92 protein-coding genes and 4 tRNA genes (2 of these 96 running past the window's edge) are annotated in these 115,343 nt (G+C 44.2%); 59 read left to right on the forward strand and 37 right to left on the reverse strand.

The window, feature by feature from the left end; translation table 11 throughout:
* Window positions 1-530 carry the 5' portion of a glutamate racemase gene (murI, locus tag ZYMOP_RS00545; RefSeq protein WP_013933409.1) on the reverse strand. Its footprint begins 307 nt before the window's first position, so 530 of the gene's 837 nt are visible here — the first part of the coding sequence; it begins with the start codon at window positions 528-530; the stop codon falls past the left edge of the window.
* A 239-nt stretch (window positions 531-769) separates the two neighbouring features.
* Here murI and plsY point away from each other — a divergent pair, with 239 nt between their 5' ends.
* The 3 genes from plsY (at window position 770) to topA (ending at window position 5,628) form a co-directional block, all read left to right on the forward strand.
* Window positions 770-1,393, forward strand: a complete 624-nt coding sequence (plsY, locus tag ZYMOP_RS00550) for a glycerol-3-phosphate 1-O-acyltransferase PlsY (protein WP_013933410.1) — start codon at window positions 770-772, stop codon at window positions 1,391-1,393.
* Window positions 1,394-1,440: 47 nt separating this feature from the next.
* Window positions 1,441-2,601 carry a DNA-processing protein DprA gene (gene dprA / locus ZYMOP_RS00555; protein ID WP_013933411.1) on the forward strand — a complete coding sequence of 387 codons (1,161 nt, stop codon included), beginning with the start codon at window positions 1,441-1,443 and terminating at the stop codon, window positions 2,599-2,601.
* Window positions 2,602-2,748: 147 nt separating this feature from the next.
* Entirely contained in the window at window positions 2,749-5,628 is a 2,880-nt protein-coding gene (topA, locus tag ZYMOP_RS00560) for a type I DNA topoisomerase (RefSeq protein WP_013933412.1), read from the forward strand.
* 102 nt (window positions 5,629-5,730) lie between these two features.
* On the opposite strand, the gene ZYMOP_RS00565 is transcribed toward topA, so the two are convergent.
* The 6 genes from ZYMOP_RS00565 to ZYMOP_RS00590 form a co-directional block, all read right to left on the reverse strand.
* Window positions 5,731-6,492: a HesA/MoeB/ThiF family protein gene (locus ZYMOP_RS00565; protein ID WP_013933413.1), complete on the reverse strand. Its 762-nt coding sequence runs from the start codon at window positions 6,490-6,492 to the stop codon at window positions 5,731-5,733.
* Window positions 6,489-6,929, reverse strand: coding sequence for a dUTP diphosphatase (gene dut, locus ZYMOP_RS00570; protein ID WP_013933414.1), 441 nt, complete (start codon window positions 6,927-6,929; stop codon window positions 6,489-6,491). The genes ZYMOP_RS00565 and dut overlap by 4 nt, the downstream gene beginning before the upstream one ends.
* Window positions 6,930-7,005: 76 nt before the next feature.
* On the reverse strand, window positions 7,006-8,229 hold the full coding sequence (coaBC, locus tag ZYMOP_RS00575) for a bifunctional phosphopantothenoylcysteine decarboxylase/phosphopantothenate--cysteine ligase CoaBC (protein WP_013933415.1): 1,224 nt from the start codon (window positions 8,227-8,229) through the stop codon (window positions 7,006-7,008).
* A gap of 34 nt (window positions 8,230-8,263) precedes the next feature.
* Window positions 8,264-9,799, reverse strand: a complete 1,536-nt coding sequence (gene ubiB / locus ZYMOP_RS00580; protein WP_013933416.1) for a 2-polyprenylphenol 6-hydroxylase — start codon at window positions 9,797-9,799, stop codon at window positions 8,264-8,266.
* Between the two features lie 4 nt (window positions 9,800-9,803).
* Complete coding sequence (gene ubiE, locus ZYMOP_RS00585; RefSeq protein WP_013933417.1) at window positions 9,804-10,532, reverse strand: bifunctional demethylmenaquinone methyltransferase/2-methoxy-6-polyprenyl-1,4-benzoquinol methylase UbiE; 729 nt, start codon at window positions 10,530-10,532, stop codon at window positions 9,804-9,806.
* 97 nt (window positions 10,533-10,629) lie between these two features.
* Window positions 10,630-10,703, reverse strand: a tRNA-Gly gene (locus ZYMOP_RS00590).
* A 173-nt stretch (window positions 10,704-10,876) separates the two neighbouring features.
* Here ZYMOP_RS00590 and mutM point away from each other — a divergent pair.
* The gene (gene mutM / locus ZYMOP_RS00595; RefSeq protein WP_013933418.1) at window positions 10,877-11,689 is read left to right on the forward strand and encodes a bifunctional DNA-formamidopyrimidine glycosylase/DNA-(apurinic or apyrimidinic site) lyase; all 813 of its coding nucleotides are present in this window, start codon (window positions 10,877-10,879) and stop codon (window positions 11,687-11,689) included.
* 12 nt (window positions 11,690-11,701) lie between these two features.
* On the opposite strand, the gene ZYMOP_RS00600 is transcribed toward mutM, so the two are convergent.
* Complete coding sequence (locus ZYMOP_RS00600) at window positions 11,702-13,648, reverse strand: lytic transglycosylase domain-containing protein (RefSeq protein WP_013933419.1); 1,947 nt, start codon at window positions 13,646-13,648, stop codon at window positions 11,702-11,704.
* A complete protein-coding gene (locus ZYMOP_RS00605) occupies window positions 13,620-14,465 on the reverse strand; it encodes a uracil-DNA glycosylase family protein (protein ID WP_013933420.1) in 846 nt (281 codons plus the stop codon). The genes ZYMOP_RS00600 and ZYMOP_RS00605 overlap by 29 nt, the downstream gene beginning before the upstream one ends.
* Before the next feature lie 407 nt (window positions 14,466-14,872).
* On the opposite strand from ZYMOP_RS00605, the gene ZYMOP_RS00610 reads away from it, so the two are divergent.
* The 12 genes from ZYMOP_RS00610 to ZYMOP_RS00660 all read left to right on the forward strand — a co-directional run bounded on the left by ZYMOP_RS00610 (window position 14,873) and on the right by ZYMOP_RS00660 (window position 32,663).
* Window positions 14,873-16,522 carry an electron transfer flavoprotein-ubiquinone oxidoreductase gene (locus ZYMOP_RS00610; protein WP_013933421.1) on the forward strand — a complete coding sequence of 550 codons (1,650 nt, stop codon included), beginning with the start codon at window positions 14,873-14,875 and terminating at the stop codon, window positions 16,520-16,522.
* A gap of 113 nt (window positions 16,523-16,635) precedes the next feature.
* Window positions 16,636-18,285: a tetratricopeptide repeat protein gene (locus ZYMOP_RS00615; RefSeq protein WP_013933422.1), complete on the forward strand. Its 1,650-nt coding sequence runs from the start codon at window positions 16,636-16,638 to the stop codon at window positions 18,283-18,285.
* Between the two features lie 165 nt (window positions 18,286-18,450).
* Window positions 18,451-19,299, forward strand: coding sequence for a 4-(cytidine 5'-diphospho)-2-C-methyl-D-erythritol kinase (locus ZYMOP_RS00620; protein ID WP_013933423.1), 849 nt, complete (start codon window positions 18,451-18,453; stop codon window positions 19,297-19,299).
* A gap of 235 nt (window positions 19,300-19,534) precedes the next feature.
* Window positions 19,535-20,266 carry an N-formylglutamate amidohydrolase gene (locus ZYMOP_RS00625; RefSeq protein WP_013933424.1) on the forward strand — a complete coding sequence of 244 codons (732 nt, stop codon included), beginning with the start codon at window positions 19,535-19,537 and terminating at the stop codon, window positions 20,264-20,266.
* Window positions 20,267-20,643: 377 nt separating this feature from the next.
* Window positions 20,644-20,772, forward strand: a complete 129-nt coding sequence (locus ZYMOP_RS09400; RefSeq protein ID WP_013933425.1) for a dihydroxy-acid dehydratase domain-containing protein — start codon at window positions 20,644-20,646, stop codon at window positions 20,770-20,772.
* A 113-nt stretch (window positions 20,773-20,885) separates the two neighbouring features.
* Window positions 20,886-22,340, forward strand: a complete 1,455-nt coding sequence (locus ZYMOP_RS00630) for a bifunctional ADP-dependent NAD(P)H-hydrate dehydratase/NAD(P)H-hydrate epimerase (protein ID WP_041581831.1) — start codon at window positions 20,886-20,888, stop codon at window positions 22,338-22,340.
* Complete coding sequence (locus tag ZYMOP_RS00635) at window positions 22,337-23,530, forward strand: class I SAM-dependent RNA methyltransferase (RefSeq protein ID WP_013933427.1); 1,194 nt, start codon at window positions 22,337-22,339, stop codon at window positions 23,528-23,530. Before ZYMOP_RS00630 ends, ZYMOP_RS00635 begins: the two co-directional genes overlap by 4 nt.
* Window positions 23,531-23,598: 68 nt before the next feature.
* Entirely contained in the window at window positions 23,599-23,973 is a 375-nt protein-coding gene (hisI, locus tag ZYMOP_RS00640; protein ID WP_013933428.1) for a phosphoribosyl-AMP cyclohydrolase, read from the forward strand.
* A gap of 29 nt (window positions 23,974-24,002) precedes the next feature.
* A complete protein-coding gene (locus ZYMOP_RS00645) occupies window positions 24,003-24,731 on the forward strand; it encodes a response regulator transcription factor (RefSeq protein WP_013933429.1) in 729 nt (242 codons plus the stop codon).
* On the forward strand, window positions 24,728-26,152 hold the full coding sequence (locus ZYMOP_RS00650) for an ATP-binding protein (protein WP_013933430.1): 1,425 nt from the start codon (window positions 24,728-24,730) through the stop codon (window positions 26,150-26,152). Before ZYMOP_RS00645 ends, ZYMOP_RS00650 begins: the two co-directional genes overlap by 4 nt.
* The gene (locus ZYMOP_RS00655) at window positions 26,152-28,470 is read left to right on the forward strand and encodes an autotransporter assembly complex protein TamA (protein WP_013933431.1); all 2,319 of its coding nucleotides are present in this window, start codon (window positions 26,152-26,154) and stop codon (window positions 28,468-28,470) included. Before ZYMOP_RS00650 ends, ZYMOP_RS00655 begins: the two co-directional genes overlap by 1 nt.
* On the forward strand, window positions 28,470-32,663 hold the full coding sequence (locus ZYMOP_RS00660) for a translocation/assembly module TamB domain-containing protein (RefSeq protein WP_013933432.1): 4,194 nt from the start codon (window positions 28,470-28,472) through the stop codon (window positions 32,661-32,663). The genes ZYMOP_RS00655 and ZYMOP_RS00660 overlap by 1 nt, the downstream gene beginning before the upstream one ends.
* Here the strand turns inward: ZYMOP_RS00660 and ZYMOP_RS00665 are convergent.
* Window positions 32,660-33,937, reverse strand: coding sequence for an N-succinylarginine dihydrolase (locus tag ZYMOP_RS00665; protein ID WP_013933433.1), 1,278 nt, complete (start codon window positions 33,935-33,937; stop codon window positions 32,660-32,662). The genes ZYMOP_RS00660 and ZYMOP_RS00665 overlap by 4 nt on opposite strands.
* Before the next feature lie 116 nt (window positions 33,938-34,053).
* Between ZYMOP_RS00665 and nagZ the strand changes: the two genes are divergently transcribed.
* Window positions 34,054-35,085, forward strand: a complete 1,032-nt coding sequence (nagZ, locus tag ZYMOP_RS00670) for a beta-N-acetylhexosaminidase (RefSeq protein WP_013933434.1) — start codon at window positions 34,054-34,056, stop codon at window positions 35,083-35,085.
* Window positions 35,086-35,110: 25 nt separating this feature from the next.
* Here the strand turns inward: nagZ and ZYMOP_RS00675 are convergent, their stop codons facing one another.
* Window positions 35,111-35,419, reverse strand: coding sequence for a putative quinol monooxygenase (locus tag ZYMOP_RS00675; RefSeq protein ID WP_013933435.1), 309 nt, complete (start codon window positions 35,417-35,419; stop codon window positions 35,111-35,113).
* 28 nt (window positions 35,420-35,447) lie between these two features.
* Complete coding sequence (locus ZYMOP_RS00680) at window positions 35,448-36,341, reverse strand: glucosamine kinase nucleotide-binding domain-containing protein (protein ID WP_013933436.1); 894 nt, start codon at window positions 36,339-36,341, stop codon at window positions 35,448-35,450.
* A 197-nt stretch (window positions 36,342-36,538) separates the two neighbouring features.
* Between ZYMOP_RS00680 and ZYMOP_RS00685 the strand changes: the two genes are divergently transcribed.
* From ZYMOP_RS00685 to ZYMOP_RS00695, 3 genes are all read left to right on the forward strand, one after another.
* The gene (locus ZYMOP_RS00685; RefSeq protein WP_013933437.1) at window positions 36,539-38,488 is read left to right on the forward strand and encodes a CocE/NonD family hydrolase; all 1,950 of its coding nucleotides are present in this window, start codon (window positions 36,539-36,541) and stop codon (window positions 38,486-38,488) included.
* A 215-nt stretch (window positions 38,489-38,703) separates the two neighbouring features.
* On the forward strand, window positions 38,704-39,771 hold the full coding sequence (gene recA, locus ZYMOP_RS00690) for a recombinase RecA (protein ID WP_013933438.1): 1,068 nt from the start codon (window positions 38,704-38,706) through the stop codon (window positions 39,769-39,771).
* A gap of 136 nt (window positions 39,772-39,907) precedes the next feature.
* Window positions 39,908-40,882 carry a ComF family protein gene (locus tag ZYMOP_RS00695; RefSeq protein WP_013933439.1) on the forward strand — a complete coding sequence of 325 codons (975 nt, stop codon included), beginning with the start codon at window positions 39,908-39,910 and terminating at the stop codon, window positions 40,880-40,882.
* Between the two features lie 10 nt (window positions 40,883-40,892).
* On the opposite strand, the gene phoB is transcribed toward ZYMOP_RS00695, so the two are convergent.
* The 3 genes from phoB to ZYMOP_RS00710 form a co-directional block, all read right to left on the reverse strand.
* A complete protein-coding gene (gene phoB, locus ZYMOP_RS00700; protein WP_013933440.1) occupies window positions 40,893-41,588 on the reverse strand; it encodes a phosphate regulon transcriptional regulator PhoB in 696 nt (231 codons plus the stop codon).
* Window positions 41,588-42,310 (reverse strand): phosphate signaling complex protein PhoU, encoded by a 723-nt coding sequence (gene phoU, locus ZYMOP_RS00705; protein ID WP_013933441.1) that lies wholly within the window; start codon window positions 42,308-42,310, stop codon window positions 41,588-41,590. Before phoU ends, phoB begins: the two co-directional genes overlap by 1 nt.
* Before the next feature lie 265 nt (window positions 42,311-42,575).
* A complete protein-coding gene (locus ZYMOP_RS00710; protein WP_013933442.1) occupies window positions 42,576-43,787 on the reverse strand; it encodes an ATP-binding protein in 1,212 nt (403 codons plus the stop codon).
* Window positions 43,788-44,048: 261 nt separating this feature from the next.
* On the opposite strand from ZYMOP_RS00710, the gene ZYMOP_RS00715 reads away from it, so the two are divergent.
* The 16 genes from ZYMOP_RS00715 to trxB all read left to right on the forward strand — a co-directional run bounded on the left by ZYMOP_RS00715 (window position 44,049) and on the right by trxB (window position 59,923).
* Entirely contained in the window at window positions 44,049-44,786 is a 738-nt protein-coding gene (locus ZYMOP_RS00715; protein ID WP_013933443.1) for a phosphatidylserine decarboxylase, read from the forward strand.
* Entirely contained in the window at window positions 44,783-45,592 is an 810-nt protein-coding gene (gene pssA, locus ZYMOP_RS00720) for a CDP-diacylglycerol--serine O-phosphatidyltransferase (RefSeq protein ID WP_013933444.1), read from the forward strand. The genes ZYMOP_RS00715 and pssA overlap by 4 nt, the downstream gene beginning before the upstream one ends.
* A 725-nt stretch (window positions 45,593-46,317) precedes the next feature.
* Window positions 46,318-47,070 (forward strand): 30S ribosomal protein S2, encoded by a 753-nt coding sequence (gene rpsB / locus ZYMOP_RS00725; protein ID WP_013933445.1) that lies wholly within the window; start codon window positions 46,318-46,320, stop codon window positions 47,068-47,070.
* Between the two features lie 113 nt (window positions 47,071-47,183).
* Window positions 47,184-48,107 (forward strand): translation elongation factor Ts, encoded by a 924-nt coding sequence (tsf, locus tag ZYMOP_RS00730; RefSeq protein ID WP_013933446.1) that lies wholly within the window; start codon window positions 47,184-47,186, stop codon window positions 48,105-48,107.
* A 139-nt stretch (window positions 48,108-48,246) separates the two neighbouring features.
* On the forward strand, window positions 48,247-48,975 hold the full coding sequence (pyrH, locus tag ZYMOP_RS00735; RefSeq protein ID WP_013933447.1) for a UMP kinase: 729 nt from the start codon (window positions 48,247-48,249) through the stop codon (window positions 48,973-48,975).
* Window positions 48,975-49,532 carry a ribosome recycling factor gene (frr, locus tag ZYMOP_RS00740; protein WP_013933448.1) on the forward strand — a complete coding sequence of 186 codons (558 nt, stop codon included), beginning with the start codon at window positions 48,975-48,977 and terminating at the stop codon, window positions 49,530-49,532. Before pyrH ends, frr begins: the two co-directional genes overlap by 1 nt.
* Window positions 49,529-50,275, forward strand: a complete 747-nt coding sequence (locus ZYMOP_RS00745; RefSeq protein ID WP_013933449.1) for an isoprenyl transferase — start codon at window positions 49,529-49,531, stop codon at window positions 50,273-50,275. Before frr ends, ZYMOP_RS00745 begins: the two co-directional genes overlap by 4 nt.
* Complete coding sequence (locus tag ZYMOP_RS00750) at window positions 50,272-50,904, forward strand: phosphatidate cytidylyltransferase (RefSeq protein ID WP_013933450.1); 633 nt, start codon at window positions 50,272-50,274, stop codon at window positions 50,902-50,904. The genes ZYMOP_RS00745 and ZYMOP_RS00750 overlap by 4 nt, the downstream gene beginning before the upstream one ends.
* Window positions 50,901-52,067, forward strand: a complete 1,167-nt coding sequence (locus tag ZYMOP_RS00755) for a 1-deoxy-D-xylulose-5-phosphate reductoisomerase (protein WP_013933451.1) — start codon at window positions 50,901-50,903, stop codon at window positions 52,065-52,067. The genes ZYMOP_RS00750 and ZYMOP_RS00755 overlap by 4 nt, the downstream gene beginning before the upstream one ends.
* On the forward strand, window positions 52,064-53,194 hold the full coding sequence (gene rseP / locus ZYMOP_RS00760; protein ID WP_013933452.1) for an RIP metalloprotease RseP: 1,131 nt from the start codon (window positions 52,064-52,066) through the stop codon (window positions 53,192-53,194). Before ZYMOP_RS00755 ends, rseP begins: the two co-directional genes overlap by 4 nt.
* Window positions 53,195-53,318: 124 nt before the next feature.
* The gene (bamA, locus tag ZYMOP_RS00765; RefSeq protein ID WP_013933453.1) at window positions 53,319-56,945 is read left to right on the forward strand and encodes an outer membrane protein assembly factor BamA; all 3,627 of its coding nucleotides are present in this window, start codon (window positions 53,319-53,321) and stop codon (window positions 56,943-56,945) included.
* Window positions 56,945-57,625, forward strand: coding sequence for an OmpH family outer membrane protein (locus ZYMOP_RS00770; protein ID WP_013933454.1), 681 nt, complete (start codon window positions 56,945-56,947; stop codon window positions 57,623-57,625). Before bamA ends, ZYMOP_RS00770 begins: the two co-directional genes overlap by 1 nt.
* Before the next feature lie 5 nt (window positions 57,626-57,630).
* Entirely contained in the window at window positions 57,631-58,107 is a 477-nt protein-coding gene (gene fabZ, locus ZYMOP_RS00775; protein ID WP_013933455.1) for a 3-hydroxyacyl-ACP dehydratase FabZ, read from the forward strand.
* 145 nt (window positions 58,108-58,252) lie between these two features.
* Window positions 58,253-58,486, forward strand: coding sequence for a 50S ribosomal protein L31 (rpmE, locus tag ZYMOP_RS00780; RefSeq protein ID WP_013933456.1), 234 nt, complete (start codon window positions 58,253-58,255; stop codon window positions 58,484-58,486).
* Window positions 58,487-58,589: 103 nt separating this feature from the next.
* Window positions 58,590-58,916 (forward strand): teicoplanin resistance protein VanZ, encoded by a 327-nt coding sequence (locus ZYMOP_RS00785; RefSeq protein WP_252507426.1) that lies wholly within the window; start codon window positions 58,590-58,592, stop codon window positions 58,914-58,916.
* A gap of 56 nt (window positions 58,917-58,972) precedes the next feature.
* Complete coding sequence (gene trxB / locus ZYMOP_RS00790) at window positions 58,973-59,923, forward strand: thioredoxin-disulfide reductase (protein ID WP_013933458.1); 951 nt, start codon at window positions 58,973-58,975, stop codon at window positions 59,921-59,923.
* A gap of 76 nt (window positions 59,924-59,999) precedes the next feature.
* On the opposite strand, the gene ilvC is transcribed toward trxB, so the two are convergent.
* The 4 genes from ilvC to miaA all read right to left on the reverse strand — a co-directional run bounded on the left by ilvC (window position 60,000) and on the right by miaA (window position 64,467).
* Entirely contained in the window at window positions 60,000-61,019 is a 1,020-nt protein-coding gene (ilvC, locus tag ZYMOP_RS00795; protein ID WP_013933459.1) for a ketol-acid reductoisomerase, read from the reverse strand.
* 42 nt (window positions 61,020-61,061) lie between these two features.
* Window positions 61,062-61,574, reverse strand: coding sequence for an acetolactate synthase small subunit (ilvN, locus tag ZYMOP_RS00800; protein WP_013933460.1), 513 nt, complete (start codon window positions 61,572-61,574; stop codon window positions 61,062-61,064).
* A 21-nt stretch (window positions 61,575-61,595) separates the two neighbouring features.
* The gene (gene ilvB, locus ZYMOP_RS00805; RefSeq protein ID WP_013933461.1) at window positions 61,596-63,377 is read right to left on the reverse strand and encodes a biosynthetic-type acetolactate synthase large subunit; all 1,782 of its coding nucleotides are present in this window, start codon (window positions 63,375-63,377) and stop codon (window positions 61,596-61,598) included.
* A 142-nt stretch (window positions 63,378-63,519) separates the two neighbouring features.
* Entirely contained in the window at window positions 63,520-64,467 is a 948-nt protein-coding gene (gene miaA / locus ZYMOP_RS00810) for a tRNA (adenosine(37)-N6)-dimethylallyltransferase MiaA (protein ID WP_013933462.1), read from the reverse strand.
* On the opposite strand from miaA, the gene serB reads away from it, so the two are divergent.
* From serB to ZYMOP_RS00825, 3 genes are all read left to right on the forward strand, one after another.
* A complete protein-coding gene (serB, locus tag ZYMOP_RS00815; RefSeq protein ID WP_013933463.1) occupies window positions 64,460-65,341 on the forward strand; it encodes a phosphoserine phosphatase SerB in 882 nt (293 codons plus the stop codon). The genes miaA and serB overlap by 8 nt on opposite strands.
* A gap of 424 nt (window positions 65,342-65,765) precedes the next feature.
* A complete protein-coding gene (locus tag ZYMOP_RS00820) occupies window positions 65,766-67,223 on the forward strand; it encodes a cytochrome-c peroxidase (RefSeq protein WP_013933464.1) in 1,458 nt (485 codons plus the stop codon).
* 143 nt (window positions 67,224-67,366) lie between these two features.
* The gene (locus ZYMOP_RS00825) at window positions 67,367-68,713 is read left to right on the forward strand and encodes a TldD/PmbA family protein (protein WP_041581611.1); all 1,347 of its coding nucleotides are present in this window, start codon (window positions 67,367-67,369) and stop codon (window positions 68,711-68,713) included.
* A 59-nt stretch (window positions 68,714-68,772) separates the two neighbouring features.
* On the opposite strand, the gene ZYMOP_RS00830 is transcribed toward ZYMOP_RS00825, so the two are convergent.
* Together ZYMOP_RS00830 and ZYMOP_RS00835 are read right to left on the reverse strand one after the other, a co-directional pair.
* Window positions 68,773-69,663 carry a DMT family transporter gene (locus ZYMOP_RS00830; RefSeq protein WP_013933466.1) on the reverse strand — a complete coding sequence of 297 codons (891 nt, stop codon included), beginning with the start codon at window positions 69,661-69,663 and terminating at the stop codon, window positions 68,773-68,775.
* Between the two features lie 15 nt (window positions 69,664-69,678).
* On the reverse strand, window positions 69,679-70,308 hold the full coding sequence (locus ZYMOP_RS00835) for a carbonic anhydrase (RefSeq protein WP_013933467.1): 630 nt from the start codon (window positions 70,306-70,308) through the stop codon (window positions 69,679-69,681).
* A gap of 100 nt (window positions 70,309-70,408) precedes the next feature.
* Between ZYMOP_RS00835 and lipA the strand changes: the two genes are divergently transcribed.
* Together lipA and ZYMOP_RS00845 are read left to right on the forward strand one after the other, a co-directional pair.
* Window positions 70,409-71,380, forward strand: coding sequence for a lipoyl synthase (gene lipA, locus ZYMOP_RS00840; protein ID WP_013933468.1), 972 nt, complete (start codon window positions 70,409-70,411; stop codon window positions 71,378-71,380).
* Complete coding sequence (locus tag ZYMOP_RS00845) at window positions 71,380-71,835, forward strand: type II toxin-antitoxin system RatA family toxin (RefSeq protein ID WP_013933469.1); 456 nt, start codon at window positions 71,380-71,382, stop codon at window positions 71,833-71,835. The genes lipA and ZYMOP_RS00845 overlap by 1 nt, the downstream gene beginning before the upstream one ends.
* Before the next feature lie 6 nt (window positions 71,836-71,841).
* Here ZYMOP_RS00845 and ZYMOP_RS00850 read toward each other — a convergent pair whose 3' ends face one another.
* From ZYMOP_RS00850 to ZYMOP_RS00860, 3 genes are all read right to left on the reverse strand, one after another.
* A complete protein-coding gene (locus tag ZYMOP_RS00850; protein ID WP_252507463.1) occupies window positions 71,842-72,408 on the reverse strand; it encodes a CinA family protein in 567 nt (188 codons plus the stop codon).
* A gap of 103 nt (window positions 72,409-72,511) precedes the next feature.
* Window positions 72,512-73,045, reverse strand: coding sequence for a hypothetical protein (locus ZYMOP_RS00855; protein WP_013933471.1), 534 nt, complete (start codon window positions 73,043-73,045; stop codon window positions 72,512-72,514).
* 11 nt (window positions 73,046-73,056) lie between these two features.
* Window positions 73,057-74,214: a bifunctional 2-C-methyl-D-erythritol 4-phosphate cytidylyltransferase/2-C-methyl-D-erythritol 2,4-cyclodiphosphate synthase gene (locus ZYMOP_RS00860; protein WP_041581840.1), complete on the reverse strand. Its 1,158-nt coding sequence runs from the start codon at window positions 74,212-74,214 to the stop codon at window positions 73,057-73,059.
* A gap of 188 nt (window positions 74,215-74,402) precedes the next feature.
* On the opposite strand from ZYMOP_RS00860, the gene dusB reads away from it, so the two are divergent.
* The 4 genes from dusB (at window position 74,403) to ntrX (ending at window position 79,596) form a co-directional block, all read left to right on the forward strand.
* Window positions 74,403-75,428, forward strand: coding sequence for a tRNA dihydrouridine synthase DusB (gene dusB / locus ZYMOP_RS00865; protein WP_013933473.1), 1,026 nt, complete (start codon window positions 74,403-74,405; stop codon window positions 75,426-75,428).
* Between the two features lie 11 nt (window positions 75,429-75,439).
* On the forward strand, window positions 75,440-75,754 hold the full coding sequence (locus ZYMOP_RS00870; protein WP_013933474.1) for a helix-turn-helix domain-containing protein: 315 nt from the start codon (window positions 75,440-75,442) through the stop codon (window positions 75,752-75,754).
* A 138-nt stretch (window positions 75,755-75,892) separates the two neighbouring features.
* Window positions 75,893-78,196: a sensor histidine kinase gene (locus ZYMOP_RS00875; protein ID WP_013933475.1), complete on the forward strand. Its 2,304-nt coding sequence runs from the start codon at window positions 75,893-75,895 to the stop codon at window positions 78,194-78,196.
* The gene (ntrX, locus tag ZYMOP_RS00880; RefSeq protein ID WP_013933476.1) at window positions 78,196-79,596 is read left to right on the forward strand and encodes a nitrogen assimilation response regulator NtrX; all 1,401 of its coding nucleotides are present in this window, start codon (window positions 78,196-78,198) and stop codon (window positions 79,594-79,596) included. The genes ZYMOP_RS00875 and ntrX overlap by 1 nt, the downstream gene beginning before the upstream one ends.
* 268 nt (window positions 79,597-79,864) lie before the next feature.
* Here ntrX and ZYMOP_RS00885 read toward each other — a convergent pair.
* Window positions 79,865-79,951: transfer RNA gene (locus tag ZYMOP_RS00885), tRNA-Leu, on the reverse strand.
* A gap of 291 nt (window positions 79,952-80,242) precedes the next feature.
* Between ZYMOP_RS00885 and ZYMOP_RS00890 the strand changes: the two genes are divergently transcribed.
* Both ZYMOP_RS00890 and ZYMOP_RS00895 read left to right on the forward strand, forming a co-directional pair.
* Entirely contained in the window at window positions 80,243-80,545 is a 303-nt protein-coding gene (locus ZYMOP_RS00890) for an integration host factor subunit alpha (protein WP_013933477.1), read from the forward strand.
* Between the two features lie 103 nt (window positions 80,546-80,648).
* Window positions 80,649-81,017, forward strand: coding sequence for a MerR family transcriptional regulator (locus tag ZYMOP_RS00895; protein WP_041581843.1), 369 nt, complete (start codon window positions 80,649-80,651; stop codon window positions 81,015-81,017).
* A 16-nt stretch (window positions 81,018-81,033) separates the two neighbouring features.
* Here the strand turns inward: ZYMOP_RS00895 and ZYMOP_RS00900 are convergent, their stop codons facing one another.
* The 4 genes from ZYMOP_RS00900 to ZYMOP_RS00915 all read right to left on the reverse strand — a co-directional run bounded on the left by ZYMOP_RS00900 (window position 81,034) and on the right by ZYMOP_RS00915 (window position 89,181).
* Window positions 81,034-81,705, reverse strand: coding sequence for a glutathione S-transferase family protein (locus ZYMOP_RS00900; RefSeq protein WP_013933479.1), 672 nt, complete (start codon window positions 81,703-81,705; stop codon window positions 81,034-81,036).
* 289 nt (window positions 81,706-81,994) lie between these two features.
* The gene (gltB, locus tag ZYMOP_RS00905) at window positions 81,995-86,542 is read right to left on the reverse strand and encodes a glutamate synthase large subunit (protein ID WP_041581613.1); all 4,548 of its coding nucleotides are present in this window, start codon (window positions 86,540-86,542) and stop codon (window positions 81,995-81,997) included.
* 156 nt (window positions 86,543-86,698) lie between these two features.
* Window positions 86,699-88,174: an NAD(P)-dependent oxidoreductase gene (locus ZYMOP_RS00910; RefSeq protein ID WP_013933481.1), complete on the reverse strand. Its 1,476-nt coding sequence runs from the start codon at window positions 88,172-88,174 to the stop codon at window positions 86,699-86,701.
* A 200-nt stretch (window positions 88,175-88,374) separates the two neighbouring features.
* Window positions 88,375-89,181 (reverse strand): undecaprenyl-diphosphate phosphatase, encoded by an 807-nt coding sequence (locus ZYMOP_RS00915; protein WP_013933482.1) that lies wholly within the window; start codon window positions 89,179-89,181, stop codon window positions 88,375-88,377.
* A gap of 124 nt (window positions 89,182-89,305) precedes the next feature.
* Between ZYMOP_RS00915 and ZYMOP_RS00920 the strand changes: the two genes are divergently transcribed.
* A tRNA-Leu gene (locus ZYMOP_RS00920) sits at window positions 89,306-89,392 on the forward strand.
* An 82-nt stretch (window positions 89,393-89,474) separates the two neighbouring features.
* Here the strand turns inward: ZYMOP_RS00920 and ZYMOP_RS00925 are convergent.
* Both ZYMOP_RS00925 and ZYMOP_RS00930 read right to left on the reverse strand, forming a co-directional pair.
* Window positions 89,475-90,077, reverse strand: coding sequence for a UdgX family uracil-DNA binding protein (locus tag ZYMOP_RS00925; RefSeq protein ID WP_013933483.1), 603 nt, complete (start codon window positions 90,075-90,077; stop codon window positions 89,475-89,477).
* Window positions 90,078-90,229: 152 nt separating this feature from the next.
* On the reverse strand, window positions 90,230-91,555 hold the full coding sequence (locus ZYMOP_RS00930) for an NAD(P)/FAD-dependent oxidoreductase (RefSeq protein ID WP_013933484.1): 1,326 nt from the start codon (window positions 91,553-91,555) through the stop codon (window positions 90,230-90,232).
* A gap of 263 nt (window positions 91,556-91,818) precedes the next feature.
* Between ZYMOP_RS00930 and ispZ the strand changes: the two genes are divergently transcribed.
* Entirely contained in the window at window positions 91,819-92,415 is a 597-nt protein-coding gene (ispZ, locus tag ZYMOP_RS00935; protein ID WP_013933485.1) for a septation protein IspZ, read from the forward strand.
* Between the two features lie 48 nt (window positions 92,416-92,463).
* Here ispZ and ZYMOP_RS00940 read toward each other — a convergent pair whose 3' ends face one another.
* Window positions 92,464-93,708, reverse strand: coding sequence for an MFS transporter (locus tag ZYMOP_RS00940; RefSeq protein ID WP_013933486.1), 1,245 nt, complete (start codon window positions 93,706-93,708; stop codon window positions 92,464-92,466).
* A 379-nt stretch (window positions 93,709-94,087) separates the two neighbouring features.
* Between ZYMOP_RS00940 and ZYMOP_RS00945 the strand changes: the two genes are divergently transcribed.
* Window positions 94,088-95,371, forward strand: a complete 1,284-nt coding sequence (locus tag ZYMOP_RS00945; RefSeq protein WP_013933487.1) for a tetratricopeptide repeat protein — start codon at window positions 94,088-94,090, stop codon at window positions 95,369-95,371.
* A gap of 266 nt (window positions 95,372-95,637) precedes the next feature.
* On the opposite strand, the gene ZYMOP_RS00950 is transcribed toward ZYMOP_RS00945, so the two are convergent.
* Window positions 95,638-96,120: an Lrp/AsnC family transcriptional regulator gene (locus ZYMOP_RS00950; RefSeq protein WP_013933488.1), complete on the reverse strand. Its 483-nt coding sequence runs from the start codon at window positions 96,118-96,120 to the stop codon at window positions 95,638-95,640.
* A 296-nt stretch (window positions 96,121-96,416) separates the two neighbouring features.
* Between ZYMOP_RS00950 and ZYMOP_RS00955 the strand changes: the two genes are divergently transcribed.
* The 9 genes from ZYMOP_RS00955 (at window position 96,417) to ZYMOP_RS00995 (ending at window position 112,159) form a co-directional block, all read left to right on the forward strand.
* Complete coding sequence (locus ZYMOP_RS00955; RefSeq protein ID WP_013933489.1) at window positions 96,417-98,663, forward strand: sensor histidine kinase; 2,247 nt, start codon at window positions 96,417-96,419, stop codon at window positions 98,661-98,663.
* Window positions 98,664-98,736: 73 nt separating this feature from the next.
* Window positions 98,737-98,812 (forward strand) — tRNA-Ile (locus tag ZYMOP_RS00960).
* A 284-nt stretch (window positions 98,813-99,096) separates the two neighbouring features.
* The gene (locus ZYMOP_RS00965; protein WP_013933490.1) at window positions 99,097-101,517 is read left to right on the forward strand and encodes a sensor histidine kinase; all 2,421 of its coding nucleotides are present in this window, start codon (window positions 99,097-99,099) and stop codon (window positions 101,515-101,517) included.
* 35 nt (window positions 101,518-101,552) lie between these two features.
* Entirely contained in the window at window positions 101,553-102,020 is a 468-nt protein-coding gene (tsaE, locus tag ZYMOP_RS00970; RefSeq protein WP_013933491.1) for a tRNA (adenosine(37)-N6)-threonylcarbamoyltransferase complex ATPase subunit type 1 TsaE, read from the forward strand.
* 80 nt (window positions 102,021-102,100) lie between these two features.
* Entirely contained in the window at window positions 102,101-102,862 is a 762-nt protein-coding gene (locus tag ZYMOP_RS00975) for a nucleotidyltransferase family protein (protein ID WP_013933492.1), read from the forward strand.
* A 6-nt stretch (window positions 102,863-102,868) separates the two neighbouring features.
* Window positions 102,869-105,841 (forward strand): double-strand break repair protein AddB, encoded by a 2,973-nt coding sequence (gene addB / locus ZYMOP_RS00980; RefSeq protein WP_013933493.1) that lies wholly within the window; start codon window positions 102,869-102,871, stop codon window positions 105,839-105,841.
* 9 nt (window positions 105,842-105,850) lie between these two features.
* Window positions 105,851-109,321: a double-strand break repair helicase AddA gene (addA, locus tag ZYMOP_RS00985; protein WP_013933494.1), complete on the forward strand. Its 3,471-nt coding sequence runs from the start codon at window positions 105,851-105,853 to the stop codon at window positions 109,319-109,321.
* 123 nt (window positions 109,322-109,444) lie between these two features.
* On the forward strand, window positions 109,445-109,765 hold the full coding sequence (trxA, locus tag ZYMOP_RS00990; RefSeq protein WP_013933495.1) for a thioredoxin: 321 nt from the start codon (window positions 109,445-109,447) through the stop codon (window positions 109,763-109,765).
* A 105-nt stretch (window positions 109,766-109,870) separates the two neighbouring features.
* On the forward strand, window positions 109,871-112,159 hold the full coding sequence (locus ZYMOP_RS00995; RefSeq protein ID WP_013933496.1) for a ribonuclease R family protein: 2,289 nt from the start codon (window positions 109,871-109,873) through the stop codon (window positions 112,157-112,159).
* A 68-nt stretch (window positions 112,160-112,227) separates the two neighbouring features.
* On the opposite strand, the gene mazG is transcribed toward ZYMOP_RS00995, so the two are convergent.
* The 4 genes from mazG to metG form a co-directional block, all read right to left on the reverse strand.
* A complete protein-coding gene (gene mazG, locus ZYMOP_RS01000; RefSeq protein ID WP_013933497.1) occupies window positions 112,228-113,058 on the reverse strand; it encodes a nucleoside triphosphate pyrophosphohydrolase in 831 nt (276 codons plus the stop codon).
* A 321-nt stretch (window positions 113,059-113,379) separates the two neighbouring features.
* On the reverse strand, window positions 113,380-114,153 hold the full coding sequence (locus ZYMOP_RS01005; RefSeq protein WP_013933498.1) for an MBL fold metallo-hydrolase: 774 nt from the start codon (window positions 114,151-114,153) through the stop codon (window positions 113,380-113,382).
* A complete protein-coding gene (locus ZYMOP_RS01010) occupies window positions 114,150-114,926 on the reverse strand; it encodes a TatD family hydrolase (RefSeq protein WP_013933499.1) in 777 nt (258 codons plus the stop codon). The genes ZYMOP_RS01005 and ZYMOP_RS01010 overlap by 4 nt, the downstream gene beginning before the upstream one ends.
* Window positions 114,926-115,343, reverse strand: partial view of a methionine--tRNA ligase gene (gene metG / locus ZYMOP_RS01015; protein ID WP_013933500.1) — the final stretch only. The gene runs 1,163 nt beyond the window's last position; the window shows 418 of its 1,581 coding nt (coding positions 1,164-1,581); the start codon falls outside the window, past its right edge; its stop codon occupies window positions 114,926-114,928. Before metG ends, ZYMOP_RS01010 begins: the two co-directional genes overlap by 1 nt.

The raw sequence follows: 115,343 nt of genomic DNA on the forward strand, positions 1-115,343 counted from the left end.
GATTGATTTAATAAGGCATCCAATTCTTGGCGATAAGCGGTTAGATCACTTTTTTCACCTCGTAATTTAGCTTCTGCTAATTCGACAAGACGTGCAGAACCCTGTCGAATAACCAGACAATCTTTAGCAAATTTTTCTGATAAATGATTAACATAAGCCTGTCGCACCGTTGCTTCTGTACCCAATACCCCGATAACATGGCTTTTTGATTGCTCGGCTGCGGGTTTAATGGCGGGAACCGTGCCGACTACTGGCAAATTTAAAGCTGATCTTATTACGGGAAGGGCGATCGTCGAGGCGGTATTGCAGGCAATCACTAACAAGGCTGGATGGTAACGTTCTACCAACCGCCCCAATAAAGCCGGAACCCGAGTCTCGATTTCTTTTTCGCTTTTGGTGCCATAGGGGAAACCGCCATTATCCGCTACATAGACTATTGGAGCCTCTGCCATCAGTTTTTTAATGGGTTCTAAAACGGATAATCCACCGATACCGGAATCAAAGATTAAAATAGGATTGCGATCAGACATAGGACATCTTTAATTCTTCCCTATTTATTAGGAAATAATAATTATTTTTATTTTAAAAATCTAATTAAAGATATGTTTAATAATATAATTATGTTTATCAATAATATTAAATCTAATTTTTAATATAAAAACCACTCTGAAACAGTATAAAACAGACTTCTATCTTGCTTCCCTTTTTCAATTAGGCTTTATGCCCTCAACTTTATGTACATATTTTTTAATATAAAAGGGGAGTTACCATGTCGCCCTGGCTGATTATAGCGCTGATTTTATTGATGGGCTATGGTTTAGGCTCAATTCCTTTCGGCTTGCTTTTCGCACGGCGTTTTGGGGCAATCGATATTCGTGCCGTTGGTTCTGGCAATATCGGCGCGACCAATGTGTTGCGAACGGGACGCAAAGATCTGGCCGCTTTGACCTTGCTTTTTGACATTGGAAAAGGGGTTGTCGCCGTTTTGCTGGCCCGTTGTGTTGGGCATCATCTTGCGGGCCATTACCTTCATTTTCCAGATTTGGTGCCTATAGCCGGTGGCTCGGCCTTTATCGGACATTGCTATCCGGTATGGCTTCGTTTTCGCGGCGGTAAAGGTGTCGCAACGATGCTCGGGGTTTCTTTTGCTACATGGTGGCTGGCCGGCTTTGCTTTTGCTTTTGTCTGGTTACTTTCAGCAAAGTTAAGCCGTTATTCTTCTGTCGGTGGTATGGCCGGCGCTATTGCAGCGACCGCTACAACCTTATTTTTTGGACCAACCGCCTATATCAGCTTCTTTGCAGCCATGACGATTTTATTGTTATGGCGGCATCAAGATAATATTCGGCGACTGTTATTAGGTAAAGAAACCCGTATCGGGGAAAAGAAGTAAGCACTATCGGGACGGTGATTAGAATAGAGGATTGAAAAAAGCGAATTATGCAGAAAACTTCATCCTTTAAATTTTCATCTGATGATTACCGCGCCTTACTTCGTTTGATCAGAACACCCCGTATCGGGCCTATCGCTTGTCGTAATTTATTATCGCGTTATGTTTCACCCCAAGAAGCTTTGAAAGCGGTGCCCACCTTGGCAAGACGGGGCGGCGGCAATGCGCCGCCCTTGGCTTCGGAAAAAGCGATAGAAAGCGAAATTGCCAAGGTTAAAACGCTGGGCGGGCGCTATATTTTCCAAGGCAGTCCCTATTATCCGCCGCTTCTGGCACAGTTGGATAATGCGCCACCGGTTCTCATTGTAAAAGGTAATCCCAAATTATTACAAAAACCGGCCATTGCAATGGTTGGCGCAAGAAATGCGTCCGCTGCCGCAATGCGTTTTGCCCATGATCTCAGCCACCAATTAACAGAAAAAGGGTATCTTGTAATTTCGGGGCTGGCTCGGGGCATTGATACGGCGGCGCATCAAGGGGCCGGTACAAAAAAAACAATTGCGGTTATAGCAGGCGGAATCGACAGTATTTATCCCCCTGAAAATGCGGATCTTCAGCAAAAAATAAGTGAACAAGGTTTATTAGTCAGTGAAATGCCGCCCGCTACTGAACCAAAAGCCCGTCATTTTCCGGCCAGAAATCGCATTATAGCGGGTATCGCGCTTGGGGTTGTCGTCGCAGAAGCCTCCCCCAAATCAGGCTCGCTTATTACGGCCAAGTTAGCCACCAATATCGGACGCGAAGTCATGGCCATTCCGGGTTTTCCTATGGATTCCCGCAGTCATGGCTGCAATCAGCTTATCAGGGAAGGGGCAACTCTTATTCAGAGTAGTGATGATATTATCGAGGCTGTGGCCCTCTTATCAGAGGTTTACCAGACATCCCCCACTGAAAAAGAACAGTTTTCTTCTTCGGATCATCTCCATAGCAACCCGATCGCGTATAAGCCCCCCGCTATTTTGTGTGATATTAGAGAAAAAGACCGAAAGACTATTCAAAGCTTGATAGGATCAGCGCCGATTATCGTTGATGAACTGATACGGCAGTCGGGCTTAGAAAGCGCTATTATTCAGACGGTATTATTAGAATTGGAACTCGCAGGGCGGCTCGAACGTCATGCTGGTGGTAGAATTAGTCTTATTCTCGGCTGATTTTTTGTTGCTTTCAACGCCTACCCGCGAATAGAGAATAGTTTAAACATTGTTTCCCAATAATTTTTTCAGATGGTTCATACCACTTGACCATGAAAAAAAAGGCCCCACTCTCCTGCATAGTTGCGCGAGATGGTCAGGAGTATCATGAAACTCGTTGTTGTTGAATCACCGGCCAAGGCCAAAACTATCGAAAAATATCTTGGGACGGGCTATCAGGTTCTGGCCTCTTATGGTCATGTCCGTGATCTGCCCGCCAAAGATGGCTCCGTTGATCCTGACAATGGTTTTTCCATGATATGGAGCAATTATGCAGATAAAGCTCATCGTCTAAAGGCAATCGAAGATGCGGCTAAAACAGCCGACAGCCTAATCCTTGCGACTGACCCTGATAGGGAAGGGGAAGCTATCAGTTGGCATGTGCTTGAATTATTAAAAGCGCATGATCTGCTACCCCCGCATGTAGAACGGGTTACTTTCAACGCTATTACAAAACCGGCTGTGACCGAAGCGATGGCCCATCCGCGAGAACTCGATACAGATTTGATCAATGCTTATCTGGCTCGTCGTGCGCTTGATTATCTGGTCGGCTTTACCTTGTCTCCGGTTCTGTGGCGGAAATTACCGGGGGCAAAATCCGCTGGTCGCGTGCAATCGGTCGCTTTGCGTTTGGTCGTGGATCGTGAACAGGAAATTGAAAGCTTCAAGCCGCAAGAATACTGGTCAGTCGAAGCGGCTATGGAAGCCGATAACATTGCCTTTACAACAAGACTTATTCATTGGCGCGGCCATAAATTAGACAAGCTTTCTATCAGCACTAAAGAGGAAGCTGAAGCCGCCAAGGCGGATGTCGAAGCCGGTCAATTTACGGTTTCCAAAGTGGAAACCAAACCTTTTTCCCGTAATCCGCAACCGCCTTTTACGACTTCTACCCTGCAACAAGAAGCCGCACGCAAATTGGGCTTTGCGGCTAGCCATACGATGCGTCTTGCCCAAAATCTCTATGAAGAGGGGCTGATCACCTATATGCGAACCGATGGGGTTCAAATGGATGGTGATGCGATCACAGAAGCCAGAAAAGCTATCACGCATCGTTATGAACCAAGCTATGTGCCGGATAAGCCACGCCAATATCAGGTAAAGGCCAAAAACGCGCAAGAAGCGCATGAAGCCATTCGTCCAACCGATTTCTCTCGCGATCAAGCTGCTACGGGTGATCAGGCTAAACTTTATCAGTTAATCTGGATACGCGCGATGGCCAGCCAAATGGCCTCTGCAAAGCTTGAACGAACAACCATTGATCTTGCTGATCAGACCGGACAGCATATGCTCCGTGTCACTGGACAGGTTGTTCTTTTCCCCGGATTTCTGGCACTTTATGAAGAAGGACGCGATGAAAGCCAGAATACGGCATCGGACCGTGGGGATGAAAAACAAGAGAGTAAGGATAACAAGATACGTCTGCCTTTGTTACGGGAAGGGGATAGTCCTGATAAAAAGGCCGTAAGCGCAGATCAGCATTTCACGCAGCCACCGCCACGCTACTCAGAAGCCAGCTTGGTCAAAAAAATGGAAGAATTGGGCATAGGCCGTCCATCTACCTATGCGTCTGTGCTTCAGGTTTTAAAAGATCGCTCCTATGTTACTGTAGAACGTAATCATTTTATTCCCAGTGAAGGCGGGCGACTTGTTACGGCCTTTTTGGAACGTTTTTTCCTGCGCTATGTCAGTTACGATTTTACGGCGGGTTTAGAAGAAAGTCTGGACGATATTTCAGGCGGACGGGCTAATTGGCAAAAAGTGTTGGAAGCTTTCTGGCATGATTTTAAGCCCAAAACTTCAGAAGTCATGGAACAAAAACCTTCAGAGGTAACGGCAGCCTTAGATGAATTTTTAGGGCCTTGGCTTTTCCCTGATAAAGGTGATGGGCACGACCCGCGCGAATGTCCGATTTGTCATACGGGACGACTGGCCTTACGTGGTGGTCGTTTCGGGGCCTTCATTGCGTGCTCCAATTATCCAGAATGTAAATACACACGCGGTTTCGGACAGGGGGAAGACGACGACAAGGACGATAATGAGCCGGTTGTTTTAGGATGGATGCCGGTTACGGATGAATCGGGTGAATCCGCAGATTCTGAAAAAAATCTATCACCGGCAACAACCGAAAACCTATCATCGGAAACAGCTTCTTCTGAAAAGGGTTTACCTTGGGACGCATCTTCAGAAGACGCCGACAGCGCAAAAACAGCTATCGAAAACAAACCTTCTGAGGATGACGAAAAGAAAGCGCGTGAAATTTCACGGCGCAAAGGACGCTTTGGTCCTTATATCCAGTTGGGTGAAGGCAAAGAAGCTAAACGCGTTTCAATCCCAAAAGATGTTAATCCGAAAGAAGTCGATTTAGCGCTGGCGCTGAAATTATTGGCGTTGCCGCGTGAAGTGGGCCTTCATCCAGAATCCGGTAAAATGATTATAGCTGGCACGGGACGCTATGGCCCCTATCTCAATTGTGACGGACAATATGCAAGACTTTCTTCAACCGAAGAGTTGTTGGGGACAGACATCAACTCGGCTGTTGTGAAATTGGCAGAAGCGGCCGAAAATAAAGGACGCTCCCGTGGGACACGTACCCGTGAACCCTTGAAGGTTTTAGGGAACAGTCCTGTCACAGAGAAGCCTGTTCAGATCATGGATGGTCGTTACGGGCCTTATGTTAATGACGGCGAGACGAATGCCTCTTTACCCAAAGATAGCGACCCCGAAAGCCTGACTTTAGAGGACGCTTTGGCGCTTCTTGAAGCACGCGCAAAAATGCCGAAAAAGACTAAGGCAAAAAAGACAGCAACGAAAAAGACTACCGCCAAGAAAACGGCGGCAAAGAAAACAACCACGAAGAAAGCCGAGACAAAAACGCCTGTAAAAAAGGCTACAGCTAAAAAGGCAACGACCAAAAAAAGCACTGCAGTAAAAGCCAGCCCGAAAAAGGCTAGTGCTAAAACCGTTGATACATCCGAGGCTTCATAAGCCGATACGCTCAAGGATTCATAAAGGGGATGCCGTAAGAAAATTTAGCATCCCCTTTCACTTTCAAGTTATTCTATTTTTAAGCCGAAACAGGTTTAACGATCAGTCTTTTTTATGCCTGGAACACTGACAGTTTGGTTCTTTGGCTAAACGCACCGTGCGGAAACGAAAATCTTTAGCATCAATTAATAACAGCTTGTCAGTATTCTCTTTTCCAAAACCTGTTAGCAACCGGATAGCTTCCACGGCGGCCAAACTTCCGATCGTGCCTGTTAATGCGCCTAAAACGCCTTGAGCCGCACAGGTCATTTCTGGTTCACCCGGATCATCCCCGACGAAACAGCGATAACAAGGTTTATCGCTTTCATACCCTTTAAAGACAGCTAACTGTGCTTCAAAACGATGCACTGCCGCAGAGACCAAGGGAATAGCTAATTCGGTTGCCATATCACTGATAGCGAGACGCGTGCCAAAATTATCGCTACCATCGACGATAACATCAACCTTATCCAATAGATCCCTAGCGTTATCCGAAGTTAACCGTTGGTCATAAGGTACTATTTTGACATCAGGATTAAGTCTTTGCACTACATTGGCGGCCATTGCCACTTTATGCGCACCGACATCGCGTGTTGCAAACAAAGTCTGTCTTTGAAGATTAGACAGTGAGACTTCATCATCATCAATGATAGTCAAACGGCCAACACCCGCGGCTGCCAGATATTGAATGACAGGCGAACCAATACCGCCGGCACCCACGATCGCCACATGGGCCGCTAAAAGTTTCTTCTGACCTTTTCCGCCGATTTCAGGCAAAACAATATGGCGTGCGTAGCGATCAAGCTGTGTTTCGGTGAGGTTCATATGCCCGTCGATCCAAAACCGTTATCACCGCGCTGCGTATCATCAAGATTTTCAGTTTCACGAAAGGTCGCCTGCGTCACAATAGCGGGCACCAATTGTGCAATCCGATCCCCCCGTTTGATCGTAAAGACTTCTTCACCCAGATTGATAAGAAGAATTTTTAATTCTCCCCGATAATCTGAATCAATAGTGCCGGGTGCATTGGGACAAGCAATGCCGTGTTTTAACGCAAGACCCGATCTTGCCCGCACTTGAATTTCATAGCCCGCTGGGATGGCAACGGCAAAACCGGTTTTGACAGGATAGCGCTGCATCGGCTGTAAAATAACATCCTCAGCGGCCACAACATCCATGCCCGCTGCGCCTTCACTCGCATAAGCAGGAAGCGGTAAGCCTTCACCATGGGGTAAGCGTTTTATATTAATGTCTATTTTCATGAAAAATTCCGGTATCCATTCAGGATAAATAAAAAACGATAATTCAAACCTTCATCAGATATTGAGGTCTTTAAAATCAAACCTTAAAATAATGCGTGATATAATTTGCTAATTTGCAGGCAACCGCTTTTTTAGACATTCTATCCCAGCTTTCGATACCTTTTTGTGTAATAAGGTGAACCCGATTGTCATCACCCCCCATAGCGGCAGGGGCCTCTTTCGTCGCCACGATTGAATTAGCGATAATCCAGTCGCACCCTTTCTTTTTAAATTTAGTAACAGCATTTTCTAACAAATTATCAGATTCTGCTGCAAAACCAATAACAAGTCTAGGACGATTGGTTTTACGCTGCGATAGTTCGGCTAAAATATCAGGATTCTCAATCAAGGTTAGAGAAGGCTTGCCCCCCTCTTTTTTATATTTTGAAGTAGAAGGCTCAACCCGCCAATCCGCAACAGCCGCGGTTAAAATTGCCCCATCTGCGGGTAAGGCGTTTTCTACAGCGGCTTTCATTTCTAGCGCTGTTTTAACATCAATTCTTTCGACCCCCACAGGGGTAACGGCATCAACGGGGCCTGCAATCAAGGTAACTTGGGCACCATAACTATGCAGAGCTTCGGCAATAGCAAAACCCTGTTTACCTGAGGATCTATTCCCTAAATACCGGACAGGGTCTATAGGCTCATGCGTCGGCCCCGCTGTAACAATAAAATGACGTCCTTTTAAAGGAGAGCCGCCGCCCTCTCTTTCTGAAAGTAGCGATTGCACCGTTGCAACAATTCTTTGCGGCTCCGCCAAGCGGCCGACACCGCTTTCCCCACAAGCCATCATACCTTCATCAGGATTTATGCATTGAATACCATCAGCACGCAGCTGGGCTAGGTTTCTTTGGGTGGCCGCATGGTGCCACATACGATGATTCATCGCGGGAGCGATCAAGACAGGGCTATCGGCAGCCAAGAGAACCGTTGATGCTAAATCATCAGCCAAACCAGTGGCCATTTTTGCTATAAAATTGGCAGAAGCGGGGGCGACTAAGATTAGATCGGCTTGTCGTGCTAGTCGGATATGACGAATAGAAGCCTCTTCTTCTTCATTCCAGATATCCTGTGCGACAGAATGACCAGATAGGCTAGCAAGTGCCATCGGCGTTATAAAATGAGCTCCGCCTTGGGTAACCAAGCATTGCACTTCGGCCTTTTCTTTTCTCAGTAATCGTAAAATATCCGGTGCTTTTACGGCAGCAATACTACCTGAGATAACCAACAGAATTTGCTTTCCGTTTAAAGAAGAGGCCATCAATTTTCCTTTAAGGGCAAAATCATAGTTGTGTTTAGCGATTCCAGAGATGGTTAATAAGCGCACCGATTACCAGAGAAACTGAAATTACAGCAATATAATGCCAAAATTTCATACCAGACTTAGCGGGTGCTTTTTCAAAGGGTAAAAAAGGTGCGGCTACTGTCAAAGGTGGATAATATTGCTCTATGCGCTGAATAAGATCAGGCAACTGCATAAAAATTTTCAAATTTTTATGAAAATGTTCTGCAATATAAGCTTCAGGGCCTAACTCTGATCGTAACCACTCTTTGACAAAAGGCCCTGCTGTATCCCATAAATTAATATCGGGATATAAAGAGGTTGCGACCCCCTCTACTACTACCATTGTCTTTTGCAGCAGCAATAAATGAGGCTGTGTCTGCATATCAAATTCACGCGTTATCGCGAATAATCCATCAAGCATGTGACTTATGGAAATATCCCGAACAGGCAAGCCTCTTATCGGTTCACCTATTGCTCTTAGGGCCGTGGTGAATTCTGCAATGCTATGATGGGGTGGAACATAACCCGCTTCGAAATGAATCTCGGCAATGCGCGCATAATTACCCGTAATAAGGCCGTATAAAATTTCAGCAAGCCAGCGGCGCGCTTTGCGATCAATGCGCCCCATTATACCGAAATCGATAACAGCTAGGGTACCATCTTGTAAGGCGAATAAATTACCTTGATGAAGATCAGCGTGAAAGAAACCGTCTACAATAGCTTGTCTTAAAAAGCTTCTCACTAATCGGATAGCCAGTGTCTGAAGATTATGGCCAGATTCTATCAATCTTTGTCGGTCGGATAGCTTTATGCCATCGACCCATTGCATCGTCATCATCCGTCGGGATGTCCGTCCCCAGTCGATTTTAGGCACCAAAAAGTCAGGCTCGGCTTCCATATTTTCGGCTAATTCAGAAGCAGAAGCCGCTTCACGTCTAAGATCAAGCTCACGCGCTGTCCATTGGCGAAAAGTATTGACGACAAGGCGAGGGCGTAGGCGGGTTAATTCTTTATTGAGAGATTCTATGCGGGTTGCAGCCCATTCATAAGTTTCGGTAGCCTCTTTAAAGGCTTGTTCTATGCCGGGTCGTAAAACTTTAACGGCAACCTGCTGCCCCTCTAGCGTTTCGGCCTGATACACCTGTGCAATAGAGGCTGATCCTATCGGCACTTCATTAAAAAAACGAAAAGACTGCTCAATAGGACAACCAAGGGCTTTTTCTATAACTTTACGAATTTCTTTAAAAGCAACAGGCGGCACTGAATCTTGTAGAGAAAATAATTCATTGGCGGCTTTATCGCCAATAATATCCGGTCTGGTCGATAAAGTTTGTCCAAATTTAATTGCAGCCGGTCCCAAAGCAACGAAGGCCGCCGCATAGGTTGGTTCTTTGGGTGTATGAACCCCTAAACGGGCAATACGCATAATAAGACGAAGAGAAGTCGGCGTAGTTGGGTCAGTCTCGACTATTTTTAAGACCCCATGCCTTGCTAATATACGTCCCCAGCTGAGCAATCGGTAAAGATGAACAAAGGTTGCCGCCATTTATTCAGACTTTCCACCCGCTATGCACCGCCACTAATCCGCCCAAAATGGGCCTTACGCGTATCTGGACAAAACCTGCCGCTTTAATCATATCTGCAAATTTTTCCATATTAGGAAAGCGCTGAATAGATTCGACTAAATAGCGATAACTATCTTCATCTTTTGCTAATAACTGACCAATTTTAGGGACAATATGGGTTGAATAAAGAGAATAAAGATCTGAAAATCCGGGCCATTCAGTCTGTGAAAACTCCAGACAGAAAAAGCGTCCTCCGGGTTTTAAAACCCGTAAAGCTTCACTGAGCGCTTTTTCAATATGGGTAACATTACGAATACCAAATGCGATTGTATAAGCATCAAAGCTATTGTCTTTAAAGGACAAATGTTCAGCATTTTGTTCTTGCCAAACAAGGCCTGTAAGACCGCGACGATTAGCCCGTTTTTGGCCAACTTCAAGCATGGCTGGATTAATATCCGCTACTGTCACCTCTGCGCCTGAGCGTGCCAAGCGAAAAGCAATATCACCTGTGCCGCCTGCCATATCAAGAATATGTTCTCCTTGGCGCGGTTGAACCAGACGAACAAAATCGTCTTTCCACAGCCGGTGGAGTCCGCCTGACATCGCATCATTCATTAAATCATAACGGGAAGCCACTCGTCGGAAAACATTTCCTACCAAATGAGTTTTTTCCTGTGGCGAGACGTCGGTAAAACCGAAAGAGACTTTTTCCATATGTTTAAGCGTTTAATGCCTATTGAAACGACATTGAAGCTTAAACCGCTTTAATGTGCTTGTTTTTTCAAGATGTTTAAAAAAAAGCTATACAAAATGGAGCGGATGAAGGGAATCGAACCCTCGTCTTAAGCTTGGGAAGCTCCTGCTCTACCATTGAGCTACACCCGCAAATTACTCTTGCGATCAAAATACGTATTGATCCGCTGTAAAATCAGAGGCTCTTTGCCACAGGCAACCCCTATGGTCAATATTATGTTTTGGCTAGTCTTAAAGGATTGAACCTCTTCCTCTCACTGACCATCTTGGCAAGAAGCAAAATATAATTCAGGATATATCGGCCTATGCCAGAATTGCCAGAGGTAGAAACAACCGTTCGAGGATTAGAAAAAGTTCTGCTCGGGAAAAAGTTGGAGAGCGTAAAAGCTTTCAGAAACAATTTACGTCGTCCGATACCAGAAGATATTATAGAAAGATTAGAAGGCTGTATTGTGTCCTCTTTGGGACGACGTGCCAAATACGGTCTTATCTTTACTAATCGTCAGGATGTCCTCGTTTTTCATCTCGGCATGTCAGGGCGTTGGCGTATTGACCCATCTATAATAGAAAAGCATGATCACTTTTTGATAAAAACCGCTGATGGCTGTTGTGTAACGCTCTATGATCCTAGACGATTTGGTTCGCTAGATTTAGTAAAAAGAGAGGTTTTAGCGATATGGCCTTACTTTTTGAAATTAGGGCCCGAACCACTCAGCGATGACTTTACGGTAGATTTTTTGGCTGAGAAGCTTACGCGCTATTCAAGTTCTATCAAAAAAATACTATTAAACCAGAATATTGTTGCTGGACTTGGCAATATTTATGTCTGTGAAACCCTTTACAAATCGGGTATTCACCCCAGCCGCTCTGGCAAAAGTTTAAATTTTCAAGAAATAGAGAGCCTTGTTAAAAATATTAAACTTATTTTAGAAGAGGCTATCTCCAAGGGAGGATCAACCTTGCGTGATTATGCGCAGCCTGATGGAGAATTAGGCTATTTTTCTAATTTTTTTCAGGTTTACGGCAAAGAAGGCGATAAGTGCCAGTGTGGAACGCCCATTATGCGGAGTATTGAAGGGGGACGCTCCACTTACTTTTGTCCCAGCTGTCAAAAATAAATTGTAGACTATCTACATATTTTGTTTGTCCGTATTATTAGCGGCGACATTCCTTAACTGATTTTTTTCTTTGCCCAGCCGAATAGCACTTTCTCCTGCCATTCCGGGAAAACGAGGCCACATGCCTTGCGCCATCGCTTTTAAACTTTGCGAAGGGGTCGCATTTTTTTGCTGATATATCCAATAGTTACGCAATACCGTGGCGACATAAGCGCGGGTTTCAGCATAAGGAATGGATTCAATAAAAAGCAACGGATCGCCATGATCACGATTATTCCAGCGAGGTAAAGCGGCGGGGCCAGCATTATAGGCGGCAATAACTTTTGGAAGAAGGCCGCCTGTATAGTTGGTATCGCGCAACCATTCGATATAGGCCTGCCCATATTCAAAACTGACTGTAGGCTTATCCAAATCTTCTATTTCAACATTAGTTGCATGTTGCCTTGCTACTAACCGCGCGGTGGAAGGGGTAATCTGCATGACGCCACGCGCGCCTTTTGCGCTTAAAGCCCTAGTCCGAAATTGAGATTCCTGAAGTGCATGGGCATAAATAAGGTAGGGATCAACATGCCATCCACTGGCCGGTGTCCAATTTGGGGCAGGATAACGCGTTTCAATATCCGGTTTAAAACCAGCGGGCCCATGATGGGCCAACCAAAGTTGTGCTTCAGGTAAATGGAGATAAGCCGCAAGATGAATAAGACTGTTATGGTCACTAGCATTACTTAATCTTGCCTGATATTTCAGGGTTTCAGTAGCTAACTGATGCTCTCCTATTTCATTAAGGGCTATGGCCGTGCGAATGTTAGGTTGAGTTGTTAGATGTCCTAGCTCGTCAGACGATAAGGCAACAGGATTAGCCAAAGCAGGAATTGTTTTCCCCAAAGCTTTTTCAGCCAATATACCATAAAAGGTTTCAGGCAGTTGGCTGGCAGCCCGTAATAAATTCTGAATATATTCAGGGTGTCCACATGCCATAGCGGCTCTTGCTTGCCAAAAGAGGCCAGCCGCCTTCATCTCTCGATTATCGCTATAAGCGGCAACCCGCGAAAAGGCCTGCATGGCCGATGGAAAGTCTTCTTTTTGCCAATCGGCTAAGGCCTCTACCCAGCTCGCTTCGGTCGTCCAAGAGCCCTGACCATTTTCAGCTTGAACGGCTAACCGACGCGCGGCATCGTCATTACCATTGAGATAGTAGCTCCATGCAATTCTTTGAGCCCATTCGGTTTGAAGATCGCTCGGTAATTTTTGCTGGAAATTCTGGAAAAGAACTTCTGCTTCGCTTGCATTATCGGCCTTAAGAAGGGGGAGCGCTTCTGTCTCAAATATAGCCGCAGAACGGTTGCTCGTATTGTGATGATTGATCGGGCGTTGAGGAGCACCAGATAAAAAAGTTAACATATTGGCTGAGGGAAGCGATGGAAGATTACGCGCACCATGGTTGAACGCTAGACGTTCCAAAGCCTCATTTTGCGGTAAATCAGGTTCTTTTTTAATTAAGGATATTAGCTGTTCCGTAGGAACTTTGGGCGAACCTTTGGTTAAATAAAGTTCAGCAGTCGCAAAATTTGTTAAAAGTCCATCAGGATTAGCTTCTAGCCATTGTTGGGCTTCTTGCCACTGGCCACGGCGAATGGCTTTAAAACAGGCACGGTAGCCTTGCATTTCAGCCGGAGACAAGGTCTGTTTTTTGTCTGTCGGCTGTATATTAAAAGAAGATAGGACCGGTTGTATAGGGGGCGCTACCTGTTGCGGGGTTACAAGAGAAATATCGCTATCTGACATGAATCCCGGATCAATGGTAGATAACGTATTCGCAAATGTGGATGCGGTAGGAAAAGTTTGGGATGACAACGTCACCAGACTTAAGACGGTTAATTTAACAAGTTTAAAGGATCTCTTTAGGCCATAAGCACAAGAATTATTGGCACTACGCTTCTTCGATCCGGCTTGTTTCATTGTCTAAGTCCCTTTTTAATATTCGCAAATCTTTCCATATTGTTGCTTTTAAAGCAGGGGTTGCTAGCAGCATTTTGGGATGAAGTAAGGCGAACACCCGAATATTATCACCATTCACTGTTATGTGATGAACTTTTCTACGGGCTTCGGTTACATTCATCTTTAAAAACGCACGTGTGGGCGTTTCCCCCAGTAACAATAAGTATTTAGGACGGATAAGTGCCAGATGATGGCGCGCTATGGATATGTAATCGCTAAAAGTAAGCGCATCAGATTCTTTCGGTCTTTGATCAAATATAGTCAATTCTGAACAAAAAGGTGTCAGGGTTGCCCAATAGCTCTGTTCCTTTTTTACAGAAATAGAGCGCAAAATGTTCGATAATAATTGCCCTGTCTGCCCAGAAAAGAGTGTCCCTTCTTCGACATCTTTTATTTCAGGGGCATCACTCATAATCATAAAATGGGCTTTTGGGTTAACTACAGGTAAAACAGGTGTGTTATGACCTATATTCGTCCCTATATTTTTAAACCATAATAAGAAATCTGTAATATTATCGGGAATATTCTTAAATTTTATGAGTGCAGAGGGTTCAGGAGTAGACGTTGAATGAACCGTATTTTTTTGTTCGTTAAACGGCACTGAAGGGACTTCTGGATTCAATCCAGCTGTGTTAGATTCTGCTTGAGGATGAGAAGAGGGGGCGTTAAAATATGAAATATTATATTGATTTTCTGAAAACCAATTTCTGTTTTCTTCTTGAACTAATATATCTACGCCGGCCATACGCCACCATTCAAGAATATGGTCTAAGGTCATATTAGTTGCTTTGATTCCCACGGACTTAAATTTATCGAAGTTAGCTATTTTTTGGATTTATGGTTTCATTCAATATTTTGAAAATTTTCGTAAGGCTTAGTATATTCCTTCATTCTATCTTTTTTAAGGCTATAAAGCTTCCATTCAAAGATATTATTTTACAAGCTAATGCCGCAGCGATTAAAAATTAAGCATGTAATTGAAAAATCGAATAATATTCATTTTTTGAACCTCTTTTCATTTTAAGATCAGAGGCACAGCGTTAAATCTTCAAAATATTGAATTATTTTAAAATCATAGGGCTTAATAGTCTTCTAATATAACCTATATCAGGATAACCTACTATAGTAATATTCTACGCTACAAGTGAGAATATTTCTATAAAGCCATAAGGATTATGGAGGACAATGTCAGAACGCGAATCCATGGAATATGACGTTGTAATTGTCGGTGCGGGCCCCGCTGGTCTTTCCGCTGCAATCCGTCTAAAACAACTGGCTGAGAAAGCCGGACAAGAAATATCAGTTTGTATTTTAGAAAAAGGCTCAGAAGTAGGCGCGCATATTCTATCCGGTGCGATAATCGATCCTATTGCACTTGATGAACTTATCCCTGATTGGCGTGAACGGGGTGCACCGTTAACCGTGCAGGTTACAGAATCCCCTCACTGGATTTTAACGCCTAAAAAACATATACCGTTACCCTCCGCCTTTTTACCTCCCTTTATGCATAATAAAGGATTCTATACGGGTTCTTTGGGATCTCTATGCCGTTGGCTTGCAGAAGAAGCTGAAAATTTAGGCGTTGAAATTTTCCCCGGTTTTGCGGCTGCGGATGTCATCTATGATGAAAAAGGTAAAGTGAAAGGTATTCTTACCGGCGATAAAGGCGTTGGACGTGATGGTAAACCACGTGATGATTTTGAGCCGGGGATAGAATTGCATGGGCGTTATACCTTTTTTGCAGAAGGCGCGCGTGGACATCTGACCAGAAGAGTTATCCAACAATTCCAGCTTGATGCTGAATGCCAACCCCAGGTTTACGGGTTGGGGTTAAAGGAACTTTGGGAAGTTTCTCCTGATAAACATATAGCCGGACGGGTCGTTCATACACAGGGATGGCCTTTATTAACCGAAGTGGGTGGAGGCTTTATTTATCATCAGGAAAAAAATCAGGTTGCTATCGGCTTCGTTGTTGGCCTCGGCTACAGCAATCCTTACTTATCCCCCTTTAAAGAATTTCAGCGCTGGAAAGAGCATCCTTCCATTCGACCCTTGTTAGAAGGGGGGCGGCGTATATCTTATGGCGCGCGGGTTATTAATGAAGGTGGCTATCAAGCTATTCCTAAACTTATTTTCCCCGGTGGGGCTTTAATTGGATGCTCCGCGGGTTTTGTGAATGTGCCTAGAATTAAGGGCACGCATGGCGCTATGAAATCAGCAATGTTGGCCGCAGAAGCTGCCTTTGACGCTCTGACAAAAGAGACGTCGCCGTCTCTTCTTACGGCCTATCCAGAAAGTTTCGAAAAAAGCTGGTTAGCGGTAGAACTGAAAAAAGTGCGTAATGCTGAACCAGCTATTGCCCATTTTGGTCCTCTTATTGGTTCGGGTATTGCCGGTACGGATATGTGGATGCGTAATTTTGGTATTGATCTGCCCTTCACCTTGGGACATCGGCCTGACAACACTACCTTGGTCAAAAAAGAAAAAGGTAAAAAACAGCATTATCCAAAGCCAGATGGTAAAGTCAGCTTTGATCGTCCTTCATCCGTTTATCTTGCAAATACCCAGCATGATGAAAATGAGCCCTGTCACCTAACGTTAAAAGATCCAACGGTGCCGATTGATGTCAATCTGGCGTTATATGATTCACCGGAAAGATGTTACTGTCCCGCTGGTGTTTATGAAATTTTGGGCGTTGAAGAGAACAAACCCCGTCTTCAAATAAATGCTCAGAATTGTATCCATTGCAAAAGTTGTGACATTAAAGATCCGACAGGCAATATTGTATGGGTTGCCCCGCAAGGTGGAGATGGTCCCAATTATCCTAATATGTAAATAAATATCTGAAAGAGATATAAGCCAGACTAGACATGCTCTAGAATCAGGCTTCTAAAGATAGTTTAGCAAAACTTATTGCAAGAGCAGGGTCTGGCTTGTTTTTATCAAATATGATTTCTTTCCTTCGATTTGTGCCGCTAACAGCTTTGTTAGCGGTGCCTTTTGCAGCGGCAGATGCCCGTAAAGAGGCCGTTTCGCCCTTCAAACTTTATGTAGAAGGGCAGGTCGCTTCTTTTTCAGATAATCCTGATCTGGCAGCACGCAATTTTTTTTCTGTCTTACAAGAACGCCCCGGTGATAATTTGCTGGCGTTAAGAACTTATCGTCAAGCACAAATTGCTAATAATATGTCTATTACCTTGGGCGTTTTGTCACGAATGGAGAAGGATGGCTATCGGACAGGCGATGGACCTTTTTTGATTTTAGCCGATGCTGTCAAAAGACATAAATGGAAAGAAGCTAACCTGTTAATCGACAGGATGAGTCAATTTCAATATCCATTCTTTTTTACAGCCCCTTTATTGCGCGCGTGGGTTATACTGGGATCGAAAAAAGGGGATCCATTTAGCGCTCTTGATAAGGCGCAAGGTCCGGTTTCAAACTATGTTCAAGAAGAACGGGGTTTGCTGCTTTTAGCTACAGGAAAATATGAAGAAGCCCTTTCGATTTTAGCGCCGGTTATGACTGGAAAAAGTGGTCGTTCTAACCGATTACGGATTATAGTTGCGGGAATTATAGCGCACAGGGATATAGCCAAATCTCGTGCTTTATTGGAAGGCTCCAGCGCATCCTTAGCCAAGGCTAGAATGTTGTTGGATAAGAATAAAAAAATATTTAAATCAAAATTGACCGCAGAAGATGGATTATCAGAATTAATTTTGCGGTTGGCCTCTGTTATGGGGGGGCAAAGCCTTACCGCGCCTATTGGCTTAGGTCTAGCGCGGGCATCGTCTTGGTTAACCCCCGACAACCCCGAAAGTTGGCTGATAACCGCCGAAATTTTATCGTCTGGTCATCAATTCTCAGCGGCTAGATCGGCGCTTGATCATATTTCGTCAGACGATCCTTTTTATAATCTAGCTATGTCTATGCGGATATTACTTTATGTTCGTGAAAATAAAAAAGAAGACGCACTTAATCTAGCGCGGACGATTACGCAACTTCCGAATGCAACAGCAGATGACTGGCGTAATCTTGCCGAATTAGAAGGCGACAATGGCCATTATGAAGCGGCCTTAGTCGCCTTAGACCGGATCATGGGCCCTGATCAGCCGATGGCCAAAGATTGGCAAATATGGCTATTAAAAGGAACCTTACTTGATTCTGCAGGCCATTGGCCAGAAGCAAAGGCAGCCTATCAACAAGCCGTTGCTTTGGCTCCAGATCAACCTTTAGCGCTTAACACTTTAGGCTACTCGCAATTAGAAAAACGTGAGAATATTCCAGAAGCCGCCCGCCTAATTGAACAAGCTTTAAAAGTAACACCCAATGATCCAGCCATCATAGATTCTATGGGATGGAGCCAATATCTTTTAGGACATACTGATCAGGCTATTTTGTTGTTAGAACAGGCAGCTAAAGCAGATCCAAAAGAACCGACTATTTATGAGCATCTAGGTGATGCGTATTGGACCGTTGGGCGTCATTTTGAAGCCCGCTATGCATGGCAGGCCTCATTGGGAACAGCAGATGATAAGGCAACAACGCGTCTAAAACAAAAAATAGCAGTAGGTTTAACACCGACTTTGGCTGCTCCATAGTGCGCTATAAATTAACATGTATTGTATCGAGACAGCATTCTATCGGTTCTTGACAGAAAAAAGGCTACAATCCATTTCCTGCTTAATGCTAAATCGCAGGAAAATGGCCCCTTCGTTTTATACGTTGGTAGCCCATTATAAAAACATATAGGAAAGTGATAATCGGTGCCTCTGCTGACAGAAATAGCCTATGCCAAAATCAATCTGGCCCTCCACGTCAGAGAAAAAATGCCGAATGGTTATCATGCCCTAGAGACAATTTTTGCTTTTGCGGCGGATGGGGATCATCTTACAGCAGAACCGATTGACCAGTCGCAGGATAAATTAAGCATCATAGGCCCCTTTGCTGAAGGGTTAGAAGCCGATAAAAATAATCTGGTTTTGCGTGCTGTAGTCGCTTTAAGAACGGCTTATCCTGATAAGATACCCTCTGCCTTTAATATAATTCTGGATAAAAGATTGCCAATCGCTGCGGGTATCGGCGGCGGTTCAGCAGATGCGGCAGCCATTTTGCGGATGCTTGGAAAACATTATAATATTGGACATAACGACCTTTTAGCACTGGCTGCTAAATTAGGTGCCGATGTTCCGGCTTGTGTTGATTCTCACCTTATTCGTGGAGAAGGCGTTGGAGAGAAATTGACGCCTATTGCGGATTCATCCTTGAAAAATACGCCTCTGTTATTGGTTAATCCACGGGTTTCTTGTTCGACGCCCTTAATTTTTGAAAAATGGGATGGTGTTGATCGTGGCCCTTTGGCTGAAGGGAATGTATTAGAGGCAGCGCGATCCGGTCGGAATGATCTAGAACCGCCCGCCGAAAAATTGATACCAATTATCGGAGAAGTAATCCGTAAGTTAAAAGCTCAAAAAGGGGTTCGTTTTGCCCGTATGTCGGGATCAGGCGCTACCTGCTTTGCTTTGTTTAATACCCAAAAAGACTGTCGTAAAGCTGCTTTGGATCTATCTAGCGAACATCCTGAATGGTGGTTTATGACGTCAACATTATGTTGAACAAAAATATGTAAAATTATCTACATATGTTTTTATTAAAAGATAAAAATAATTATAAATATAACAAACAAAAAATATAATTATTTTGAAAAACGTCAAATTTTATTAAATTATTTACTCATAATATATGTAAATATTATTTGATCGTTAAAATATATTTTAACTATCTATATTAATAGATTATCTTTTTGCAAAATATTATTTTATATTAAAAATTTTAAAAAGGAAGTAATCTATGGCCTATCAGCCTTGGCAGGATATTGAAGGGGCTGATCCTTCCATTTTAATTATCGCAGATCACGCCTCCGCCTTTATTCCAGATGATATTAATTTGGGAATAGAGGCTGCTTTATATGACGAGCATGTCGCACTCGATAAAGGCATACAATCTTTAGGCATAAAATTATGTCAGACTTTAGATTGTCGTGGTATCTTTGCAATGCAGTCCCGTTTAATTGTTGACCTTAATCGAGAAGAAAACGACATTTTGGGTATGATACCCGCTGTTTCCGATGGATATGTTATTCCTGGAAATACAGGCCTTAAAGCCGAGGAAAGACAGCAGCGCTTAGAACGCTTTTATTATCCCTATCATCAGCATATTGCTGAAAAAATTAAAATTCAGCGCCCCAAACTTATTATTTCTCTTCATAGTTTCACGCCCTGTCTAAGAAGCAACATGGATTGTTATCGTCCTTGGCATGTGGGTTTGCTCTATAATAATGATGACCGCGCGACCCAGATTGCGATCCCGCTTTTTAAGAAGACATCCTTAAAAATAGGCGAGAATGAGCCTTATTCGGGACGTATCTTAAATGCTACTATGAATCGGCATGCTGAAGCGAATAATATTCCCTATTTGGTCTTGGAAATCAGACAAGATACTATAAAGAATGAGCAAGAAATAGAAAATTGGCGTGTATTATTAGAAGATATTATAAAAGAAACTATAAAAAAACTCGCTTGATTGGTCGAGAGAGGTTTTATTTTTTCAGATAGTTCAAAAATTTAAAGGCTGAATATTCCCTAAATTTGGTTTATTCAGCAAGGCTGAAATGTTACTCTTGTCTCCATTGTTGGACGATGGGTGTAAATAAATAAAAATGGAACACTCCTTATCGCAATTGACCGTATAAGTAAGGATAGGGGCTTGTAAAATATAATATTTGATGCACAAGCTGAATTATGTTGAAATAATGTCGAACCAAAAGTGATATATTATAATATTTTAATCTTACGATGATTATCGAGCCTGCTAAGTCAATTTTCTAGAGGCAGGGCTTAGATAAGAAATTAAGCATCTTCCTGGTATCTTTTTTGGATTAAGCAATTCGGCCAGTTCCCATGGAAACCACAGAATACGGATTGATCACGCTTGTTGAAGAGGGTGACATAATTCATATTGATGCTAATAAAGACACTATTGATCTTGATGTACCGGAAAATGTGTTAGCAGAACGCCGTAAAAACTGAATACCGCATAAAATGCGTTGTATTCAGTATTTATCGAGCTTTGTTATCAATAGGTTAGCTCGCTTGTTTGGGGGCTATAACGCATTCCGGTGCCAAAGGTGAGCACCATGTCTATACCGATCTCTGAGTTAAAAAAATTGCCCGGTCATGACCAAGAGGTCATGGCATTATCGCCTAATCCTCGCCCGATTTTATCTTTAAAAGAAATGCGGGCAGCCGAAATGGCAGCAATGAAGCGGGGTGCTTCTGTCGATGATTTAATGGAAAAGGCAGGCAAGGTCGCGGCTGAAATAGCGAAATGCTTTTCAGGTAGTATGCCTACTTTAATTTTATGTGGCCCTGGCAATAATGGCGGTGATGGTTATGTTGTAGCCCGCTATTTATCTGAATGGGGTATTCCGATTTCGGTGGCAGCCCTTAGTGAGCCGAAGACAGAAGCCGCTAAAAAAGCGCGATCTCTTTATAAGGGTAAAGTTGTCCCTTTGGATGAGGCAGAGCCTGCACCTTTATTAATCGACGCTTTATTTGGTGTTGGCATGTCTCGTCCCCTGGATGAAACGCTTATATCCCGACTGAAAATATTGGCCAAAGCGGCCAGTTTACGGATAGCGATCGATGTTCCAAGTGGTATTAATACCGATAATGGTGAATTATTATCCGATATTCCGTCTTTTGATCTGACGATTGCTATTGGTGCCTTAAAACCTGCCCACCGCTTGGAACCCGCCGCAACCCTTTGCGGTCGTGTCGCCGTGGGCGATATAGGTTTAATATTACCTAAACCTAGCCTTATGGAAATTGCTAAACCTTGCTTGGCGGCGCCAACAGCGTCTGATTATAAATATAGTCGTGGCTATGTTGCAGTCACGGCAGGGGCTATGGCGGGTGCCTCTCTGTTATCGGCTACCGCAGCACAACGGGCAGGGGCAGGGTATGTTGCCTTGTTTGGAGGCGAAACAAATGCCGGAACTATGGCGCTTGTTCACCGTTCATGGAGCCGAGAGGCTTTAGCGGATGAACGCATTAATGCATTGGTTATCGGCCCGGGTCTCGGGCGGGACGAATTGGGATGGCAACGTCTCTCCATGGCGCTTGATACGTCTCACCCTCTGATTCTTGATGCGGATGCGTTATTTCTTTTGAAACGCGAAGGATTGGATTGTCTTCGCAATATTCATCAACCAACTATTATGACCCCGCATGAAGGCGAATTTCAGCGCTTATTTAGTGGTATTGATGGCGATAAGTTGACCCGCGTAAAGAAAGCCGCGGCTTTATCTGGGTTGGTGGTCGTTTTAAAAGGCGCTGATACAGTTATTGCAACGCCTGATGGTCGTGCGGCTATTTCACAACCTGCCGTGTCATGGCTTGCCAATGCGGGTACGGGTGATGTGCTGTCCGGTATTTGTGGCGCAATGTTAGCGCGTGGTCTGGAACCTTTTGAGGCTGCTTGTGCTGCCGTCTGGTTACATAGTGAAGCGGCACGTCTTGCGGGTCCTGCCATGATTGCCGATGATTTGATTGAACATGTGCGTTCTGCTCTTATTGAAGTGACTGTTACAGTATGAATGAAGTTATCCGGCTAGCCTCTAAAGGGGATGGTGTAACCGCTGACGGACAATTTATCCCTTATTCTGTCCCGGGTGATTATGTGGATGAAGAGGGTGTTTTAATAAAAGGCCCTCACCACGTAGCCCCGGTTTGCAGTCATTTTCCTGTCTGTGGAGGATGTCGTCTTCAATATGTCGATGACACAGTTTATAAGGTTTTTTTGAAAGACCGGATTGCAGAAGCTTTTCACCAGCAAGGGCTTTCTACCCCTTTACTAAGAGAAACCTATCTCTCCCCCGCCTATAGCCGCCGTCGGGTTTCTCTCCGTGCTTTCAAGGCCGGTAAAAAATTAACGCTGGGCTATAATAAAATGGCCAGTCATCAACTTATCGATATTAAGGAATGTCCTTTATTAGAGGATAAACTCTTTCAGGCCATTGCTGATTTGCGGCCTTTCCTGCAAAAATGGTTAAAACCGCGTAGTCTTGCTCAGATTGAAATGACGGTAGCAGATCAAGGCATTGATTGTCTCATTGCAATGCCTTTTCCTGAATCCTTAGAAGCCACAGAAGCGGTAACTATTTTTGCTCAGGAAAAAGCTTTCGCCCGTTTGTCTATTGATCAAGGCTATGGGCCGGAAACCCGTTGGGAACCTGAGCCTGTAACCGTCACTTTAAGTGGCGTGCGTGTTGATTTACCTAGTCATATGTTTTTACAGGCTACTAAGGATGGTGAACAGGCTCTCGTCACAGCGGTAAAGGAAGCCGTAGGGTCATCGGAAATTATTGCTGATCTTTTCTCGGGTCTAGGCACATTTGCTTTAGCGATGCCAGAAAAAGCGCGCGTCTATGCGGCCGAAGGATTAAGAGATGCCACTTTGGCTTTGAAAAAAGCAGCAGGACGAGCAGGAAAAAGCGTTTTTGTTGAACATCGTGATCTTTTTAGACGACCCTTACAAGAACAAGAGTTAAGCCGTTTCGATTGTATTATACTTGATCCGCCGCGTGCGGGTGCCAAAGAACAAATACCGGCCTTAGCGAAATTACCTAAAGGACGGCTGGTCTATGTATCCTGTAATCCAGCAACTTTTGCACGGGATGCACAAGGATTATTAGCTGCAGGTTGGCAATTGTCATGGGTTATTCCTGTCGGACAGTTTCATTGGTCTCTTCATGTCGAAATGGTGGGCTACTTTAGTAAAGGATAATTTCTTTACTTTTAATATCTGCAAATTTTTCTTTCATTCCGTTAAGTTAAGAAGATAGGGTTATAAACATGCAACCTACCCGTGATAGCGGTTATACGCTTGACCCTTGTTGGGACGAAAAAGGGTTAATCACAGCGATTTTAACAGATGCGACAAGCGGACTATTGTTAATGGTTGCTCATATGAATAAAGAAGCTTTTGAGCGTAGTATTGCGACACAAGAAGCGCATTTCTGGTCCCGTTCCCGTCAAAAATTATGGCGTAAGGGCGAAGAATCCGGTCATGTCATGAAAATACAGGAGATCCGGATTGATTGCGATCAGGATGCTTTATGGTTAAAAGTCATTCCGATGGGGCCAGCTTGTCATACTGGTGCCAAAAGTTGCTTTTACCGGCGTATAGAACATGAACATTTAGTGCCTGTTCCAGAGGATAAAATATAAAATCTGACAGGACAATTAGGGGAAAAGGCATGGCTAGTCAGACGATTATGATCGTCGAAGATGATGCGTCTTTACGGGCTTTGATTGCTCGTGTGCTCAAGGAGAACGGCTATGCACCCTGTCCTGTTGGGTGCGGTGAAGAAATGTGGGAAGAATTAAAAGATCGGGATGTCGATCTTATTCTTATGGATGTTATGTTGCCAGGAAAAAACGGATTGGATCTGACGCGTGAGCTGAGATCTAACAGCCATTATATGGCAATACCCGTTGTTTTTCTGAGTGCGCGGGATGACGAAACCGATCGAGTCGTCGGCCTTGAGTTAGGTGGTGATGACTATATTCCCAAACCATTTGGGAAAAAGGAATTGGTCGCAAGGGTGCGTGCCGTATTACGGCGCAGCCAAATTGGTAAGGATGTTGAAGAACCAATCTCTAAAAGTCATCTTATTCGCTTTGAGGGTTGGGTGCTTGATCCAGATCGTCGAGAGCTTCACTCTCCGACAGGGGCAGGGGTTGAACTCTCTGGGGCGGAATTCGATTTACTTTTATCTTTTTCCCAACATGCGCAAAGAGTTATCGGGCGAGAACGACTGTTAGAATTATCTCGTAGCCGTTTGAGTGAAGCTTCTGATCGTAGCATTGATGTCTTGGTCAGCCGGTTACGACGTAAGCTTTCAGGTCAACCCGGTTCGAGCGATATGATTCGAACTATTAGGGGTGTTGGCTATATGTTTACTGTACCGGTTGTACAAGATTGAAGGGTTTTATTAACCTTTTTCGTCAGCTTTCGCCCGGGTTAATCGGGCGGATTGCTGTCGTTCTTTTAGTAACGATGCTGCTTGAACTTGTGCTGAGCCTCGTTTTTTCTGAAGAGGCTAGCCAATTAACCTATGTTGCCGATGCAACGCAATCTATTGCCGATCGCGTTTTAATTGCCCATCGTGTTATCAATCAAGAACAACCTTTTCAACGCCCTGCTATTGCGAATAATTTTTCTAACCGGAATATTCAATTTTTGTGGTCACCGACACAAAGGGCGCATAGCCCTAAAGAAAACAATAGCCATTTACTAGATTTGATTCAGGGACAAATTTTAAGCCGCAACCCTCGGATATTACAGTCTGACATTCACATTGATCTTACCAAAAAATTAGGACGTGATAGCCTGTTAGGTCAGATTCGTTTATCTGATAAAAGTTGGCTGGTTTTTCAGACATTTGTCCCTAATCTTGCCGCACCTTGGCTGACCAATCGTTTGACTACCGGCCTTATCTTAATGATCGGGGCTGGTTTGGTCGGATGGATGATTATTCAAGCCTTTGTAACGCCCCTTCGTTCTTTGTCTCAGGCTGTTGCGAAAGTTGGTGATGGGAAGCCACATTTGTTTCGTGAAACAGGACCGCAGGAATTGCGGCATGTCGCTCATGCTTTCAATCAGATGCAAGCACGTATTGATCATATGCTACGTGAAAGAACAGAAATGCTGGCTGCCGTCAGCCATGATTTAAGGACACCTTTGGCTCGTTTACAGCTAAGAGCTGGTTTCATTGAAGAAGATGATATTCGTGAACCGATAGAAGCCGATCTCCATGAAATGGAGGCGATGTTAAAATCGGTCTTACAATTTTTAAGAGGGGATCAGGATCCCGAGTTACAGCGATTAACCGATATTACGGCTATCATTGAGACGTTGGTTAATGCGGCCAAGGATGCTGGAAAATCGGTCGTTTATAGAGGGCCTTCGCATTATGATGTTATGATACGCCCGCTTTTGATGAAACGCGCTATTGGAAACTTGATCGAAAATGCAGTGCATTATGGAAAACAAGCGATAGTTAGTTTTCATATTACTGAAAAGGGTGTTTATATTCGAGTCGATGACAACGGCCCAGGTATTCCGCCAGAACAAATTCATTATGTGCTTCAGCCTTTTCGGCGGTTAGATTCCGCTAGACAAAGGAATACGGCAGGTCTTGGTTTAGGCTTAGCCACCGTAGACCGTACAGTTATACGGGAAGGGGGGCAGCTTTTTCTGACTAATCGTGATGAAGGTGGACTGCGCGCAGAAATCTTTTTGCCAACCCATCATAACAAAGATAAAGATACTAAAAAAGAAGGGGGGAATGGTTATTATTTTTCAGCTCGAAAAGGGTTGGGGCTGCTTCGTCGGTCGAAATAATGTTGCCTAAATATAGCGTGCGCCATTCTTTACGACGTTTGTGTTTAGTAGGGGTCGGATTGTTTTCATCCTCTATTTACGCGGAACCTTCACAACCTGTCACATCTGAAACAGATAAAACTGTGCCGCTAGTGAATAAGAGCACGAGTGATCCCTTTGATGAATCTTTTTTTTCTTCTTTACCGTCTTTGTCCAAATCGGTCTTACCTGCCGATAGGCCAGAAGCCCCCCTATCTGAAAAGAGTGATGGTTCTGCGCCTTTACTAAAAAACACACTTCCCTCAACCCCGCAGACAGTTTCCAACGAGCAAATTTCTAAAAAATCTACGGTAGTATCGAATGCCAGCCCTGCCTCTGGAACAGAAAATCTTCAAAAAACAGCCGTGCCGAGCTCAGAAAAATCTGTAAATACCGAGACTTCAGGGAATAATCAGGCTGATATTAATAATGTTAATGTCCTAGCCGCTGATTTAAAGGCAGATAAAGATAATCCGATAAAATTAGATCCGGCTTTATCTCAACCTTTGCCCGATATTGCCAATGTCACCCCCGATACCAATCAACATCTTGTGATTGCGAAAGATACGCGTGATATTCACTATAAAGTATCTGTGAATGGGCTTGAGGATATTGACGTTAACAACGCCTTTAAAACCTATTCTGTCCTGCTTTCTAATAAGAATAAAGCCGATAGTTTATCGGTTATTGGAGCACGAGCTGCAAGTGATCGTAACTTAATAGAACGTATTTTGCGATCACAAGGCTATTATGACGGGACATCTTCTTTAACTATAATGCCCGCTGATAAAGGAAGATATAACGTTCAGTTTAAAACAGATCCAGGGGCACTTTACCGATTAGATAAAATTGAAATTACTGGAAGTAGCGGTATCCCCCTTAAAATTGCACGCCAAGCGTTAAATCTTGAACGTGGAGACCCCATTATTGCTGACAAGATTGAAATGGCTGAAAACAATGTGGCCTTAACGTTACCTCATCAAGGCTATCCTTTCGCTAAAATAGGTGATCGCAGCATTTTACTGGATGGTGATACCCATAAAGGCGACTATACTTTGCCCATTGATGTGGGTCCTCTTGGATATTACGGTAATATTATTGTTAGTAACAACAAACATGTTGTTTTAAGTGCTACACATATTGCTCATATGGCTCGCTTTAAGCAAGGGCAGCGTTATGATGGCCGTATGATCGATGATCTACGGCAGGCCTTGGCCGCGACCAGTCTGTTTTCGCATGTGTCGGTTGAACCTATTCATACTGGTAGAAAAACAGAGGACGGTAGCGAAATTGTTGACTTGGATGTGCGTCAGGGACGAGGGAAAAAACACAGTATTGCGGTTACAGGTGGATACGGCACCGGAGAAGGCTTTAAAGCACAAGGCAGCTGGACTAACCGGAATTACTTACCGCCGGAAGGCGCTTTAACTTTTTCAGGTATTCTTGGCACGCGTCAACAGCAGTTATCGGCATTATTTATTCGTAATAATGCCGGTCTTAGAGATCGTGTTATTCAACTAGGGTTGACCGCAGGGCGGGAAAGATATGATGCCTATAATGGTTATAGTTTCTCTTTAGGAGGGAGCTTGTCGCGTCAATCTACCCAGATATGGCAAAAGCGCTGGACTTATTCCATTGGAGCCGAATTAACCCAAACGAATGAACGCAGTTATAATTTTTCACGCGGTGAACGTTTGACGAATTCCTATCTAATTGCGGCCTTACCCAGCCAGCTTGGGTATGATCGTTCCAATAATCTGATGAATCCGACTAAAGGCTATCGCCTGAATCTACGCTTAAGCCCTGAAACATCTATTGGCTCTGGCTTAAGGGGCTATATGCGTATGATTTTTGATGCGAGCGGTTATTATCCGATTGTAGATAACGTCGTCGTGGCTGGTCGTGTTCGTGTTGCCTCTATTGAAGGGGCAAATGTTCAAGAAATCGCGCCTTCTCGACGGATGTATGCGGGCGGCGGCGGTTCCGTTCGCGGTTATGGGTACCAACAATTAGGACCAAAAGATCCTTACAATGATGCTGTTGGCGGATTATCTGAAGAAGAATTAGCGTTTGAAGTGCGTTATCGTTTTGGTAATTTTGGCATTGTGCCTTTTATTGATGCCGGTCAAGTGTATGAGGATTCGCTTCCCACCTTCCATAATTTACGTTTTGGTACGGGGATAGGGGGGCGTTATTATACCGCTTTTGGGCCATTTCGTGTTGATCTCGCGACTCCTATTGCCCGTCAACCGGGAGAATCGCGTATTTCTGTCTATGTCTCGATTGGTCAGGCCTTCTGATGGCTGATAATGATAAAAAATCGGATCAACAAGGTGATGGAAAGCCCGCTTCAGAATCGCTACCTGATTCTACAAGTCCGAATTCAGTTCATCAAGAAGCCGAAACTATACCTTCTTATGATGAGGCGAATAAAGAATCTCCTTACAAAACAGAGAAAAAATCTTCTGTTATTGGTCGTATTTGGCGTTTTGTGGAATGGAGTATAGCCTTATTTTTTGGTGTTTTGCTTATAGCAATATCCCTGATCTTTTTCATAGATACCCCCACCGGACATCGTTTGATTGTTCACTATGTGAATAGCTATACGGCCCCTTCCGGTTTAAAAATAAAACTTCGTCGTATTGATGGCTCTATCTACAAGGCTGTGCGTCTGATTGATGTGGAAGGTTATGATCGGCAAGGCCGGTTTATCGAAATACCTTCAGTCTTTATACGCTGGCAGCCGCTTGATTATCGCTACGGTGTTATTACAATCAATAATCTACACGCAGCCTTAATAAACCTTGAAAGAAAGCCTATATTAAAATCGACAGCCTCCAAGCCAAACGAACCACTTTTGCCGGATATTCATCTTAATCTTGATCATCTAGCGCTTGATCAGATTAATATGGCCAAGAATTTAACGGGGGAAAAGCATCGGTTGCATTTATCGGGTAGTTTTGCGCTTGTAAAAGGGCAAATTACTATCAAGGCAGACGCCGGCGCCGATAGAGGCCTCGGTATAAGTGGCGGTGATAAACTATCTTTACAGCTGGATGCCAAGCCCGCGGCTAATCTTTTACGGTTGGATGCCCATTTACAAGCCCCCGTCGGCGGCTTGGTGGAAAGCGTAATGCATCTTGGAAAAGCAATACGATTAGATGCTGGAGGTAAAGGGGATTGGCAAGATTGGCAAGGCTATGTGGATGCCCAATCTGGTGACAAAAAACTATTACAATGGAATATCCACAATAAAAAAGGGGCTTTTCATCTTTATGGCTTGGCCTATCCGGGGGAAATTTTACCGCCGGAATCTAGCCTACAGCCTCTTTTAAAAGAGGGTTTGAAGTTAAATTTCACGACCCATTCCAATAAAAATATTATTGATATTAACGGCAATATCCTAGCGAAAACTTTCCGTTTGACGGTGTTAGGGGGTATCGATTGGGATGCCAGCCGTTTTAATAATATGGCTATTAATCTGGATGTTCCAGATAGCCATAAAATTATAGCGGATAGTGAAAGTAAAGGTCTTAGTCTTTCTTCCGTTTTATCGGGTCCCTTAAAATCCCCGATTGCTGACTGGCGTTTAAAGGCAGATCGTCTTGGTTGGCAGGGTAAAAATGCAGAAACCGTTACCGCTAGTGGGACGATGCTTATTGATCGCACCAATTTATCTATGCCGCTTGGTTTCTCTGTAAAAAAAGTAACAGGTATTGATAGTCGTATCGCTAATTTACTGGATAATCTGAAAGTTAATGGCGCCATTAGTTACGGTAATCAGATATTACATGTTGACCATGCAACCATCAAAAGTCGTTATATCCATGCTAACACAACGCTCGTAGCTGATTTTTTTCATAAAACTTGGCGGGCGGCCATTAAGGGCGGTATCGATTCTTATCTTATGGAAGGTATAGGACGATTAAGTCTGGCTATTGATAGCCATGTACAACCTGAAAAAGGGGGATTTGGCATGGCAGGGCAGCTGACTTTAACGGGGCGCAACTGGGAAAAGCCTGCAGTAAATAATTTTTTTGGCGGGGAGGCCGTTTTACGGACAGATATGACGGCTAATGCCTCTGGTTTTCTTCATATGCCACGCTTTAGTCTGGCGTCTCCTGCTTTTCATCTCGACGGTAATGGTCATTATCAGCCCAATGGGATCATAGGTCTCTTTGTTAGAGGTAATTCTAAGGCTTATGGGCCCGTTAGCCTTGATGTAGGGGGATCCCTTACGCATCCTACGCTTAACGCTGCTTTGCTGGGTTTTACGCTGAAAGGCCATCTTAATCAGGCAAAAAATAATATTTATCTTGGACAGTTTGACCTGAATGGACGAGGCCTTAACGGTAGCATCAATCTTGTCGAAGATCAGTCTGTGCAGGGTATTAATGCCGATATTAACGCAGAAAAAGCCCATTTTGTTTATGGTCAATCTTTAGACATCGGTAGCGGACGTCTGAGAGGAAAAGTTCTTTTCTTCTCAGATCCGTTTTTCCAAGCAGAAGCGCAATTAAACGATGTTCATTATAGTACGGTTACGCTGAAACAGGTGGCAACACGCCTTCGTTATCAAAAGGAACAGGGGGAGGGCGGTGTTACACTACAGGGCGTCATACCTAATAATTCGACCCCTATGAATTTTAGTATGGCGGCCCACGCGACCCTTGATCATGATCTTATTCGGGCCAATGCCACGGGTAATCTCGCCCATCTTAATTGGCGGCTGGCGGCCCCTTTGGAAATAAAATCGGATAAAAACGGCTATAATTTATCAAAAACCTCTCTTATTCTACCAAAAGGCCATATTGATTTTTCAGGGCATTATGGACCACAGAATAAGCATGGCCAAATTGAAATAGCCGATATTGATATTTCTGAGGCCAATCTATTATGGCCAGAAACTAATCTGAATGGGCAGTTGTCTGCCTTTGTTGATGCGAGTTTAGTAGGCGATGTGCCCACAGCCTCTGCTCGTTTAGCTTTAAATCATTTCACGCATGTTTCGATTGTTGGACTATCGCAGCCTGTCGATTTGATGATGGTCGCTAATCTTAATAAGACAGGCTTTTTATCAGAAGCGGTTATCCGTCAAAATCAGGATTTAATTGGTCAAATGCGGCTGGGTCTAGAGACAAATCCGACGGTTATAAGGCAAAAATCGGATTGGTTTGAACCTTTTAGAAAAGGTCGTTTGAATGGTGGTATCCGTTATAACGCCGATGCTGATATTTTATGGTCTATGGGGGGTATTAGTGGTCAGAATTTACGAGGTCCATTAGCGATTGCAGCAGACATCTCGGGACAACTGGAAAAACCTATTTTGACGGGCGTTATTCATGGTCGTCAGCTACGTTATGAAAACAGCGCCTATGATACCTTAATTTCGGCGATTGATATGGATGGTCGTTTTGATCAATCCAAATTCTTTCTAGATAATTTGAACGCCAAGGCTGGAAAAGGGCATATCTCAGCGAAAGGCTATGCCAGTCTTGATGCGGCTAGCGACTATGATTCTGCGCTTGATGTCGTTTTTGATAAAGCGTCTTTAGCCCGTTCTGATCAGGTAAAATCAACCGTTTCCGGTAATTTGAGTGTCAAAACCAATCGTAAGCAGGGCGGTTCTATTAAGGGGGATTTGAGTCTACCTGAAACGCGCTATCGTTTTGTATTAGACGATAATAATTCAGTCCATGATTTGGCTGGTGTCACCAGAAAAGGCCAAATTGATACGGCAGTTACAAATCCCCCCGAAAAAACCAATATGTTAGCTTCCTCATGGAAGCTCGATATTCGTGTGCATGCGCCTGAACATTTGTTTGTAGCCGGTATGGGATTGGAATCTGAATGGGAAGCTGATCTACGTGTTCGGGGAACGGCGATAGCACCGCTTATCACTGGCGATTTACGCATTATTCGCGGAACTTATACTTTTGCTGGTCGCCGCTTTGATATTACTCACGGCGAAATCCAATTTAATGGCGGGAATCCCCCTAATCCGACCCTTGATATTTCAGCCGAAGCGACCGTAGATGATATTACGGCAACCGTTAATATCAGCGGTTTTGCTAATCATCCAGAAATCACTTTTAGTTCAACACCCACATTACCACAGGATGAAATCTTATCACGCCTGTTGTTTGGTTCTTCTGTAACGACCTTGTCACCTGTGCAAGCTATTCAATTAGCTTCGGCGTTAAATACCTTAAGAACAGGGGGTAAAGGGTTTGATCCTCTGGATAAACTCCGTTCCGTAATCGGTATTGATCGGCTGAGAGTGGTAGGGGCTGATAGCACTACCGGACAAGGCACCTCTTTGGCTGCTGGAAAATATTTATTTAAAAATGTTTATATGGAAGTGATTACGGATACGCATGGTTTTGCTGTAACTCAAATTCGCGTTTCCTTGACCAGAACACTATCTATTTTGAGTCAAGCAAGCAGCTTTTCTTCCTCTAATATCAGTTTGCGCTATGCCAAAGATTATTAACCCAACCAGTTAATAAGTGCCCAATGCGCTTTCACAGCTGTTTTCCATAGATCAGGGTTGATCAAATCATCGGGTAACAGCCGTTCAGGCCAGAATTCTTCGACTAAACAGCAAAGCTGACCCCATCGTTCTTCATTCAAAATGTAGCGTTGATCGACGGCGGCCAGAGCTTTTTTTGATAAAGGAACCCGTAAACGAAGACAGGCTGGTCCTCCACCATTGGCCATGCTTTCATGAACATCAACAACAATAGCCTGGCTGATAGGGTTATTGCCTTTGATAATGGTTTCTACGACCTGCCAAACGGCTGGGTCAGCCTTGACTTCCCGAGGCAGAATAATCGCCATTTGATTATCAGGAAGCGTTACGATCTGGCTATTAAAAAGGTAACTTTTAATAGCCTGTTCTAGACTGATGCTATCAATAATAAGGGGAATAAAACCTTCAACATGTTGTGCCATACGGTCAAGCCAGACGTCTTGATCTTCAAAGGCTTCTGCATGGGCTAGCAAAACATATTCATTAGCAACGGCAACGACATCATTGTGGAAGGCTCCCTTAGCAATCGCCTCAGCTTTTTGAGGAATAAAATAATTTTTATCAAAAGGAAGGCTACTTAATCGTGCGACGGCTTGGCTCGCTCGGCGGTTTTGTCTTTCTGGATAAGGGCCTGAACCTTTTTCACCATAAACAAAAATATTAAGGCCGGATTCTTTATGGGATGGGGTAAGCCGCATGTGGTTAGCAGCGCCTTCATCGCTAAAATGCTGACCGTAGGGTAAGGCGCGATGAACAGCAAAATAACAGCTATCTGAAAAGATACGATTAAGCTGCTGACAGGTAGTTTCTGCCTCTAAACTACGATGAAGCATCGTCGAAAGATTCGCTGTTATAAAGTGAATACGTCCATCCCCGCTATCAGATGCGGCTATAACAGTTGCCGCATTGGCCGCCCACATAGCCGAGGCTGAACATAAAGTGTTGAAGAGGGGACGATCTTCAAGGGCCGCCTTTGTTAGAATTTCTTTATCATTTCCCTTGTAACCAAGATAATGCAGCAAACTGGTCACAGGTCTTAAAGGGGGCAGGAATACGCCTTGCGTTAATCCCAAATCCATCAGGCATTTCATCTTTTTTAGTCCCTGAAGCGCAGCTTGACGGGGATAAGAAGGGGCGCCTGCATGGGCGGTGCTGGCCTTGTTGCCGAGAGATAAACCGGCATAATTATGGGTGGGGCCAATCAGACCGTCGAAATTGACTTCAGCAACAATCATAGTATTCCTTTCTCTTTCTCTCCTTCCATGCCTGTTTTAAGGCGTATAAAGACAAAGAGAGAAATAAACTTCAGCTTTAAGCGTCGGATATTTTTCGGACTTTTGTAGGAAATATAATGAAACCGGTTTTTATCGGCATAGAAGGCCCTCATCTGACGCCACAGGAAAAAATTCTTTTTAAAGAAGTTAATCCCGCTGGTTATATCCTGTTTCAACGCAATATTACAAATCGCATCCAATTGCGCAATTTGACTGATATGTTACATGATATATCCGGATGGAATATCCCTATTTTAATTGATCAGGAGGGCGGACGAGTTGCACGAATGCGTCCACCTATTTGGCCCTCTTTTCCGGCAGCGGGTTGTTTTGATGCACTTTACCAAAAGGCACCCATGACGGCTATTGAAGCCGTAAGAGCCAACACAACAGCGTTAGCCTATCTCTTACAAGATGTCGGTATTAATGTCGATTGTATGCCTTTATTAGATATTCGTGACCCCAAAGGACATAATATCATCGGTGATCGTTCTTTTAGTGATAATCCTGAACAAGTAGCAGCTTTAGGACAGGCTGCTTTAGACGGTCTGGCAACAGGAGGTATCTGTGGCGTTATCAAGCACATTCCTGGTCATGGACAAGCCCAAGTCGATAGTCATAAAATGTTGCCTATTGTTGAGGCAACTCTGACTATCTTAGAACGGGATATTATCCCTTTTCAACGTCTAAAATCAGCAAAAATGGCAATGACCGCTCATGTTATCTATACAGAATGGGACAAAAGAAACTGTGCTACTTATTCACCTTTTGTAATCTGTAAAATCATCCGTCAAAAGATCGGATTTGAAGGGCTGTTAATGTCGGATGACATCGGCATGGAAGCTTTAGAGGGGGATGCGGTCACCCGCGCAACACGCGTTTTAAAAGCAGGTTGCGATGTCGTTCTACATTGCTCTGGGCAGTATGAAGAAATGCATAATATTCTTTACGCAATTGATGACATTTCTTCCGAAGCTTCTAATCGGTTACAACAAGCTACAGCTAGTTTTAAACCTATAGACTTTAACTTTGATAAGCCTGAGGATAAAGCGCATTTTGACGGTTTGATTGCGAAACGGGATGCCTTACTTAGAGTAGGCTCAATATAATTAAAACGATCTACCTTGATTTAATTTAAGAAAGGGCTTCAGGGAAAGGTGTCGAAAAAACAGAAAGAAGAGGTTCTTCTAAAAAACCTTCGAAATCGCTTGCAAGATTTTGAAAAACGTCACTTTTTTCGTGGTTTAAGAAACTGTCATGGTCGCGCCACCGTTCGGTGATGACAAAGCGCGGCGGCTGATTTTTATCAAGACTCATATGGTAAGCGAGACAGCCGTCTTCCAATAGGGATAGTTCAGCATAAGTCATAAGAGCCTGTCCTAAGGCTTGCTGATAGGCAGGCTTGGCCGTAAGAATAGTGACAATATCAATTTCGATTTCCATATCTAATACCCCACATCAGCAATATAGTTTATACCATTGGTTTTATTTTATTTTTTATTTTTGAAAATTCCAAACCTGCTAAAATGAGAGCCCCATCCAGGGCATCCCCTTTTGCTGCCGTTAATTTGTCAGAGATAGTAGAAGAAAGCCAAGGTTTAAAGGCACCAGATAATCCCCCCATAAGACTACATCGGACTACGCCTTTTTCAAAAATAGTGGTGATAAAATTTTCAATATAGCGTACGGCTTGATGAATAATGAGACAAGCTATCGGATCATTTCGGTTGCCTTGCTCCATAACGAGAGGCGCAAAACAGGCATAATCAGCCGGTACAGCCTTATCCATCCAGCTAATAATTTTTGAGGGATTATAAGAGAATTCAGCCATAAGACTTTCTGTTAAAAGGCTTTTCTCTATACGCCCATCATGGCTTCTTAAACTGTAGCGAAGGGCTTCTAGCCCTAACCATGCTCCGCTTGCTTCATCGGAAATAGGAAAACCATAACCACCTAGGGTTTCATTTTTACCTTTAAGGCGAATATGGGCAATACTGCCGGTTCCAATGATCAGAATAGCACCCTCTTTACCTTGATGAGCCCCTATATTGGCAATTTCATCATCGCCTGTATAGCGAACAGAGGCAAAAGGAGAAGCGATAGCTTCTATTTCAGCTTGAAAACCGGGACGTGACAAACCTGCAATACCAAAAGCAACATGCAGATTCTGAAAATCACTGTTTCTTAAATGGGCTATCTTACAGGTTTCTTCGACAATATTCATTAATAACGACCATAAAGCCTTAATACCAATATGAGCATTGGCAGGGCCAGATTGCGCTATCCCTAAAATATGCCCGTCTTGGTCAGTTAATCTCGCTCGACAATGACTACCCCCTGCATCTACACCTAAAAAATAAACCATGCTTTTAATACTCATTTCTTCATTGGAAGGCGGTAACAATTACCTTTTTTCAGATTGATGAAACCCTTTTTCTAAAATAGTATTCTTTTGTTTTTTTAAAAAAATTTAACCAATATAACTATTATAATTTCATATTACGCAAAATTTATAAGGAAGCGCATCTTCCTAAAATAAGATTAGAGCAGGGGGAACGGGTAATGTCATCATTAAAATCAAGGGTAAGCTTAAAGTCAAAACAGGCTTTTCTGTTAGCGAGTATTAGTCTTGGTCTATTGGCAACTATAAAAGCAAGCACGGCTAACGCGCTGGATAGCAATTTATGGCCTGCTAAGGGGGATATACCTGTTCATTTTTCAGCCCCAACCGATGAATATGATTATATAAAAAGAGATATTATGATCCCGATGAGGGATGGTATAAAATTGCACACGGTTATTGTCGTTCCGAAAGAAGGACGCAATTTACCGATTTTATTAACGCGTACCCCTTATAATGCTTCGGGACGGACAAAACGTGCCGATAGCCCTTCGATGTTGGCTACTCTACCAGAAGGTGACGAAGTTTTTGTTCAAGATGGCTATATTCGGGTCTTTCAGGATGTTCGCGGTAAATATGGGTCTGAGGGTGATTATGTCGTAACCCGACCTGTAGTCGGTGACTTGAACCCAACAAAAGTTGACCACACAACCGATGCTTGGGATACTATTGATTGGTTAGTTAAAAATATTCCTGAAACCAATGGGAAAGTCGGCATGATCGGCTCTTCTTATGAAGGTTTTACGGTAGTTATGGCTTTATTAAATCCTCATCCTGCCTTGAAAGTTGCCGCGCCTGAAAGCCCAATGGTCGATGGTTGGATGGGGGATGATTGGTTTCACTATGGCGCTTTTCGCCAAGCCGGTTTTGATTATTTTATAAGTCAGATGACAGCACGCGGGCAGGGTGCTTCTCCGGTACACCCTGCTTATGATGATTACAAAACTTTCCTGAAAACCGGATCAGCCGGTGATTGGGCCAAAAAGAGCGGTATCGACCAGATACCTTGGTGGCAAAGGTTAAGTGCTCATCCTGCTTATGATAAATTTTGGCAGGATCAAGCTTTGGATAAATTGGCCGCTGCGCATCCCTCCAAAGTGCCCACTATGTGGATCCAAGGCCTATGGGATCAAGAAGACATGTGGGGGGCTATTCATAGCTTCGAAGCCTTAAAAATGGTCGGACAGGAAGACCATAATTATCTAGTCATGGGGCCGTGGCGCCATAGTCAGGTTAACTATAATGGTTCTTCGCTTGGGGCTTTAAATTGGAACGGTGATACCGCCTTACAATTTCGGCGTGATGTTTTATTACCTTTTTTTAACCACTATTTAAAAGATCAGCCACAAACACAGATAACACCCAGAGCCTTAATCTATAATACAGGCGAAAATCACTGGGATAGGCTTATGGATTGGCAGACCCCAGCAGAAAAACCCCTAACGCCTCTTTATTTACAAGGACAATCTTCGCTTACCTTTACAAAACCCTCTGATAAGAATGACATTTCTGACCATTATGTTTCTGATCCTAAAACGCCGGTTCCTTATCTGCCTGTACCTATTACTTTTAGCGATTCTGTGCGTTGGAAAAAATGGTTAGTTGAGGATCAACGCTTCGCTTCAAGCCGACCCGATGTTCTAACTTACGAGACTAAAACTTTAGATCATCCGGTTAAGCTGCAGGGCGCACCCTTTGCTAATCTCTTTGCATCGACGACCGGCAGTGATGTTGATTGGGTTGTCAAGCTGATAGATGTTTATCCTGATGAAGTGCCCTCCGATCCTAAAATGGGTGGTTATCAGTTGGCAGTCAGTATGGATATTTTTCGCGGTCGCTATCGTGATAGCTTTGAAAAACCGACCCCAATACCTGCCAATAAAATTCAGCATTATCGTTTCCGATTGCCAGCAGTTAATCACGTCTTTCAGCCGGGGCATCGTATTATGGTACAGATTCAGTCTAGTCTGTTCCCTTTATATGATCGCAATCCACAGCGTTATGTTCAGAATATTATGTTTGCTAAACCTGAAGATTATGTCGCGACGATGGAAACGGTTATGCATTCTGGAGACCATGCTAGTTCTGTAGAGCTGCCTCTTCTTCCTTGAAATAGGCCGTTTTTAACTAGGCAATAAAGCCCGATTTATTGGGCTTTATTGCCCTAGAATATTGATCTTGAAATCTTGTTATTTAGGCCTTGCTATTCCCCTTTCCTTGCTTATGTTCTCGTTATGTTCTAATTATCGTCATACAAGAACGAAAAGTGTTTCGCATTATGTTGGTTGATGCTTTGGGGTAGAAGTTCTAGGACAAAGGAATAGCGATGGCTTCGCAAAATAAGGTTACGACTTCCGGTAAGGATAACGATATGGACAAGCAAAAAGCCCTTGATGCGGCTTTAGCGCAGATTGACCGCGCCTTTGGTAAAGGTTCGGTGATGCGTTTAGGCTCACGTGAGAAAATCGAAATTGATACTATCTCCAGTGGTTCGCTTGGGCTTGATATCGCGCTTGGTATTGGTGGTCTACCTCGGGGACGTATTGTCGAGATATATGGACCTGAAAGTTCGGGTAAAACGACCCTCGCTTTACATGCCATTGCAGAGGCTCAAAAAGCAGGCGGAACGGCTGCCTTTGTTGATGCCGAACATGCCCTTGATCCAATTTATGCTAAAAAACTGGGTGTTAATACCGAAGACTTAATAGTTTCGCAGCCTGATACCGGTGAACAGGCACTAGAAATTACCGACACCCTTATTCGATCTAATGCTGTCGATATTCTGGTTATTGATTCTGTCGCAGCCTTGACGCCCCGTGCTGAAATTGAAGGTGAAATGGGGGATAGCCACGTCGGCTTACAAGCACGCTTAATGAGTCAAGCGTTACGGAAAATCACTGGCTCTATTAACCGTTCCCATACGTTGGTTATTTTTATTAATCAGGTTCGTATGAAAATCGGGGTTATGTATGGTAACCCAGAAACTACGACGGGTGGAAATGCGTTAAAATTTTATGCAAGTGTACGTTTGGATATTCGTCGTACCGGTCAGATTAAAGATCGCGATGAAATCGTCGGGAATGCTACACGTGTTAAAGTAGTCAAGAATAAGCTGGCACCGCCTTTTAAACAGGTCGAATTTGATATTATGTATGGTGAAGGCGTCTCCAAGATGGGCGAATTGCTGGATCTGGGTGTTAAAGCAGGTATTATTGATAAGTCTGGTTCATGGTTTAGCCATGACTCTATCAGGATTGGGCAGGGACGTGAAAATGCCAAGACTTATTTGAAAGAGCATCCCGACATGGCCGAAAAAATCGAAAAAATGATCCGTAATAATGTCACGGAAATTGCAGATGAAATGCTTGATCCTACCCCTGAAGAGGAAGCTTAATCAGTATTATAAAATAAATTGCGATCAATATTGGCGATCATTTTATAAAAAAGGCCGGTTTTTATCGGCCTTTTTATTTTAAAAACTTTAATATTATATTAATTCAAAAATTAATTAAGAAAAATTAAGAATAAAAATGGTAAGTTCTGATAAAATTATACTTAAAGTAACGCAAAATATCCCTATTTTTTATCGTAAAAAAGCAGAGACTATATTCAAAACAATCAGAAAGGGGATTGAACCCTTTATTCGTTATGCGTTACCGCCCCGTTGTCTTGGATGCGGGGATATTGTTACTGAAGACCATGCATTCTGCCCAAAATGCTGGCAATCTCTCAATTTTTTATTAGTGCCGACATGTATTCAATGCGGCCTTCCTTTGTCTACCGATCTTCAATATGAATTACGCTGTGCTCGCTGTCTCCATAAGCCGCCGTCCTTTGATCGGATGAATGCTGTTGTTGCTTATGGTGAAACGGCCAAGGGTTTGGTTTTGCGCTGCAAATACGGAAAACAGACAATGTTAGCTTATAGTATGGCTAAACTAATGCGTCGTTTTGTTGTGAAGGAACCTGATAAACAATTATCCTCCTGTGCCCAAAAAGTAGAGCCCTTCGCCGAGCATCAACATCACTATGGACAGGAGGGATATTCATCTCCGATAGCTTTATCGGATTCCCATTTTTCAGAAGAAATAATAAATTCTTCTCGTTCTGAAAATCCTTTAATTATACCTGTGCCATTACATCGTTGGCGTTTATGGCAACGCGGTTTCAACCAAACGGCTTTGATAGCCAAAGCCTTGGCCAAAATGTCAGGTTTTGATTATGATTTTGATATTTTATGCCGTATAAAATCAACAGCGAATTTAGGCCGTTTCAATGCAAAACAACGCCTTAATATCGTTAAAAATGCTTTTGCTGTCCGTTTTCCCAAAAACGGTCATAACCCGATAAAAGGACGAAACATTATTTTAATTGATGATGTTTTTACAACGGGTGCAACAACGGAAAGCTGTGCAAAAATATTGAAAAAAGCAGGTGCCCATTCAGTGCATGTTATCTGTTGGGCACGGGTTATTCCAGATGAATATTATAATAACCCCTTATAAACTATACGCTTTATGATTCTTCAATATCCAAAGCATAACCAGCAGAACGCACTGTTCTTATCAAATCAGGCAGACCTTCCTGATTAAGCGCTTTTCTTAGACGACGAATATGCACATCGACTGTCCGTAATTCGATATCACTATCTTGCCCCCAAATATAATCTAATAGTTTTTCTCGAGAGAAAACCCGTCGCGGATATTCCATCAAATGCCGCAACAAACGAAATTCAGTAGGGCCAATGGAAATAACTTTGCTATCTCGCTTAACCCTATGACTTACCATATCCATTTCAATATCAGCATAGGTAAGCTGTTCTTTGGTAAGAGCAGGACGAATGCGTCTTAAAACAGCCGTCGTGCGCGCCACCAATTCCCGGGGGGAGAAGGGCTTTGTAACATAGTCATCTGCCCCTGTTTCAAGTCCCCTTATCCGATCATTTTCTTCCCCGCGTGCTGTCAACATGATGATCGGTAGATTAGCTGTTTCAGAATATCGGCGTAGCTGGCGACAGACCTCAATGCCAGAAGTGCCCTCAATCATCCAGTCTAACAACATGATATCAGGCGGATTTTCGCGTGCCAGCAAAATAGCTTCATCGCCATCACAGCTATGCGTCACTTCAAAATTCTGCTTTTTAAAATGCCATGCCAATAATTCAGCTAGGGCTTCGTCATCTTCTACCAGTAATAGCCGTAGTCCGGCCATCAGTTATCCTCCGCCACCAGAATATCTTCACCGCGCGTCCTTTCGGGCATTTGTTTCCCGGTGGCAGCGAAATAAACCATTTCTGCAATATTCGTTGCATGATCCCCAATCCGTTCCAAATTTTTAGCAATAAACATCAGATGAATGCAGGCGCTGATCCGGCTGGAATCTTCCATCATATAGGTAAGAAGAATACGAAATAGATTATTATATAATCCATCGACCTCCATATCCCGCTCTGCAACCTGTAAAGCTTTTTTGGGGTCTCGGGCAGCATAAGCATTCAAAACATTACGCACCATTTCAGAGACCATTTCACCCATTACGGGCAAAACTGGCACGGGACTAATCGCTGCCCTATCTTGTAAATTCTGTAATATGGGCACGCGTTTGGCAATGTTTTTGGCATAATCCGCCATACGTTCAAGAACACCTGAAATCTTCATCGCAGCCAGAACATCACGCAGATCATCGGCAAGCGGGGCACGAAGCGAAATAATCCGCATAGCCATACGCTCTGCTTCAATTTCTAATTCATCGATTTCCTTGTCACTTTCGACAATATTAGCCGCCATAACTTTATTGTGGTGGATAAGCGCGTCTAAGGTAGAGGTAATCGCTGTTTCCGTAAGACCACCCATTTCACAGATAAGTGCGCGCAAACCGCCCAGATCTTCATCAAAAGCTTTTACCGTATGACCGATTTCTGATGCTTTTTTCATATTATCCTCAGGCTCAAATAGACTGCATTTAAAACAATGATAGCGTTTCCTAGGTTTTTGCGTAGGGAAAGATTATTAATTCATTAAATTATTTAACCGTCCTAAGGGTTTGCGAATTTCAATAGGTAGCTTGACTGTTTAGAATGAATGACAGGTAAACCGGTTCCATGACAAGGAAATGACAATTTTATTATAATTTCATGACAAAATTAAAAATTACCCAATGAGGACTTTAATTAATTCCAGAAGGATCAGATCTTAAAATTTATTCTGTATGGGAATTGGTTATAGGTAATATAACAGTCACAGTAGTGCCTTTTCCAGCAAGGCTGCTAATATCAAGTTCGCCTTGGTGATGCTCGACAATTTGTTTAACAATCGCAAGACCAAGACCTGTTCCCCCTAAAGATCGACTACGGCTGTTATCAACTCGGTAAAAGCGTTCTGTTAATCTTGGAATGTGATGAAAGGGAATACCATCTCCCTCATCCGAAAGAGCAAGGCGAATTCGGCTATCGGGCAAACCGGTTAAATTGATAGTAATTTTACCGTCTTTTCGTCCATATTTTAACGCATTTCCCAAAATATTATAAAGTAATTGGGATAATTCTGCTCTATCACCCTGTAATTGACTATCAGAAAGCTGACTTTCAATAATAATTTGTGACTCTTTAGCTTGGCCCGCAACCGTTAGATTAGAGACGACATCTTCTATAAGCGGCAGAAGTGTTAATGTCCCTTTGGGCGGATCAAATTTACCGGCTTCAATACGGGAAAGTGACATAAGATCGTCGACCAAATTTTGCATTCTTTTGGCTTCACGCGCCATAATACCCAAAAAATGATGGCGTGTTTCGTGGTCTTCGATAACCTCATCATCCTCTAGCGTTTCGATAAAACCCCTTAATGTCGCAAGGGGAGTTCTTAATTCATGGCTAGTGTTAGCAACAAAATCAATTCTAACCTGTTCTGTTAAATGGGCCGTGCTTTGATCCCGTAATAAAATAAGACGCTCTTTTTTATTGAGTGTTCGGGCATATAATTCCCAACGACGATTGAGCCCGCCAAGACCTGCCAATAGAACAGGGGGCATATCTTTCTCTAAAACCCCAGTTAGCCGCCGAATGGCCGCAGGATGACGAATAGCAAGTCGGATGTCACCCCCTTCAATATGGGCCCCTAATAAATCTTGAGCCGCTTTATTGGCGACTTCTACCTGATCTTGGTTTACTAATAATACAGGTTCATCCAATGCTGTAACAATATCTGCCGCACTAGCATTTGATTGGGACTTCTCTTCTTTGGAATAGGTGGTTAGGTCATCGTGAAAAGAAAGGGATGGAAGCTTTTCTTTCTTTTTGGAAATTATACCCCACAATCCAATCATTGTTACAGCGGTAACAATAGGCCAACCTATATCGATCCGACCTATCAGGATGATAAATAAAATCAGAAGCGCAGCGGCAGACAGATACACAGGGGCGAATTTAATAGGACAATCCTTTTTTCAATTTTTTTAAAGAGAGACAGTATAAATTATATTTTTATTTCAATTTTATGATAGGGGAGCTTTTTTTTAAGGCAACCAATGTATCCTCTCTATTAATTGAAAAAAGGTAGCTTTTGAGAATAGTTTTGTTTTCTTAAATTTCTTTTTTAAATCAAGGCTGTATTCTAACCCTTAAAAGGGCATATTGTTGCCATTGTCAGAAAAGCGGGAGGCCTTTAAAAGGCAAGCATGAATAAAGAGGCAAAGCGCGAAACCGGCGCACAATCTATCCGCTGGCATTTTCCTTCAATCCATCCTGAAGGCCGAAAATTTTTTGTTATTGCCGTGGTTATCTCCGCTGTAATCGCGGGCGTGACATGGATGTGGATGGCATGGCCCTTAGCCGTCATTTGCTTTTGCGTAGCGGCTTTTTTTCGTGATCCGATACGGACAGTTCCCGAAGGTGAAGGACTGATTATTGCTCCGGCAGATGGCATGGTATCTTTAATTGCCACGGTTCCTCCCCCCTTAGAACTGGCGGGCGAGGGGGCCTTAGGCGATAAACCGATGATACGCGTCTCTATTTTTATGAGCGTTTTTGATGTGCATATCAATCGAGCCCCGGTGCCGGGGCGGATGGCTCGGATTGTCTATGTACCGGGGGCTTTCCTAAGTGCTGATCTTGATAAGGCGAGTGAAAAAAATGAACGCCAACATTTTATGATCGAGACAAAGGAAGGTTTAAATATCGGTTTCACCCAAATTGCAGGATTGATTGCAAGGCGGATTGTGCCTTTAACGAAAACAGAAGATTATGTGGAACGAGGGGAACGGGTCGGTCTTATTCGTTTTGGCAGTCGGGTTGATGTCTATTTACCAGAAGGCACTATGCCTCAAGTAGCCTTAGGACAACGCTGTGTCGCAGGGGAAACTATTTTAGGTCGGATAGGTTCAAAAGCGGTCCCGCTCTTAGGGAGACGGTTATGAAGACCCGCCAAAATCGACTAAAAGGGCGTTATAATACTGAACGACGTAGTATTCCCTTACGGGCTTTGATGCCTAATGCCATTACGACACTCGCTTTATGTAGTGGCCTTACGGCGATTCGTTACGCTGTTTCAGGCGAGTGGGAAAATGCGGTTTATGCTATTTTGATTTCAGCGGTATTAGATACGCTCGATGGCCGAATTGCCCGTCTCTTGAAAGGGGCTACCCGTTTTGGGGCAGAGTTAGATTCTTTATCAGATGTCATCGCTTTTGGCGTCGCGCCTGCTATTTTACTTTATCTTTGGACTTTACAGAGTTGGCCTCGTTGGGGATGGCTTTTTGCTTTATCTCACGCCGTATGTTGTGCGCTGCGGTTAGCGCGTTTCAATGTCAATATTGATTATCTTGACCAACCCCACAAATCAGCTGGTTTTTTGACAGGCGTTCCAGCACCTGCGGGTGCAAATCTTTCCATAATGCCGCTTTACGCATGGTTTTTATCTGGTTTCGATATTTTTCGATCCCCTCTTTTAGTCGGTTTATGGGTAAGCTTTTCTGCTTTTTTAATGATTGCAGATTTTCCGACTTTTGGTTGGTCAGTCTTAAGGGTTCGTCCAAAATTACGCCTAGGGTTATTGGTAATGGTTGCCATAGGTGCAGGGGCTTTTATCAGTGCGCCTTGGGCTGTCTTGGCCGCTTTTAGCCTCGCTTATACAGCTTCGTTACCTTTTGGCATTCTGAGTTATAGTAAAGTTAATCAATCACTTTGTATGTCAGAGGATTTTGTGCCGCCTGTATTACCCTAAAATCAGAGGGTAACTTCTGAGCGAAAATAAAAATATTTTGCTTTTTATAGAAAGACGACAAGCCAGATAGCGAAGGTATCTTCGTGATAGAAATGACAGTAATATCAAGGTTTCTTGTTTTTTGGAAATCCGCCTTTTTCTGAAAAATCCTCTGATGATAGCTATCACGCCACTGCCACAGAGATTTTATGTCATAGACCACACTTACAAGACTAAAAACTGTGGCAACTATCAATAAAAACCAAAATATATCAATAAAAACCAAAATAAAAGCAGGATTATCATCTTTTTCTTTCCCTAATCGGTACTGTAAAAAATTTTAGGGCCATAATTTAATATATTCCCAATTTCGTTCTTTTTTTGTTCTAAACACACAAATCCCTGAACAAAACCATTAAATTTTACTTTTAAAGAGCCTGTTTACGGTGTTTTTGCTATATTATGCCTTCAGTAGAGTTCAATATTGGCCAAATTTTATAGCATATTTATTCTGAATTTCTCTTGCTTGTTCTCATTATGTTCTTATGTCAAGCATGGAACAAAAAAAGCTTTAAAGCTTTGATTCAAAGTCAAGAGAATGCCTGTTTTAATCTCTCTCTTGATTTTTGGGTGTATTCTCTCTACTGCGCCCTTATCTCACACCCGGGAATTATGAACGACCGGTGCCTTTCGTCGATCCGGAAGGTCACTTTCCTGGCGAGGTTTTAACCGGAAGGAGTATATTTATGGCGGTACCTACCGTTACTATGCAGTCACTGTTGGACGTTGGCGCTCATTTTGGCCATCAGACCCATCGTTGGAATCCAAAGATGAAGCCGTATATTTTCGGCGATCGCAATGGCATCCATATTATGGATCTTTCCCAGACTGTTCCTTTATTTACCCGTGCTCTCGATTTTATCGGGCAGACGGTTGCTCATGGTGGTAAGGTTCTGTTTGTCGGTACCAAGCGTCAGGCACAAGAACCTATTGCTGATGCAGCCCGTCGTTCAGGCCAGTTTTTCGTTAATCATCGTTGGTTGGGAGGTATGTTGACCAACTGGCGTACGATTTCTGGTTCTATCAAGCGTTTAAAAACGTTGGAAGAAAAGCTTTCTGGTGATGCGGCTGGTTTCACCAAGAAGGAAATTCTTCAGTTAACCCGCGAACGTGACAAGCTGGAATTATCCTTAGGTGGTATCCGCGATATGGGCACCATTCCAGACATCATGTTTGTTGTCGATGCCAACAAAGAAGAGTTAGCAATTAAAGAAGCTAACACGCTTGGTATTCCAGTCGTTGCTATCCTTGATTCCAATGTCAGCCCGGATGGTATTGCGTTCCCAATTCCTGCTAATGATGATGCAGCTCGCGCTGTTCGTTATTACTGCGATGCGATTGCCGATGCCGCTACGCGTGGTGATCAGCAGAATCGTCAGGATCTGGGCGAAGATCTCGGCGCGGCTATTGAGCCCGCAGCTGAAGAAGCTTTAGCCTAATATTCAGTTTCATATCCTTGTGCATTATTAATGTACAAGAGAGTGAACGCATAAAATTGGAGGCAGGGAATAACTACTTTCCCTGCCTCATCCGTAACATAAAGAGGTAAAACATGGCGGAAATTACCGCTGCTGCCGTGAAGGCGCTTCGTGAGCGCACCGGCGCTGGCATGATGGATTGCAAAAAGGCTTTATCCGAAGCCAATGGTGAAATGGAAGCAGCCGTTGATTGGCTGCGCGCTAAAGGTTTAGCGGCGGCGGCTAAAAAGGCGGGCCGTCAGGCTGCTGAAGGTTTGGTCGGTGTTGCTATTGAAGGCACGAAAGGGGCCGTTCTTGAAGTAAACAGCGAAACCGATTTCGTTGCCAAAAATGAAAAATTCCAAGATTTTGTAAAAACCGTGACAGGTTTAGTTCTTAATCATGGTGGCGATATAGACGTTATTGCTAATGCACCCCATCCCGAGGGTGGAACCGTCAATGACGTATTAACGGCTAATATTGCGACTATCGGTGAAAATCAGGCGCTTCGTCGTGCAGCGGTTGCTGAAGTCGAAAAGGGTGTGATTGTTTCCTATATCCATAATCAGGTTGCACCAGGTGTTGGTAAAATTGGTGTTCTGGTTGCTTTGGAAAGTGAAGCACCGGCTGAAACTTTGGAAGCGCTTGGAAAGCAGATTGCTATGCATGTAGCGGCTGCCAATCCACTGGCGCTTGATGAAGATTCTTTGAATGCGGAAGCTATTGAGCGTGAACGCGCCATTGCTCAGGAAAAAGCCGCTGAATCTGGTAAACCGGCTGAAATCATCACGCGTATGGTTGAAGGTGCCGTTGCAAAATACCGCAAGGAAAATGCGCTTCTTAGCCAGATTTTTGTGGTGGACGGTAAAACCCGTGTTTCTGATGTCGTCAAGAAAACGGCGAAAGAAGCAGGTGCTCCTATTGTCTTGAAACAATTTGTTCGCTTCCAGTTGGGTGAAGGTATTGAAAAGCAGGAAAGCGATTTTGCTGCTGAAGTAGCGGCTGCCGCTGGCGCTTAATTTTTAAGCTACAGTCAAGGTCAACGCCTCGAAAATAAGAGGCGTTGACTTTTTTTATAATCCTTTACTTGGCATAGCGATATTTGCTGATAGAAGTAGAGCTTACCTTGTTTCGATAGTCCTTCGAGAGGTTTTGACGGTGTATAAACGTCCGCGCTTTAACCGTATCCTGCTAAAACTGTCGGGGGAAGTGCTGATGGGTCCCAGTCAGTTTGGCATTGACCCTGCGACTGTTGCCCGTGTCGCCGATGAAATTCGGGATGCCCGTGAGGCAGGTTATCAACTCTGCATTGTCGTTGGTGGGGGTAATATTTTCCGTGGCTTAGCGGCTACCGCTCGTGGTTTTGAACGAAGTAGCGCTGATTATATGGGAATGCTTGCAACCGTCATGAATGCACTTGCTGTGCAAAATGCCCTAGAACGTATCGGTGTTGATACGCGCGTACAATCGGCTATTCCCATGCCCACTGTTTGTGAGCCTTTTATCCGGAGACGGGCTGAACGGCATATGGAAAAAGGACGGATTGTCATTTTTGCTGCCGGTACCGGTAACCCATTCTTTACGACGGATAGTGGCGCGGCTTTACGGGCCGCTGAAATGAAATGTGATGCCTTGTTTAAAGGTACATCTGTGGATGGTGTTTATGATGCCGATCCCAAAAAGGTTAAAGCAGCAAAACGCTATGATAGCGTTTCCTTTAATCGTGTTTTAGCCGATGATTTAAAAGTAATGGATGCAAGTGCGACAGCTTTGTGTCGTGACAATAATATTCCGATCGTTGTCTTCAATATTCGAGAACAGGGAAATCTAATCCGTGTTCTAGAAGGTGAAGGTATAGCGACTATAGTATGTAATGAGGAGGAATAATGGCAGCCTATAACAAAGCCGATCTTGAGCGGCGCATGAAAGGCGCACTTGAATCATTAAGAAGTGATTTTGGTGGTCTTAGAACAGGCCGGGCTTCTACATCTTTATTGGATCCTGTCACGGTTGATGTTTATGGGGCTAATATGCCTCTTAATCAGGTAGCCACTGTTTCTGTCCCCGAGCCTCGCATGATTACGGTTCAGGTCTGGGATAAAAGCAATGTAACGCCGGTTGATAAAGCGATTCGTTCTGCAGGATTGGGGCTCAATCCTATTGTCGATGGTCAAATGCTCCGTCTGCCTATTCCTGATCTGACAGAAGAACGTCGTAAGGAATTGGCAAAACTGGTTGGACAATATTCTGAAAAAGCGCGTATAGCTGTTCGTAACGTTCGTCGTGATGGTAATGATCACCTGAAACAAGATGAAAAAAAGAACGAAATTAGCGAAGACGAAAAAAAGCGCTTTGAGAATGAAATCCAAAAAATGACAGATAAAACAATCGCGGATATTGATGCGTTGGCAGCGCATAAAGAAAAGGAAATTCTTGGTAAGTGATAGCCCCGCTGGCCAGTTCTGCGGCGAAATCCAGTAAATCCGGCTTCTTCGTCCCTCGTCATGTTGCTATCATCATGGATGGCAATGGACGTTGGGCTTCGGCACGCCATCTTCCGCGTCTGGCTGGCCATAAAAAGGGGGCGGACGCCGTAAAAAAAACGGTTCGAGCCGCTGCTGAAATGGGCATAGAGGTTTTAACCTTGTATGCTTTTTCTTCTGAAAATTGGCGCCGGCCTGCTAGTGAAGTCGCCGATTTAATGGGCTTGTTGCGGCTTTGTCTGCAACAGGAAATGCAGAATTTAAAAGAAAAAGGGATCTGTTTAAAGGTAATCGGAGATTATACGCGCCTTGATCAGGATTTAGTGTCCTTATTGAATAAGGCGATAGAAATAACCGCCGATAATACGCGCCTTACACTGGTCTTTGCTCTAAATTATGGGGCACAGGATGAATTAGTCCATGTTACCAGACTAATTGCCAAGCAAGCCTGTAAAGGTTTACTTGATCCTGACAATATTGATGTCAGCACCATTGAATCTTTTCTCTATACCCGTGATTTACCGCCCTTAGATCTGGTTATACGAACATCAGGAGAAAAGCGTCTGTCAAATTTTTTGTTATGGCAGGCGGCTTATGCCGAGTTATTATTTATCGATACTCTGTGGCCGGATTTTGATAGTGAAACTTTAAAGACGGCAGTCGAAGAGTATGCGCGTCGAGAGAGACGTTATGGTGGCTTGTGAGTGAGCTAAAACTTCGTATTATTGTTGGCGTCCTCTTAGCGATTTTGGCAGTCTGCCTTATCGGAATAGGGGGATATGTTTTTGCTTTATCGGCGGCTTTGATAGCGGGTTTAGTCTTTCGGGAATGGCGTGGTCTGACAGGATCTTCCTTTTTGTGGCAGCTTGCTGGTTTTTTTTACGCTTTGTTACCCGCTTTAGCCTTAACCCTGTTACGCCTTAGCCCCAATGGCATTTGGTTGGTCACTTGGATTGTTGCGGTTACCGCAGCGACAGATATAGGCGCTTTTTTTGCAGGACGCCTGATCGGTGGCCCCAAATTATGGCCGATCCTAAGCCCTAAAAAGACATGGAGTGGTTTGCTTGGTGGTATGATTTCAGCCGCCATTTTTGCTTATCTGATTGCAGATTTTGCTCATTTGCCTTTTTTTATGAAAGTAATCGGTGCACCGATGGCGATCATTGCGCAGGCAGGTGATTTTTTTGAAAGCTGGTTAAAACGACGCGCTCATGTCAAAGATTCGGGACATTTATTGCCCGGACATGGAGGTATTATGGATCGCGTCGATGGATTATCGCCGGTAGCTTTGCTGACGGCTATCTTAATTAAAATTGGAGCCTTTGCGTCATGAATCAGCCCAGAACGGTAACCGTGTTAGGTGCGACCGGTTCAATCGGCCATTCAACTTTGGATTTGATTGAACGGAATCCTGACCGTTATCAGGTGATGGCCTTGACTGCTCACCGTAATGTAAAAGAACTAGCCGCAGCCGCTAAGCGGACGAAAGCAAAACGAGCCGTTATTGCGGATGAAAGCTTATATTCTGCTTTAAAAGAAGCCTTGGCGGGCACTGATGTCGAAGCTGCTGCTGGCCCCACGGCCTTAGTTGAAGCCGCTGCCATGGGGGCAGATTGGACTATGGCGGCTATTATTGGATGTGCGGGCTTAAAACCAACGCTGGCCGCTATTCGTGCGGGTAAAACGGTTGCACTTGCTAACAAAGAAGCCTTAGTCTCAGCGGGTGCGTTGATGATTGAAGCGGTTAAAAATCATGGCACTATTCTTTTACCTGTAGATTCTGAGCATAATGCTATTTTTCAGTGTTTCCCTCATAATAATCCTGAATATGTTCGACGGATTATTATCACGGCAAGCGGAGGTCCTTTCCGTAAAACCCCTTTAGAGGATATGGCTAAGGTAACACCTGAACAAGCGGTTCGACATCCCAATTGGTCTATGGGTGCTAAAATCTCTGTTGATTCGGCTACGATGATGAATAAAGGACTCGAGCTGATCGAAGCCTATCATTTATTTAAGGTCCCCTTAGATACCTTCGAAATTTTAGTTCACCCTCAATCGGTTATTCATTCTATGGTGGAATATCGGGATGGCTCTATTTTAGCGCAAATCGGTAGTCCAGATATGAGAACGCCTATTGGGCACACCTTAGCTTGGCCCAAACGCATGGAAACCCCTTCCGAATCTTTGGATTTTGCTAAATTACGGCAAATGGATTTTGAAGCGCCCGACTATCAGCGTTTTCCGGCGCTCTCTTTAGCCGTTCATTCTTTGAAAGCGGGCGGGCCGCGTCCAGCTGTTATGAATGCAGCTAATGAAATAGCTGTTGCTGCCTTTCTTGAGCGCAAAATCGGCTTTCTTGATATTGCTAAAATTGTTGAAAAAACGCTTGAGTATTATACGCCACCGGCACCTTCTTCCTTAGAAGATGTCTTTGCCATTGATAGTGAAGCGCGCTTACAGGCTATGAATTTAATGGAGAGTTTACCCGCGTGAATGGCTATTCCGGGATTATATTTTCGATCATCAGTTTTATAGCTGTTATTGGTCCCTTGGTCTTCGTCCACGAGTTAGGACATTACGCCGTTGCACGCTTTTTTGGCGTGCGGGCGGATGTTTTTTCTATTGGTTTTGGACCTGAAATTTTTGGTTGGACTGATCGTTTAGGCACCCGTTGGCGGATCGCCTATCTTCCTTTTGGAGGATATGTCCGTTTTGCAGGTGATATGGATCCAGCCAGTTCAGGCCAACCATCAAATGAATGGCTTTCGTTACCTCCAGAAGAACGGGCAAGGACTTTTCAGGCTAAAAAAGTATGGCATCGTTTTTTGATTGTTTTGGCCGGCCCTTTAACAAATATTTTCGTTGCTATTTTGCTTTTTGCCGCACTTTTTTCTATGCACGGGGTTGTCCGTAGCCCCGCTACTATTTCTTCAATACTCCCTCAGTCATCAGCGGCTATAGCAGGTCTTAAGGCCGGTGATAAAATCACCGCTATTGATAGTTATAAAGTTAAATATTTCAATGACCTTCAACCTGTTGTTCAGATGCATCCTGACCAGGATGTAAAGATCAGTCTGATCAGGGATGGTCGCCTTATGACTGTAACAGCCCATTTAAAATCCGAACATTTTACGGATCGTTTTGGAAATAAAAGCCGGATTGGCCTTTTGGGTATCTTAGGCGATGCACCGGTAATTGTGCATCCACCCTTGACCGAGATTCCTCTGATCGCTACTTCAGCTGTAGGCACTATGCTCCATGAGCAGATCGATGGAATCGGCCAAATTATTACAGGCCGTCGATCAATGGATGAATTAGGTGGGCCGATCCGCATTGCCAAAATGTCAGGGCAGGTGACTGAATTAGGTCTTCTCCCTTTTATTCTTTTTATGGCAGCTATCTCGGTTAATCTTGGATTCATCAATTTATTGCCAGTTCCAATGCTGGATGGAGGACATCTTTTCTTCTATGCAGTGGAAATAATAATAAGAAGACCTCTTACGCCCGTGATTCAGATATGGGCTTTTCGCTTCGGCTTATTTTTGCTTTTAAGCTTAATGCTATTTTCAACATTGAATGATCTTGGATTGTTCGTTTGGCTGAAACCGCTATTAAGTTAATAATTTCGATTTTTAAATCGATACTTGTCAGTTTTAGTTGAGAGGGTGGGTGATGGACTTTCCATCACGATGGATAAGGCGGCCGTATAACGGTTGTCGTTTTCTGAAAGAGGGCGAATAACGGGTGACGGCGCGCAATTCAGGTAATTCTTTTAATAATAATCGGCGTAGCCGGCAGAATAGGCCTTTGGCTTCCCTGGTAATGTTATCTACCTTGTTGGGAACGACCGCGATTCCTCTACAGGCACAACCTCTTTCGGAAGCTGAAGCGAATTTGATCGCGGAGAGTACGGCTAATGCGGTCGAAAATTCTACAGATAAAAGTAATAATACGCAGGTAGAATCAGCACCTGCGAATACGGCGCCTACCACAGAAGCAACCAAACCCAATAATGCAGTGGCACCGGCGACCGTCTCTTCCGCAGTAGAGAACGCAGTTTCTACTGAACCCGCGGCGTCAACGGCTACCACGACAGCAACCGAGGCAGCAGCACCTGATAACGCGGAGGCACCGGCGACCGTCTCTTCCGCAGTAGAGAACGCAGTTTCTACCGAACCCGCGGCGTCAACAGCTGCCACGACAGCAACCGAGGCAGCGGCACCTGATAACGCGGAGGCACCGGCGACCGTCTCTTCCGCAGTAGAGAACGCAGTTTCTACCGAACCCGCGGCGTCAACAGCTGCCACGACAGCAACCGAGGCAGCAGCACCTGATAACGCGGAGGCACCGGCGACCGTCTCTTCCGCAGTAGAGAACGCAGTTTCTACCGAACCCGCGGCGTCAACGGCTACCCCGACAGCAACCGAGGCAGCGGCACCTGATAACGCGGAGGCACCGGCGACCGTCTCTTCCGCAGTAGAGAACGCAGTTTCTACTGAACCCGCGGCGTCAACGGCTACCCCGACAGCAACCGAGGCAGCGGCACCTGATAACGCGGAGGCACCGGCGACTGTCTCTTCCGCAGTAGAGAACGCAGTTTCTACCGAACCCGCGGCGTCAACAGCTGCCACGACAGCAACCGAGGCAGCGGCACCTGATAACGCGGAGGCACCGGCGACCGTCTCTTCCGCAGTAGAGAACGCAGTTTCTACCGAACCCGCGGCGTCAACAGCTGCCACGACAGCAACCGAGGCAGCAGCACCTGATAACGCGGAGGCACCGGCGACGACCTCTTCCGCAGCAGAGAACGCGCCTACAGCTGTCAATAATACAGCCCCTGTATTACCAGAGCCTATCGCGCCGAAACCTGTTGAGCGCGTGTTGAAATCTATTGCCGTAGTTGGATCAGAGCGGCTCGAACCTGATACTGTCCTCTCTTATGTGAAATTAAGAGTGGGGCAACGCTATACCGCCGAAACATTGGATACAGCTGTTCAGGATTTATATGCGACTCAACTTTTTTCGGATGCCGTTGTTCTTGATGATCCGAATAATCCAGGCAGTCTTACCCTTCAGGTTCATGAAAATCCAATAATCAACCGTATTGTTTTAGAAGGTAACAAACGGATTAAAGAGGATAAAATTCGCCCTGAAATTAAACTTGCCCCAAGGCAAATTTTTACCCGCGATGCGGTGAGAGCTGATGTCTCTCGTATTATTGAACTTTATCGACGTCAGGGAAGATTTGCCGCAACTGTCGAACCTAAAATGGTACGGTTAGATCAAAATCGTGTTGATATTGTTTTTGAAATCACCGAAGGCCCAAAATCAAAAGTTCGCCAGATTAATATTATCGGGAATAAACAGTTTTCTGATGCCCAGCTACGTAAAGCCATGGCAACAAAACAGGCTCGCCTCTGGCGTATCATGAGTTCGGGTACAAGCTATGATCCCGATAAATTAGCGTATGATCAACAAAAATTACGTCAATTCTATCTGGTAAACGGATATGCTGATTTTCGTGTTGTTTCCGCCATTGCTGAATTAACGCCTGATCGACGCGATTTTATCATCACCTATGTCGTTGAAGAAGGGCAACGCTATAAATTTGGGGATGTCTCGTTAGATTCCGAAATCCGTGATGTGAAAGCGGATAACTTTAAATCCCTCGTCAAAATTAAAAAAGGGCAGTGGTATAACGCAAAGTTGGTAGAAGATACCATTGATACTTTGACAGAAGCTGCTGGTCTTATGGGCTATACGCCGGATGTGAATCCTAATTTCACACCGGATAAAGATAACCTGACGATGGGGGTTGAATTCAGAATTGCAGAAGCCCCAAGACAGTATATTGAGCGCGTTGAGATTAACGGTAATACAACGACCCGTGATAAGGTTATTCGTCGCGAATTCCGTTTAGCGGAAGGGGATGTTTTCAATTTATTGCGTGTGAAGCGTTCTCGTGACCGTATTCAATCGTTAGGATTCTTCCAAGATAGATTAGAAATTACACAACGTCCGGGCTCAACGCCTGATCGTTTAGTATTAGAAACAAACCTTCAAGAAAAATCGACGGGTCAGCTATCCGTTTCTGCAGGTTATTCTAGCCTTGAACGGATTATTCTGGATATTTCTATTCAGCAGAATAACTTCATGGGTAAGGGACAAACTGTCCGCGCTTCGGCTAACTGGTCTTACTATTCAAAATCGGTCGATCTTGGCTTTACCGAACCTTACTTATTCGACCACGCGATTGCCTTTGGTGGCGATATTTTCCGTAATGATTATAACGCCTTTAACTATATGAATGGTACGGATCGGAATACGACTTATCGTCAGGCTTCAACCGGTATTCAGCTTCGTGCGGGTATTCCTATCACGGAATATTTAAATTTGCTTTTGCGCTATAGCATCAGTTACGAAACGGTGAAGATTGATAAAAGTAGCTACTATACCAATGGGGCTTGCGATCCTTTGCTGGCGGGTCGTTATTTGTGCGAAGCCTTGGGCTCATGGGTTAACTCTACCATTGGCTATTCTATCGCCTTCAATAGCCTTAATAATGTCATGCATCCGACCTCTGGTTCACGCTTTACTTTCAGTCAGGATTTTGCGGGTGTTGGCGGTACCGTCCATTATCTTAAAACCCGTATCGAGGCGGCCAAATACTGGAATTTAACCCGTGGCTTTGTTTTCTCTCTGCGGGGTGAAGCGGGCTATGTCTGGGGATATGATGGTAATATCCGTTTAATTGACCGTTTCTTCCTAGGTCAGCCTCAATTCCGTGGGTTTAATTTCCGTGGTGTTGGACCTCGCGTCGCGCGTAATGATTATTCTTTTGATAGCAACGGTAATGCTGTTTTGGGAGGAGAATCTTCTGATGACGCATTGGGTGGTAGCAAAGAATATTTAGGTCATGCTGAATTAGAAGTGCCGATGGGGGCCGGTGCTCGGGAAATGGGATTGAGGCCATCTATCTTTGCCGATATTGGTTCTGTCTGGGGTGTTCCTAAGCCTGCTCTGATTGATAGCTGTGGTTCGGGAACAACTGCGGGGCAGGGTACGTGTCAGGTGACGGCAAGACAGGTAACTAATTCTAAAGGTCAGGCCCTTTATACAGATAGTAGCGGTAACTATACAACAAGTGCTACGGGATCTAATGGTGCTAAAAATACGGCAGTGACGACTTCCGTTACACCAATTAAGGAATATTTCTTAGGGGATTCATGGAAACCACGTGTTTCTGTTGGTTTTGGTGTAAACTGGAATTCACCATTTGGGCCATTCCGTATTGATATCGCTAAGGCTATTGTCAGTCAGCGCGGTGATGACAAAAAACTTATAACCTTCAACGTAGGGACAGCATTTTAATGAATAAACTATTGGCCGGTGTTGCTTTTGTCGCTGCTGTAAGTGCAGCCCCTGTTATGGCACAATCTGCTGCTATTGTTGATCTTCAAGGTGTCTTGACGCAATCAAACGCATTAAAGGCGGCGCAAACGCAGATTCAAGCGACCTATCGTAGTCAGATTGATGCCTATAATAACCGTCGTGTTGCGTTAGAAGGCGAATTATCCCAACAGCGTGATGAACTTATACGTCTTCAAAAGGCCAACAGCTCTAGCGCCATACTTCAGCCTAAAATTGCAGCTTTTCAGGCTCGGCAACAAGCAGCCCAACAGGAAATGATGAAATTGGGTATGCCTTTCATGAGACCCAATGCCTATGCTGAAGAACAGATTACAGATCATATGGAAGAATCTATCCGCAGTGTTATGGCTGCTCGGAAGATCAACCTCGTGCTTAATCCCCAAGGGGCTATTTTAGCTGATCCAACAGCGGATATGACGCCTGATGTGGCAGCGGATCTTAATCGTCGAGTTACGACGGTTTCAATTACCCCGCCGGCTAACTGGGTTCCAGCTTCAGAACGTCAGAATCAAGCTCAAAATGGTGATTCTTCAACCGCTACACCGGCACCTCGTGGAAGCTCGGCTGCCTCCTCAAATGCATCCGTTCCCCCTGCTGCTCGTCGTCCTACTAGTCGGTAATATTTATGACAGAAACAACCGAAACACCAAAAGTTATCGGCCCGCTTGATATAAAGCGGGTTATGGCTGCGCTACCGCATCGTTACCCGATGCTGTTAGTGGATCGTGTTGAGCAGCTTGTTCTTGGTGAAAAAATTACAGCGATCAAAGCTGTCACTATCAATGAGCCGTTTTTTGCAGGTCATTTCCCTGGTCGTCCTATCATGCCCGGGGTTTTGATTGTTGAAGCTCTGGCACAAGCGGCGGGTGTGTTAGCTATTGAATCGCTTGATTTGGCGGGTACGGGTAAATTGGTCTACTTTATGGCGATCAATGAAACTAAATTTCGCATTCCAGTTGAACCGGGTATTCTGTTACGCCTTGAGGTCGCGTTTTTACAAAAGCGTTCCAAAATATGTAAATTTAAGGCGCGCGCTTTAGTTGAAGACAAAGTGGCGGCTGAAACAGAATTTACGGCCATGATTGCCGATCCGGTTAGCTAAGAACTAAGAAGGATAAGTTTGTTTTAATTTTTGTCCCTTCTGAAACATCGTTAACGATACTGCCCTTGTGTCTTTTGAAATAGAGCGCTAGATGCAGCTTCTCTTATAAGGCTGGTCGGTAACCAGCCGCTCAATGGAGCTTATTATGAAGCAGAATATTCATCCCGATTACCATTTCATCAAAGTACAGCTGACTGATGGCAGCGTCTTTGAAACGCGTTCAACTTGGGGCAAAGAGGGTGATACCCTTAAGCTGGATATTGATCCGCGCGTTCATCCTGCATGGACCGGTGGCCGTTCACAATTGGTTGATGCGGGTGGTCAGGTTGCTCGCTTTAACAAGCGCTTTGGTGGTCTTTCCCTGCGCAACAAAAAATAAGAATAGGGAGGTGGCTTCGGTCACCTCTTTTTTTTGAAAGTGGCCTCGATTGAAGCATCCTGCTATAATCTGGATTATCAGGTTATCTTTCTGGATAGCGCTGTTGGGGGCTTATATATGTGCGGTTATTCCTTCAGCTGATACTTTACACCTCGCCCCCAGCGACAAAATTGATCATATCCTTGCCTTTCTATTATTAACGACGCTGGCATGTCTGGGATGGCCAAAAGTCCAGTCCTTAAAATTAGCTTTTAGGTTGGCGGCTTTCGGTGCGTTTATTGAACTTACCCAAGCTATACCTTTCATCCACCGAGATGCCGAATTAGCCGACTGGTTCGCCGATATGAGCGCTATATTGGGAATCCTATTCATCAGAAATATCACTTATCGTTATTTTTGCCGTTCCCACATTCAAAAACAACGGTATTAAATCCGTTCGTCATTTTTTAGCTTTAAATTTGCTGCTTTTATAAGGGAGCGCCGTTAATGAGTGCTGATCCGCTATTTACCCGTATCTTTATTCTTGGCAGTGGACCTGCCGGTCTTACCGCAGCAATCTATGCGGCACGGGCTGGTTTAAGTCCTATCGTCGCGCAAGGGCTTCAGCCGGGGGGACAGCTCACTATTACTACCGATGTTGAAAATTTTCCCGGTTTTAGAGAACCCGTCCAAGGGCCTTGGTTGATGGAACAAATGCAAGCTCAGGCTGAAAATGTCGGAGCACGTTTGGTCTGGGATGTTATTACTTCGGTAGATTTATCAAAAAGACCTTTCCGTCTGACGGGGGATGGTGGCCAAATTTATCTGGCAGATGCATTAGTGATTTCAACCGGTGCTCAAGCACGGTGGTTGGGACTGCAAAGTGAAACCGCCTTACGCGGCAAAGGTATTTCAGCTTGTGCAACTTGTGATGGCTTTTTCTTTCGAGGTAAAAAAGTAGCGGTTATCGGCGGTGGCAATACGGCAGTCGAAGAAGCGCTTTATCTTACCAATCACAGTCCTGAAGTAACCTTAATTCATCGGCGTGATAGCTTACGGGCTGAAAAGATTTTACAGCGTCGATTGCTGGCTAATCCGGCAATCCGGATTCAGTGGAATAGTGTCGTCTCTGAGTTTATCGCAGGTGGAGATAGTGCCTTGGCGGCTATTGAACTTGAGAATACCAAAACGGGGGCGCTATCGCGCTTGGAAGTAGAGGGGGCCTTTATTGCGATCGGCCACAAGCCGGCAACGGATTTATTCCAAGGTCATATAAAATTAGATAATGAAGGCTATATAGAAGTCATTCCGGGTACTACCCACACAAGCGTTGAAGGTGTCTTTGCCTGTGGCGATGTGATGGATAAACATTATCGTCAAGCGGTAACCGCAGCGGGTACTGGCTGTATGGCTGCCTTGGATGCTGAAAGATTTTTAGGCGAGATTGATTTTAAATAATCTCTATCAGATTTGAAATAGTTATAAAAAAGGCCGAAGCACTGCTTCGGCCTTTTTTAAGTAAGATCGCTAAAAACTAGTTGCGGGCTTTATCAACTAATTTGTTGCTTGCAATCCATGGCATCATTTTACGCAGACGCTCACCAACCTGCTCGATCGGATGGGCAGCCATACGCTTACGGGCAGCCTTCAGCTCTGGCTGGCCTGCACGGTTATCAAGCACGAATTTGCTGACAAAACGGCCACTCTGAATATCATCCAAAATAGCTTTCATCGCTTTCTTAGATTCTTCATTGATCACACGTGGACCAGATACGATGTCACCATATTCTGCCGTGTTAGAAATTGAATAGCGCATGTTAGCAATACCGGCTTCGTAGATCAGATCCACGATCAGTTTCATTTCATGCATACATTCAAAGAAAGCCATTTCCGGTGCATAGCCAGCTTCGGTAAGGGTTTCAAAACCCGCCGTGATAAGCGCGGTTAAACCACCACAAAGAACAGCCTGTTCACCGAATAAATCGGTTTCTACTTCTTCACGGAAAGTAGTTTCGATGACACCTGAACGACCACCACCAATGCCAGAAGCATAGGCCAAGGCGATGTCATGGGCATTTCCGCTGGCATCCTGTGCAACAGCAACGAGGCAAGGCACGCCACCGCCACGGACATATTCGGAACGAACCGTATGACCTGGACCCTTTGGTGCGATCATGAATACATCAATATCCTTACGCGGTTCAATCAAACCGAAGTGGATGTTGAGACCATGAGCAAAGGCAATAGCACTTCCAGGACGAAGATTATCTTTCAGATCTTCAGCATAAATAGCAGCCTGATGTTCATCAGGTGCCAGAATCATCAGAATATCTGCCCATTTTGCAGCTTCTGCGTTGGTCAGCACTTTGAAGCCGGCTTCCTGTGCTTTCTTTATAGAAGAAGAATCAGGACGGAGCGCGATAGCGACTTCAGCAACGCCAGAATCACGCAGATTTTGCGCGTGGGCATGGCCCTGGCTGCCATAACCAAGGACGGCAATTTTCTTTGACTTGATCAGCCCAATATCGGCATCACTGTCGTAATAAACTTTCATTTTCTTTCCTATTCTAATTCAAGGCACGAATACGGGGTGGTGTTAAAAGGCATCCCGACCGCGCGCCATAGCGGCAATACCTGTGCGGGCGACTTCAACCAACCCCAATTCACCCATTAATTCGAGAAATTTTTCAACTTTTTCTGTTGTGCCGGTTACTTCGAAAATAAAACTGGCGATAGTCGCATCCACTACGCGCGCGTGGTAAACCTCGGCCAGCCTTAACGCTTCGATCCGGTTATCCCCAACACCAACCACTTTAATAAGGGCTAATTCCCGCTCTACATGGGGGCCAACAGCGGTTAAATCGACTACCCGATGAACAGGCGGTAGCCGATCAAGCTGATGCACCATTTGGTCGATAACATGAGGAAGGCCACTCGTAACAATACTAACCCGACTTATTGTGTTGTCTTTAGTAACATCAGCAACCGTTAGGCTTTCAATATTGTAACCTCTGGTAGAGAACATGCCCGAAATGCGGGCAAGAATACCGGCAACATTATCAACAGTGATAGAGAGCGTATGGCGCTCTATCACTTCTCCGTTATCCATAATGTGTAAATTCCTTAAGCCTTAACCGCGTATAGAGGCTGCTGAGGTAGCAGAAGCGGCATAATCCTGCTTTTGAATATGATTATCAGGAATATCTGATTCCATAAGCATTTCTGTCTGACCGGCTCCAGGAGGTACCATAGGAAGACAATTTGCTAACTGTGCCACTTGACAGTCTACCAAGACAGGGCCGGGCGTATCCAACATTGTCTTAATACCATTTTCAAGCTGGGAAGGCTTTTCAATTCTCAAACCATGCCAGCCATAGGCCTTAGCAAGCGCAACAAAATCAGGCAAAGCTTCAGAATAACTCTGGGAACGGCGATGATCATAAAGCAGATCCTGCCACTGACGTACCATTCCCATAAAGCGATTATTCAAGATGAAAATTTTGACCGGCAACCGATATTGCGCAACAGTGGCCATTTCCTGAATATTCATCTGGAAAGAAGCTTCTCCAGCGATCGTTATACATAAACTATCTGGATTACCGACTTGAGCCCCGATGATAGACGGGAAACCATAGCCCATGGTGCCTAATCCCCCTGAAGTCAGGAAGTGGTTAGGCTCATCAAAACCAAAATATTGCGCCGTCCACATTTGATGCTGTCCTACCTCGGTAGAGACAATCGGATGGCGATCTTTGGTGGCTTCCCACAGACGACGAATTGCCTGTTGAGGCATGATTTCGTTGCCTTTGTTGCGGAAATTCAGACATTGTTTAGCACGCCATTCGTCAATCTGAACCCACCATGCAGAGATGTCCTGCATCTGATAACGCTTTTCTTTCCAAAGCGTAACCATGTCTTTCATAACAGAGCCGACATCCCCAACAATCGGTAAATCAACACGGATAATACGATTGATAGAAGAGCGATCTATATCAACATGAATCTTTTTGGCATGAGGTGCAAAGCTGTCCACGCGGCAGGTTACACGATCATCAAAACGGCTTCCAAGGGCAACGACCAGATCCGCTTCATGGGTAGCATAATTGGCTTCATAGGTGCCATGCATACCCAGCATACCCAACCATTGAGGAGAGGACGCAGGGAAAGCCCCCAATCCCATCAGAGTAGAGGTAACAGGTACGCCTGTAACTTCTGCCAATTCCCTAAGCGCTTTACTCGCTTCGGGACCAGAGTTGATAATGCCACCACCCGTATAGAATATAGGCCTTTTTGCCTGAGACAGCATTTCCAAGGCTTTTGATATCTCAGAGGGGTCTGCCTTCATTCTTGGACGATAGCCCCGATGCATCCGTTTATTCAAATCGGGTTTGACATAGTCAATTACCGCCGTCTGAACATTTTTCGGAAGATCAATAAGCACTGGGCCCGGACGACCAGAGGTGGCAAGATGGAAAGCTTCAACAATAGTTTGTGCTAATTCTTTAGGATCACGCACCAGATAATTATGCTTGGTACAATGGCGTGTAATCCCGATCGTATCAGCTTCCTGAAACGCATCGGTACCAATCAGATTGGTTGCGACCTGACCAGAGAAAACGACAAGCGGAATGGAATCAAGCATAGCGTCGGTAATGCCAGTAACGGCGTTGGTGGCCCCTGGTCCAGAGGTAACCATCACGACGCCGGGTTTACCGGTTGATCGTGCATAGCCTTCAGCTGCATGAACGGCGCCGCCTTCTTGGCGCGCCAGAATATGCCGGATGCCTTCTTCCTGATAAAGGGCATCATAAATGGGGAGTACTGCTCCGCCGGGATAGCCGAAGATCAGATCGACACCCATATCCTTGAGGGTTTCAAGAACAATAGCGGCGCCGCTGAGTTGGCGACACATGCTTTTTTTCCTTTTCGAAGACGCCATGAGTAGGAAAACCATAATCATGGACAGTTTATAGCCTTGTTATTTTAAGAGGCTAAAAATGAAGCGATGCTTAAAACAGCAATAGTGGAGCATGGCCTTAAAAGAATAAAACTATTCAGGTCAACAACATAGATAACAATTTTGTTGCGAAATCATCAATTTTTTTAAAATCGATGTCATCGAAAATTTTTATCCATGCCTCATTTGTCTGGTGACGGAACCATGTTCGTTGCCTTTTTGCATATTGACGGGTCGCTGCTTTAGCTTTTTCGATCATTGTTAATCGATCAATATCACCTTTCAGATAAGAAGTTATTTCTCTTACGCCAATAGCACGCATTATCGGGAGCTCTTCCGGCAATCGACGTGCTAGTAGGTTATTAACTTCTTTCTCGGCGCCTTGTTCCAACATTTGATCAAATCTTTTATCGCATCGCGCTCTCAAGACATTTGCAGGTGGTATAACTATCGCCGAGTGAAGTTTTATTTCTTCAGCAATACCACCTTTTTTCTTTTTCTGCCAATGAAAAAGTGTATTTCCCGTAGATCGGACAACTTCTAAGGCCCGCATAATGCGTGTCTTATCCATTGGATTGAGTTTTTGCGCTGCCACCGCATCTTCTTTTTCTAAGGCAGCATAGGCTTCTTCAACACTCATCTTTCTAATATAAGTTCTAATGTCAGGATCAATATCGGGTATGGGGGCAATACCCTCTAAAAGTGTACGAATATAAAGCCCTGTGCCCCCGACAAGGATGGGTAACATCTCTTTTTCGTGGGCTTTCTTAATTTCCTTCTTCGCTAATTCTGCCCAAAAAACAGCTGAAGCCGGTTGAGCACCATCCTGAATGCCGAATAGGCGATGCGGTACCAAAGCCTCGTCTTCTTGGCTCGGTCGTGCGGTTAAGATACGGAGATCTTTATATAATTGCGAAGCATCCGCATTAATAATAATGCCGGACTTTTTCATTCCCATGGCAATCGCTAATTGCGACTTGCCGCTTGCGGTCGGGCCTGCGATGAGGAGAACTGGATGTTTTTTAGGAGATTCGGATATGCTCATTGCTACGCTGATAGCAGCAAAATCCTTGCCCGTAGATGCTCTTGATCAAGCAAAATCGCTTTTAGCCGCTAAGGGCGGAAAAACGGGAGCGATTAAATGGTTAGAGTCTCAAAAGGCGGTTGATGTGCCTTTGGAAAATATTAGCCTTACCGATGCACGAAGCGCCTTATTCGATTTTACAACGGATGTGGACGTTTTTGTTCAAGAGGAAGCCCATCGGCGTAAGAAATTATTAATTTCAGACATGGACTCAACCGCGATTCAGGATGAGTGCATGGATGAATTAGCCGATTATGCTGGTTTTAGAAAAGAATCGGAAGATATCACTATCCGTGCCATGCGCGGAGAACTGAATTTTGAGGAATCTTTGAAAGCGCGAACGAAACTTTTAACCGGTCTTAAAACCTCGGTTATTCAAGAATGTTATCGGGATCGCATTCATCAAACACCGGGAATCAAAACCCTCATTCAAACGATGAACGCCAATGGTGCCCATTGCTTTTTGGTATCCGGCGGCTTTCTTGATTTTGCTATTCCGGTTGCAAAAGAGATCGGCTTCGAAAAAGCTTTTGCTAATACTCTGGAAGTCGAAGGTGATACCTTGACCGGTCGTGTTTTGGATCCGATCTTGGGGCCAGAAACCAAGAAAGAGATTCTGCTGGAAGAATGCGCACGGTATAATATCAGCATTGAAGATAGTATAACCTTGGGCGACGGTGCCAATGATATTCCGATGATACAAGCTGCCGGGCTTGGTGTCGCTTATCATGCCAAACCCCGTACGGTTTCTATGTCAGATGCCCATATCAGCTATGGTGATATGACAACTATTCTTTATGCTCAGGGTTATACATCTGATCAGTGGGTAAAATAAAAACCTTAGTTTGATGGATAGCTTTTTATAAGGGGTAGCCTTTTTTGAGGAGGCTGCCCCTTAGATTTTAATTTATCATTAGATTTTTATTAGATTTTTTAGTGCTTTAACTTTCTTTGATTTTTCTGTTTTTATTCAAAAATTTTTTTTACGAATGTATTTGTAATTTTTTCAATTTCTGAAATTAGGAAAAATATTACAAGATTTGTCCTATATGAATTAAGTGCGGGCAAGAGTCTCGGGGCTTAAAACTTGGAACAGGATTAACTTTTTGGTAGCGTGCCCGCCAATAATTATAATAAAATTTTCTTAAGTGAGATTAAGATATTTTTATTTAAGTCAATAAAAACAAATATCGCTTTTTAAAGCTATCCTATTGGATAAGCCATAGTGATATTCAAGATATAAGAAGTGGGGTGTTTGCATGAATATTAAGGCTTTACTGGGATCTGCTGTCGTTTTAGCGATAGTAGCCTATGGGGCAACCACCTCTTATCTTGTCCATTATGATCACAAGACAGCGCCTAAACTTTCTGATTCTTCGCCTACCCATAATGATCCAAAAGCTAAGGCCGCCTTTGCCACTATTGCAGAAGCGCGCTGCGATTACTGTCATAGCAAAGAGGCTAAATTACCTTTTTATGCCAGCCTTCCTGTCGCAAAACAGTTAATGCAGCATGATATAGAGGAGGGACTGCGCCATTTTCAAATTCAGCCTGTTTTGACTGCATTGGAAAAGGGCGAACCTGTAGATGAAGAATCTCTTGCGCGTATTCAATACGTGGTCGAGCATAATATGATGCCGCCTAATCTGTATCTCTTTATGCATTGGCATGCCGCGTTAGGCAAAAATGGCAAAAAAGCAATGCTTGAATGGATTGGGGCAACCCGGATTAAAAATTACGATACGGCAGGTGTCGCTCGTCAATTTTTAGATGCGCCTATCCAACCTATTCCCGCCGCAGATTTTTCTAATAAAGCAAAAATTGCCCTTGGTGAGCAGCTGTTTTTTGATAAGCAGCTCTCTGGTGATGGCACCCTGAATTGCGCTAGTTGTCATGGCCTTAACAAGGGCGGTGTAGATAATTTAGTAACGGCGACAGGGATCGGCGGCCAAAAAGGGCCAATTAATGTCCCTACCGTATATAATTCAGTATATAACAAATTACAGTTTTGGGACGGACGAGCTAAAGATCTGCCAGATCAGGCGGCAGGCCCAATTATGAATCCTGTTGAGATGGGCTCCCATAGCTGGACAGAAGTAAGCCAGCGTGTAGCGGATCAACCGGGCTATAAAGCGGCTTTCACTCAGGTATATGGTAATAGTACCATCGATAAAGAACGTATTACCGATGCTATTGGCGCTTATGAGGCAACATTGGTAACGCCCGATAGCCGCTTTGATCAATATTTGAAAGGGAACGATCACGCTATTACAGCACAGGAAAAGCGTGGTTATGCTTTATTTCAAGATTTAGGCTGTGCGTCTTGCCATGTAGGCAAAGAGATGGGTGGGCAAAGCTTTGAAATCATGGGGCTAGAAGGCGATTATTTCGGGAAACGAGGACATCCGACGGATGCTGATCTTGGCCGTTTCTCCCAGACCCACAATGATCTTGACCGGCATCGTTTTAATGTTCCAACCCTACGCAATATTGCGCTAACGGCACCCTATTTCCATGATGGTAGCGCAAAAACATTGGAAGATGCGGTGAAAGTTATGGTACGCTATCAGACGCGTAAAGGCAGTATTCCAGAACAGGACATCAATGATATAGTAGCTTTCTTGAAAGCCCAGACCGGCACCTATCGTGGTCACAATTTAGCAACTATTACGGAAGCAGAAGCTGATCCTCAAACAATGTCGATTGGTGGAAAATAAGAATATCATCGAAATATTAAGTTTTTAACTTTTAAAAATTTTAGCCCCTCTTTTCCCTGTTTCTCTAGAAATAGTGTGAAAAAGGGGTAATTTTTTCTAAAAATTCTCTGTTATCTAGGGGCATGATCGCTTATTCCATAAGTATGTTGACGATATCGCAAGCGGAAGAATATGCAGCTGATTTGGTAGCTGCGGCAGGTCGAGCCGGCGCAGATGCGGCGGATGCTATCTTTGTGGAAGGCCGTTCAACCGATGTTTCGGTGCGTTTAGGCCAGTTAGAGGATGTTGGACGCTCAGAAGGTGCTGAAATAGGGCTGAGATTATTTGTTGGTCAGCGTTCAGCCAGTGTTTCCTCTTCTGATTTTTCAAAAGAGGCTCTTTCAGCCCTTGTGGAAAGAGCGATAGCCATGGCACGGGAAGCACCGGAAGATCCATGGGCAGGCCTTGCTCCCAAAGAACTTCTGATGAAGGGGGCCTTGGCATATCTTGAAAATGATGATGGTCGGGAAATTGACCCTGCTATTTTACGCGAACTGGCTTTGACGAGCGAAGATGCCGCGCGTTCAGTAGAAGGTGTTACCAATAGTGAAGGCGCGTCTGCTAGTGCAGGCCGCACAATTTTTGCTATGTCAACCAGCACTGGTTTTACTCGGGGTTATAGTGCCTCCAGCTATGGCTGTTCTGCTTGTGTTATTGCCGGACAAGGTAACACTATGCAGCGTGACTATGATTTCCATACGACACGCTATTTTGAAGATCTCGATCCCGCGGCTGAAATTGGTAAAAGAGCCGGTGAACGCGCCATTGCACGCTTAAATCCACAGCGATTGACCAGTGGGCAGATGCCTATCGTATTTGACCCTCGTGTTGGAAGCAGCTTTTTATCCTATTTGATACAGGCCATCAGTGGGAGTGCTATTACGCGAAAAACGAGCTTCTTATTGGATAGTTTGGATCAGAATATTTTTAATGAAGCTATCACTGTAAAGGAAGATCCTTTCCGAAAACGAGGATTAGCTTCACGGGCTTTTGATGGTGAAGGCTTACCAACAAAACCGCTTAATATTATTGACCAAGGGCGCTTAACAACTTGGCTACTTGATTCAGCTGCTGCTCGGCAGCTTAATAAGGTCCCAACAGGGCATGCGCGTCGTGGGGTAGGGGGGCCACCTTCTATTGGAACCGGTAATCTCTATATAGCAGCCGGAAAAGAAACACCGGCGGCTTTAATGAGTGATATAAAAGAAGGCCTCTATGTCACAGAAATGATTGGTAGCGGGGTCAATTTGATTACAGGTGATTATAGCCGTGGTGCTTCTGGCTTTATTATTCGGGATGGTCAAATAGCAGAACCCGTCGCTGAAATTACTATTGCGGCTAATTTAAAAGATATGTTTATGAATATAGTTGCCGCTAATGATTTGCGATTCCGGCGCTCAACAGAAGTGCCAACTTTGCGAATAGAGGGTATGATGGTGGCTGGTCAGTAAAGAATAATTTAGTTTTTTATAGAAAAAATAAGGCTTGCTCAAAAACAGGCCTTATTTTTTTAGAACTTTCTTTCAGAAAGAGAAACTATTTCCTGATCGAAATAGTCTCGCCAAGGTTTAGCCAACATAAAAGCTAACAGTAAGAGCAGCGCCGCCGGTATGCAAAATCGAGGAAGTGATTTTTGTGTTATTAAAAGATAGAGCGCACTTACTAAGGGTTCCAAGCACAAGATTAAAGCCATTGAAAAAACAGGTAAAGCTTGCTGCGCTTTATTAAAAGCAAACTGGGTTATGGCGATAAAAACTGCTAATATCAGTAATTCTATGAAGGAGATCAGATTAAAGGTTATGCCATGATAAAAGTAAAAAGCCGCAGGCGTAGCAAGAAGCGTCTGCGTTAACAGGCTTATGATCGCCAGAGATAGCGGATTAAGGCCTAATCTTTTTAAGGCATGACCATTTAAGAATAAGAAAACCGCATAGCTGATAGCTGCCACAAAAACGAGGATCTGACCAAAATCAAAAGACCAAGGTAAGATTGGTTGTGCTAAAAAGACCAAGGCGAAAAAAGCGATTGAGGCCGCTGCCAATAAGCGGAAATTTTGGGCCTCATAAAATTGACGTTTAAGGGATAAAAAAACGACAATAACAATCATGCTTGCCATAATAGCAGCCGTTTGGTGAGGCCCTATGCGCATTAAACCGGAAATTTCCAAATAAAATGCGCTAGATTGTAATAAGCCTACAAGTCCTCCATAGATCCACTCTTTAGAAGTAAGTGAAGGTGGACGGCCTTGTATCCCGATTAAAATACACGCAGCCAAGCCCTGACTGATGACTAGAACAGAGGCAAAACCCATTTGAAGGAGGGTTTGCCCCATGAAAAAAGAAGTTATGGAAATCATCAGCATAGCTAAAATAGCTATTCCAAAGGAAGAGAAACGTCTCATTTTTCTTGTTGGGAACTAAAGGCTGATAAATTCATCATTATTAGGTTCTAAAAGATGTAATGAACCACTTTCGATAGCAAACCATGCTCCGTGTAAATCTAATTTGCCTGCTTCTTCACGGTCTCTTACGAAAGAAAAGCTTCTCAAATTTTTAAGACTGGTACGAACGCCTTCATGTTCTAATTTGCAAGCGGTATCTGGACCATGCCCATGTTCTGCGACGACCTTGTCCCGTGCTTGATCCAGAAGCGCAATCCAACTTTTGATAAAGAAATCGTCTTCTTCATCTTCGCTGCCTGTACCTTCTAAAGAAGCTTTAATACCACCACAGGCACCATGCCCCATGACTAAAATATCGCTCACCTCTAATTTGGTTACAGCATACTCAATAGCGGCAGATACCCCATGATAGCCTAATTCTTTTTCAAAAGGGGGAACTAATGCACCGACGACACGTACGACAAAGATTTCACCTGGATTGGTATCAAAAATTTGTGCAGGATCTACGCGACTATCGGAACAAGCGATTAAAAGTACTTTGGGATTTTGACCTTTAGATAACTGTTCCCAATTTTCCCGCTGTTGAATCCAATTACCACTCCGAAAACGCTGATACCCCATAATAAGTTTTTGAAAATCAATCATAGAAAAAATCTTTCTTCGTAGAATGAAAAATTGATAATTCTGTTGTGCCTATCTCTTCGCGGGGTGGCAAGTAACGAAAGGTATCGCTAAATAAAGAAACATGACTAAGATTCCTGCCCCCTCAGAAAAAACAAGTAGCCAGACTTCTGGTTCCTCATTTCGTACTAAACCGGATTGGATTCGCGTCCGGTCACCCGGTGGCGTGGCTTTTACGGAAACAAAGGGAGTGATCCGGAAATTAGGTCTATCCACGGTTTGTGAAGAGGCCGCTTGTCCCAATATCGGAGAATGTTGGACTAAAAAACAGGCTACTGTTATGATTTTGGGAGAAATTTGTACCCGTGCTTGTGCTTTTTGTAATGTAAAAACGGGTCTACCTGACAAAGTTGACCCCATGGAGCCAGGACATGTCGCGGATATTGCCGCTGAAATGAAATTGGAACATATTGTTATTACTTCGGTAGATCGGGATGATCTGGAAGATGGGGGCGCGTCTCAATTTGTAAAAGTAATCGAAGCCGTAAAAGCGCGTACACCAGAAACAACCATCGAGATATTAACCCCTGATTTTCGGAACAAACCGGAAGCGGCACTGGATGCTATTGTAAAAGCACATCCTGATGTTTTTAATCACAATCTTGAAACGGTTCCTCGTCTTTACCCCACTATTCGTCCCGGTGCCCGATACTACACTTCATTACGTCTATTAGAGAAGGTTAAGGAACGAGACCCTTCTATTTTTACAAAATCAGGATTGATGCTGGGTTTGGGTGAAGCGCGTTTAGAAGTCCATCAGGTAATGGATGATATGCGACAAGCCGATATCGATTTTCTTACTTTAGGGCAGTATTTACGGCCAACGCCCAATCACGTCGAAGTCAGCGAATTTGTACCCCCTGAGAATTTCAAGGCTTATGCAGCGACTGCACGGGCAAAGGGCTTTTCCATGGTAGCCGCATCGCCTTTAACCCGCTCCAGCTATTATGCAGGGGCGGATTTTAGGCGTCTTAAAGAAGCTCGAATGAAAAAATTAGCGAATAATGCTGAAAAAATACAGGGAGAGGCTTTTTAATGCCCCATTATGCAGAATCTAAAATCCTGCCCTACACGCCGGAACAGCTTTTCGATTTGGTTGCAGACGTCAAACAATATCCCGAATTTTTACCATGGATTATAGCCGTTCGTGTGCGTTCCAGTAATGAGAAGTCAATGTTAGCAGATTTAATCGTAGGTTTTAAAGCCTTACGAGAAAGTTTTACTTCTCATATTATACTGGATTCCCCTCATCATTTAAAAGTTGACTATATAGAAGGTCCCTTATCGCATTTGCATAATGAATGGCATTTTATCCCCGATCCGTCGGGGGGAACCCGACTGGATTTTATGGTAGATTTCTCTTTTAAATCACGGATATTTGAAGCCATTGCAGGACAATTTTTTGATCGTGCTGTTCAACGAATGGCTACAGCTTTTGAAGATCGCGCCAATAATCTTTATGGGCAAAAAACTGATCCAGCAGTGTCCTGATCCTATTTAGTGAGAAATAGAAGCATCAGGCATCAAAAGATTAAGCGCGCTTAAAGCCGCCTGTAAGCGTATTTCTGAACGGCCAAGATTACCAAAAAACTTTTGCTCTGCGACGACTTCATTAGGGTCAGCATCCCGTCTAGCACGAGCAAAGACGACGGTTCCAACAGGTTTTCTTTCGTCACCCCCAGTAGGTCCGGCAATACCGGTGATAGCGACGGCAATGTCTGCATTGCTTTTTTCAACAGCATTGCGGGCCATTGCCCAAGCAACCGCCAGTGAAACTGAACCAAAGGTTTCCAAAACGTCCTGACTGATATTCAAGAGATCTATTTTTGCTTCATTAGCATAGGTAACAAACCCTGCTTCGAAAACATCAGAAGCACCGGCAACTTCCGTTAAGGCTGCCATGACCAAACCACCCGTGCAGCTTTCAGCGACAGCTATACGCTGTCCGGCCGCACGATTAGCATCAATGACCAGACTAGCGCGAGTAACCAGTTCAATCGGAAGATTAAAGTGATTTTTTTCAGCAGTCTGGTTTTCTTCGATATGCTTAATTTCCTCTTCCATCTTTTCAGAAGCTTCAGAAGAAGGTGTCGGAGATTCTTTATGTGGATCAGAAGACACAGGAGGGACTGCACCATTGGTCTGATTATCGTCCATAGTCATCGATTTAATCTCCAGAACAAATATCAAATGGTAAAATAGGCCCTACTTTGCCTACTTTTTTTACTAAAGTGAAAGCTAATACAGATATATCACTGATGCGGTTGGCAGATTGATCCGCAATTGAAGGCAATAGACTATTGATAAGCCCACAGGATTGTGGCTTCATCTTTTGACTAACTGTTTCAGCAACCATAGATTCAATGGCTGTTCTTTTCCCGTCATCCCCCATATCAGCAACAGCATTGCCCGCCAGCCGATCAAGTGCCAGTTTGGCCTTGGGCCAGTCGGGGGCACTTTCTCGGCGGAAGCGTTCACTTAGAACCGCTTCCTGTTTTACCATATAGGCCTGTTCTCCTAAAACAGAAGAACATTGCATATTAGCCCCATGCAGCAACCCCGGAAGCGCTGTTTCCATCAAGGCTTGTGCCTCAGCATGGGTCATACATTGGTTTTCAGCAGCAATAGCCTCGGTCGTGGTCGCCCCTATACCGAAAAGGCAGGCGGTAAGCGCTAAATAATAGCGAGTGACAGGCTTCATAATAAACGTATTTAGCACAAAATCAGGGGTAAGCGAATACTGGTAACAGCTTGCGCTGCAATTCCTTCACCCCGACCCGTGAAACCCAATTTTTCGGTCGTGGTCGCCTTAATACTTACTCTTTGTTCAGGCAAACCGACAACCGATGCAATATGTTGGCGAATAGCCGGGCGATGCGGGCCTATTTTGGGCGCTTCGCAGATAACGGTCACATCAACATGATCAATGATGCCTCCCGCTTTTTTAACTAGACTGACAGCATGTTCAAGAAACTGTGTGGAATCAGCCCCTTTCCAGCGTGGATCACTAGGCGGAAAATGGGTGCCAATATCGCCATCAGCGATGGCACCTAATAAGGCATCGGTCAGAGCATGAAGCGCCACATCAGCATCCGAATGACCCGCCAGACCCTGATTATGTGGTATTTTTAGGCCACCCAGCATAATATGATCACCGGATTTGAACGCATGCACATCAAAACCTGATCCACAAACAGATATCATTTTTTCAGTCATCTGAGTCTCTGCTGCTAAAAAATCCGCTGGATAAGTAAGCTTTTCCAGCATTTTATCCCCTGTCACTAAGGCAACTTCTTGATGATAAGCTCTGATAACCTGAGCATCATCAGTGGGTTCTCTGCTCCCTGACCAAGCCTGATGTGCGGCTAATATCGTCTCAAGGTCAAAAGCCTGCGGCGTTTGCACGCGATGAAACAGCGCGCGGTCAACGGCAGCGCCTTTTAGATCGATAAGGGTATCAACCACTGGCAATACCGGTATAGCTGCCTTGTTATCTTTTAAAGCATTCAATAAACGATCAATGACTGAAAGCGGTAAAAAAGGCCGTGCAGCATCATGGATGAATACCTGCCTATACCCCATATTTTGGGCAGCGATCAAACCATTGATCACAGAATCACGTCTAAAAACACCACCGATAACGGGCGCAGGTAAACGACGATTGCCAATGGCTTCTTTATATAAATCCTCATGACCGCTTGCGATAACAACCTGCACAGTATCAATTTCAGGATGGGCTAAAAGCGCATCAATCGCATGGGCCAAAATGGTTTTACCCGCAATTTTCCGGTATTGTTTGGGAAGGCCTTCTCCGGCTCTTTTCCCCTGTCCGGCTGCAACAATAAGCGCAATATTTTTTGTATTTTTCATAGTCACATAGCGAGCCATAAGCTTTTTCGGTTCACTTGCAAATATAGTTCTATACGCTTCCCTTTAAGCGAATTTTTTCAATGACCTCACCTTTTAAACACGGTTTTTTATGTCAGATATGTTTATATTAATCCAAATATCCAAGGCGGTGCTTGTTTGAAGAATAAAAGCAATATATCGCTTTTATTATGACCAACAGTGAAGACAAGGCAGCCCCTATCCGGCTTTTACCAATCAATATTGGTTCGGTCAGGATAGATAATCCGGTTATTCTGGCACCGATGACGGGCGTTACTGATTTGCCCTTCCGAAGTATAGTACGTCGCTATGGTTCTGGGCTGAATGTCACGGAAATGATTGCCAGTCAGGCTATGATTCGGGAAACGCGTCAGTCCTTACAGAAATCGACATGGGATCCCGAAGAAGAACCCATCTCCGTTCAGTTGGTCGGCTGTGCGGCAGAAGATATGGCTGAATCTGCCAAGCTTAATCAGGATCGGGGTGCCGCCATTATTGATATCAACATGGGGTGTCCGGTACGAAAAGTCGTCAGTGGGGATGCTGGTTCAGCTTTGATGCGTGATCTAAAACTGGCGGCTTCTATTATTGAAGCCACGGTTAAGGCGGTGTCTTTACCCGTTACGTTAAAAATGCGGATGGGATGGGATCTTAACAGTCTTAACGCACCGGAATTAGCCAGAATCGCCGAAGATATCGGTATAAAGATGATTACCGTCCATGGCCGCACACGTAACCAGTTATATAAAGGGCATGCGGATTGGGCTTTTGTTAAGAAAGTCAAAGATGCGGTGTCTATCCCCGTCATCGTTAATGGCGATATTTGTAATCTCGATGATGCTGTGTCTGCGCTTTCTCAATCCCATGCCGATGGCATCATGGTGGGACGGGGTGCCTATGGTAAGCCTTGGCTTTTGGCACAATTGATGAAGGGTTTACAGGGGGCGACTGAAATGGAAACACCTTCAATTGATGCTCAATATCAAACGATTAAAGAGCATTACGAACGAATGCTTGATTATTATGGCATAACAACCGGCGTTAATATCGCCCGAAAGCATATCGGATGGTACACGAAAGGGCTGCCCGCTTCGGCAGAATTTCGTAATAAAATCAATCGTGAAGAAGATCCTGTGATTGTCAAAAAAATGTTAGCCGAATTTTATCGCCCATGGCTGTCACAGATAGCCGCTTAAAGGGTTATCGCATGGATCATTATAAAGAAACCCAGTTTGTCACTTTGCCACCGCATCTGGGAGAAGGCAGAGTTGCTATCCCCAAAGAAGGTCTAGCCGAGGCAATCGAATCCCATCTGCTTTATTATTTTGCCGTTTTTGGTGAGAATTTACCTCCAGACGGGTTATTGGAACATATTCTGGCTGAAGTAGAACGACCTTTATTAAAGGTTGTTTTAAAGGCTGTCGGGGGTAACCGGATAAGAGCCGCTAAATTATTAGGTATCAATCGGAATACTTTACGTCAGAAATGCGTTAATCGTCATGTCGATCCAGATAAGATTTAAAAACTATTTTTGAATAGTTCGCTAAATGGATGTAATCACCTGCCAAAAGGCAGTCATTCTGTAATTTTGAGTAAAAAATGCGTCGAATTGAAGTCCATTGTGTTTTGATTACATCGTCTTTGTAGTATCATTGCAACGATGGTGGAGGAACAACCCATAAAAACCCCCGAGATAAATGACACTCAAACTTTGATTGCAAAACGTCATTTTTCTAAACGGCGGCTTTATTATTTTATTTATCGCCGTTTCCCGGCATTAGCTGAAGCCTTTACTTTTGTGTGCTGTTTGATGATAGCCTTTATAAGCTATCGCTTGGTTATGTACCATGGCACACCCTCAAAGCCCCTAAGCCCTCTGGTTATTGCCTCTTTATTAGTTGCTAATCTTATGCCTGCCATGGTTTTGATGGCGTTGCTGGCGCGTCGTCTGGCATTAAGACGTGCTGCAAGATCTCTACTTGGCGGGAGAGGGCGACTTCATGTTCGGTTAGTGGCTATTTTTTCGGTCGTTGCCGCCGTTCCGACCTTGCTGGTTGTTATTTTTGCATCGTTACTTTTTCAGTACGGCGTATCCTTTTGGTTTTCGGATAGTGCACGTACGATTCTTACTAATGCAGATCGGGTTGCGCAATCTTATGTTAAGGAGAATACCGACCGTATCATTGGTGACATCAATGCCATGCCGAACGACTTTCATGCAGCCTTAGCACAAGCCCCGATTGAAGATCCTCGTTGGAGCCGATTCATTTTTATGCAGCTCATCAATCGGGGATTAAATGAAGTGGCTTTATTACAAATGCCCCCATCTGATACGGGCACGCCTATCATGTTAGCCGGTGCCTTAACGGATACAAGGCCTTTAGAAAGCCGATTGTCCGCTAAAATGCTTCCTGCTCTTCGAAATGGGCAAGTAAGAACCGATATTGCGTCCGGTGATCGTATCGAAGCGACTATTCAGCTTGATCCAAAAGCCCGTCTTTATATCTATGTTTCACGTCAATTAGACCCTGTGGTTCTCTTGCAAGCCTCTCGTGCAAGAACGGCACTGGGTGATTATAATAGATTAGTAGAAAGTTCACGTGTTTTACAGATCCGCTTTAACACTGCGTTATTAGTGGTCTCCTTGCTGATTGTCGCTATTGCGATTTACATCGCCTTTATGGTTGCGGATCGTATTGTCCGCCCCCTTTCTAATATGGTCGAAGCAGTCAGACGTATCGGATCAGGCGATTTAGCAGCACGGACAGAATTGAAGCATAATCATGATGAAATAGGTACCCTTGGTTTAGCCTTTAATCGGATGGCCAATAAGCTTGAAGAACAAACAGGGGCCCTGATGTCGGCTAATCACTTGTTAGATAGCCGCCGTGCTTTTACCGAGGCTGTTCTCTCGGGTGTTTCGGCAGGTGTTTTATCCGTAGATAGTCACCATGCTATCCAGCTAGTCAATCTTTCAGCGCAGCATTTGTTAAAAGCTGATGAAAAAACGTTAATTGGTGAATCTTTAGACAATATTGCGCCCGAATTGGATAGTTTGTTAGATCAGAAAACCGGTGACAGTATTGTTCATATCTTGATTGATAACGAACCGCGCACCTTTGCGGTAAGAGTGGTAAAGGCTGAAGACAATCACGTCTTAACTTTTGATGATATTACACAACAGTTAGCTGATCAACGCTCAGCAGCATGGGCTGACGTTGCCCGTCGTATTGCTCACGAGATTAAAAATCCACTTACCCCTATCCAATTAGCAGCCGAACGTCTGCAAAGGCGCTATGGCCGTCAGATAACCTCTGATGAAGAGACTTTTAGTCGTCTGACTAGTACTATTGTCAGGCAAGTGGGTGATCTGCGGCGTATGGTAGATGAATTTTCTTCCTTTGCCCGTATGCCTAAACCTGTATTCCAAAAAGAAACCATTACCGATATTGGTCGTCATGCTTTATTTTTACATGAGGTAGCACATCCTCAAATTACCTTTATATTTGAGACAGAAGAAGATCTTCCGCTTATGGTCTGTGACCGGCGGCAATTAGGTCGGGCTTTAACTAATCTTGTCAAGAATGCCGTGGAAGCCATTGAAGAATGTGATCGTGGCGGAATCGGACATGTCTGGATGACCTTAAAACGTGAAGGCGGCTATTTGATTATTGATGTCGCAGATGATGGTATTGGTTTACCAAAAGAGCGGGAAAGACTGACAGAACCTTATATGACCACCCGTGTCAGAGGAACGGGTCTTGGCCTTGCTATTGTGAAAAAGATTGTTGAGGAACATGCCGGAACAATAGCTTTTCTAGACCGCGAAGGCGGTGGAACTATCGTGCGTCTTTCTTTTGATCTGGTAGCGCTTGCTCCAGTGACGGTAGAAAACGCAGCAGAAAAGGGAATACGTAATCAGGAACCCGCTATTCCCGGACTTACCCGATCAAGGAGCGAATAATGGCGCTAGAAATTCTGGTCGTTGATGATGAAATGGACATTCGTGAACTGGTAGCGGGGGTTCTTGATGATGAAGGCTATGCCACAAGAACGGCTGCAGACAGTGATGCGACCTTACAGGCGTTAGCCGAACGACGACCCTCTCTGGTTCTACTAGATGTATGGTTGAAAGGGTCAAAACTTGATGGTCTTGAATTACTCGACGAGATAAAAAAACGTGACCCTACTTTGCCGGTATTGGTGATTTCGGGGCATGGCAATATCGATACAGCGGTCACAGCTATTCGACAGGGTGCGGTTGATTTTATCGAAAAACCCTTTGAAGCAGAACGCCTTTTGCTGCTGGTAGAACGCGCCACTGAAACCGAGCGGTTAAGACAGGAATATGCTTCCTTAAAGGCTAAGATTGGCCATACGGAAGAATTGACCGGTAATTCAAGCGCGATCAATCATGTTCGCGCCACCTTAAAAAGAGTAGCGGGCACCGGCAGCCGTGTCTTGATCACAGGGCCTGCTGGCGTGGGTAAGGAAGTCGCGGCACGCTTGCTTCATATGTGGAGTCCGCGTTCAGCCGCACCCTTTATTGTTGTGTCAGCCGCTTGGATGGAACCTGAACGCGTCGAAGAAGAGCTATTCGGTATGGAAGACGCGCATGGTGTCGTTCGTCCGGGTTTACTTGAAAAGGCGCATGGCGGCACTCTGTTTCTTGACGAAATTGCCGATATGCCGATTCCTACCCAAGCCAAAATTTTGCGCGTCTTAACTGACCAAAGCTTTATTCGCGTTGGGGGCGAAAGAACGGTTAAGGTAGATGTTCGGGTCGTTTCTGCAACGGCACGCGACTTAGCCCGTGAAATTGCCGAGGGTCGGTTTCGTGAAGATCTTTATTACCGATTAAATGTCGTTCCTGTGCATTTACCCGCATTGGCAGATCGGCGAGAAGATATTCCTGTCCTGATAGACCATTTTGTTGCTCATTACGCGACCGAAAGGCGTGTCGCAGCGCCTCAAGTCTCTGAAGAGGCACTTGCTGCCTTACAAGCCTATGATTGGCCCGGAAATGTGCGCCAGCTTCGCAATGTGGTTGAGCGCACAATCATTCTAGCGCCCGGTGATCGCCTTAGCCGTATTGATGTCGATATGTTGCCTGCGGAAGTCTTGGGTGATCAAAATAGCCTGACGGCAGAGGGACAATCCACGCGTTCTATTATTGGTACCCCTCTAAGAGAAGCACGGGAAACTTTTGAACGAGAATATCTGAGAGTCCAAATTCGACGGTTTTCGGGTAATATTTCGCGTACAGCTTCTTTTATCGGTATGGAGCGTTCCGCGTTGCATCGAAAATTAAAAAGTCTGGGGCTGGCGGAACCGCGGAATAATAGTGGCGATAATAATAGCTAAAACGCCGTTATTAAGAAACCTTGTAAGAAACCCCTGCATTTTTAATATTTGTAGGGGTTTTTTTATAAAGTTACGGAAAATCTGAATTTTATGACACCGGTCAAAAGGAGGCCTGGTGTTAGTGGTCAGGACTCAATAAAAAAGGAGACTTTTTAGGCGCTTACTCAACAAAGCTGCTACTAAATCTCTTAATTTAACGGGAAAGCGGTAACTGTATGAAGTTACCTTCATTCGATCAAAAGATAGTACCAAAAACTATCTTGAAAATTGGTGCGGTCGAGAAGACTCGAACTTCCACGGCCTTTCGGCCACAACGACCTCAACGTTGCGCGTCTACCAGTTCCGCCACGACCGCACTCTATGTAAAGCCATTTCAGAGCGTTAGCTCTTCCATGTGGGTAGGGGCTCGCCTTTAGCAGGGCTTTTTTAACCTTGCAACCATTTTGCGTCATTTTTTGTTTATTTTTTGTATTTTTATCTTTTTTTTGAGGGTTGGGCGTTTATTACAGGCTATCCCGATCCTTAATAAAATTATACTTTATGATAAATAAAAGCCGAGAATAAATAATTAAAATCACCTACTTGCTTTGATAGCTTATGAGTGCATATCTTCGTTTTAAAATAAACGCATTAAACCGGACAGAGCATGCAAGCTGATATCCCTACTTTAACCCGCGCTGATATTACCGACATGCTTTATCATGAAGTCGGTTTGTCCCGTGCGGACTCTGCGCAAATGATTGAACAACTGCTTTCTCATATTACGGAGGCATTGATAAAAGGTGAAAATGTCAAAATATCAGGTTTCGGCAGTTTTATTCTTCGTGATAAAAATGAACGTGTAGGGCGTAATCCCAAAACAGGCGTAGAGGTTCCGATTGCGCCACGTCGGGTTTTAACCTTCCGCGCAAGTCAGATAATGCGTCAACGGATTATAAAGGGAGCCTGACTTGTCTGAACGCCCTGTATCTGATGCCAACGCCTCTCCCAAAGTAGATAAATCAAAAAGGCAACTCAAGAGAAGAGACCACGCCTCTCATCCACGGCAAAAAATAAGAACCAAGGGCGATCAGGCTTTATTAACGATTAGTGAGCTGGCAGAAGAATTAGGCGTTGGCTCTCATATTTTACGTTATTGGGAAAACCATTTTCCCGCGTTACGGCCCTTACAAAGGGCGGGTAATCGGCGTTATTATCGGCCAGATGATGTTGCTTTAGCCCATCAGATTAATCACCTTCTGAAAAAAGAAGGCTATACGGTTAGAGGGGCTGTTAAATTTTTATCTTCTGAAACACAAAAACGCACGCCGATACCTGTATCTATTGTAACGCCTTCCCATCAGACTTTAATGCCAGAAAAATGGGTGGAAGAACTACGCTACATTAGTGAAATGCTTTCCAGCGCTTTGATGGTAGAATAATTTTATAACCCTAAAATTAAAAATCAGGCTGATCATAATGATCAGGGGGAAGAATAACTTCCATACGTTCAGAAAGGAGCGGCTGGAAAGTCGGTCGAGATTTCATTGCCGCATACCATTCCCGACTATTTTCGTGCCCGCGCCAATCAACACCCCCTAAATAATCCGATACAGAAATTTGAGCCGCAGCGGCAAAATCAGCCAAGCTTAACATGGGGCCTGCAACCCAACGACGATGATCCAATAACCAGTCGATATAATCGAGATGGGCATTGGCATTTTTCATCGCACTGCGCAAAATTCCGGCATCCGGTGCCTGACGATGCACCAGCCTTTTAAGCATCCTTTCATGCATCAAGGGTGCTGTGACTTCAAAATAAAGCTTATCATCAAACCAAGACACTAATCGCCTGATTTCGGCGCGATTAGTGGCTGTGCCGCTGATCATTGGGGCACGATCTATGGTTTCTTCAAGATATTCGCAAATAGCTTGAGAATCGATAAGAATTATAGGCGCGGTGCTATCGACCATTACCGGCGTCTGGCAAGCCGGATTCATATCGATAAATTCATCTCTTCGTAGCCAAGGTGATTCTCGGATTAACTCATAACCGATGGCTTTCTCGCCTAGAAGAAGCCGCACCTTTCTTGAGAAAGGACAAAGAGGAAACTGATAGAGCTGCCACATTGACTTAACTATAGATAAATCCTTCCTTGACATCCACCCCGACCTAAAAGGCAGAGATTCCTCCAGTGAAACGGTCTACCTGACCGCGAGAATATTTCATGCTGCGTTTATATCACGGTCATGAACCGCCTCGCAATGACTACACGTTCATTCTCTTACTCCCGGATTATCTACAGCTTTTGGACTGTTGTCGGGTATTTCCTTACAAAGAACAACGATAGAAATTTATAAGCCTCAATAAAGAAAAGCGGCCATTAAGCCGCTTTTCTCTTAAATAAAACCAAAATCTTTATTCTGCAGCAACAAGATCAGTTTCACTCTCTTTGAGGGGGAATTCAAGGCGCGTTAGCATCTCTTTTGGACAGACCTGCCAGAATTTTTCACGCCAGATATCCCATTCATCCAAAACACGATGGGCCCAACGGCTATCAGTTTTGACAGCATGATCCGCAATCATAGAACGGAGCACGCTTTCCCAATGATGAGATTCAAGCTTTTGCCAGACGATACTATCGGGATTGGCATGACGTACAAAGCTATCATCTTCATCGAGAATAAAGGCCATACCGCCTGTCATACCGGCCCCGAAATTGGGCCCAACCGGCCCCAATATAACGGCCATACCGCCTGTCATATATTCGCATCCATTGGCACCACAGCCTTCAATGACAGCTTCGGCCCCAGAATTGCGAACAGCAAAACGCTCACCCGCTTTACCGGCTGCAAAAAGTTTACCCGCCGTAGCGCCATAGAGCACGGTATTACCAATAATTGTATTGGTATGACCATCAATCGGCGTGGAAACCGTAGGACGGACAATAACCGTAGCACCAGATAAACCTTTACCGACATAGTCATTGGCATCACCAAAGACCTCTAGGGTCAATCCTTTGACACTAAATGCCCCCAATGACTGACCGGCAGACCCGCGTAAGCGAACATGGACATGACCGTCAGCTAATTTATCCATCCCGAAATTACGGGTGATTTCAGCCGAAAAACGTGTCCCGATAGCCCGATGGGTATTTCTGACAGAATAGGTAAGCTGGGTTTTTTCACGGCGTGTAAAGACAGCCTGAGCATCATGAAGCATCTGAGCATCAAGACTATCTGGCACCGGATTACGGAATCCTTCAATCTGGAAGTAACGTGCTTCGGACGAGGCATCCACTTTCGCCAAGATCGGATTAAGATCGAGATCATCAAGATGATCTGCACCTCGGTTGACCTGACTAAGTAAATCGGTCTGACCAATAATATCCTTTAGAGACCGAACCCCTAATTTTGCCAGAATTTCACGGACTTCTTCAGCAATAAAGGTCATCAGATTGATGACTCTTTCGGGCGTGCCAATAAATTTCTGACGCATGGCTTTATCCTGCGTGCAGATACCGACCGGACATTTATTAGAATGGCACTGACGCACCATTAAACAGCCCATCGCAATAAGCGAAAGCGTTCCGATACCAAATTCTTCTGCGCCAAGAATAGCCGCGATAACAATATCACGACCTGTTTTCAAACCACCATCCGTGCGTAGTTTTACGCGATGCCGCAGGCCATTTAAGGTTAAGACCTGATTGGCTTCTGATAAGCCCATTTCCCAAGGCGTGCCCGCATATTTGATCGAGGTGAGGGGAGACGCGCCGGTTCCGCCAACGTTCCCCGAAATCAAGATCGAATCCGCATGGGCTTTTGCAACCCCTGCGGCCACTGTTCCGATACCCGCCGAAGAGACCAGTTTTACACCGACACGGGCGCGTGGATTAATCTGTTTCAGATCGTAAATGAGCTGGGCCAGATCCTCGATCGAATAAATATCATGATGAGGCGGCGGTGAAATGAGCGTGACACCGGGGGTCGAATGGCGCAGCTTGGCAATCATATCCGTGACTTTAAAGCCCGGTAATTGTCCCCCTTCACCGGGTTTAGCCCCTTGCGCCACCTTAATTTCTATTTCTTCACAGGCTCCCAGATAAGCGGCGGTTACACCAAAACGCCCTGAGGCTACCTGCTTAATCGGTGAGTTTGCATTATCGCCATTCTCATAAGGATGAAAACGTTCTGGCGCTTCTCCCCCTTCGCCTGAAACGGATTTGGCACCGATCCGATTCATCGCAATAGAAAGGGTCTCATGGGCTTCTGGTGACAGCGCCCCTAAAGACATTCCCGGCGTAATGAAGCGCCGCCGAATTTCTGTAATGGGCTCCACTTCTTCAATAGCAATAGGCGTTTTCGACCAATTAAATCCTAACAGGTCACGTAAATAAACGGGGGGAAGACTATACACCTCACGGGCATATTCAAGATAGGTCGTATAGCTATCACTCGCGACCGCTTTTTGTAATTTCCCCATCAATTGCGCGGTATAGGCATGGCTGTCGCCGCTGGCACGCTGGCGATAAAAGCCGCCGACATCCAAGGTCTTTTTATTCTTCGAAAAGGCGTTTTGATGCCGCAAAATAGCTGAACGCTGAAGAGAAGCATACCCTTCGCCGGAAATCTTTGCTGTCATACCGGGGAATAAATCATTGACCAAGGCGCGTGATAGACCCACCGCTTCAAAGTTATAGGCACCCCGATAGCTGGAAACGACGGCAATACCCATCTTGGCCATGATCTTTAAAAGACCATTGCAGATAGCATGATGGTGATTTTCAAGGCATTGTTCGAGCGTTAATTCACTGAATAAACCCTGACGATGCCGTTCTGCTATAGCGGCTTCTGCCAGATAGGCGTTAACCGTGGTCGCCCCGACGCCAATTAAAACCGCAACATAATGGGGATCAAGACATTCAGAAGCACGGACGTTAATAGAAGCGTAAGAGCGCAAACCTTTACGAATAAGGTGGGTATGAACCGCAGCCGTTGCTAAAATCATAGCCACTGCAACCCGATCAGGGCCGATATGCTCATCAGTTAAGAATAGTTCACTGCGTCCCGAACGAACCGCATTTTCAGCCTGAACCCTTAAATTGGCAATCGCATGACGCAAGGCATCTGGGCCATCTTCGGGAGAGAAGGTGCAATCTATTTCAACTGCCTGCTTCCCGAAATGATCTTTTAATTGTGACCATTCAGAGGTTTTCAAATAAGGCGTATCTAACGTCAGTATCTGCTTTTGTTTACTCTCGGTATCAAGAATATTGCCAAGATTACCAAAACGGGTGGTTAACGCCATAACCTGCGTTTCACGCAGAGAATCGATAGGCGGATTAGTTACCTGACTAAAGTTCTGACGGAAGAAATGACTAGTAAGGCGCGGTCTTTCGGTCAAAACCGCAAGAGGCGTATCATCACCCATAGAACCCATGGCTTCTTTACCGGTTTCAGCCTGTGGAGCCAAAACCAGATCCATATCCTCTAGGGTTAAACCTGCCGAAACCTGCCGCGTGATCAGTTCATCGCGATTATATTCAACAACTGGCGCATAGTCTTTTAGTTTCAGATCGCTTAATTTACGGAAATCTTTAATCCATTCTCCATAAGGACGCTCGCTTGCGACAAGGTCTTTTAATGGACGATCTTCATAAAAACGACCTTCATCAAGGTTAACGGCAATCATCTGACCAGGGCCAAGCTGACCTTTCGCAAGAACATCGCTTTCTGGAACAACCACCATACCGGCTTCAGAACCGACAATCAGCAGATTATCCTTAGTGCGTATAGTGCGAAGCGGACGTAAAGCATTCCGATCGACACCGGCTACAGCCCATGAACCATCTGTGATCGCAAGGGCGGCTGGGCCGTCCCATGGCTCCATTACAGACGCAAGATAATTATACATATTCCGATGAGTCTGCGGCATATCGGGGTTATGTTGCCATGCTTCAGGAATAAGCATTAATTTTGCCGCAGGCGCGTGACGTCCTGCGCGACAAATGGTTTCAAATACCGCATCAAGGGCCGCCGTATCCGAAGCACCGGCAGGGATTAAAGGTTTGATGTCTTCTGAATGTTCACCAAAAGCAAGGCTAGCCATTTTGATTTCATGGCTTTTCATCCAATTACGGTTACCGCTGATGGTGTTGATTTCACCGTTATGCGCTAACATTCTGAAAGGTTGTGCCAGCCACCATTGCGGAAACGTATTGGTAGAATAACGCTGATGGAAAACAGCAACACGGCTGATAAAGCGCTCATCCTGAAGATCAGGATAAAAAATTGATAAGGCTTCTGCTAAAAATAAGCCTTTATAAACGATAGAACGGCAGGAAAGGGAGCAGACATAGAAATCGTTAATCTGGGCTGCGATCACCTTCTTTTCGATACGACGCCGGATAAGATACAGATTTTTTTCAAATTCGGCGGCGCTCATTTCGTCAGGATGCGGCCCCGCAATCATGATTTGCTCAATTTCTGGGCGCGTCCGCATGGCTTTTTCGCCGATAACGGAAATATCTACCGGAACTTGCCGCCAGCCGTAAATTTTATAACCGAAATCAATAATCTCGGATTCAACGATCGTACGGCAAGTTTCCTGAGCCGAAAGATCAGTTCGAGGTAAAAAGACCATACCGACCGCCAAACGGTTAGGTAACGGCGCATGTCCGGCATGAGCGATTGCATCATCAAAGAAGCTGGCCGGTAAATCGACATGGATACCCGCACCATCGCCCGTTTTACCATCCGCATCAACGGCACCTCGATGCCACACGGCCTTTAAAGCATCAATTGCCGCCGTTACGACGCGACGTGACGCTTTCCCATCCGTTGCCGCGACTAAACCGACACCGCAAGCGTCTGTTTCGAATTCAGGGCGATACATGCCTTCTTTAGCCAAACGTTCCCGTTCAGCAAAAACATCAAAAGAATCGGCGGGCGATTTGTTTTCCATAGTCATGGCTTGCTTATTTCCAAAGCGGCAGCAGGCCGCTTATTATGAGTTCACATCGTAGGCCGGTTTTAGCCTGCCGTTTTCAAACCTTGGAAAGAGAAAAAATTTTTTAAGCTTTTTCTCTATACGCTCAGGTAAGATAGTAAGACAAAATGATCAGGCCGGAACTTTGGGTTTCATCTTAGCCTTTTTAGGGGCGGTTTTTTCACTTTTGGGCTGTTCTTGTAACCAATTATGCATCTTGTCACTGACTTCCAACCCATCGCGGATAGCCCAAACGACTAAACTGGCACCTCTGACAATATCACCGGCGGCGAATACGCCTTCCATGCTGGTTTGCATAGTGATCGGATCGATTTCTACCGTACCCCAAGGGGAGACCGTCAATTCCGGTGCATTAAAGAGAGTAGGCAGATCTTCAGGTGAAAAACCCAAGGCGCAAATAACAAGATCTGCTTCCATATCAAAAGACTGGGCTGGATCAGGTTCAGGGGAACGGCGTCCTGAGGAATCCGGCGTCCCAAGACGCATTCCACGCACTTTTACAGCCTTGACATGGGTTTCCCCTGTAAAAGATTCAGGTGCGGACAGCCAGACAAATTCAGCACCTTCATCTTCTGCATTTTTTACTTCGCGTGCAGAACCGGGCATGTTGACACGATCGCGCCGATAAAGACAGCGAACGGATTCGGCGCCTTGGCGAATAGCCGTACGGACGCAGTCCATAGCGGTATCGCCCCCACCAATAACAACGACCTTTTTACCCGCAGCGTTCAAGGTGCCATTATCAAAGGCTTCGACGCTATCGCCAAAGGATTTCCGATTAGAACAGATCAGAAAATCAAGAGCATCAACGATACCTGTCAAATCTTTTCCGGGTGTCGCTAAATTCCGCGCTTTATAAACCCCAGTCGCAATAAGAATAGCAGCATGACGCGCCCGCAAATCTTGAAGACTGGCATCTTTACCAACATGGAAATTAGTATGGAAAGAAACACCGCCGTCAGCGAGCCTTTTGACCCGACGTGCGACAATGTCTTTTTCAAGCTTAAAACCTGGAATTCCATAGGTCAGCAGACCACCTGCTCGATCGTGGCGGTCATAAACATGCACATCATAGCCAAGACGGCATAATTTTTCAGCAGCCGTCAAACCCGCCGGGCCAGAACCGATAATGCCAACGGAAAGACCAAGATTAGCTTCGGGCACTAAAGCCTCAACCCAACCTTCTTTCCATGCGGTATCGGTTATAAATTTTTCGACAGAACCAATGGTTACCGAACCATGTCCTGCATTTTCAATAACGCAGTTACCTTCACAAAGGCGATCTTGGGGACAGATACGACCACAAATTTCAGGCATACTGGAAGTAGCGCTTGAAAGACTATACGCCTCTTGCAGACGGTTTTCAGCCGTCATTTTCAGCCAGTCGGGAATATTATTATGTAATGGGCAATAGGCTGAACAATAGGGTACACCACATTGCGAACAGCGTGATGCCTGTGTCTCTGCCTCATCATGAGAAAAAGAGGTATAAATCTCGTTAAAATCTTTGTCCCGTTCATTCGCGGCTCGCTTAGCTGGATAAGCTTGTTGCAGATGAACGAAGGACAGCATTTTATTTTGCGCCATAATTAATTTTCCTTCGTATCACGCGACATAATTATTTTTTAGCCCTAAGTCACGTACAAAAATACATATAGGACAATATTGCTGCCCTATTTTTATCTAAAAAAAGCAAATTCAACGTTTTTATTAAAAATAAAAAGATAAATGGTTCCGTATCGGCCATTTTTATAGAACTAAGACTATTTTTGGGAATCACTTCTCTTTTAGGGCGCTATCAAAAGAAGGATCATTGCGGCAAAGCCAATAATAATTCGGTACCATGCAAAAGGTCCAAAGCCGCGGCGTGTTACAATTTCCAAAAATAATTTGATAACGATCAAGGCCACAAAAAAGGAAATAGCAAATCCTAAACTGATTTCCCCCAAATCAGCCGAACTTAAGCTATGCCGTTGTTCCCATAATTCTTTAACTGTCGCCGCTAACATAACGGGAATAGCTAAAAAGAAACTATATTCAGTCGCTGTTTTTCGATCAACGCCCAGACATAAAGCGCCCATGATGGTAGCACCCGAGCGACTGATACCCGGAATCATGGCCAGACATTGCGCCAAGCCGACGAGTAAGGCTTTATAAGGAGGGATAGATTGTACTGTTTTACTTTCAACAGGTGGCTGCATTCGTTCGATGACAAGCATCACAATACCGCCCACCCATAAGGCAACAGCCACAACCATCGGTTTTTCAAGAAGCGCTTTTACCCCATGATAGGCAAGCGCACCGATAACAAGGGCAGGGAGGAAACCTAGAAAAACATTTCTCGTAAAATGCCACGCTGAAGGCGAACGATGAAAAAGCCCTTTAATAATATTCCAGAAACGATCAGCGTAAAAAACGAGAACAGCAAGAATGGCTCCAAGTTGAATAATAATATCAAAACTGGCGGAATTAGCGCCATGGGCCCCTAATAGCCGTTCGGCTAAAATAAGATGCCCCGTTGAAGAAACAGGAATAAATTCGGTCAGACCCTCTAAAAGACCTAACAAAATAATCGTCAATAAGGAATCATGCATAAAAAGCGTAATCCATTTATGGAAGGAACTCTAAAAGCGCGAAAAATAAAAATTTTTTCCTGCTTTCACATAAAAGATTGACATATACCAGAAATGTCTTTTAAAGCCGCGCCACACCCCTAATGCCCAGGTGGTGGAATTGGTAGACGCGCTGGCTTCAGGTGCCAGTGGCCGCAAGGCCGTGGAGGTTCGAGTCCTCTCCTGGGCACCAGCATTATTTTAAATGCAGGTGAAAATTATTTTTTCCAAAAAATTTCGTATCTAACCCGTTTTTTGGTTGCATTTCAGTTTTACTATTCGGATTTTTCCAGGAAATCTTTAGCCATTTTTAGATCACTCTGAATAGCGTGATAGGCTTTTTCGCGGCCTTCTTCCGTAGGTTGTCGGAGAACATAAGAAGGATGATAGGTTACGATAAAAGGGGCCACATCTTTTAGCATAAGAATACGTCCCCTTAGGGAAGAAAGCGTCTGTTTTTTTCCTGTTAAAGAAAGAACGGCAGTTGCCCCCAAAGCTACGGTTAAACGGGGTCTTAACAAACGCCATTCGGCTTTGAGCCAAATCCGGCAACTATCCACTTCTTCAACATCGGGTGTCTGGTGAATGCGACGGCGGCCACGCATCTGGTATTTAAAATGTTTAACAGCATTCGTTAGATAAATTTCCTCGCGGGGCCATTCAAGGGATGCAAGAATTTCATCGAATACTTTACCCGCAGGGCCAACAAAAGGCCGACCGGCTAAATCTTCTTGATCTCCGGGCTGTTCCCCCACAAATATAACGGGACTATCTTTCCGACCTTCGCCACCAACAACTTGAGTTGCCTTTTGATAAAGAGTGCAACACGTGCAATGTTGCAAGGAATCTTTTAATTGTCCCCAAGAATTATCTGACATGGTCATTTATCCTTTAGGGCCGTTTTAGGAATAAAAGGTTACTTCATCAACCTTGATTATTTGGGAAATTACGGGATAGGGCTTATAAAAATTTATCTTATTCCGAAACAGATAGAATCCGCATCGAAATAAGATAAATTTAAGACAAAAACTTAGTAAAGTTTGATTTTTGGGCGGAGCATACTGTGCGTCATAGCCGAAGCCAGGATAGCTGAACCTTTAACCCATCCATGAATAGCCAATAAATGGAGACGATAAAGCGAGTTATAGAAGAAACGAGCAATACGGCCTTTCACAACGCGTTTACCAACATCTTTTTTACCGCTTAAGCTAAGATCACCAATAGCGGCAAAACGACTGAGGGAAATTAACGTCCCATAATCGCGATAAACGAAATCAGTAAGCGGCTGACCTTTCCGCAAACGGGAAATATTTTCTAAAACTGTATCGGCCATCTGATGTGCGGCTTGTGCACGAGGCGGGACAGGCCGCTCTGCATCGGGTAATTTGCAAGAACAACAATCTCCCATAGCAAAAATATGGTCATCCGTTGTTGTTTGCAAAGTTGGCTTTACAATGATCTGATTATTACGGGCTACTTCCAAGCCTTCTATTTTGGAAAGAAAATCTGGAGCTTTGACACCAGCAGCCCAAAGCTGAATATCACTTTCGATTTTTGAACCGTCTTTGGTTTTTATATATCCTTCCCCGGCTTCAACAACCATAGTGTTGGTTTTTATATCAACACCCAGACGTTGCAGCACCGTATGGGCATCTTCAGCCATAAATTCAGGTAAAGGCGGGAGAATGCGGGGCATTGCCTCAACCAACGTTACCTTCATACAGTTAGCACCGAATTTTTCTAATCCGAAATCACCCAGTTCACTCGCGGTATTATAGAGTTCGGCGGCCAGTTCGACTCCCGTAGCGCCTGCACCAATGATCGTTACTCTAACCGGCTTTTCTGTCCCCGGTTGGGCGATCATAGTTCTTGATGCACTGGCGCAAGCATCAAATAAATGTTCCCGAAAACGGTCTGCTTGGGCGCGGCTATCAAGAAACAGACAATGTTCTTTAACACCGGGTGTATTAAAATCATTGGCAATAGAACCTAATGCCAAGACAAGATAATCATACCGCAGACGTTCCTGACCACTTATCTCATGGCCTTCTTCATCAATTAAAGGGGCAAGAATAATTTCTCGATTTTTACGGTCAATATCTTCTAGCGTCCCCCGAACATAATGGTAACCCCAGTGTTTACCATGATAGCGGTAGCTTACTTCATCAAGATCAGCATTAAGGGCACCGGTGGCAACTTCGTGAAAAAGAGGTTTCCAGACATGGGTTGCGCTCTGGTCAACAAGAATGACCTCGGCTTCTTTCCCGTAGCGTTCCCCTAGCGCACGAACGAGCTGTAATCCCCCTGCGCCACCGCCCACAACGATAATGCGATCAGGTCTACCATTATTAGACATTAACAACCTCTTAAATCACTAAGGTGCCCACCATTCAGCTCGATAGTGTGCAACCTAAATAAAATGTTATTCTGGGATAATTAACGAATAATCCTTCAATCTGTTTCACATAAATTATAATTCAGAGTAAAAGTTTTTATCTGTTATTATAAAATAATCAGATTTTAGCTTAATAAGGGCCCGAAGAGTTAAAGTTACTATTTTTTTCAATAAGGCGAATAAGGGTAATTGACGCTTCTCTATTTTTTTCGTCAAAAGAAATTATGGAAAATCAATCTGACGGAAAATCCGGCGCAACCCTTAAATCATCCTCTTCAACGATAAAAATGATGCTTGATTATGGGCCGCTTATTATCTTTTTTGTTTTTTATAAATTGACCGGCTTTTTCGTCGGCACCTTTGTTTTTATGATTGCGATGATCGCGGCTATTTTTGTTTCCCGTTTTAAACTAGGCCATGTTTCACCAACCTTATGGCTTTCTTTTATCTTGATCATGTTTTTCGGCGGCTTAACACTTTGGTTTCATGATCCGCATTTCATCCAACTAAAACCAACTATTATCTATATCTTTTTTGCGGCTTTATTATTTGGTGGCCTGCTCTTTAAAAAACCGATGTTAAAATATATCATAGGAGACGCTTTCGAAGGCGTATCAGAAAGAGGCTGGCGGCTATTATCTTTTAATTGGGCCTGTTTTTTTGCGGTGATGGCTATTTTAAATGAGTATTTAAGAACGCATTTTAGCTTTGATGTCTGGCTGACAGTAAAAATCTGGGGCGCTATGATTTTATCTGCCCTGTTTGGTATAGCGAATATGCCTCTTTTATTACGACATGGTTTAAAAACCGGACAGGATTAAATCGTATGAAGAATGAAGGTCGGTTCTACGTGACCGACCTTTTTTAGTCTATTTCTCTATTGTCAGATAATAACCTTCTACTTTTTTTAATTTGAAACCTGTCCATAAAAGCGGAAGCGCACTGGCAGAAAGAAAGAGAAAGGCGAATAACCAGTTGTTATGAAATTGGTGCAAAACCCCCACGATCAAAGGGCTGGAGGAAGCAAAAATATATCCGACCCCTTGAACGATAGATGAAATACGGCGATTGTCATCCAAATTATGGGCAAATTGAATAACCATTGTAAAAATAATGGTGAAACCACCGCCTGAGGCAAAACCCCCTAAAACAAGCCATAACACCCATAATTGGGGCATAAAGAGCAGTCCAACTGGGGTAACAAGCCAACATAACGCGATAGTTTGAATTAAAAATGCCCCTGAGAAATGCTTTCCCAATAAAGGAATCCCAAAAGAACCTAAAAGTGCCAATATTTGAAAAAGGGCGGCGGCACCTCCAGCAGCAGAAGCATCCATTTTATTCACTTGGCGTAAGAAACTGGGAATCCATGCGGTTAAACCATAATAAACACAAAGATGCGCAGCAAAAGAAATAACCAGAAGCTGTACTAGCTGACGATGAAAAAGTTGTTTCGTTTTGTTGTCGGAAAGCAAAATCTTGGAGGTCGCTTTTTGGGTGTCGCTATCAGAGGGTATTTCCGTTTGCGGAGGTAATTTTTTTTCAAATAAAAAGACAACAGACCATAACCCTAGGGCTAATAATGCCAAATCTACCCATGATATTAAGGCCAGCTGCCATCCCCAGTAATGCGCAAGAATCGGGGTTAATGCTGAACTTAGCATCGTGCCAATATTAAGGGCCGAAGTATAGATACCCGTTATAATATGCGATTTGCGCGGAAAATCGCGTGCGATGATTAAAAGGCTGACGATATTTCCGATAGTAAGGGCAATACCAATAATAAAAGTGCCACTTAACAAACCTGCAAAACTACCCGATGCGCGGATTAAAATCCCCAAAATGCATCCCAGAAGTGTCAAAACAATTGAAAACTTCAGAGAAGTGCGGTTGATTAACAAAGACGCAAGCGGCGTAAGAAGGCCAAAGCATAAGATCGGGATACTAGTCAGTAATCCCGCCGTGGCGGCACTTAGGTGAAGCGCCACGCGAATTTCATTCACGATTGGGGGGATAGCCGTTAATGGACTACGTAGATTGAAAGCAAGCGCAACAAGGGCGCTTATCAGCCAAAAAGAAAAGGCATTGTTGGAAAAAAAAGACCGTTTTGTCATTAAGGTGTCCATTGTCACTGGATATTATCCCTAATATCCAAATTTTATAGACGCCCTTAAGGCAATAGACATATTTTTCTAGTATGAATTTTATCAACAAAAATCAGGAGTCTAATTTTCGATGTGTTTTCACTATATTGAAATTTTTGTTGATAAAAATTTTATAAATAGATGAAATCTATAGAAATAATTATACATAAAATTAAATATATTTAGTCTTGCTTTAGTAAAAACAAATATATTTAGTTGGTACCTGAACCGACAAAAATTATAGATATATTATAAATTGTTTTAATAGCCGTTTGCAGGTTGTTTTCTAGAAGTCTCTTCCTGAAAGACCCGATCAGTCTGTAAATAATTTTACCGGGAGATTTAACGCATGAAATTAGCTTCAAAGATAGCTGTCACTCTAACCCTGACTTTAAGTGGGGCATCGGTTCTTGCTTTACAGCCTGCCTTGGCAAAACCGAAATCGGCACCTGAACAAACGCAAGCCCCTGCTAATCCAGCACAAGATTATATATTAACCCCCGCTGTCCGTGAAGCTGCCGCTGCTGTTCAAACCGCTTTGAAGACGAATGACTTTACAACAGCAAGTGCTAAACTTGCAGAGGCTAAAGCCGCTATTGCGACGGATGATGATAAATATATCGTGGGTTCTCTTGGCTATGAGTTAGGCTCTTCCCGACAAGATAAAGCCTTACAGGGGCAATCCGTCGATTTGATCTTAAGTAGCGGCAAGGCCAGCCAGCATATGTCCTCTGATATGATCTGGCAGCTTTATGTCGAACAGGCACAAAGTGCCTATGAGGCTAATCAATTCCAAAAGGCTGAAGCGGGTCTGGAACAGGCCCTTAAAATTGCTAGCCCCAATAATATTCAGCTTTATCCCATGTTGGTTGAGACCAAAGTGAAGCTTGGGAAAACGCCAGAAGCCATCGCCGTTTTGGAATCAGCTATTCCCAAAATGCAAGCTGCCAACCAAACGATACCCGAAGCTTGGTTAAAGCGTGGTGTTGCTATTGCGTATAATGCCAAGCTTCAACCGGAAACGCTGCGCCTATGTAAACAGTGGATTTCTGCCTATCCTTCAAATGACTCTTGGCATACTTCTTTAAGTATCTATCGTGATTTTAATCGTAATCTTGATGGCGATGCCACGCTGGACATCTTGCGCTTAACGCGTGCTGTGGGGGCCTTGAGTGGTGAAAGCGAATATCTGCTTTATGCTCAGCCCCTTTATATCGGTTATCCGATCGAAGCAGAATCAGTGTTAAAGGAAGGTATTCAAAAAGGCGTTATCAGCGCATCTGATACAACGGTCAGCAAATGGTTAGCAACCGCTAGACTCAAAGTTCCTGCGGCCAAAGCTGATCTGGCAAAAGCCGTCGTCCGTGACAGTAAAGCCGCTACGGGAAAAGAAGCCTTTATTGATGGTACGTTGGCCTTGGGTGCTGGTGATTATCCCTTGGCGATTAATCTTTATACGATTGCTAAGGGTAAGACCGGTGTCGATGCCGAGCTTCTGTCATTACGGCTTGGTATGGCACAGGCTTTAGCAGGGCAGAAGGATGCAGCCAAAGCTACCTTAGCAAATGTAACGGGTAGCCGTTCCGAAATTGCTCAATTGTGGTCGATTTATGCTGATAAGCATGGTGCTTAAGCTTTTAGTCTAAGCCCTATAATTTTTTTACTAAAAAACGGACTGGATAATACCCAGTCCGTTTTTTATGTCAAAAAAAGCAGCGATATTGCTGCCTTAGAAATAACTATTTAAATTAAAAAATATCTAATGGGCGCGAGGGCGACCTTAATATTTACTCTAATCAGAGTTAAAGTTAGAATAAACAGCGATCGCCACCGCCAGAACCCAATTCTAAAAGAAAAGATTTATGCTAATCTTTACTATTAGATAGATGATTCTTTTGTTTATTCCTTGGTATCAACCGGAACACCCGGTAAATCCTTTGAAGTACGGATAATCAGAGAAGTTTTAACACTAGTGACATTGGGAGCAGATGTCAGCTTAGAGGTTAATAAATGCTGAAAAGCCTGAAGGTCATGCGCTACGATTTTAAGAACGAAGTCAATTTCACCATTTAACATATGGCATTCCCGCACTTCTGGCAGAGTCGCAATATGATCTTCAAATTGGCGCAAATCTTCTTCGGCCTGACTCTTCAGGCTAACCATAGCGAATACCATAATGCCATAGCCAAGAGCATTGGCATTAAGCTGGGCATGATAGCCTTCTATGATACCGGCTTCTTCAAGAGCCCGCACGCGGCGCAAGCAGGGAGGCGCCGTAAGACCTGCCTTGCGGGCGAGGTCAACATTCGTAATACGTCCGTCTTCTTGAAGGTTTTCAAGGATAAGGCGATCAATTGAATCAAGTGGGTAATTAGCCGTCACGGACTTAGTCCTTCTATTTAATCTTCGGGCTAGATAATAAAGTTGCCGAAAAATACAACTTAACTTATGCACGATTATGTAAAAAAATTATCAATTCGGTGAGTTGATAATTAAATAGGGTAAATTTCGATAAAAAAAATGGCAAACTAGAAAAAAAATAATAAATTACCCTATGTAAAAAATATTTTTTAATATTTTTGTATTTATTCTCCAAATTAGCCAAATGGCAGGTATATGTTAACCAGTTGCCTTTACCGATGATGAACAGATCATTCATTTGAAATCGGGAATCAGGCGTGCGTTTCGACGATATGCTACAAACTATTATGGACCAGCCGTTAAATAACACGGCAGAAAAGACAGCTGTCTGGCGGCAATTGGTGGATTGCATTGCTCAGGATAAAGGGCAACATGCGCCCGACTTGCTAAAGAAAGCCTATCACCGTCTTATCTTCCTTAATAGGGATGTGCCTTCTAATATCCGTCTTGAAACCGTTCTTAGTTTAACAGGACAACATCTTCCACCTTTATTAGTAAAATATTTTTCCTGCGATATCAGCATGATTGCAGCACCCTTGATAAGCTCTGTCCAGTTAAGCCCCAAAGAGTGGATGATGATTATTCCGGCTTTACGTCAGCCTATCAGGCATATCCTGCGACAGCGGCCTGACCTCGATCCGCAAATAATACAGGCTTTAGACAGTTTAGGTAATGATCAGGCGGTTTTAGAAAAACCTGTATTAAAAACAGAAAATAAAACTGATTATGATATTGATAATCATTTAAATATAGAAGAACCTTCAGATGAAGAGAATAATCTCGACGAGACAAACTCGATTTTGAAAGAAGAGAAGGGTATTTCATCTGATATAAAAGCGTATGATCTCTATAGAAAAGAATTTTTTAAGCGCCCTATTATAAAAACGGATAATTTTACTTCTCAAAAAGAAAATATTAAAAAGGATACCCCAAAAGACAGTATCCCAAAATCTTTTGCAGATACTATCCGCTCTGATATTTTAGGGCAAAAAGACCCCGAGGCAGCGTCTCATTATAGACCTTTTTCTTCTAATCATATTTCCGATGATAAAAATGATGAGGACAGTAAAGAGACAAAAAACATACCTGCTTTTGATAAAGATAACGATTCACCTCGTTTTTCACCTTTTTCTGACAGATGGCAAACCCGCGTTACCCCTGTGACAGAAGATAACGAAGATGACCCTATCCCAAAAAACTCAAAGGATAATTTAGACGAAGCTGAGTCTTTCGATACGCACAAGGATGAGATAGAAAAGGCAAAAGCGCAGAAAAGCGAAGATCTAGAATGGTTTCCTACCCCTAAAAGGCGGACTCATGGGACAATTAGAAAACTTAAATCTAATCCGTTTGCGGGACACCCCAAAAATGGCCGCGCATCTGATGAAAATGATGAAACGCAAATTCGCCATTTACTAGAAAGAATCGATGCCTTTAAGCGCAGTCTGGAATCTAGAGCAGAACAGTTTAACTTTGAGACGAATCCTGAAGGATTCGTGACCTATGTAAAGGGAATCTCGTCTACTGTATTAGTCGGTATTTCCTTAAGCACGTCTGCTTTTCAAAATGGTTATGGTGTGGATGGCCAAGTGGTTGGAGCGTTTGGTCGGCGTGCGCCTATTCGACATGCGCGATTATCAATACCGGGGAATGGGGCAGCTTCTGGTGAATGGCGTATATCGGCTGCACCTTTTTTTAACCCTGAAACAGGTCACTTTTCTGGATATCGTGGAACGGCCCGCCGCCCAAGAATAGAAGAAACAGCCCAACCCTTTGTTGAAATCGCTACCCCACGGCCTAGTGTTCTCGAAATTGACAGGGATTCCTTACGGCAATTAGTCCATGAATTAAGAAATCCGTTGAATGCTATTGTTGGCTTTTCAGAAATGATCAGCAACCAAATGCTAGGCCCTGTCAATAAAGCTTATCGCTCTTATGCCGAAGATATTACCCGCCAAGGCGAACGCCTTTTACAAGCGGTAGAAGATTTGAATTCAGCCGCTGATATTGATGCGCCCTTAGCCACTTCGCTTAAAACTGATGGTTTGGTGAATGTAACGAAAATTGTCTCGGCTTTGCACAAACATTACCAGTCCGCCGCCAGCCGGCATAATGGTGACATTTTATTCCGGATCGCCACAGGATTACCTTTAGTAAAAGCAGATCCTGTTGCTGTAGAGCGTCTTTTCTCTCGTCTCTTAACGATGGTTATTGGCCTAATCGAAACGAATGAAAAGATAGAAGTTATTGTCAACCGTCAGGATTCTTTTGTCGGTTTCATGGTCAAACGGCCTCTGGCGCTACAAGGTTATGATGAACAGGCTTTGCTTGATCCTGGTTTTAACCTGAAGGGTGAATGGCCCCATGCGCCTGTATTAGGGCTTGGATTTGCTTTACGCTTGATCCGGAATTTAGCGGCGGCAGCGCAAGGACAGTTCGAAATTAAAGGGGATTCTTTTACGATTTTATTGCCGATAGAAGAAATTCGTTCAGAAGCATGCTAGAAAAATAAAAATTCTTGGTAATGACATCTTGTCAGAAGGGGATGATTTCGGCTATCGAGCATCCTTAAAGGTGGGGCCTGTAGCTCAACGGTTAGAGCTGGCCGCTCATAACGGCTAGGTTGCGGGTTCGATTCCTGCCGGGCCCACCAAATCTTCTTTAAGTAAAGGTTGCCTCCAGCCTTTTTTCTTTTAAGTTATTTTCCCTTTCATCATGAAAATAACTACCTTGTCTTTGATCACTCCTTCTCAATTTGCTAAGAAAATTTATAGTAAATAGGCCGTAGTAAGCGTGCTTATGCTCTACGGATTTGCCTTTTTTATAGAGTAAATGGCTTCATCTTCATGATTTTTTGTGAAATATATTTCAAATTCAATAAAACATAAAAAACATAATACGAAAATTTTTTCTTATCGAATAAGAGAACGGCCAATAATGGATGAAGGTGGTTTTTATATTTCTTGGATAGTCGTAGCGATACTGATTATCATCCTTACATTTTTGTGGGGTATTACCTTTGCAATTGTTACTATTACCTTAATAAAAATGAAAAAGGCCCAAGCTGTTCTTCAAAACACAAAGCCTTTTCAGGAGATTTACAGGACAGCCCCTATTCACGGTTTTTTGATCAATCAGGATCATATACTGCCGATCAATCCAACCTCTGCCTCTTGGTTAGGCATTCCCAAGATACCGGATTTTCTCAAAGATTTTCTAAAAATATGGCTTACGCCTTTATCGGCAAATCATTTTAACCGACATTTTATGCAATTGGTTAAAACAGGAAAGGGATTCACTGAAAAGGTAGAGAGCCAGATTGATAACCGTTTATTTCGTGTCGTGGGTTATCCGTTTATATCTTCTTCAAAATTTTTGAACAAGCAACCGAACATTCTAATCTGGGTTTCAGATATTACTGAGGATGAAGATGTAAAGACAGAATTAAAAGCCCAACAAGATCAGGCCTATCAGGCGTTACAGGCTTTATCATCTCTTTTTGAAGTGATGCCTTTTCCTATTTGGTATCGAGCAAAATCTTTAAAACTTTTATTAGTGAACAGTGCTTATGTCTCGGCAGTAGAAGCCAAAACCGGTTCAGAGGTTATTACCTATAATATTGAATTATTAGAGCGAAACGGTGCCGAAAAACCGCTTTCCTTCGCCGAAAAAGCCGTGCGTGAGCAAAAATTACAAAATCGCTTGTCTCCTGTAATTACAGGAGGCGCGCGTCGTATGATGCGCCTTACGGATATTCCACTACCTTCAGGCGCGGTTGCTGGCTACGCTATGGATGTAGAGGAATTAGAAGAGGCTAAAGCCGAGATGGGACGCTTCTTACAAGCCCAACGCCATATCTTGGATCAGCTTTCAGCAGGGGTCGCGCAATTTAACGCTGAACAAAACCTTATTTTTTCCAATCAGCCTTTTCGACATTTATTTGCTTTAAAACCAGAATGGCTCGTCGATCGCCCCGAATTTGATCGGGTCTTAGAACGCATGCGAGAAGCGGGGCGATTACCCGCAGCCCATGACTTTCCCGCATGGAAAGCGGAGAGGCGGCAATGGTTTTTAGCCCATAGCGAAGCTTTAGAAGAAAATTGGCTTTTATCAGACGGGTCCCATCTTCGTGTTATAACGCAACCGACGCCAGATGGTGGTTTGTTACTGATTTTTGAAGATCGAACGGAACAGGTCCGTTTGACTTCCGCCCATGATATTATGCTTCGTGTCAGAACAGCAAGTTTTGATAAATTATTTGAAGCGATTAGTGTCTTTTCATCGGATGGGCGGCTTAATCTGTGGAACACCCGTTTTACCGATGTTTGGCAAATTGATGAAAAGCTTTTATCTCTTCATCCGCGCGTTGATGAACTTGCTAAGCTTATAAGTGCGCGTCTGACAGATAAAAATCAGCCTATAAAAATCAGCGAAGCTATCCGCATGACGACGGTTGAACGCCAGTCTAATCATGGCCATTTATCTTTTGCCGATGGGCAATATTTTAACTTTTCGACCGTTCCTCTTCCTGATGGTAATGTTCTATTTACTATGCTGGATGTAACAGATAGTTGGCATATAGAACGCGCCTTGCGTGATCGGAATGAAGCGTTAGAAGCCGCCGATCGCCTTAAGACCGATTTCGTTGCCAATATGAGTTATGAATTAAGAACGCCCTTAACTTCCATCAGCGGTTTTGCCGAAATGTTAGCGCAAGGCTACTGTGGCGATCTTTCTAAGACAGCGACAGATTATGTTACCGCCATCTTGGATGCAGTCGCTCGTCTCAGCGCCTTAATCGATGATATTTTAGATCTGACCCTCTTGGAATCGGGTAATCTAGAATTAAACCAGCAAAACTTAATTTTAAAACCTCTGTTAGCTAATTTGGGAAAAGAGGTCTCAGAACGGGCTTCTGAATTAGGTGTCACCCTTGAAATTGTTATTGATGATAATCTAGGCGAAATTGAAAGCGACCCTAAACGTTTGCAGCGAACGATTACCCATATGCTTTTAATAGCTTTGGCAAGAAATCCCCGCGGTGGAACAGTTATTTTTAAAGCATCGGGAGAGGCTGAAAAAGTGACGATAATGATTATCGACGAAGGGGATGTTTTTTATATGCCGAATAAAGAAGACGTTTTTGCCTCTGGGGATCAGGATATAGGTATAAAGCTTTCTGACCATTTTTCTGCCTATGGGCAAGCCGTCCATGATGGAAGAGGCAGCGCTGCCATTGCAATTCCCCTTATAAGACGCTTTATCGCCTTACATGGTGGCACCATTAGAATTGATTCTACTGAGAATCAGAAAACACATTTTATTATTACGTTGCCACGCCACGTGCCTGTTTTGTAAAAAATCGGTAGCATTTTTATCGGATAAATGAGGATATGATCGAACAGGAAATAATTTTGAAAGATGCTGTTGAGACAGAACAGGTTGGACATTATCTCGGGCAACAATTGAAAATCGGTGATGTTATTACCCTATCAGGCGATTTAGGATCTGGGAAAACCAGTCTAGCCCGAGGTGTATTGGCTGAATTAGGTTTGGAAGAAGAAGCCCCTTCTCCCAGTTTTGCTTTGATGATTGCCTATGAACCGCCGGAAATCATCCTACCTGTAGCCCATGTTGATTTATACCGTTTGGATAATGCAGCAGATATTCGAGAATTAGGGCTCGATGAGTTTGGTATGGAGGGCATCTTGCTTATTGAATGGCCGGAAAGGTTAGGAGATACGCTCGAACACTTATGGCCCCAAAGTTTACGGTTACATTTCGATATTCTGGAAAATAATATGCGCCGCCTGACATGGCAGGCCCCCCATGACTGGGAAAAAAGATGGCCACCTTTATAATTTAAATGAAATGATTTTCTGATTATCGCCCCTTTGCTAGAAGCCTGACAGTTTCATAGAGCAGGGGCAGGAGTGAAATAATGAATAATTCTTCAATGTCGGTCGTGAACGAAGCACAAAACCCACAGACTTTAATTAAAACAGCGATCATTTTGGCGGCAGGTTTTGGTAAACGGATGCGTCCCTTGACCGCGACCCGCCCTAAACCTTTGGTTGAAGTCGGCGGAAAGCCATTGATTGATCATGCGTTATCCCATTTAAAAGAAAGCGGGATTAAACATGTTATCGTCAATACGCATTATATGAGTGATCAACTAGAAGCCCATCTTGCGCATTCTGCTAAAGATTTTGATCTCCAGATTTCACGTGAAAAAGAACAACCTCTCGAAACGGGCGGCGGCATAAAACAAGCTTTACCGCTTGTGAAAGAGGATTTATTTCTAGTCATAAGTAGTGATAATTTCTGGTTAGACGGCACAGCCAACTCCATCGATCTTCTGACTCGTCATTGGGATGATAATCTGATGGATGCTTTATTATTACTTGTGCCGCTTTCTCATGCCTGTTGCTATTCCGGACAGGGGGATTTTCACATGAATGGTACAGGGCAGATTAAATCACGGGTAGAAGGTCGTGTAGCGCCTTTCGTATTCAGTGGTATTCAACTTATGTCCAAACGTTTTTTAGACAATACACCAGATGGCCCTTTTCGCAGTAAACTTATCCGTGATCAGGCTATTGCGCGTGGTCGGCTCTATGGTCTTGTCCATGATGGTGTTTGGTTTGACGTCAGTACGCCAAAGGCAGTCAAGATAACGGACAATATCTTGAGACGTGGTTAATCAATCATGGCGGATATATCCCGAATTTTTACGATTCCCTTTCATCAGGCTTTTGCAGATTCTCTGGTAGCGGGTCTTATCGACCGTTATAAACCGATGGAATTAGCACGTGGCTTGATCTTGTTACCCAACAATCGTTCAGTACGGGCGATTACCGAAGCCTTTGTCCGCCGATCTTCTTCCGGTTTACTCTTGCCGCGGATGGTGCCTGTGGGTGATCCGTTTTTAGATGAGCGTTTGGGTGCATTTTTAGATCCTGTTGACCTTACTGATCCGTTTCCTCCGGCGATTACACCCTTAGATCGGCATTTCCGCCTGACCCGTCTTGTTAAAAAAGCAATGAAGCAGCAGGGGAAAGAGATTTCTCCTTCTGAATCCCATCGCTTGGCTGAAGACTTAGGCTTGACCTTAGATCAATTGATTGCCGCAGAAATTGATCCCGCAGCTTTATCCACCTTGATTGATCCTTTGGCCGAAGAAGAGTTAGCAAAGCACTGGCAGTCATCTTTAAATTTATTAGAATGTATTATTACCGACTGGCCTCAAGAACTGGCTAATACTGGTCAAATTGAAATGCAGGATCGGCGAAATAAGCTATTAGATCGCTTGACTGAACGTTGGCAAAAACAACCACCTAAAGGACCTGTTATTGCAGCCGGTGCCATTACGGGATCGCCTGTTTCAGCGCGTTTGTTACGCGTAATATCGGTGTTAGAAAGTGGGTTAATTGTTTTACCCGGTCTTGATCTGACTATGTCAGAAGAAGAATGGGCATTACTCGGCCCGCATGAAAGGGATCCCGATACCGGCATCAAACAGCCTTCCTTAGAGAGTCATCCTCAATTCCAGCTAAAATTATTGCTAGAGCGTATGGGGATCGCTCGAAATGAAGTAGCCCTTTGGCCTTATGAAAATAAAAAAATGGTTCATAAGGAACGGAGCCTTGCGATTAGTCATGCGATGGCACCGGCACGCTACACTAATCAATGGCTGAATTTATCGGAACAGGAACGCTCTTTTCCGGATGTTTCTATTGTTGAGGCGGCGCATCCTGAAGAAGAAGCACAGATTATTGCTATTGCTTTACGACAGGCTATCGAAAAACCGGGGGTAACGGCGGCGCTTGTAACGCCTGATCGGACTTTAGCTATAAGGGTTTCTGCCCTATTGACGCGTTTTGGTATTCAGGCCGATGATAGTGCAGGGCGTCCTTTATCTCTAACACCCCCCGGTATGCTCTTATTGGATATTATTTCGGCGGCCGCGGATCATTTTTCTGCCGTAAGTTTTCTGGTCGTTGCCAAGCATCCTTTCGTTGCTTTCAGCGAAGAACGGGCCTTGTGGCGGGAGCATATCCGTGCTTTGGATATGGTTTTAAGAGGGCCACAATTAAAAATCGGTCTGGCAGGTATTTCTCAAAAAATAGCCCAAGAAATTGATAAAAAACGTGCCGATCCAAATTTATTATCGTGGTGGGAAAGCGTAAAGACGGCTTTCTTGGCTTTGGACAACCGACATCAAGAGATCCTTCCCTTAGCTGAACTGATCCGTTTACTGCGGGAAACGGGACAAACCCTTGCCGGTGATAAATTATGGTCAGGGCCAGATGGCCGAATGGCCGCTGATTTAATTACCGAACTCGAACAATTAGCTATACATCACAAAGAATTAATGAGTTTTGCAGATTTCGGGCGTATTCTTCGGCAATTGATGGATAAACAGGCGGTTAGGCCTGTTTCGGGGGGGCATCCTCGTATTTTTATCTGGGGTTTGATTGAAGCGCGGTTGCAGCATGCCGACTTGATGATTGCGGCTAGTCTAAACGAAGGTATTTGGCCGCCGATCAGTGACGCCGATCCATGGTTAGCGCCTAGAATCCGCTCTGAATTAGGATTACCTGGATTAGATTTACGTATTGGTATTGCGGCGCATGATTTTGCCTCTATTCTAGGAGCAGGCAGAATTTTGCTTACCCGGGCCAGACGGGATGCTCGTGCACCGACTATTGCATCACGGTTTTGGCTTAGACTGGAAGCTATGACAGGGGGGTTACCCAAAGCCGCAGAACTTCCTTATTACGCAAAAATGCTGGATGAACCCAAAATCTTTAAGCCAGCCTTGCGACCAGCTCCAAAACCGCCAGTTCCAGATAGACCAAAACGCATTGCTGTTACTCGTTTTGATAGCTTGCAAGCCGATCCTTATAGCTATTATGCCAGCAATATTTTACGTTTGAGGCGGCTTGATCCAGTGGACGCCGCACCAACAGTCGCTTGGCGTGGTAGCTTGATCCATAGTATTCTTGAAGATTGGGTAAAAAAAGATAACGCTGATCCTAAAAAATTACAAACACGGGCGCTCAATATTTGGGGCGATATTAATAGCCATATCATTCAAAAAATATTGGGCACGCCTCGTTTGCTGCAAGCGATTAATTGGATTGAGCAGCAAATACAACAAATGACGGAAGAAGGTCGATCTATTGTTAAGGTCGAACAATATGGGAAATGTTTGATCGAAGGCATCGAATTATTCGGCTGGGTTGATCGGATTGATCGTCTATCAGATGGTTCATTGGCTCTTGTTGATTACAAGACGGGTCAACCCCCTAGCAGTAAATCGGTTACGAGTGGTGATAACCTACAATTAGGTTTGCTTGCACTGATTATCGAACAGGGCGGTATCCCTTCCATAGAAGGTCATGTTCAGGCTTTTGAATACTGGTCGATGGCACAAAACAAGAATAAACAAGCGGGTTATAAAATTTCTGTATTAGGAGGTAAACAGGCTATTTCGCCTGAGGCTTTCCTCAATTTTACAGAAAAGCGTTTTTCTGAAGTTATACAATCCTATTTGTTAGGAAATGCTGCTTTTACGGCCCGTCCATATCGGGGGAAAAAGCTTTATGATGATTATGTTCAGTTGATGCGATTTGATGAATGGCGCGCCAATCCACAGCATAAAGTGATTGGTAGTTAAGGAATTTTTATGGTTCAGCTGACAAATCTACAGCCTTTAAAAGAAGAACAACGTCAGGCTTCTGATCCGATTAGCAATATCTGGCTATCTGCATCAGCCGGTACTGGAAAAACGCATGTTTTAACAGCACGGGTATTACGGATTCTACTGAATAAGGCCGCTCCTGAAAGTATATTATGCCTTACTTTTACCAAGGCAGGGGCGGCGGAAATGGCTGAACGTATTCATCAGCGTTTGGCTTCATGGGTTCAATTAGAAGATGAGCGATTAAGAGAAGAATTGATCGCTATAGGTGAAAGATACGATCATAAAGCCTTAGCCTTTGCTCGGACTCTTTTTGCCCGTGTTCTTGATGCCCCTGGTGGTTTGCGGATTCAGACCATTCATAGCTTTTGTCAGTCATTGCTAACGGCTTTTCCGGTAGAGGCCGGTTTAACACCCGGATTTCGGTTAATTGAAGGACGAGAGGAAGTCAGCTTAGCCAAAAGAACGCTGGCAGAATTATTAGAGCAAGCTAGTCAGGATAATGCTCACAGGCTGTTAGATAATATCAACCAGCTATCCGACCGCCTAGGAGAGCAAGGTGTTCAAGATTATCTCTATGAATGCCGCTTTTATAATCATGGTTTCATCGCTTTGGGGCAGGGGATTGAAGTAAAGGTAAGGCAGGCTTTAAATTTACCCTTGTCTGATATTACTATGATTTTGTCAGAAGCTTGCGATGACAATCATTTTGATTTTGCGCTTTTACGTAATATGGCGGCGGCTAATGAAAAATGGGGTACGGATACTGCCAAGAAAAATCTGGCGTGGATCGACTTATTTGTAAAGGCCTCTCCGCAACAGCGGATCGATTATCTATCTGACCTCAAAAATATAGTGTTAAAGGCCGATGGTGACTTACGTGCGCCGCCTAAGGGTATCACGAAACTGACACCAGAATACGCATCGTGGATGCCGTTGTTGGCAGAACAGATTCATCGGATAGTGGCTTTACAAAAATGCTATGATTTTTCTGTTTTTGTGACTGCCGCACTGAAAGCGGGTCAAAGCTATTGTGAGGCTTGGCACAAAGCCAAACAAAAATCGGGGCTAGTCGATTTTAAAGATATGATTGATGCCAGTGTCCTTTTACTCCGCACGCCGGGTATTGGGGAATGGGTCCGCTATAAATTAGACCGGATAACCGATCATATTCTTGTTGATGAAGCCCAAGATACGAATATTTTACAATGGGCTATTATTACGGCCTTAACAGAAGATTTCTTCTCAGGTGACAGCGCAAAGTCTAGTTATACTCGTCGAAGCATTTTTACGGTCGGTGATTTTAAGCAAGCTATCTATGGTTTTCAGGGTACAAATCCTCAGGCATTCTTAGACGCACGCGATTATTTTATAGATAAAGCGAAAGATAGCGGTCGAGATATTCTCGATTTATCCCTTAACCGCTCTTTTCGTTCGACGCCGCCTATTCTTACGATTGTCGATTATCTTTTGAAGGATATTCAAACAACAGAAGACGGCATTGGAATTGAGGCGGCAATGCTAAAACCGCATTACTCGGCACGATCAGGTCTAGGGGGTTCTGTCAGATTATGGCAACCAACCTGCGATTATAAAGAAGAAGGCGAAGAAACAGAAAGCACTGTTGACGAAGATGAAAGTCAGCTTGAAAATAGCGAGTTAGAATTTGCTATCAAATTGGCGCGACAAATCAAAGCATGGCTTGATCCGAAAACCCCCTTCTATCTTGAGGGGTTAGGGCGAAATCTTGAACCTCAAGATATTTTGATTTTAGTGCGTAATCGGGGTAAATTGGCTTCGCTCATTGTGGGTTGTCTTCACACTGAAAAAATACCGGTGGCGGGTTTAGATCGCTTATCTTTAACCACACCCTTGGCGGTCTGCGATCTATTGTCGGCCATTCGCTTTGTTTTGCAACCTGATGATGATCTGACGCTTGCTTGTCTGCTTGTCTCACCGTTGATTGGATGGGATCAAGATCGGCTTTATCGCCTTGCAGTTAATCGTGCCCCTAGAGAAACGTTATTTGATCGACTTCGTAAAAGCGAACAAGAACAAGAAACATGGGATATTGTGCGGGATTGGTTAGAAAAAGCTGATTTTATAACGCCTTATCGTTTTCTTGAAATGCTACTAAGTGGCCCCTTAAAAGGACGGCAAAAACTGTTTGAGCGTCTGGGGGAAGAAGCGCGAGATCCTATAAATGAGCTGCTTAATTCTGCATTGTTGTTGGAAAGTGAGACTATCCCTTCTTTTCAGCGCTTTTTAGATTGGTTTGATAGCGGAGATGTCGAAATCAAGCGAGATCCTTCGACACAACAAAACACAGTGCGGATTATGACGGTGCATGGCGCTAAGGGGTTGCAGGCACCCCTCGTGATTTTAGCGGATGCCACCCGAGACCCCCATCAATCTAACGGTTTTCAAATCAATACGATGCAATGGGACTTATTAAAAAATAATCTACCCGTAATCATTCCACAACCGAATAAAAATGAGCTGGAATATTTACCGATAAAAGCCAATGTAGTCCAAATTGAAAAAGAGGCATTACAAGAACATTGGCGTTTACTCTATGTTGCCGCGACAAGAGCGGAAGAATGCCTTGTTATTACAGGTAATTTAGGAAAACGTTCAAAAGCTATTCCTCCAATAGATAGTTGGTATGCTTGTTCAATCCGTGCAATGAATTATGCAGCACAGGCTATGAAGGGGCAGGAAATGACTGTCTGGCAAGAGGATGTGTTATGGGGTAAAAAGGCTGTTTATCATCAACCTACGGTTGAGCCTCCCGTAACAGCTTCTTTAGTTAAGACTATTTCTCCTAAATGGGATTTACCGTTATGGTTGGATAAATCCGTGATTTCCGAACCCCGACCTTCTTATCCTTTGACGCCTTCCTCTTTGGGAAACGACGATATCGCGAACCCGCCGCCCGATGCTTCTTCATTAGACGCCGCGAGACGGGGTAGTCTGCTCCATGCTTTATTCGAGCGTTTGCCGATGCTGCCCGTAGAAGACCGAGAAAAAGCGGGACTTAATTGGTTGGAATATGTTGCGGCGATAAAAGACCCTGCACAGCGGCAGGCCTTAATAAGCGATGCTTGCCGTATTATGGATGACCCCCAATTTGCGATTATTTTTTCGGATAAGGCCTTAGCAGAAGCCCCCATCGCAGCACAGGTCGGGGTCCATGTTATTTCAGGAACGGTCGATCGTTTGTGGAGTGATGAAAAACATGTCTGGGTCATTGATTTCAAAACAGGACGACGGGTGCCTTCTTCAGCAGATAGGGTTATATTGCCGCATTTAAAGCAAATGGCTGCCTATGTTGCTGCCTTAGAAAAAATTTTCCCGGATCATATAATTCATTCGGCGTTGCTTTATACGACTGGCCCTAAATTGATCTCTTTTGAACGCGATTTTTTACGGCCTTATTTTGATGCTGAACTATAAATTGAGCCAATAACAGTCAGTTAAATAACTTTTAAAATGATCGCCTTTTCGTCATTGCATGAAACGCTATTCCTATTAGATCATAAATACCTATATTAACAAAGATTCCTCAGGAGAGATAAAATGGGCGTGAAAAGCGTAACAGATGCCAGCTTTGAAGCAGATGTTCTGAAATCTCAGGAACCGGTTGTGGTTGATTTCTGGGCAGAATGGTGTGGCCCTTGCCGTCAGATTGCTCCGGCGTTGTCTGAAATTGCGAGCGAGCTGGAAGGTAAAATGACCTTAGCGAAGCTAGACGTTGATGGTAATGTTGAAACCGCCAGCCAATATGGTATCCGCAATATTCCTACTTTGATGATTTTCAAGAATGGCGAAGTTGTTGCTACCCGCGCGGGAGGCGCTCCCAAAAGCCAGTTAAAAGCATGGATTGAACAATCTATCTAAATCTTTCCTTAAAAAGGGGGATTGGCCTGATAAGATTTCAGCCTGTTTATACCTGTGTCTGAATTGAATTTTATCTTTTTATAAAAAGGCCTTATTATCCCCCTTATGACCCGTGCATATAAAAAATCCTCGATAAATGAACTGCCTTCTCAAAAGCAGATTCTTGACTTTATAGCCTCTTCGCCACAGGCCGCTGGAAAACGGGAAATCGCCCGTGCCTTTGGATTGAAAGGGCAGGCCAAAATCGGATTAAAAGCGTTACTGAAAGATATGGCGGATGAAGGCTTGATTGATTCTTCACCCGGACGGGCTTTCCATCTGATGGGGGGATTGCCCAAAGTTACTATTTTAAAAATTATAGATAGTGATGAGGACGGATATGCCATTGGGGAACCCGAAAATTGGCAAGCAGAAGATAGGCCAAGACCAAGGGTTCGTCTGATCGAGCAGAAAAGAAAAGGCGCACTTGGTAGTGGGGATCGCGTTTTAGCACGGACAGAACAAATCGATCAGCGCTGGCAAGCCCATATTTTAAGAAAGCTAGCCCCGGCCGAAGCGGGCATGTTAGGCATCGTTCGTGTTGAAGATGATAAATTGTGGTTACAATCGGTTGATAAAAAAGTTAAAAAAACATGGCCAATATCTGATGTGGGTGATGCGCATATCGGCGATTTGGTTTTGGCCGAAAAAGCGGGCAGGGCACCCCGCATAACGGCGCGCGTTACCCAAAGGCTAGGTGATCCCTTTCAGCCGAAAAGCTTCAGCCTGATTGCTATTCATAAATATAATATTCCAGATCGTTTTTCCAAAGATATCTTGGATGAAGCGGAAAAAGTAGCCCATTTGGAATTGGGAGACCGTGAAGATCTAACCCATCTACCTATTATTGCTATTGATCCGGCCGATGCGCGTGATCATGATGATGCCGTCTGGGCGACACCAGACCCCGATCCTTCCAACCAGGGCGGTTATCAAGCTGTAGTAGCGATTGCTGATGTCTCCTTTTATGTTCGCCCGGGATCATCCTTGGATAAAGAAGCCCGCAAACGCGGGAATAGCGTGTATTTCCCCGATCAAGTGGTGCCGATGTTACCGGAAAGGCTTTCGGGCGATGTTTGTTCTTTAAAAGAAAAAGTAGATCGGGCAGCCTTGGTTTGTCATTTGGTGATCGGGCCAGAAGGTAAATTGAAATCATGGCGTTTCACCCGTGCAAAAGTACGGCTGGCGGCAAATATTTCTTATGAGGATGCCCAAGCTGCTATTGATGGCCGTCTTGAAAATCCCTTAACCGAAACAGCTTTAAAACCCTTATGGGATTGTTGGCAGGTCTTGAACAAGGCGCGCAATAAGCGACAACCACTAGGATTAGATTTACCCGAAAGAAGGGTGATTTTGGGGGATGATGGGCAAATTCTTTCTGTCGCTGTCCGCGAAAGGCTAGAGGCGCATCAACTGATTGAAGATTTCATGATCGCGGCCAATATTGCTGCTGCCAAAGCTTTGGAGGCTAAAAAAGCCCCGGTGATGTATCGTGTCCATGAACCTCCCAGTCGTGAAAAACTGGTGGCTTTACGGGACTATCTCAAAAGTTTTGCGATACCTTTTGCCTTGGGACAAGTCATTAAACCGGAAGTGTTTAATCATCTGATCAATCGCCTAGAAGTTGATGAAGAATCTCGTGCCCGTATCATGGAACAGATTTTACGCAGCCAGACCCAAGCCTACTATTCTCCAGCTAATATGGGGCATTTTGGTTTAGCCTTGGGTAGCTATGCGCATTTTACGAGCCCTATTCGGCGTTATGCTGATTTATTGGTGCACCGTGCCTTGGTCGGGGCTTATGGCTTGGAAAAAGGCAAACCAAAATTAAAAACAGAACAGTCTGCATCCGCTATTCCAACGGTAACCGCATTACCGTTACAGGATGCCGAAAATATGCCTGTCATCGGTGAAAAAATAAGCCACGCTGAAAGAAGGGCAATGGAGGCCGAACGGGAAACCGTAGATCGTTACATTGCGGCTTATTTTTCAAAATATATTGGCGAAATCATGCCAACCCGCATCACAGGCGTGCGTGAATTTGGATTTTTTGCGACTATTCCTTCTTTGGGAGGGGATGGGTTAGTACCGGTTTCAACATTGGGCTTGGAATATTTTCGTTATGAAGAAGTCAGCCAAAGTCTGGAAGGTGAGCAAAGTGGCACGCGCTATGAAATCGGTCAAAAAATCGATCTGCGTTTGATGGAAGCTGACCCCATCAGCGGCGCTCTCCGCTTTGAACTTCCAGAGGCGATAAAACCGGTAAAAATGTCACGACGGGGTAAAGGACGGGGTGGTATTGATCCTCGCCTTGTAAAAAAGCGGGGCAGGCCGGCTAATATTCGTCATCGTTAGAGTGTGAATCTAAAAAGGGATTTTTCTGTTCATAAAAACTGAAATGAACAGAAAAAATCTTCCTATATCTATTTGTTTTTTAACGATTTTTCATGATATTTTGCTTTTTGCCACAGAGCTTCTTTTTCTGCCAAGGGTAGGGGGGTGATGTCGCCCTTAGCTATTTCTTCCATATGACGAAACCTGCTTTCAAATTTAGCATTGGCTTGTTTTAAAGCTTGTTCTGCATCAATTCCATGATGACGAGCAAAGGTTGTGACCGTAAACAAGACGTCGCCGATCTCTTCGATCAAATTTTCGTGATCTGTCGCATTATCGACCTCATCTAATTCTTCGTCAATTTTAGCACGGGGGCCTGCTGTATCTGACCAGTCAAATCCGGTACGCGCAGCCCGTTCCTGAATCTTCTTTGCGCGCGTCAAAGCAGGGAGCGCTTTCGCAATACCCGATAAAGCGCCAGAGGCTGATTTATCTTTATCAGCGCGTTCGGTCGCTTTGATTTTTTCCCAGCTATCAGAATTCATAGTGGGTTTATCATGCGTGTTCTTATTAAAAACATGCGGATGACGTCTAATCATTTTGTTACAAACAGTTTCAACAACATCATCAAAGTTAAACAGATTTTGTTCAGAAGCCATCTGTGCATGAAAAATGACCTGCAATAACAAATCACCTAATTCATTTTTTAATTCGTCCATATCCTGTTGTTCAATAGCATCGACAACTTCATAGGCTTCTTCAATCGCAAAAGGAGCGATACTAGCAAAATTTTGTTTTAAATCCCATGGACAACCCTGATCAGGATCACGCAATAGAGTCATGATTGTTCGTAATTTATCAATGGGAGACAATTCTGTATTTTTTAAAAAATCTTGTATGTTTTCAGGCTTTTTAGACATGGGGGCACTCTTCATCGGTTAGTCTGATAATATATATTATGTTAAATAATAAATAATTTATCATAAACATTACATAGGATGATTCCGCTTTTTAAAGAATCCCCTTCTCCGTCGATCAGCCATCATCTTTGCAAAGATCACTATTATTTTTCCCAATTTTCACGACTGTTCTTCAGTGAACAGATTTAAACGGTTTCATTAGAAAAAAATTGATCGGAAAAGAAAATCAAAAAAATTAACAAGAGTATGGGGCAAGAAAAAAGGACTTGAACGGAAAAAAATATCCTTTTGAAATTACCCCTACCCGCTTTTAAATTTTTACTACTCTAATGCGGAATCCCATGTCCAACCATCATAACCAACTTCCATATTATCCGGTAATATTCTGGATAAGGTAGCGTAATCCATCGAGTGATCCATATGGCATGTGACCGCCCTTTTCACTTTTAGCTTTTTGACCCAACTTACAATCATAGCCAGATGTGGATGGGATGGATGGGGTTTCTCTCTCAAGGTATCAACAACCCAAAGATCTACCCCTTGATAAAGTTCAGCCATTTCTTCCGTGATGTGATTAAAGTCCGTGGCATACCCCACACGAAAACCATTATGTTCAAAACAAAAACCTGCCGAAGTCGCCCGGGCATGGGGTTGATCGACGACTTTAATATGAATATCCCCGATTGTCAGATGATCAGGCAAGTAATGACCTTTTACGGTTGGTCTATATTCTCCAAAACCCTCGAAGACATAGGCAAAACGTCGGCGTAAGCCATCTAATGTTTCTGGACGGGCAAATCCCGGTATTGGATGACCCTTAGCATGAAAAATTTGACGTAAATCATCAATACCATGACAATGATCGGCATGATCATGCGTCCAGAGCACAGCGTCCAAGGTCGAAATATCTGCCTTTAATAGCTGTTCTCGCATATCCGGCGAGGTATCAACCAACAGATTCATATTGGGGGTTTCAACATAAAGCGACGCACGGCTGCGCCTGTTTTTAGACTCTTTAGGGTCACATTCACCCCAATTATTCCCGATTCGTGGCACACCGGATGATGTGCCTGAGCCGAGAAGACGGAGTTTCATAATTTTACCTTATCAAATAATTTCAAAAAGTTATGACTGGTTATCTCGGTAAAGGCTTCATAACGCATACCGAAAAGCTGGCTTAAAAAATGGGCTGTATCTGCGACAAAGGCGGGTTCCCCTTTTTTGCCGCGATAAGGGACCGGGGCTAAAAAAGGGGAATCTGTTTCAACCATAAGCCGATCAAGGGGTAGATTTTGTATGGTATCCCGTAAATCTTCGGCATTTTTAAAGGTGACGATGCCTGAAATGGAAATATAAAATCCAATTTTTAGCATACGTTCTGCAAAATCTGCACTTGCCGTGAAACAATGAATAAGCCCTTTGAAAGGAGCTTTTTTCATTTCCTCTTCCAGAATGTTTGCCGTATCGTCTTCTGCATTACGCATATGAACAATAAGCGGTAATCCAGTCTCACGAGCGGCTATGATATGTTCCCGAAAACCTGCTTTTTGTTGGTCGAAATCATTTTCGCCATAAAAATAATCAAGCCCGCTTTCGCCAATAGCGACTACTCTAGGATGATTGGCGGCCTTGATAAGTGTACTACTATCAATAGCGGGATGGGCGGCGGCTTCATTGGGATGGATGCCGACACTCGCCCAGACATCCTTCTCCCGTTCTGCGGTTGCGATAATCGCATTCCATTCGGATTCTTTGGTCGCCACATTCACCATGCCCGTTACACCGGCCTGACGGGCATGTTCCAAAATTTCAGCTTGGCGTTCAAATAAACCCGGATAGTTAAGATGACAGTGACTATCAATCAGCATTAGGCTTTATCCTTAGCTGTTTTTTTAGCGTTTTTCTTGTCAGATGAGACTTTATCTTCATCTATAAAACGGGGAAAAACACCTTGTGGCGCAGGTAGTGCCAAGGAAGGCACCAACGGCGATGATAAAGCCGCGAAATCTCGCTGATCTGCCCCCTGCCCTAATTGATCTAATAAAGCATCACTACTGTTCGGAATAGCCCACCGACTTAAAATGGCGAGCTGACGAACTGCCTCGGCTGTCCAATAAAGAATGGTATCTGCACGTTCAGGATCGGTTTTTCTGACCGTCCACGGAGCTTGTTCTGAAATATAAAGATTAGCTTCAGCAACACCACGCCAGATAGCATCCAAGGCCTGATTAGGCGCGATATTATTCATAGCTGTGGCCACCTGATGAGGGATACCCGCCAGTTTG

Source organism: Zymomonas mobilis subsp. pomaceae ATCC 29192, from assembly GCF_000218875.1.
Classification (GTDB): Bacteria; Pseudomonadota; Alphaproteobacteria; order Sphingomonadales; family Sphingomonadaceae; genus Zymomonas; species Zymomonas pomaceae.

What these genes read in the sequence shown, in the direction of transcription:
- plsY (WP_013933410.1), top strand. Translation starts at nt 770, where the DNA reads ATGTCGCCCTGGCTGATTATAGCGCTGATTTTATTGATGGGCTATGGT.
- dprA (WP_013933411.1), top strand. Translation starts at nt 1,441, where the DNA reads ATGCAGAAAACTTCATCCTTTAAATTTTCATCTGATGATTACCGCGCC.
- topA (WP_013933412.1), top strand. Translation starts at nt 2,749, where the DNA reads ATGAAACTCGTTGTTGTTGAATCACCGGCCAAGGCCAAAACTATCGAA.
- ZYMOP_RS00565 (WP_013933413.1), bottom strand. Translation starts at nt 6,492, where the DNA reads ATGAACCTCACCGAAACACAGCTTGATCGCTACGCACGCCATATTGTT.
- dut (WP_013933414.1), bottom strand. Translation starts at nt 6,929, where the DNA reads ATGAAAATAGACATTAATATAAAACGCTTACCCCATGGTGAAGGCTTA.
- coaBC (WP_013933415.1), bottom strand. Translation starts at nt 8,229, where the DNA reads ATGGCCTCTTCTTTAAACGGAAAGCAAATTCTGTTGGTTATCTCAGGT.
- ubiB (WP_013933416.1), bottom strand. Translation starts at nt 9,799, where the DNA reads ATGGCGGCAACCTTTGTTCATCTTTACCGATTGCTCAGCTGGGGACGT.
- ubiE (WP_013933417.1), bottom strand. Translation starts at nt 10,532, where the DNA reads ATGGAAAAAGTCTCTTTCGGTTTTACCGACGTCTCGCCACAGGAAAAA.
- mutM (WP_013933418.1), top strand. Translation starts at nt 10,877, where the DNA reads ATGCCAGAATTGCCAGAGGTAGAAACAACCGTTCGAGGATTAGAAAAA.
- ZYMOP_RS00600 (WP_013933419.1), bottom strand. Translation starts at nt 13,648, where the DNA reads ATGAAACAAGCCGGATCGAAGAAGCGTAGTGCCAATAATTCTTGTGCT.
- ZYMOP_RS00605 (WP_013933420.1), bottom strand. Translation starts at nt 14,465, where the DNA reads ATGACCTTAGACCATATTCTTGAATGGTGGCGTATGGCCGGCGTAGAT.
- ZYMOP_RS00610 (WP_013933421.1), top strand. Translation starts at nt 14,873, where the DNA reads ATGTCAGAACGCGAATCCATGGAATATGACGTTGTAATTGTCGGTGCG.
- ZYMOP_RS00615 (WP_013933422.1), top strand. Translation starts at nt 16,636, where the DNA reads ATGATTTCTTTCCTTCGATTTGTGCCGCTAACAGCTTTGTTAGCGGTG.
- ZYMOP_RS00625 (WP_013933424.1), top strand. Translation starts at nt 19,535, where the DNA reads ATGGCCTATCAGCCTTGGCAGGATATTGAAGGGGCTGATCCTTCCATT.
- ZYMOP_RS09400 (WP_013933425.1), top strand. Translation starts at nt 20,644, where the DNA reads ATGGAAACCACAGAATACGGATTGATCACGCTTGTTGAAGAGGGTGAC.
- ZYMOP_RS00635 (WP_013933427.1), top strand. Translation starts at nt 22,337, where the DNA reads ATGAATGAAGTTATCCGGCTAGCCTCTAAAGGGGATGGTGTAACCGCT.
- hisI (WP_013933428.1), top strand. Translation starts at nt 23,599, where the DNA reads ATGCAACCTACCCGTGATAGCGGTTATACGCTTGACCCTTGTTGGGAC.
- ZYMOP_RS00645 (WP_013933429.1), top strand. Translation starts at nt 24,003, where the DNA reads ATGGCTAGTCAGACGATTATGATCGTCGAAGATGATGCGTCTTTACGG.
- ZYMOP_RS00655 (WP_013933431.1), top strand. Translation starts at nt 26,152, where the DNA reads ATGTTGCCTAAATATAGCGTGCGCCATTCTTTACGACGTTTGTGTTTA.
- ZYMOP_RS00660 (WP_013933432.1), top strand. Translation starts at nt 28,470, where the DNA reads ATGGCTGATAATGATAAAAAATCGGATCAACAAGGTGATGGAAAGCCC.
- ZYMOP_RS00665 (WP_013933433.1), bottom strand. Translation starts at nt 33,937, where the DNA reads ATGATTGTTGCTGAAGTCAATTTCGACGGTCTGATTGGCCCCACCCAT.
- nagZ (WP_013933434.1), top strand. Translation starts at nt 34,054, where the DNA reads ATGAAACCGGTTTTTATCGGCATAGAAGGCCCTCATCTGACGCCACAG.
- ZYMOP_RS00675 (WP_013933435.1), bottom strand. Translation starts at nt 35,419, where the DNA reads ATGGAAATCGAAATTGATATTGTCACTATTCTTACGGCCAAGCCTGCC.
- ZYMOP_RS00680 (WP_013933436.1), bottom strand. Translation starts at nt 36,341, where the DNA reads ATGGTTTATTTTTTAGGTGTAGATGCAGGGGGTAGTCATTGTCGAGCG.
- ZYMOP_RS00685 (WP_013933437.1), top strand. Translation starts at nt 36,539, where the DNA reads ATGTCATCATTAAAATCAAGGGTAAGCTTAAAGTCAAAACAGGCTTTT.
- recA (WP_013933438.1), top strand. Translation starts at nt 38,704, where the DNA reads ATGGCTTCGCAAAATAAGGTTACGACTTCCGGTAAGGATAACGATATG.
- ZYMOP_RS00695 (WP_013933439.1), top strand. Translation starts at nt 39,908, where the DNA reads ATGGTAAGTTCTGATAAAATTATACTTAAAGTAACGCAAAATATCCCT.
- phoB (WP_013933440.1), bottom strand. Translation starts at nt 41,588, where the DNA reads ATGGCCGGACTACGGCTATTACTGGTAGAAGATGACGAAGCCCTAGCT.
- phoU (WP_013933441.1), bottom strand. Translation starts at nt 42,310, where the DNA reads ATGAAAAAAGCATCAGAAATCGGTCATACGGTAAAAGCTTTTGATGAA.
- ZYMOP_RS00715 (WP_013933443.1), top strand. Translation starts at nt 44,049, where the DNA reads ATGAATAAAGAGGCAAAGCGCGAAACCGGCGCACAATCTATCCGCTGG.
- pssA (WP_013933444.1), top strand. Translation starts at nt 44,783, where the DNA reads ATGAAGACCCGCCAAAATCGACTAAAAGGGCGTTATAATACTGAACGA.
- rpsB (WP_013933445.1), top strand. Translation starts at nt 46,318, where the DNA reads ATGGCGGTACCTACCGTTACTATGCAGTCACTGTTGGACGTTGGCGCT.
- tsf (WP_013933446.1), top strand. Translation starts at nt 47,184, where the DNA reads ATGGCGGAAATTACCGCTGCTGCCGTGAAGGCGCTTCGTGAGCGCACC.
- frr (WP_013933448.1), top strand. Translation starts at nt 48,975, where the DNA reads ATGGCAGCCTATAACAAAGCCGATCTTGAGCGGCGCATGAAAGGCGCA.
- ZYMOP_RS00755 (WP_013933451.1), top strand. Translation starts at nt 50,901, where the DNA reads ATGAATCAGCCCAGAACGGTAACCGTGTTAGGTGCGACCGGTTCAATC.
- ZYMOP_RS00770 (WP_013933454.1), top strand. Translation starts at nt 56,945, where the DNA reads ATGAATAAACTATTGGCCGGTGTTGCTTTTGTCGCTGCTGTAAGTGCA.
- fabZ (WP_013933455.1), top strand. Translation starts at nt 57,631, where the DNA reads ATGACAGAAACAACCGAAACACCAAAAGTTATCGGCCCGCTTGATATA.
- rpmE (WP_013933456.1), top strand. Translation starts at nt 58,253, where the DNA reads ATGAAGCAGAATATTCATCCCGATTACCATTTCATCAAAGTACAGCTG.
- trxB (WP_013933458.1), top strand. Translation starts at nt 58,973, where the DNA reads ATGAGTGCTGATCCGCTATTTACCCGTATCTTTATTCTTGGCAGTGGA.
- ilvC (WP_013933459.1), bottom strand. Translation starts at nt 61,019, where the DNA reads ATGAAAGTTTATTACGACAGTGATGCCGATATTGGGCTGATCAAGTCA.
- ilvN (WP_013933460.1), bottom strand. Translation starts at nt 61,574, where the DNA reads ATGGATAACGGAGAAGTGATAGAGCGCCATACGCTCTCTATCACTGTT.
- ilvB (WP_013933461.1), bottom strand. Translation starts at nt 63,377, where the DNA reads ATGTGTCGCCAACTCAGCGGCGCCGCTATTGTTCTTGAAACCCTCAAG.
- serB (WP_013933463.1), top strand. Translation starts at nt 64,460, where the DNA reads ATGCTCATTGCTACGCTGATAGCAGCAAAATCCTTGCCCGTAGATGCT.
- miaA (WP_013933462.1), bottom strand. Translation starts at nt 64,467, where the DNA reads ATGAGCATATCCGAATCTCCTAAAAAACATCCAGTTCTCCTCATCGCA.
- ZYMOP_RS00820 (WP_013933464.1), top strand. Translation starts at nt 65,766, where the DNA reads ATGAATATTAAGGCTTTACTGGGATCTGCTGTCGTTTTAGCGATAGTA.
- ZYMOP_RS00825 (WP_041581611.1), top strand. Translation starts at nt 67,367, where the DNA reads ATGTTGACGATATCGCAAGCGGAAGAATATGCAGCTGATTTGGTAGCT.
- ZYMOP_RS00830 (WP_013933466.1), bottom strand. Translation starts at nt 69,663, where the DNA reads ATGAGACGTTTCTCTTCCTTTGGAATAGCTATTTTAGCTATGCTGATG.
- ZYMOP_RS00835 (WP_013933467.1), bottom strand. Translation starts at nt 70,308, where the DNA reads ATGATTGATTTTCAAAAACTTATTATGGGGTATCAGCGTTTTCGGAGT.
- lipA (WP_013933468.1), top strand. Translation starts at nt 70,409, where the DNA reads ATGACTAAGATTCCTGCCCCCTCAGAAAAAACAAGTAGCCAGACTTCT.
- ZYMOP_RS00845 (WP_013933469.1), top strand. Translation starts at nt 71,380, where the DNA reads ATGCCCCATTATGCAGAATCTAAAATCCTGCCCTACACGCCGGAACAG.
- ZYMOP_RS00850 (WP_252507463.1), bottom strand. Translation starts at nt 72,408, where the DNA reads ATGGAAGAGGAAATTAAGCATATCGAAGAAAACCAGACTGCTGAAAAA.
- ZYMOP_RS00855 (WP_013933471.1), bottom strand. Translation starts at nt 73,045, where the DNA reads ATGAAGCCTGTCACTCGCTATTATTTAGCGCTTACCGCCTGCCTTTTC.
- ZYMOP_RS00860 (WP_041581840.1), bottom strand. Translation starts at nt 74,214, where the DNA reads ATGAAAAATACAAAAAATATTGCGCTTATTGTTGCAGCCGGACAGGGG.
- dusB (WP_013933473.1), top strand. Translation starts at nt 74,403, where the DNA reads ATGACCAACAGTGAAGACAAGGCAGCCCCTATCCGGCTTTTACCAATC.
- ZYMOP_RS00870 (WP_013933474.1), top strand. Translation starts at nt 75,440, where the DNA reads ATGGATCATTATAAAGAAACCCAGTTTGTCACTTTGCCACCGCATCTG.
- ZYMOP_RS00875 (WP_013933475.1), top strand. Translation starts at nt 75,893, where the DNA reads ATGGTGGAGGAACAACCCATAAAAACCCCCGAGATAAATGACACTCAA.
- ntrX (WP_013933476.1), top strand. Translation starts at nt 78,196, where the DNA reads ATGGCGCTAGAAATTCTGGTCGTTGATGATGAAATGGACATTCGTGAA.
- ZYMOP_RS00890 (WP_013933477.1), top strand. Translation starts at nt 80,243, where the DNA reads ATGCAAGCTGATATCCCTACTTTAACCCGCGCTGATATTACCGACATG.
- ZYMOP_RS00900 (WP_013933479.1), bottom strand. Translation starts at nt 81,705, where the DNA reads ATGTGGCAGCTCTATCAGTTTCCTCTTTGTCCTTTCTCAAGAAAGGTG.
- gltB (WP_041581613.1), bottom strand. Translation starts at nt 86,542, where the DNA reads ATGGAAAACAAATCGCCCGCCGATTCTTTTGATGTTTTTGCTGAACGG.
- ZYMOP_RS00910 (WP_013933481.1), bottom strand. Translation starts at nt 88,174, where the DNA reads ATGGCGCAAAATAAAATGCTGTCCTTCGTTCATCTGCAACAAGCTTAT.
- ZYMOP_RS00915 (WP_013933482.1), bottom strand. Translation starts at nt 89,181, where the DNA reads ATGCATGATTCCTTATTGACGATTATTTTGTTAGGTCTTTTAGAGGGT.
- ZYMOP_RS00925 (WP_013933483.1), bottom strand. Translation starts at nt 90,077, where the DNA reads ATGTCAGATAATTCTTGGGGACAATTAAAAGATTCCTTGCAACATTGC.
- ZYMOP_RS00930 (WP_013933484.1), bottom strand. Translation starts at nt 91,555, where the DNA reads ATGTCTAATAATGGTAGACCTGATCGCATTATCGTTGTGGGCGGTGGC.
- ispZ (WP_013933485.1), top strand. Translation starts at nt 91,819, where the DNA reads ATGGAAAATCAATCTGACGGAAAATCCGGCGCAACCCTTAAATCATCC.
- ZYMOP_RS00940 (WP_013933486.1), bottom strand. Translation starts at nt 93,708, where the DNA reads ATGACAAAACGGTCTTTTTTTTCCAACAATGCCTTTTCTTTTTGGCTG.
- ZYMOP_RS00945 (WP_013933487.1), top strand. Translation starts at nt 94,088, where the DNA reads ATGAAATTAGCTTCAAAGATAGCTGTCACTCTAACCCTGACTTTAAGT.
- ZYMOP_RS00965 (WP_013933490.1), top strand. Translation starts at nt 99,097, where the DNA reads ATGGATGAAGGTGGTTTTTATATTTCTTGGATAGTCGTAGCGATACTG.
- tsaE (WP_013933491.1), top strand. Translation starts at nt 101,553, where the DNA reads ATGATCGAACAGGAAATAATTTTGAAAGATGCTGTTGAGACAGAACAG.
- ZYMOP_RS00975 (WP_013933492.1), top strand. Translation starts at nt 102,101, where the DNA reads ATGAATAATTCTTCAATGTCGGTCGTGAACGAAGCACAAAACCCACAG.
- addB (WP_013933493.1), top strand. Translation starts at nt 102,869, where the DNA reads ATGGCGGATATATCCCGAATTTTTACGATTCCCTTTCATCAGGCTTTT.
- addA (WP_013933494.1), top strand. Translation starts at nt 105,851, where the DNA reads ATGGTTCAGCTGACAAATCTACAGCCTTTAAAAGAAGAACAACGTCAG.
- trxA (WP_013933495.1), top strand. Translation starts at nt 109,445, where the DNA reads ATGGGCGTGAAAAGCGTAACAGATGCCAGCTTTGAAGCAGATGTTCTG.
- ZYMOP_RS00995 (WP_013933496.1), top strand. Translation starts at nt 109,871, where the DNA reads ATGACCCGTGCATATAAAAAATCCTCGATAAATGAACTGCCTTCTCAA.
- mazG (WP_013933497.1), bottom strand. Translation starts at nt 113,058, where the DNA reads ATGTCTAAAAAGCCTGAAAACATACAAGATTTTTTAAAAAATACAGAA.
- ZYMOP_RS01005 (WP_013933498.1), bottom strand. Translation starts at nt 114,153, where the DNA reads ATGAAACTCCGTCTTCTCGGCTCAGGCACATCATCCGGTGTGCCACGA.
- ZYMOP_RS01010 (WP_013933499.1), bottom strand. Translation starts at nt 114,926, where the DNA reads ATGCTGATTGATAGTCACTGTCATCTTAACTATCCGGGTTTATTTGAA.